At 67.3% G+C, this 83,222-nt stretch carries 73 protein-coding genes and 11 pseudogenes; 45 read left to right on the forward strand and 39 right to left on the reverse strand.

Going from position 1 to position 83,222, the window contains the following annotated elements:
* Positions 1-593: 593 nt before the first annotated feature.
* Positions 594-788, reverse strand: coding sequence for a hypothetical protein (locus ACFYYT_RS33800; RefSeq protein ID WP_351826686.1), 195 nt, complete (start codon positions 786-788; stop codon positions 594-596).
* 580 nt (positions 789-1,368) lie between these two features.
* Between ACFYYT_RS33800 and ACFYYT_RS33805 the strand changes: the two genes are divergently transcribed.
* On the forward strand, positions 1,369-4,029 hold the full coding sequence (locus ACFYYT_RS33805; protein ID WP_351826687.1) for a Helicase associated domain protein: 2,661 nt from the start codon (positions 1,369-1,371) through the stop codon (positions 4,027-4,029).
* Between the two features lie 36 nt (positions 4,030-4,065).
* On the opposite strand, the gene ACFYYT_RS33810 is transcribed toward ACFYYT_RS33805, so the two are convergent.
* Positions 4,066-5,220, reverse strand: a complete 1,155-nt coding sequence (locus tag ACFYYT_RS33810; protein WP_351826688.1) for an epoxide hydrolase — start codon at positions 5,218-5,220, stop codon at positions 4,066-4,068.
* 362 nt (positions 5,221-5,582) lie between these two features.
* Between ACFYYT_RS33810 and ACFYYT_RS33815 the strand changes: the two genes are divergently transcribed.
* The gene (locus ACFYYT_RS33815) at positions 5,583-5,990 is read left to right on the forward strand and encodes a YidB family protein (protein WP_351826689.1); all 408 of its coding nucleotides are present in this window, start codon (positions 5,583-5,585) and stop codon (positions 5,988-5,990) included.
* Positions 5,991-6,529: 539 nt separating this feature from the next.
* On the opposite strand, the gene ACFYYT_RS33820 is transcribed toward ACFYYT_RS33815, so the two are convergent.
* Positions 6,530-6,742 carry a hypothetical protein gene (locus tag ACFYYT_RS33820; protein WP_351826690.1) on the reverse strand — a complete coding sequence of 71 codons (213 nt, stop codon included), beginning with the start codon at positions 6,740-6,742 and terminating at the stop codon, positions 6,530-6,532.
* A gap of 428 nt (positions 6,743-7,170) precedes the next feature.
* Between ACFYYT_RS33820 and ACFYYT_RS33825 the strand changes: the two genes are divergently transcribed.
* Positions 7,171-8,028: a hypothetical protein gene (locus ACFYYT_RS33825; RefSeq protein ID WP_351826691.1), complete on the forward strand. Its 858-nt coding sequence runs from the start codon at positions 7,171-7,173 to the stop codon at positions 8,026-8,028.
* Positions 8,029-8,039: 11 nt separating this feature from the next.
* Positions 8,040-8,405, forward strand: a complete 366-nt coding sequence (locus tag ACFYYT_RS33830; protein ID WP_351826723.1) for a transposase family protein — start codon at positions 8,040-8,042, stop codon at positions 8,403-8,405.
* Positions 8,406-8,505: 100 nt separating this feature from the next.
* On the opposite strand, the gene ACFYYT_RS33835 is transcribed toward ACFYYT_RS33830, so the two are convergent.
* Entirely contained in the window at positions 8,506-8,919 is a 414-nt protein-coding gene (locus ACFYYT_RS33835) for a hypothetical protein (RefSeq protein ID WP_351826692.1), read from the reverse strand.
* Positions 8,916-9,137, reverse strand: coding sequence for a hypothetical protein (locus ACFYYT_RS33840; protein ID WP_351826693.1), 222 nt, complete (start codon positions 9,135-9,137; stop codon positions 8,916-8,918). The genes ACFYYT_RS33835 and ACFYYT_RS33840 overlap by 4 nt, the downstream gene beginning before the upstream one ends.
* 359 nt (positions 9,138-9,496) lie before the next feature.
* Between ACFYYT_RS33840 and ACFYYT_RS33845 the strand changes: the two genes are divergently transcribed.
* On the forward strand, positions 9,497-9,712 hold the full coding sequence (locus ACFYYT_RS33845) for a DUF6207 family protein (protein ID WP_351826694.1): 216 nt from the start codon (positions 9,497-9,499) through the stop codon (positions 9,710-9,712).
* 64 nt (positions 9,713-9,776) lie between these two features.
* Here ACFYYT_RS33845 and ACFYYT_RS33850 read toward each other — a convergent pair whose 3' ends face one another.
* From ACFYYT_RS33850 to ACFYYT_RS33880, 7 genes are all read right to left on the reverse strand, one after another.
* Entirely contained in the window at positions 9,777-10,256 is a 480-nt protein-coding gene (locus tag ACFYYT_RS33850) for a hypothetical protein (protein WP_351826695.1), read from the reverse strand.
* Between the two features lie 399 nt (positions 10,257-10,655).
* The gene (locus ACFYYT_RS33855) at positions 10,656-11,732 is read right to left on the reverse strand and encodes a replication-relaxation family protein (RefSeq protein ID WP_351826696.1); all 1,077 of its coding nucleotides are present in this window, start codon (positions 11,730-11,732) and stop codon (positions 10,656-10,658) included.
* A 269-nt stretch (positions 11,733-12,001) separates the two neighbouring features.
* Complete coding sequence (locus tag ACFYYT_RS33860; RefSeq protein ID WP_351826697.1) at positions 12,002-12,289, reverse strand: hypothetical protein; 288 nt, start codon at positions 12,287-12,289, stop codon at positions 12,002-12,004.
* A 57-nt stretch (positions 12,290-12,346) separates the two neighbouring features.
* On the reverse strand, positions 12,347-12,532 hold the full coding sequence (locus tag ACFYYT_RS33865) for a hypothetical protein (RefSeq protein ID WP_351826698.1): 186 nt from the start codon (positions 12,530-12,532) through the stop codon (positions 12,347-12,349).
* A 33-nt stretch (positions 12,533-12,565) separates the two neighbouring features.
* Positions 12,566-12,760, reverse strand: coding sequence for a hypothetical protein (locus ACFYYT_RS33870; RefSeq protein ID WP_351826699.1), 195 nt, complete (start codon positions 12,758-12,760; stop codon positions 12,566-12,568).
* Positions 12,761-13,080: 320 nt separating this feature from the next.
* Positions 13,081-13,269 (reverse strand): hypothetical protein, encoded by a 189-nt coding sequence (locus ACFYYT_RS33875; protein ID WP_351826700.1) that lies wholly within the window; start codon positions 13,267-13,269, stop codon positions 13,081-13,083.
* A 300-nt stretch (positions 13,270-13,569) separates the two neighbouring features.
* On the reverse strand, positions 13,570-16,092 hold the full coding sequence (locus ACFYYT_RS33880) for a S8 family serine peptidase (RefSeq protein WP_351826701.1): 2,523 nt from the start codon (positions 16,090-16,092) through the stop codon (positions 13,570-13,572).
* Positions 16,093-16,424: 332 nt separating this feature from the next.
* On the opposite strand from ACFYYT_RS33880, the gene ACFYYT_RS33885 reads away from it, so the two are divergent.
* The gene (locus ACFYYT_RS33885) at positions 16,425-17,132 is read left to right on the forward strand and encodes a BTAD domain-containing putative transcriptional regulator (protein ID WP_351826702.1); all 708 of its coding nucleotides are present in this window, start codon (positions 16,425-16,427) and stop codon (positions 17,130-17,132) included.
* Positions 17,133-17,652: 520 nt separating this feature from the next.
* Here ACFYYT_RS33885 and ACFYYT_RS33890 read toward each other — a convergent pair.
* Complete coding sequence (locus ACFYYT_RS33890; RefSeq protein ID WP_351826703.1) at positions 17,653-18,663, reverse strand: ParB/RepB/Spo0J family partition protein; 1,011 nt, start codon at positions 18,661-18,663, stop codon at positions 17,653-17,655.
* Entirely contained in the window at positions 18,660-19,805 is a 1,146-nt protein-coding gene (locus ACFYYT_RS33895; protein ID WP_351826704.1) for a ParA family protein, read from the reverse strand. Before ACFYYT_RS33895 ends, ACFYYT_RS33890 begins: the two co-directional genes overlap by 4 nt.
* Before the next feature lie 237 nt (positions 19,806-20,042).
* On the opposite strand from ACFYYT_RS33895, the gene ACFYYT_RS33900 reads away from it, so the two are divergent.
* The gene (locus ACFYYT_RS33900) at positions 20,043-20,174 is read left to right on the forward strand and encodes a hypothetical protein (protein ID WP_351826705.1); all 132 of its coding nucleotides are present in this window, start codon (positions 20,043-20,045) and stop codon (positions 20,172-20,174) included.
* Positions 20,175-20,262: 88 nt separating this feature from the next.
* Here the strand turns inward: ACFYYT_RS33900 and ACFYYT_RS33905 are convergent, their stop codons facing one another.
* The 6 genes from ACFYYT_RS33905 to ACFYYT_RS33930 form a co-directional block, all read right to left on the reverse strand.
* A complete protein-coding gene (locus ACFYYT_RS33905; RefSeq protein ID WP_351826706.1) occupies positions 20,263-20,787 on the reverse strand; it encodes a hypothetical protein in 525 nt (174 codons plus the stop codon).
* A 141-nt stretch (positions 20,788-20,928) separates the two neighbouring features.
* On the reverse strand, positions 20,929-21,879 hold the full coding sequence (locus ACFYYT_RS33910; RefSeq protein WP_351826707.1) for an NUDIX domain-containing protein: 951 nt from the start codon (positions 21,877-21,879) through the stop codon (positions 20,929-20,931).
* A gap of 13 nt (positions 21,880-21,892) precedes the next feature.
* The gene (locus tag ACFYYT_RS33915) at positions 21,893-22,072 is read right to left on the reverse strand and encodes a hypothetical protein (protein WP_351826708.1); all 180 of its coding nucleotides are present in this window, start codon (positions 22,070-22,072) and stop codon (positions 21,893-21,895) included.
* Entirely contained in the window at positions 22,072-22,557 is a 486-nt protein-coding gene (locus ACFYYT_RS33920) for a hypothetical protein (protein ID WP_351826709.1), read from the reverse strand. The genes ACFYYT_RS33915 and ACFYYT_RS33920 overlap by 1 nt, the downstream gene beginning before the upstream one ends.
* Before the next feature lie 633 nt (positions 22,558-23,190).
* A complete protein-coding gene (locus ACFYYT_RS33925) occupies positions 23,191-24,507 on the reverse strand; it encodes a hypothetical protein (RefSeq protein WP_351826710.1) in 1,317 nt (438 codons plus the stop codon).
* A 106-nt stretch (positions 24,508-24,613) separates the two neighbouring features.
* A complete protein-coding gene (locus ACFYYT_RS33930) occupies positions 24,614-25,789 on the reverse strand; it encodes a hypothetical protein (protein WP_351826711.1) in 1,176 nt (391 codons plus the stop codon).
* Between the two features lie 34 nt (positions 25,790-25,823).
* Here ACFYYT_RS33930 and ACFYYT_RS33935 point away from each other — a divergent pair, with 34 nt between their 5' ends.
* The 7 genes and pseudogenes from ACFYYT_RS33935 (at position 25,824) to ACFYYT_RS33965 (ending at position 30,657) form a co-directional block, all read left to right on the forward strand.
* Positions 25,824-26,360 (forward strand): hypothetical protein, encoded by a 537-nt coding sequence (locus ACFYYT_RS33935; RefSeq protein ID WP_351826712.1) that lies wholly within the window; start codon positions 25,824-25,826, stop codon positions 26,358-26,360.
* Positions 26,361-26,569: 209 nt separating this feature from the next.
* Positions 26,570-27,127 (forward strand): zeta toxin family protein, encoded by a 558-nt coding sequence (locus tag ACFYYT_RS33940; RefSeq protein ID WP_351826713.1) that lies wholly within the window; start codon positions 26,570-26,572, stop codon positions 27,125-27,127.
* A gap of 160 nt (positions 27,128-27,287) precedes the next feature.
* A complete protein-coding gene (locus tag ACFYYT_RS33945) occupies positions 27,288-27,494 on the forward strand; it encodes a zeta toxin family protein (RefSeq protein WP_351826714.1) in 207 nt (68 codons plus the stop codon).
* Positions 27,484-28,248, forward strand: a pseudogene (locus ACFYYT_RS33950) (zeta toxin family protein); the annotation flags it as partial. The gene ACFYYT_RS33945 and the pseudogene ACFYYT_RS33950, both read left to right, overlap by 11 nt.
* Positions 28,217-28,783: an RNA polymerase sigma factor gene (locus tag ACFYYT_RS33955; RefSeq protein WP_351826715.1), complete on the forward strand. Its 567-nt coding sequence runs from the start codon at positions 28,217-28,219 to the stop codon at positions 28,781-28,783. The pseudogene ACFYYT_RS33950 and the gene ACFYYT_RS33955, both read left to right, overlap by 32 nt.
* On the forward strand, positions 28,780-29,799 hold the full coding sequence (locus tag ACFYYT_RS33960; protein ID WP_351826716.1) for a CU044_5270 family protein: 1,020 nt from the start codon (positions 28,780-28,782) through the stop codon (positions 29,797-29,799). Before ACFYYT_RS33955 ends, ACFYYT_RS33960 begins: the two co-directional genes overlap by 4 nt.
* 183 nt (positions 29,800-29,982) lie before the next feature.
* Positions 29,983-30,657 (forward strand): peptidase inhibitor family I36 protein, encoded by a 675-nt coding sequence (locus ACFYYT_RS33965; protein ID WP_351826717.1) that lies wholly within the window; start codon positions 29,983-29,985, stop codon positions 30,655-30,657.
* A gap of 163 nt (positions 30,658-30,820) precedes the next feature.
* On the opposite strand, the gene ACFYYT_RS33970 is transcribed toward ACFYYT_RS33965, so the two are convergent.
* Positions 30,821-31,069: a hypothetical protein gene (locus tag ACFYYT_RS33970; RefSeq protein WP_351826718.1), complete on the reverse strand. Its 249-nt coding sequence runs from the start codon at positions 31,067-31,069 to the stop codon at positions 30,821-30,823.
* Between the two features lie 65 nt (positions 31,070-31,134).
* On the opposite strand from ACFYYT_RS33970, the pseudogene ACFYYT_RS33975 reads away from it, so the two are divergent.
* A pseudogene (locus ACFYYT_RS33975) lies at positions 31,135-31,266 on the forward strand (DUF5713 family protein); the annotation flags it as partial.
* Positions 31,267-31,641: 375 nt separating this feature from the next.
* Here the strand turns inward: ACFYYT_RS33975 and ACFYYT_RS33980 are convergent.
* Positions 31,642-32,040, reverse strand: a complete 399-nt coding sequence (locus ACFYYT_RS33980; RefSeq protein WP_351826719.1) for a hypothetical protein — start codon at positions 32,038-32,040, stop codon at positions 31,642-31,644.
* A gap of 754 nt (positions 32,041-32,794) precedes the next feature.
* Here ACFYYT_RS33980 and ACFYYT_RS33985 point away from each other — a divergent pair.
* From ACFYYT_RS33985 to ACFYYT_RS34000, 4 genes and pseudogenes are all read left to right on the forward strand, one after another.
* A pseudogene (locus ACFYYT_RS33985) lies at positions 32,795-33,001 on the forward strand (IS5/IS1182 family transposase); the annotation flags it as partial.
* Between the two features lie 1,976 nt (positions 33,002-34,977).
* A complete protein-coding gene (locus ACFYYT_RS33990; RefSeq protein ID WP_351826720.1) occupies positions 34,978-35,694 on the forward strand; it encodes a hypothetical protein in 717 nt (238 codons plus the stop codon).
* A 73-nt stretch (positions 35,695-35,767) separates the two neighbouring features.
* The gene (locus ACFYYT_RS33995; protein ID WP_351826721.1) at positions 35,768-36,175 is read left to right on the forward strand and encodes a hypothetical protein; all 408 of its coding nucleotides are present in this window, start codon (positions 35,768-35,770) and stop codon (positions 36,173-36,175) included.
* 216 nt (positions 36,176-36,391) lie between these two features.
* A pseudogene (locus ACFYYT_RS34000) lies at positions 36,392-36,607 on the forward strand (IS5/IS1182 family transposase); the annotation flags it as partial.
* Positions 36,608-36,644: 37 nt separating this feature from the next.
* Here the strand turns inward: ACFYYT_RS34000 and ACFYYT_RS34005 are convergent.
* A pseudogene (locus tag ACFYYT_RS34005) lies at positions 36,645-37,850 on the reverse strand (IS3 family transposase).
* A gap of 63 nt (positions 37,851-37,913) precedes the next feature.
* Positions 37,914-38,135 (reverse strand): annotated as a pseudogene (locus tag ACFYYT_RS34010) (helix-turn-helix domain-containing protein); the annotation flags it as partial.
* 427 nt (positions 38,136-38,562) lie between these two features.
* Here ACFYYT_RS34010 and ACFYYT_RS34015 point away from each other — a divergent pair.
* From ACFYYT_RS34015 to ACFYYT_RS34085, 15 genes and pseudogenes are all read left to right on the forward strand, one after another.
* Positions 38,563-38,907: pseudogene (locus ACFYYT_RS34015) on the forward strand (ISKra4 family transposase); the annotation flags it as partial.
* Positions 38,908-38,981: 74 nt separating this feature from the next.
* Positions 38,982-39,422 (forward strand): GNAT family N-acetyltransferase, encoded by a 441-nt coding sequence (locus ACFYYT_RS34020; RefSeq protein WP_351826722.1) that lies wholly within the window; start codon positions 38,982-38,984, stop codon positions 39,420-39,422.
* 64 nt (positions 39,423-39,486) lie between these two features.
* A pseudogene (locus ACFYYT_RS34025) lies at positions 39,487-39,987 on the forward strand (primase-like DNA-binding domain-containing protein); the annotation flags it as partial.
* On the forward strand, positions 39,984-40,358 hold the full coding sequence (locus ACFYYT_RS34030; protein WP_388610409.1) for a DUF6009 family protein: 375 nt from the start codon (positions 39,984-39,986) through the stop codon (positions 40,356-40,358). The pseudogene ACFYYT_RS34025 and the gene ACFYYT_RS34030, both read left to right, overlap by 4 nt.
* A 610-nt stretch (positions 40,359-40,968) precedes the next feature.
* Entirely contained in the window at positions 40,969-41,625 is a 657-nt protein-coding gene (locus ACFYYT_RS34035) for a transcriptional regulator (protein WP_388610412.1), read from the forward strand.
* 176 nt (positions 41,626-41,801) lie between these two features.
* A complete protein-coding gene (locus ACFYYT_RS34040; protein ID WP_351831172.1) occupies positions 41,802-42,395 on the forward strand; it encodes a toxin-antitoxin system, toxin component in 594 nt (197 codons plus the stop codon).
* Between the two features lie 3 nt (positions 42,396-42,398).
* Entirely contained in the window at positions 42,399-43,574 is a 1,176-nt protein-coding gene (locus tag ACFYYT_RS34045) for an MAB_1171c family putative transporter (protein ID WP_351831175.1), read from the forward strand.
* The gene (locus ACFYYT_RS34050) at positions 43,571-44,800 is read left to right on the forward strand and encodes an MAB_1171c family putative transporter (protein ID WP_351831177.1); all 1,230 of its coding nucleotides are present in this window, start codon (positions 43,571-43,573) and stop codon (positions 44,798-44,800) included. Before ACFYYT_RS34045 ends, ACFYYT_RS34050 begins: the two co-directional genes overlap by 4 nt.
* A 118-nt stretch (positions 44,801-44,918) precedes the next feature.
* Complete coding sequence (locus tag ACFYYT_RS34055) at positions 44,919-46,352, forward strand: FAD-dependent oxidoreductase (RefSeq protein ID WP_351831179.1); 1,434 nt, start codon at positions 44,919-44,921, stop codon at positions 46,350-46,352.
* 119 nt (positions 46,353-46,471) lie between these two features.
* The gene (locus ACFYYT_RS34060) at positions 46,472-47,530 is read left to right on the forward strand and encodes a bifunctional DNA primase/polymerase (RefSeq protein ID WP_351831181.1); all 1,059 of its coding nucleotides are present in this window, start codon (positions 46,472-46,474) and stop codon (positions 47,528-47,530) included.
* Entirely contained in the window at positions 47,527-49,035 is a 1,509-nt protein-coding gene (locus tag ACFYYT_RS34065) for a phage/plasmid primase, P4 family (protein ID WP_388610417.1), read from the forward strand. The genes ACFYYT_RS34060 and ACFYYT_RS34065 overlap by 4 nt, the downstream gene beginning before the upstream one ends.
* Positions 49,032-49,400 (forward strand): DUF6009 family protein, encoded by a 369-nt coding sequence (locus ACFYYT_RS34070; RefSeq protein WP_388610420.1) that lies wholly within the window; start codon positions 49,032-49,034, stop codon positions 49,398-49,400. The genes ACFYYT_RS34065 and ACFYYT_RS34070 overlap by 4 nt, the downstream gene beginning before the upstream one ends.
* Before the next feature lie 1,276 nt (positions 49,401-50,676).
* Positions 50,677-50,847: pseudogene (locus tag ACFYYT_RS34075) on the forward strand (transposase); the annotation flags it as partial.
* A gap of 13 nt (positions 50,848-50,860) precedes the next feature.
* Entirely contained in the window at positions 50,861-51,292 is a 432-nt protein-coding gene (locus tag ACFYYT_RS34080) for a transposase (protein WP_351827253.1), read from the forward strand.
* Positions 51,261-51,808 (forward strand): annotated as a pseudogene (locus tag ACFYYT_RS34085) (transposase); the annotation flags it as partial. The gene ACFYYT_RS34080 and the pseudogene ACFYYT_RS34085, both read left to right, overlap by 32 nt.
* An 83-nt stretch (positions 51,809-51,891) precedes the next feature.
* Here ACFYYT_RS34085 and ACFYYT_RS34090 read toward each other — a convergent pair.
* The 3 genes and pseudogenes from ACFYYT_RS34090 to ACFYYT_RS34100 form a co-directional block, all read right to left on the reverse strand.
* Positions 51,892-52,350 carry a hypothetical protein gene (locus ACFYYT_RS34090; protein WP_351827250.1) on the reverse strand — a complete coding sequence of 153 codons (459 nt, stop codon included), beginning with the start codon at positions 52,348-52,350 and terminating at the stop codon, positions 51,892-51,894.
* Between the two features lie 58 nt (positions 52,351-52,408).
* Complete coding sequence (locus tag ACFYYT_RS34095) at positions 52,409-52,633, reverse strand: TniQ family protein (RefSeq protein WP_362860683.1); 225 nt, start codon at positions 52,631-52,633, stop codon at positions 52,409-52,411.
* 16 nt (positions 52,634-52,649) lie between these two features.
* Positions 52,650-53,459, reverse strand: a pseudogene (locus ACFYYT_RS34100) (IS5 family transposase).
* Positions 53,460-54,024: 565 nt separating this feature from the next.
* Here ACFYYT_RS34100 and ACFYYT_RS34105 point away from each other — a divergent pair.
* From ACFYYT_RS34105 to ACFYYT_RS34130, 6 genes are all read left to right on the forward strand, one after another.
* On the forward strand, positions 54,025-54,507 hold the full coding sequence (locus ACFYYT_RS34105) for a hypothetical protein (RefSeq protein ID WP_351827245.1): 483 nt from the start codon (positions 54,025-54,027) through the stop codon (positions 54,505-54,507).
* A gap of 176 nt (positions 54,508-54,683) precedes the next feature.
* Positions 54,684-55,448, forward strand: coding sequence for a hypothetical protein (locus ACFYYT_RS34110; protein ID WP_351827243.1), 765 nt, complete (start codon positions 54,684-54,686; stop codon positions 55,446-55,448).
* Positions 55,449-56,155: 707 nt separating this feature from the next.
* Entirely contained in the window at positions 56,156-59,995 is a 3,840-nt protein-coding gene (locus tag ACFYYT_RS34115) for a GDSL-type esterase/lipase family protein (protein ID WP_351827240.1), read from the forward strand.
* Positions 59,996-60,020: 25 nt separating this feature from the next.
* Entirely contained in the window at positions 60,021-60,500 is a 480-nt protein-coding gene (locus ACFYYT_RS34120; RefSeq protein WP_351827237.1) for a hypothetical protein, read from the forward strand.
* Between the two features lie 430 nt (positions 60,501-60,930).
* Positions 60,931-61,287, forward strand: coding sequence for a relaxase domain-containing protein (locus tag ACFYYT_RS34125; RefSeq protein ID WP_351827234.1), 357 nt, complete (start codon positions 60,931-60,933; stop codon positions 61,285-61,287).
* Positions 61,284-61,502 carry a hypothetical protein gene (locus ACFYYT_RS34130; protein ID WP_351827232.1) on the forward strand — a complete coding sequence of 73 codons (219 nt, stop codon included), beginning with the start codon at positions 61,284-61,286 and terminating at the stop codon, positions 61,500-61,502. Before ACFYYT_RS34125 ends, ACFYYT_RS34130 begins: the two co-directional genes overlap by 4 nt.
* Positions 61,503-61,546: 44 nt before the next feature.
* On the opposite strand, the gene ACFYYT_RS34135 is transcribed toward ACFYYT_RS34130, so the two are convergent.
* A complete protein-coding gene (locus tag ACFYYT_RS34135) occupies positions 61,547-61,810 on the reverse strand; it encodes a hypothetical protein (RefSeq protein WP_351827230.1) in 264 nt (87 codons plus the stop codon).
* 135 nt (positions 61,811-61,945) lie between these two features.
* Here ACFYYT_RS34135 and ACFYYT_RS34140 point away from each other — a divergent pair, with 135 nt between their 5' ends.
* On the forward strand, positions 61,946-62,092 hold the full coding sequence (locus ACFYYT_RS34140; RefSeq protein ID WP_351827227.1) for a hypothetical protein: 147 nt from the start codon (positions 61,946-61,948) through the stop codon (positions 62,090-62,092).
* A 389-nt stretch (positions 62,093-62,481) separates the two neighbouring features.
* Here the strand turns inward: ACFYYT_RS34140 and ACFYYT_RS34145 are convergent, their stop codons facing one another.
* The 4 genes from ACFYYT_RS34145 to ACFYYT_RS34160 form a co-directional block, all read right to left on the reverse strand.
* Positions 62,482-64,665, reverse strand: coding sequence for a hypothetical protein (locus ACFYYT_RS34145; RefSeq protein WP_351827224.1), 2,184 nt, complete (start codon positions 64,663-64,665; stop codon positions 62,482-62,484).
* Positions 64,662-65,360: an ABC transporter ATP-binding protein gene (locus tag ACFYYT_RS34150; RefSeq protein ID WP_351827221.1), complete on the reverse strand. Its 699-nt coding sequence runs from the start codon at positions 65,358-65,360 to the stop codon at positions 64,662-64,664. The genes ACFYYT_RS34145 and ACFYYT_RS34150 overlap by 4 nt, the downstream gene beginning before the upstream one ends.
* 69 nt (positions 65,361-65,429) lie before the next feature.
* Positions 65,430-65,774 (reverse strand): hypothetical protein, encoded by a 345-nt coding sequence (locus tag ACFYYT_RS34155; protein ID WP_351827218.1) that lies wholly within the window; start codon positions 65,772-65,774, stop codon positions 65,430-65,432.
* A gap of 265 nt (positions 65,775-66,039) precedes the next feature.
* Positions 66,040-66,384, reverse strand: coding sequence for a hypothetical protein (locus ACFYYT_RS34160; RefSeq protein ID WP_351827215.1), 345 nt, complete (start codon positions 66,382-66,384; stop codon positions 66,040-66,042).
* 1,357 nt (positions 66,385-67,741) lie between these two features.
* Here ACFYYT_RS34160 and ACFYYT_RS34165 point away from each other — a divergent pair.
* Together ACFYYT_RS34165 and ACFYYT_RS34170 are read left to right on the forward strand one after the other, a co-directional pair.
* Complete coding sequence (locus tag ACFYYT_RS34165; RefSeq protein WP_351827210.1) at positions 67,742-68,167, forward strand: DUF4259 domain-containing protein; 426 nt, start codon at positions 67,742-67,744, stop codon at positions 68,165-68,167.
* Positions 68,168-68,641: 474 nt separating this feature from the next.
* Complete coding sequence (locus tag ACFYYT_RS34170) at positions 68,642-69,169, forward strand: hypothetical protein (protein ID WP_351827208.1); 528 nt, start codon at positions 68,642-68,644, stop codon at positions 69,167-69,169.
* Between the two features lie 189 nt (positions 69,170-69,358).
* On the opposite strand, the gene ACFYYT_RS34175 is transcribed toward ACFYYT_RS34170, so the two are convergent.
* The 6 genes from ACFYYT_RS34175 to ACFYYT_RS34200 form a co-directional block, all read right to left on the reverse strand.
* Positions 69,359-69,988, reverse strand: coding sequence for an HAD-IA family hydrolase (locus ACFYYT_RS34175; RefSeq protein WP_351827205.1), 630 nt, complete (start codon positions 69,986-69,988; stop codon positions 69,359-69,361).
* 154 nt (positions 69,989-70,142) lie between these two features.
* Complete coding sequence (locus ACFYYT_RS34180; protein WP_351827202.1) at positions 70,143-71,321, reverse strand: family 1 glycosylhydrolase; 1,179 nt, start codon at positions 71,319-71,321, stop codon at positions 70,143-70,145.
* A 233-nt stretch (positions 71,322-71,554) separates the two neighbouring features.
* A complete protein-coding gene (locus tag ACFYYT_RS34185; RefSeq protein WP_351827200.1) occupies positions 71,555-72,310 on the reverse strand; it encodes a DUF6545 domain-containing protein in 756 nt (251 codons plus the stop codon).
* Positions 72,311-73,352: 1,042 nt separating this feature from the next.
* Positions 73,353-77,522, reverse strand: a complete 4,170-nt coding sequence (locus ACFYYT_RS34190) for a hypothetical protein (protein WP_351827197.1) — start codon at positions 77,520-77,522, stop codon at positions 73,353-73,355.
* 464 nt (positions 77,523-77,986) lie between these two features.
* Positions 77,987-78,217 (reverse strand): hypothetical protein, encoded by a 231-nt coding sequence (locus ACFYYT_RS34195; RefSeq protein ID WP_351827195.1) that lies wholly within the window; start codon positions 78,215-78,217, stop codon positions 77,987-77,989.
* Positions 78,218-78,499: 282 nt separating this feature from the next.
* Positions 78,500-79,258, reverse strand: coding sequence for a hypothetical protein (locus ACFYYT_RS34200; RefSeq protein ID WP_388610432.1), 759 nt, complete (start codon positions 79,256-79,258; stop codon positions 78,500-78,502).
* A gap of 983 nt (positions 79,259-80,241) precedes the next feature.
* Between ACFYYT_RS34200 and ACFYYT_RS34205 the strand changes: the two genes are divergently transcribed.
* Together ACFYYT_RS34205 and ACFYYT_RS34210 are read left to right on the forward strand one after the other, a co-directional pair.
* A protein-coding gene (locus ACFYYT_RS34205) for an IS3 family transposase (protein WP_351827256.1) occupies positions 80,242-81,449 on the forward strand; the annotation gives its coding sequence in 2 pieces (ribosomal slippage) (positions 80,242-80,539 and positions 80,539-81,449; 1,209 coding nt in all).
* Between the two features lie 198 nt (positions 81,450-81,647).
* Positions 81,648-82,421 (forward strand): hypothetical protein, encoded by a 774-nt coding sequence (locus ACFYYT_RS34210; protein WP_351827191.1) that lies wholly within the window; start codon positions 81,648-81,650, stop codon positions 82,419-82,421.
* Between the two features lie 57 nt (positions 82,422-82,478).
* On the opposite strand, the gene ACFYYT_RS34215 is transcribed toward ACFYYT_RS34210, so the two are convergent.
* A complete protein-coding gene (locus ACFYYT_RS34215; RefSeq protein ID WP_388610435.1) occupies positions 82,479-82,766 on the reverse strand; it encodes a helicase associated domain-containing protein in 288 nt (95 codons plus the stop codon).
* Positions 82,767-83,222: the final 456 nt, after the last annotated feature.

An 83,222-nucleotide genomic window follows, 5' to 3' on the forward strand; every position in this document is an offset into this window, starting at 1 on the left:
GAGCCGGGGCCGGCCCTTCGGGCCGGAGTCCTACGCTTCGCTCCGGACAGGTTCGGGGCCTCGCTTCGCTCGGTCCCGAACGGCCCGCTCCGCGGGCCTGTGTGACCCCGTTTCACGGGGTCCGGGCCTTCGGCCCGTTGGGTGGGTCCGCTCCGCTCCCCCTCCCGGGCCCTTCCGGCTCCGCCTCCAGGACCAGCCCGCTCCGCGGGCGCCAGCAGCAGTGTCAGTGGTGCCGGTTAGCGTCTCCCCTTGACGGGGTCGGCAGCGAAGCATCCAGCACTGGAAACCCAACGGCGGAAACCTCCCAGCCTGCACGGGGGCGGCTACGGCCTAACCGGCGACCGGGGCACAAGGGCCATGCAGACGCTTGCCAGCACCGACCCCGTCACCACGCTGATACTCGAAGACCGGCTCCAGAGGCCGGTCCGCTTCGCTCTTCAGCCCGGGGCCACTCTGGCAAACCTCGTTGACGTCCGGGCCTTTGTCGAGGAGGCGGGTAAGTTCGGCAGGGTCGCTGGACTCGACCGCCTGATGGGCGGGCGTCCAAGAGTTTTCGACCATCCGACTCCTCTTCGCTTCCTTCTGGTCGTCAGTCAGTCGAGGAGTGCCGTGGCCGTTTCAAGATCGACTGCTGGATCCGCTGTCGCCTCGACAGCGGCTATGAGCTTGTCGAGCTGGGCCGGGGTCATCTGATGAGCCAGGCCCTGCCGGAGCTGGGTGGCGTCGAAATGGGCGTCCTGGTCGTATCCGTAGAGATCAGCCAGAAGTTCATGAGGCGTGGGGTCCACTGGGCAATCCTCCACAGGGGGCGGGGATCCGGCCGGGGGGGGTGAGCCGAGTCGAGATCGGCCGTACAGGTCACCCGTTCGTTTCGAGGTCCAGGGTACATGCTGCATCAATCTGATGCAGCATGTACCCTTGATGGAAATGAGGGACTGCCTAGGGGCGTCTATGGATCAGGTCAGGACGGCAGATTTCACAGGGTCCTCGCTGGGCCTGCACATCGCTGCGAGGTACGGACTGAGCATCATGGGTCTCGTCTCCTCTCCAGCGGGCGTAGCGCTGGCCGTCTTTGATTCCTTCACAGTTAGGCGTCCTGTGGTAGACGCTCCCGCCTTTGGTGACGTACACCCTTCGGGGAAGCTCCGATCGCACTGTTCGGCAGTGGTCGCACTGGGAGCTGGGCAGGAACATCACTTCGCAGAAGTCTTCGTCCATGGTCCCATTTTCTCAAGCCGATGCCGTCATGGCCATCTCTTATAGGTCACCTCCCGCCCCTGATTCGATCCTTGACGTGGCGCCTGGAACCGTGACCTGAGCCCGTCCGTATTCGTGCCCGTCGAGAGATAGATGTGAGGTTCAATCTCGATGATTCAGCTCCGGGAGCACCAGGTCGATCAGAAGTCGGCGTTTCGGAAATGGGTTGGATTCCCTGCAAGGTCATCTGTACCGGCTCAGGGTGCTCGGGGCACGATCGTCTCCGCGACTGGCTCGGGCAAGACGATCACAGCCGCTGCGTGCGGGCTGGAGTCGTTCGCCGACGGTCGGATCCTCATCACGGTCCCCACGCTGGACCTGCTCGCGCAGACCGCCCAGGCATGGCGGCTGGTCGGCCACCGGGCCCCGATGATCGCCGTGTGCTCGCTGGAGAACGACCCGGTGCTGGGTGAGCTGGGGGTGCGGACCACCACGAACCCGATCCAGCTCGCGCTGTGGGCTGCCTCGGGGCCGGTCGTCGTGTTCGCCACGTACGCCTCCCTGGTGGACCGTGAGGCCATCGACGCACCCGAGAGCCAGCGCAAGGTTCGCGGGCCGCTGGAGGCCGCTCTGGCGGGCGGGGAGCGCCTCTACGGGCAGCGGATGGCAGGCTTCGACCTCGCCATCGTCGACGAAGCGCACGGCACCGCCGGCGACCTCGGACGACCCTGGGCCGCGATCCACGACAACACCCGGATCCCGGCGGACTTCCGGCTCTACCTCACCGCGACCCCGCGCATCCTGGCCGCGGCCCGGCCACAGAAGGGCGCCGACGGCCAGGAACCGGAGATCGCGAGCATGGCCGACGACCCGGACGGAACCTACGGCGCGTGGCTGGCCGAGCTCGGGCTGTCCGAGGCGATCGAGCGCGGCATCCTTGCGGGCTTCGAGATCGACGTCCTGGAGATCCGCGACCCCTCCCCCGTCCTCGGGGAGTCCGAGGAGGCGCAGCGGGGCCGGCGGCTGGCGCTGCTGCAGGCCGCGCTCCTGGAGCACGCCGCGGCGTACAACCTGCGTACGGTCATGACCTTCCACCAGAAGGTCGAGGAGGCGGCCGCGTTCGCGGAGAAGCTGCCGGAGACGGCGGCCGAGCTGTACGTCACCGATGCCTCCGATGCCGATCTGGCGGCCGCGGAGAAGCTGCCGAAGTCGTCGATCGACGCGGAGTTCTACGAACTGGAGGCCGGCCGCCACGTCCCGCCGGACCGGGTCTGGTCGGCGTGGCTGTGCGGGGACCACCTCGTCACCGAGCGACGCGAGGTCCTGCGACAGTTCGCCAACGGCATCGACGCCGACAACCGGCGCGTACACCGGGCGTTCCTCGCCTCCGTACGCGTCCTGGGCGAAGGCGTCGACATCACCGGCGAACGCGGTGTCGAGGCGATCTGCTTCGCCGACACCCGCGGCTCCCAGGTCGAAATCGTCCAGAACATCGGCCGCGCGCTCCGCCTCAACAAGGACGGATCCACGAAGATCGCCCGGATCATCGTGCCCGTCTTCCTTGAGCCCGGCGAGGACCCGACCGACATGGTCGCCAGTGCCAGCTTCCGCCCCCTTGTAGCCGTCCTCCAGGGCCTGCGCAGTCATGACGACCGCCTCGTCGAGCAGCTCGCCTCCCGCGCCCTCACCAGCGGCAAGCGCAAGACCCACCTGCGGCGCGACGAGGACGGGCAGATCATCGGCGCCAGCGGCGAGGACGAGGACCAGGAGGACGGCGCCGACGCAGCAGCCGAGTCGGCGCTGCTCCACTTCTCCAGCCCGCGCGACGCCGCCACCATCGCCGCGTTCCTGCGCACACGCGTCTACCGGCCCGAGTCCTTGGTGTGGCTGGAGGGCTACCAGGCCCTGATCCGCTGGCGGAAGGAGAACGAGATCACCGGCCTCTACGCCGTCCCGTACGACACAGAGACCGAGGTCGGCGTCACCAAGAACTTCCCTCTGGGGCGGTGGGTGCACCAGCAGCGCAAGGCCCTGCGCGCCGGGGAGCTGGAAGACCGGCGCAAGACCCTGCTGGACGCGCCGGAGGCCGGGATGGTCTGGGAGCCCGGCGAGGAAGCCTGGGAGAACAAGCTCGCCGTACTCCGCTCGTACCGGCGGGCCACCGGGCACCTCGCGCCCCGACAGGACGCCATGTGGGGCGAGGACGACACGATGGCGCCCATCGGACAGCACATGGCCAACCTCCGCCGCAAGGGTGCGAAGAACGGCCTGGGCAAGAACCCGGACCGGGCGGCGGAGCGCGCGGCGCAGCTGACCGCGATCGACAAGGACTGGGACTGCCCGTGGCCACTGGACTGGCAGCGGTACTACCGCGTGCTCGCGGACCTGGTCGACGCCGACGGCGTCCTGCCCCACATCGCGCCGGGCGTCCTGTGGGACGGCGACGACATCGGACGGTGGCTCCAACAGCAGAAGCAACCGGCCACCTGGGCGCGGCTGCTGCCCGAACAGCAGGAACGACTGACCGCGCTGGGCGTGCAACCCGACCAGACGCCGCTTCCCGCCCCTTCGGCCGGTCGCGGGGCGAAGGGGCCGAGCAAGGCGCAGCAGGCGTTCCAGCGGGGCCTGGCGGCCCTCACGCAGTGGGTGGAGCGGGAAGGCGCCCACCGGCCCGTCCCGAGGGCCCACGGGGAGGAGATCGCGGTCGAAGGTGAGGCCGAACCGGTCGTCGTGAAGCTGGGCGTGTGGGTCTCCAACACCAAAACCCGGCGCGACAAACTCACCACCGACCAACACGCCGCCCTCAAGGAACTGGGCGTGGACTGGGCCTGACACGCCAACGCCGGTCCGGGCGCGAAGCGCGCTGTGTCAGCCGCGGAGGGTGCGGAAGAAGGCACGGATGTCGTCTGCGAAGAGGTCGGGGACCTCGAAGGCGGGGAAGTGTCCGCCTTCGGCGTGTTCGCGGAAGAAGACACTACTGCCCTCTGGGGGTCCGAGGACCTTGCGGACCAGGGGGTCGCTGTAGAACAGCGAGGAGGCCATGGGCACCCCGCTGGTGCTGCCCCAGCCGGGGTTGTCGGCGTGGGCGAGCTCCCAGTAGAAGTCGCCCGCCGCCGGCCCCGTCCGGGTGAACCAGTACAGGCTCGCCGTGATCAGGACGTTGTCGCGGCTGATCGGGGTGGCGGGGTTCGCCCACTGCACGAACTTCTCCGCGATCCAGGCCAGCTGCAGGACCGGCGAGTCCGTCAGACCCGCGGCCAGGGCGTTGGGCAGGGTCTGCTGCAGCACCTTGTAGCCCTTGAGCTGCCCCCAACTGCGCTGCGCTGCTTCCAGGCCGGCGAGCTCCTGCGGGGTCAGGCCGTCGGGTACCGGAAGGTCCTCGCCGGCCATGCCGAGCTGGAGCCGGTCGCCGTGGGTGTGCGCGCCGATCACCCGCTCGGGCATCAGCGTCGTCACCCGCCCGGTCACGCCGGCCCCGATGTCGCCGCCCTCCACACCGAAGCGCTCGTAACCCAGGCGGGTCATCAGCTCGCCGAAGGCCAGCGCGGTGCGCTCCAGGTTCCAGCCGCGCGCCGACAGGGGGCTGGAGAACGCGAAGCCGGGCAGCGAGGGGATGACGACGTGGAACGCATCGGCCGGGTCGTGGCCGTGGGCACGGGGGTCGGTGAGCGGGCCGCTGGCCTCGAGGAACTCCACGAACGACGTCGGGTAGCTGTGGTTGAGCAGCAGGGGTGTGGCGTCCGGCTCCGGGGAGCGCAGGTGCAGGAAGTGGATGGTCTGCCCGTCGATCTCGGTCGTGAACTGCGGAAAGCTGTTCAACCGGGCCTCATGGGTGCGCCAGTCGAACCCGTCGGCCCAGTACTCGGCCAGCTCGCGCAGGTACCCGGACGGGATGCCGTGGTCCCACTCCGTATCGGCCCCCGGCACCGGGTAAGGCGAACGGGTACGAGCGAGGCGATCATGGAGGTCATCGAGATCGGCCTGCGGGATCTGGATCTGGAAAGGCCTGATGTCAGCGCACATGATCGCCACGTTATGCGGTGAGCAGAACCGTGCCACGGACCGCGATCGCGCAGGCGGACGGCATCACGCGACCGGCCCAAGCCTAACCGCATCCGCCGGGGCGGACCGGGCCGGCAGGAGCTGGCCTGGTCCAAGGGCGCGCGGATCGTCTTCGCCTCCAGGGGACGGTCGCCAACCGGTACATCGACTGTTCTCCACCGTTGCGATGTCTCGTGAGACGCGTCTGGAATGCCGATCTAGGGGTTCCCGCATGCGTCGGCGCGAGGCTGAGAGGTTCGGGTGTGAACGCCGCTGAGACGGTGCAGGGATCAGGGGGTTGGGCGGGCGATCGCTCGCGTGACGATCAAGAGGGGATGAGGGTCATGAGTGAATCGCAAGCCGACGAGGTACCGGCCGCTGAGCCGGTCGTGTTGACGCTGCATCAGGTGGCGTCGTGGATCGGAACGGGCGCCAATGAGCCGGTGACCGCTGCTGAGATCACCGACGCGCTCGGGGAGGAGGGCCTGGGCCGGGTCGCGGGCGCGCTCGGGAAGGGTCCCGCGGAGGCTGCGGCGTATCTGGCTGATCGGCTTCCTCGGGTTACCGACGCAGCGACGCCGGACGGGTCGATGACGCGTGTTCTTCGTCAGGGCACCGTTGGCGATGACGTGCTGCTGGTCCTGTTCTCCGAGGTTCCCGACGAAGTCGAACTCGCTGAGCCCCCGGAGGGGCTCTCCTTCGGGATTGACCCCCTGCCGTCAGGGCAGGCACCGGTGCTCAACCTCCGATGATCTCGGCCGGTACGGTGCGGTGCTCGCTGAAGGCGACCACCGCACCGTGGCCGGCAGGTTCCTCATGGAGGGCCGCGTTGTGGCGTAGGCCCCGTTCATCGTGGCTCGGCTGACCCCCGGCCTCCTTGTGGAGGCTCTCTCCTTCATCAGCTATCCGTCACTCGTTGCAATCAGACATCCGCAAGCTATGGAGAGATCACCTGCCTGAGAGTGACCTTCAGCGGCGCGTACCCGTCCACGATCTCCCGAGCGCGGTCCACGACGAGGGGCCACCGGATCCGTTCACGCGCCATACCGGTACATGTACCCCTCCGCGCCGCCGGCCCCCCCCGGGATACGGATAGACCTCTCCCCTCGGCTATCGCGAGGTAAGAGGTGTCGTTTTCTGAAAGGGGCTTGCCCACGGCATCTGACCTGCACGAATGCAAGATCACCAGATTCGGGGGGTCCCACTCACGGTCACACCTACGGTCCCCCGCCTAGTACAACCGTGCAGACAACCCTCCAGCCCCCTTCCGGTGCAACCATCCCGCGGAGGATCAGCGGGAGGGCTCCCAGGCTTCTGGGCCGGCGCCTCGCCACTCCACGAAGTCGGGGTCGGTGAGGTCCACATCGTCAGCGTTCTCCAGCCCGGCGGCCGCGAGGAAGACCCGGATGTCGGCAGGCCGGTGCGCGACCCCGATGGCGACGCCGTCGTAGCGCACCCGGCGCCAGCCCTGTTTCTCCAGACTTTGATGTGTCTCATGAGACACACGGTCACTGAGATCGTTCCATCCTGATTCCGCAGGTCGCAGGGCTGGTGTGGGCCGGGAGTGACGGGCTCGCGCCGTTCAGGAGCGTGATCGTTGCGGGGAGATCATCAGTCATCTCTGGACTTCGGTGTTGGCGAGGATGAGGAGGGCTCGCAGGAGGATTTGAGTGCAGTTCCATGAGCATGCGGCCTGGGAGCGGAGTCGGAGCTGGCGGGGGCGTGAGCGCTTTGCCTCCCCCCTTGATCATTCCGGTGTGGCTAGGTGCATGATGTGCCTGGACATAGGGGGGACGCATGACGCAGACCACGCCGCCGAGATGGGGGCTGACATCGCCGGGGGCTCCTGGGGATCCGGGTGTGCCGCCGCAGGGGTTCATGCCCGTGCGGCCCCCGGACGGCGGGAACGGTGCGGTGTTCACCGTCGGGGCTGTGGCAGTCGGGGCTGAGGCCGTGATCGCCGCGCTGGTCGCCGTCCTGATCGTCTTGCAGTCCGAGTTTCACGGAGGTGAAGGCGGCCTCGGATGGCTGTTCGGCACCATATTCGCGCTCGTACTGCTGGCAGTCATGTCGGTGATCGCAGGGCTGGCCGGTTCGGCGATGGCGGTGCTTCCCCTCGTCCTCCTCGGGCGTGCGGTGGCCCGTCGTACGGGCCGGCGCGACAGCTGGCAGCTCACCCTGGCCACTGTGGCGGTCGTTGCCGTCGCCCTGGCGCTGGTCATCGGCTCCTGCACGCTCCTGGCCGGCTTCGGCGGACTGCTCGTTTATCCCGTCCTTGCCCTCAGCCTCATCGTCGGGCTGGCACCCGCGACCCTGTGCGCCCGGGCGGCGGGGAACCCCGGAAAGCCCGGGGCCCGCTGGCGGGTGCTCGGGGGCGTGGCGCTGGGCGGTCTGGGGCTGCTCGTGGTGACGCTTGCGGTCGGGGTCGCGGCGTACAGCTCGGGGATCCTCAAGATCTACGAACCGCCCCAGCTCACTGAGGCCGACATGGTCGGCACCTGGACGGACGGCGGCGGCGGAAGCCTCCGCTTCGAGGCGGACGGCACGGTGACGGCAAAGGGCGTCATCAAGTACGAGGCCACAGGTGAGCAGTCCGGTGCCTCCAATTGCACCGGGACATGGCAGCTAACCGAGAACGAGGGTGACCGGCCGTTCGAGCTCAGCATCTCGAACTGCGAGAGCCTGTCCTTCGGCTGGGACATCGGCGGTACGAAGGAACACCCGACGGTCTTCACCTGGATCGGCGAGCCGGATGCGGGTGAGCGGTACATCCTTACGCGGCAGCGGTAAGCCATCCGGGGCTGAGGTCTCGGGCCCGGCCCGGACGGTCGAGCGAGATCACAGGCGCCCGCCACGACAAGATCACCGCCCATCTCCGCGAAGCCGGCCTCGGTTCCCTGGCCGACCTCGGTTTCATCGGCCTGGACGACCAACCAGAGACCGACCCGGTGATCATCACCGGCCGCAAGGCCACCAACAACCACAAAGTCACTCACGCGGAGAAGGAAGCGAACCGCCTGCTCAACCGCGAACGCGCCGCCGTCGAGCGCGGCTTCGCCAACCTCAAGTCCTGGCGCATCCTCGCCAAGGTCCGCATGAACTCCCGCCACGCGACCGCCCTCCTGCGAGCCCTCCTCTTCCTCGCCAACACCGAAGTCCAGAGGTGACCGATGATCTCCCCGCAACGATCACGCTCCTGACCGGTGCGAGCCCGTCACTCCCGGCCCACACCATCCCTGTGACCTGCGGAATCAGGATGGAACGATCTCACTCACTCGTAGCGTGTCCGCGGCTCAGCGGGATGGGGATCACCGTGGCTGAACGGCCGATGGCGTGCTCACGCAACGATGCATTCTCCGCGAGAAGCGTCATGATGACGGCGGCCGCGGCGTCGACCTGGTCCTGGAAGGTGTGACACTCCTCGCGGCTCTTGCGCAGTTTTCTGCGCAGTGCGGCGAGCTCCGATGTGTGCTGGTGCCGCAGGGTGCCAGCCGGACTGCTGGCGATGCGGCCGTCCCACTCGGTGAGGATCTCGGTCGCCCGGTTCATGGTGGCCCCGCTGACGCCGGCCTCGCGGCAGAGGTTGTTCTTCGTGAGTTTGCCGTCGGTGCGCTCAGGTTGGCCGGAGAGGAGCCGCTCCATGGCATCCCGCAGGGCCTGCTGGGTCTTGGCGGAGGTCATTGTCCGGCCTTCTTGAGCATCAGGTTGATCTCGCCCAGCTGGGTGTCGAGCAGAACCCGGCGGTTGGTGGGGAGCTGGGGATCGGCTCGCAGCCGGTTCAGGGAGGTGCGTTCGGCCGTCCAGATCGGTAGGTGTTCTGGCCCGATGATGCTGTTGGCGCATCGGGAGGGTTGGCAGCGGTCGAGCGGAGGATCGCCGCCGAAGGCTACGGGGCACACGGAATCTCCCCCAGATGAGACATTCCTCGACGTCTGGAGAACCCTGCTCGTCGGGCGGGTAGACGATCAGCTTCGCGGACATGCGCCCAGCCTGTTCCCGTCGCACCCCACTAGCGCCCGGCCGCGCGCGAACGGGTGAGGCGGCAGTTCACGGCCACCAGCGAAAAGCCCCACCGGCGGCTTCGGCCCCGGAGTACGTTCGGACGCACGGGGTGCGGCCCTGGCCACCAGGGCCGCGACGGGGGCCGCACCCCGACAGAGCTTGCCGACCATGCGACACCCCCCGGCCTGGGATCCCTCGTGCGAGTGGACGGGGGCCGCCGGCGAACCGGTCCGGTCCCAACGCCGTCGCAGGGCTCATGAAGCCGATCGACGAGCAGCACATCGCGGAGCCCGGCCTGGTGGTCCTGGACATCACCGGCGGGGACGAGGACACCGTCCGGGCCGTCATGGCCGCGCTGGACGAGCACTGGGCCACATCGGGTGTCGGCCCGGTGCGACGGGATCCCGGGGAGCCCGGCGTCCGGGCCCGGATCTACGCCGACGTCCTGCGCCCGGGACGGCACAGCCCGTGAGTGGAGCCTGGGCAAGCCCTTCGTGAAGGGCTTGCCCAGGGTCGCCTAAGGCTTGCCCTGACGCTCAGGCTTCTTCGTCCTTCACCCCCCACACGGGATACGCCCGCCCGGTGCCATGGCAGTGGCGGCACGATCCGTCGCCTCCGCAGGAGCCATGCGCGTTGATGTTGTCGACGGCATCGCGCAGGAGCCGGGCGAGGCCGTCGACGTGACCGGCGTGGAGGTCGATCTGGTGGCGCTTGCCGACCATGATCTCCAGCGCGGTCCCGGGCGTGGCATTGCCCAGTTCGTAGGTGATGTCGCGGGTGATCGTCGTGATCAGTTTGTGGAGCCGGCTCGTCGTCTCCCCGCCGGACAGCTCCACTCGCGCGGTGAAGGCGATGTCGTCGGGCTGGGTGAGGGAGAGGAACGCGTCGGGGTGGTCGAAGGGTACGAGTCGGCCGACGGGCTCGCCGTGGGCCCCGTTGAAAGAGGCAAGGGCATGCCACATGTCTCCCGGGAGGCTCGGCACGAGCCCGGCGTAGGACTGCGTGTTGCGTCTCATGGCTCCGGTGTATGGCCGGCGCGGCGGCCTCGGCCGGCTCCGGGCCGCCGCGTCCCAGACGGTGCTGCCACGACCTTGGGAGGCGTCCCGTCCTGCGGCCCGGACGCTGGGCAAGCCCTCCGCGGCGAGGGCTTACCCAGCAGGGAACGTGACCGGTCAACGCGGCCGAGCGTGACCGATCCGACGCCCGCCATCGGTCAAACAGCACGACGGCGCCGTGACCGGTCCACGCAACTCCCAGCCGAGACGGTGACCGGTCATCGGTCAGCCAGCCCCTCGCCGGGAAGACCGCGGTGGCTGTGACCGATGCCGCCTGCCCCGGAGTGCCTCCGGGGCAGGGTGGGCAAGCCGCACTCGCGGGTGGCTGCCTAGGCTCCCCTTGGGCTTGCCCAGCACCAGTCAGCGGCCGACCGCTTCGGGGTAGCGGGCGCGGCGCTCGTGCGGGTCGTCGACGCCGATCTCGTACCAGGGCTCGCCGCCCTGGAGGCTGGGCAGGGTGTTGGCCCACGCCGCGATGGTGATGCCCTTCACGGCGGCGGTGAGCGCCTGGAGGCGGTTGTCGAGGAGGTGTTCGGCCTTGCCCGCCAGGACGACGTGCAGCCGCGGGAAGGTGGTGGAGCGGGTGTAGCGGTGGCGCTGCCAGAACGGGTACGTCCCGCCGGTGGTGCCGCGGGCTCCCTCCCAGACGCGGTGCCCGGCGTAGCGCTCGTAGTCCCAGACTTCGTTCGCGAGGCGGGCCTGGGACATGGTTCCATTGTCGAGTTCGAAGAGGCGGACCTCGCTGGTCTTGGTCGGCACGGCGAGGACGGCGTCGGTGTTGAAGGACAGGCCGGTCTGCTTGATGGCGTGGTTGACCTCCACCTGCCAGTCGGACAGGAACTCCCGGCGACCGCGCAGGACGGTGTCGGCGTAGGCGAGGATCGTGTCGGTCACCGCGAGACCGTGCGGGCCGAACCCGGCGCCGACAGCCTTCGCTCCGGTGCCGGCCTTCGGTCGGGGAGGCAGCTCGTTGCCGTCGGCGAGAGCCTTCTGCCCTGCCGGGGTGAGGTTCCAGATCCGGTGCTTGCCGTCCTTGCCGTTCGTCTCCGCCAGCCCGAGTTTCTCCAGTTCCACCATCGCCCTGCGCACGTACGACCGTCCGTCCGACTCCTCCCCCGTGATCACCTGAGCCATCTGCCGAACCGCGGCTATCCCTACACACCCCAGCATCCTCAGAGCATCGGCCCGTACCTTCCCGGCCGTGGGAGTGGACTTCTTCCCCTTCGCTGCTGTCTCAGGGTTAGGGAGAGAGGTGTCAGCGCGCCGAGCGGCCCCCTGACGGGCGGTGTGAGCTGCGGTTGTCGGCACGACGTTGAAATCGTTCACGGCACTGGACGCGGCACCGGCTTCCGGACCGTCTGCGGGGCTCTCAGCACCCCTTGACCAGGTCGGGCCCGGCTCCGGCTCTGGCTGCCGGGCGCTGCTGGCGTACGCCATCGTTCAGGCTCCTCGCGGGTGGCGCGGGACTCCGGGCAGAGTCCCGCATTCACCTGCTACAGGTGCCGCCGAAGCCGATCGTGTGACGCCCGTTATCGAGCCGTGATCATGTGGTGGGCGCGGCGCAGAGCTCGGAGACGATCGTGAACGACGTCGTCACCATCGGCACCGCCATGGCCGGCGGCACACCCGAAAGGCGGTGACCACATGGTCTCCTCACAGGTCTCCCCGGCCGCTGCCGTGTAGGCGGCGGCCGGGGAGCGGAACCCCTAGACCGGGCCGAACCAGGTACAGGGTTCACCCGGCGGGCAGCTCCACCCCCGGTCGTCCAGACCGTCCGAGGCGGACGGGTCCGCAACGGCGGAGCCGAAGGTGGATTTAGGCGGGGGTTCCTCCATCAGGTAGCCAACTTTGCTGGGGTCCTCCTCAAGGTGGTAGACACCCACTGCCTTCAGGAAGGGCTGGTACGTGTCCCATCGGCGCTCCACCGTCCCCAGCACGGGTAGGTTGAGCCGGGCCCCGCGATCCGCAGCGCCCGCTTCGGATGTGTTGTACATGCTGCCTCCTTTCCCTCGCCGACCGCGGCGGAAGGACCCGCCGCTGACATGAGGCCCTCACCTGAACAGGGCGCCAATGGCCTTCGCGGCCAGAGGGATCAGCCAGGCGAAGTCCGCCTCGACGCCGCCGCTCACGGTGCCCGCGGCCTGCGGGGCCGCCGGGGTGCGGTTGACCGCCGGCGCCTGGAGGGGCGTCTGCAGGACGCCCGACGGGGCCGCCCGGGTTGTGAAGTCTTCATTCATGTCCGTGTTGTCCTTCCCTTTCGGTGCCAGGGGCTAGTACATGCCCCAGGGCAGGACTCCTTCCCTGGGGACCAACCGTTGCCAGTCGATCTTGAAATTCGCCTCGGCGCCCGGCGAATCGGCACCAACGCGTGCCGGAGCGGCGGGGGTGCGGTCGACCGCCGGCGCCTGGACGGGCGTCTGCAGGACGCCCGACGGGGCCGCCCGGGTTGAGAAGTCTTCATTCATGTCCGCGTCCTTTCCTACGGTTCCGATGAACTAAGTCCGACCGGAGAGCCAGGCGTCCAAGATGCCCTTAGCTCCATGGCCGATGAGTGTCCAGGGCATTTCCCAGTTGGCCTCCGCGCCCGGTGTGTCGCTGTCGGCGCGCGCCGGGGCGGCGTGGCTCCGGTCGACCCCAGGCACCTGGAACGGCGTCCGCAGGGTGGCGGACGACGCCGCACTCTGGGGGATCTCACTGTTCATCCCGGCGTCCTCTCAGGACGGTGCAGCGGTGGCAGGGGACCCAGACGCCCGCCACCGCTGCGACGGATGCTGCATGACGGTCTCTAGAAGAGGACCTTCTTCGCGATGTTCCAGATGTCGCCCAGGCCGAAGTTGGCCTCGACTCCGTCGACTCCTTCGCCGGAGCCCTTGGGCCCGGCCGGGTCGCGGTCGATGGCGGGGGTCTGGAACGGCGTCCGCGGAGTGCCGTATGGAGCCGGCCTCTCCTCACGCCGCGCAAATGGCTCGTTCATCTTTCTCACCTTTCACCTGGTGACTGGCCGACGGGCGGTTCCCGCCGGAGGCTTCCCTCGTTGTCCTGCTTCCTGTGCGGGGTGCTCAGAGCGCTTGGGCTCGCTGCGCATAACACATCTGCCGCGCAGGTCCCCAGAGCTCCGCGCAGCCGGAGCGGGCCGCCTCGACACCGTGGCCGTCGTGCCGCTCCTGCGGCTCTTGTGACGGTTCGCGCGAGACCGGCGGTGCCTGAAGGGGGAGTGAGGAGGATGCTGGGGTTCTGGTCTGGTTCATGGGGGCTCCTTGGTTCGAGCCGGCAGTCAGACCCTGCCGATGAACGTGTGGACCGGAGCGAGGCTGACGGGCAGGTCGTCGCTCACGTCGAAGGTGAACAGGTACGACACCGGCGCCCGCTGGTCGTTCTCCGGGTCGAAGAAGGTCAAGGTGACGTCCTGGCAGTCCGAGCCGGGGCGGCAGAAGGGACTCTTGGAGACGCTGACGGTGTCCAGCGAGTAGAAGTTGTTGTTCTTGCCAGGGACGTGCTCTGCGGAGAGGATGCCGTCCTGGATCTCGGCACCGACCAGGAACGCATTGGTGCCCGCCGCGTTCAGCGCTCGGTCGCCGGAGCTCTGGCCAAGGTTGCGGAACTTCCAGTAGATCTTGTCCAGCAGGGCGCGCACGGTGTGCCTGAGGAACGTTCCCTTCTCTCCGGCGAACTCATTGCGGACCTTCGCCTCGGCAGCGGCCTGTGCCGCCGCGTTCTCCCCGGCCTCCTTGCGCGCCTCCCTCACCTTGATGTTGACCACTGCCTCAAAGACGGAGTCGACCAGCAGTGTCTCGTTCCAGGTGAACAGGCCGCGGCTCTTTACCTCGACCACGGGGACAACCTGTCCCGAGAACAGCCGGACGGTACGGTCGGTGAGGACTCCGGGTATCGATACCCGGGAGACGAAGTCGAGGTCCTCCTTATCCTTGGCCTGTCCGAGGAGGGCGTCCCGGAAGGTTCGGTAGACGAAGGAGACCGGCGGGTAGGAGAGGGTCTCGAGGAGTTTGGTGAGCTGTTTGGAATCGCCTGCAGCGCCGGCTGCGAGACCGTGCACCTGCTCTGCGGACGCCTTGGGGTTCTCGATGATCGGCCGGGTCCAGTCCATGCCTACCGGTGTCTCCGCCTCAAGGGCGTAGAGCGGGGTTGCGTCCGCGTTGAGCGTCCAGGTCAGTTTGTCCGAGGCCCATGGGTTCTTGCTCAGGTAGGCGTGCAGCTGCTGGGGGTCGTAGACGTTCGGTTGGACCTCCTGTTCTGGGTGGCCCGACGTCGCCGGAACGACGATGTTCGGCATCTGCTGACGGAAGCTGTCCCGGCGGGCCTCGGTCTGGAAGTCGAACCCGATGGTGCCGATCGCGTAGATCAACTGCTTCCCGGGGAGGGGAGTCGGGACGGGCGGGGTGGCACCGCCTGCACCGGGATGCCCGCAGGTACCGCCGCATCCGGCGCAGGACGGGCAGACGCCGATGCTCGCGGGGTAGGCGGCAGGTGCCGTATAGGCCGCGGGCGCGGCATAGGCGTGGGGCGCGGCGGGGGCCGCGTAGACCGGGGACGCGGCGGGTGTGGCGTAGGCGGCAGGTGCGGCGCTGGGTTGGACTCCAGCCTGCATCCCGGGCTGCATCGCCGGAGGGGCGGGCGGCAGGGGCGGCGGCGCGGGCCACGGGTCCGGGGAGGGGGCTGCGGGGACCGGCGCGTCACCGGGAGCCGGCGCCTGGGCCGGTGCGCCCTGTGACGAGGCGGTCTGCGCTGCCGGCACCGGGGTTCCGGCGCCCGCGGGCGCCTGGGACATGGCTGCGGGTGCGGCCTCGGAGGGTTCCTCAACCTGCGCGTTTACGGCGTGCATGTCCATGACGATGGCTCTCTCTTTCTCTTCGGTGTGCGTCGCGCCGTGAGCGCCGGATGGTGTGCTGCCCATCCCGCTGACCAACGCGATGGCGCCGGCGGCGTGCAGCCTGCCGCCGAGCAGCCTGCGGCACTCGGGTGAGTCGGCCGGGCTGCAGGGCGGACGGATCGCGGACTCGCGTATGGCGCGGCCCGCGGCAAGTGGGTCGGCTTTGCGGCCCTCGGCCAGCTGCCGCGCCACCAGGAGCGCAACGACACCGGTCACCGCCGGGGCGGCGAAGCTGCTGCCGGTCAGCGAGGCGAGCGAGCCGCCGGGCGCGGCGCCTTGGATGGCGTGTCCGGGGGCCAGAACTCCGTTCAGGCGGTACGCGGCGCCCCAGTTGTTGATGTCGAGCGGCGCTCCGGCCGCGTCGGCTGCCCCGACGGCGAGCACGGACGGCGTGGCAGCGGGGGCTTGCAGGCAGTCGCACCCATCGTTCCCCACGGCTGCGACCACCAGCACGCCGTTCTGCTCGCACAGCCGGAGCGCCCGCTCCAGCATGCTGTCCGTCGCACCCTCGGGGGTCCGCTCCCCACCGCTGATGTTGATGACGTGGGCTCCTGCCTCCACGGCCTGTTCAACGGCTCGCGCCAGGTCCAGCTGCGGTACGCGCGTTATCCGGCCGTCCGGAGACTCCCGGAACACCGGAAGCAGTAGTCCCGTGCAGCGGGGCACGAGACCGAACACCGATGAACCGGGCTGCCCGAAGAGCAGGCTCGTGACATGTGTGCCGTGCAGCGACATGGGTCCGGGGCCGGCGGGGCCCGACACCAGGGTGGGCATTCGGGTGAGGTTCGATCCCGCGAAACAGGGATGTGCCAGGTCTACCGGGCCGTCGAGGACCGCCACGCGCACCTCGGGGCTGCCGAGGAGCTTCTGCTCCCCTACTGTCCCGCGCAACACCGACCGGATGTCCATGCTGAACCTCCGCGTACCGCAGTATCTCGACGCGCACTGATTCGCTCCGAAGCGGTCCGAAGCGGCCCGGCCGTCGCGTATGACGCGCCAGGCCATGAGGCAGGTGTCCCACGGGCGCGTTTCTGCGTCGTTCCCTCGTCCGAAGGAAAGCGTTTGATGTTCGTTGCACAGGCGTTTCGGAGGTGTCCCGCCCCCCGTTGCAGAAACGTTCCTGCGTCGTGGTTGACTGCATGTGGGCAGCGTGGGGACTGCACAGATTTGGCATGACGGGTAACCGGCTGGTACGTCTCGCCCGGTTGCAGCCAAATGTGCCGTCGCGCAGAGTGAGAGGCGTGTCGCAAGGAGCCCATCTCGAAATCCTGCGGCCCTTCCAAGTCACCTGTGGAGGGCGGCGCGTCGCCGTCTCCCATGCAGCTCAGCGGTTGCTGGCCTTCCTCGCCCTTCACCGCGAGGGCATGGACCGACGTTCGATCGCAGAGCAGTTGTGGCCCGACTGCACCACTTGCCGGGCCGCCGCCAATCTGCGATCCGCGCTTTGCCAGGGCAGAAGGCTGGGTCCAGGCCCCGTCATCGAGAGCGTCGATCGCAGCCTCGCGCTCGCACCCTCCTGCTCAGTCGACTTTCACGAGGCGTGGGGCGCGGCCTGTCGGCTCGTGTCGGGCGACGGCCAGCTCCCCGACGGGGACCGATTGGTGGCAGACCTGAGCCAGGACCTGCTCCCTGGCTGGGACGATGAATGGCTGCTCCTCCCACGCGAACGCTGGGATCAGCTCAGGCTGTACGCCCTGGAGGCACTGGCAAAGCATTTCCAGACCGAGGGCCGCCATCTGTCCGCGTTGCAGACATCACTCGCCGCCGTCTCCATCGATCCGTTCCGCGAGACCCCCCACCGGATTGCCGTCGAGGTCCACCTGGCCGAGGGCAACGTGGCTTCCGCGGTCAAGCGGTACCAGGACTACCGGCGTTTGCTGCAGATGGAGTTGAAGGTTGCCCCGTCGCCTCAGCTAACCCGTCTCGTCCGTGACCTGACACGAACGTAGGCGATCGGAGGCGGTGGACCGCACACCCGCTGACTGGGCGATTGCATGGCCCAGTCAGGAGACCGGACGGCGGAGGCGATCCGTGCGACCCGAACGATCACCGGCCTCAGCCTTTGAAACAGCAAGCTCCCGCTGGACAGTGCGCCCGTCGCGGTCACAGAACCCGACTGGCTTGAAGCCGCCCAGGACGCGGCCGGTGTCCTTGAGGCCGCAGGTGCCCACGCGACAGTGCTTTGCGACTGGTGCGACCGCACCATCACGCGAGAGGCCAGCCCGCTTGATCCTGCCCGTGTAGTGGGCCATGGCCATTGAAGTGGGCCTCCAACTGGAAGGCGCGCTAGCCGGCCAGGGCGAGGAGCAGCATGGCAGCCTGACCGACCCACAGCTTGTCGGCGGATCCGGCTCCTGACGCGCGGTCACGCGCCGAACCTCGCAGCGGGGTGCTAACGGCGTTAGCACCCCGGACGATCTTGAGCCCGCGCAGGCTAATCGCTGCGCGGGCTCAGACTGGGTCCCCGGGCTACTCGTTGCCGTGCGCAGCCAGAAGGCGCTCCAGGAGGACTTCCCGCTGGGCGGCGTCCATCCTTTCGAAGACGAGGTCGGCAACCTTGTGCCCGTCGTCCCAAGGCGCCTGCGCCTGAGGACTGGCCGGCTGTGGGATGCGCACTGCGTCGGCATCGACGATTTCGGGATCCGTCGACGCCGATACGTCTTCAGCGGTCCGCGAGGTGAGTGCGGGGTCGGCACCAGACGCCGTGGGCGGGGTGCTAACGGCGTTAGCACCCGCGTCGGCCGGGCTCTGCTTGCGCTGCTTCGCCCGAGCGCGCTTTTCGAAGGCTTCTTCGACCGCCTCCTGCTGCTGCTGAGCAGGTAGCTGCCCGACGTTCCGTGCGATCTCCACCGGGAGGCTGCGGTCCTCGACTGCGGCCTGGAGCTCGGGCGTCAGCTTCAGCAGGGCGATCCTCTGCGTCACCCATGGGCTGGACTTTCCCAGGGCGCGCGCGACGGCACGCTGGGAGCCGTGGACGGCCACGAGGCGCTCAAGGGCCTTCGCCTCGTCGAGCGGGTCCAGGTTCTCGTGCTGGACGGCTGCGGTGAGGGCCGTCTCAAGCAGAGTGTCCGCGCTCTCCGCGAGGGAGTCGTCCACGTGAACCGGTACGTCGTCCAGCCCCGCGAGGCGTGCGGCCGCCAGGCGCCTGTTGCCGTCCACGACGACGAACGCGGCACGGCCGAGGTCGGCCTGGCCCGGGTGGGCCTCGAGGAACGCCATCCTGGTGACGATGGTGAGGGGTTGGATCACCCCCCGCGAGGCGAGACTGTCCGCGAGATCTTCGACGGAGCGGAGTTCCACCCGCGGGTTGTACGGATTGTGGGCCAGCGCCTCCAAAGCGACCCGGAGGGTGTCCTGCCGTGCGACTGGCTGCTCCTGCTCCTGGCCCGAGAACCGGGCGAAGCTGGCGGCCCGGCTGCTCATAGGCTGGGCGACCGCGTTGAACGTGGGGGAGTCTCCCAGCATGTCTGCCTTGCTCACGAGAGCTTCACCCCTCGGGCGATCTGCCGCATCTGGTGCGCCTGCTCGCAGTCGGGTGCGTAATCCAGCAGACCGCGCTGCTTGCGGACGGCTTCGCGCTGTTCCTTGACGTCGGGGATGACGGCGAGGACGGGGGGTGTGCCGAGGCTCTTCCACTTTTCCAGGGAGGAGGTGGCGATGTAGCCACGGCGGCTGTCGAACTTGTTGACGACGAGGCCGAGCTGGTTGATGACGAGGTCGAAGTCCCTGGAGAGGGAGTCGATCTGCTGGATCAGCATTCCGTAGGCCTGCGCGGAGGTGTCTTCAGCCTCCACGGGGATGACGAGTCCGGATGCGCCGGGCTTCTCGTCGTCGCGCTGGCGCCCGTAGGTGAGGGCTGCGTCCATGGCGAGTCCGAGGCTGGGCGGGGAGTCCACGACGATGACGTCGAAGTGGTCTTCGAGGGGAGCCAGAGCGCGCTCGAGAGCGGCCTCTCGGGGTCCACGGAAGACGGTGAGGCCGGAGTCGAGGAGAAAAGCCTCGAACGCGGCCGGCAGGATGCGCAGCCGGCCACCGAAGCGGTCTCCGTCTATGGCGACGGTCAGGTCCAGCAGGGGCTGCTCTGCCTGTGCGCGGTGGAGCATGTGTGTGATCAGGCTTTCCTCACCGGCCGGGGTGGCGGTGAGGCCGAGCTGGTGGGTGAGGTGTCCCTGGGGGTCGTAGTCGACCAGGAGGACCCGCAGGCCGTCTTCGGCGAGGGCCTGGGCGAGGCCGGCGGATACGGCCGTTTTGCCGACGCCGCCCTTCTGGTTGCAGACGATGAAGCGGCGGGTGGCGTGCTGGGCTTCGGCCGGGTTGTTGTCCAGCCAGAGGGCTACGGCTTGCGCCAGGCCCTGGATGTAGGAGACGCCTCGCTCGCGGCAGTCGGCCTTGAAGTCCTCGTAGAGGCCTTCGGGCAGATAGGTCCCGAAGGAGTCGGCCCTGGCGGTGTTGACGGTGGGAAGCTCGTCGGTGCAGGCACGCCAGGCTTCGATGCCTGCGGCTACGGCGTCCTGCATGTCGGTCTGGAGCTGCGCTGCGCGGACCTTGAGAGCCTGCTGGAGATGAGCGGGCATTTTGGAGACGAGCTTCTCCCGCTCCTCTCCTGGATTCGGAGATGACATGCACGGCAGCATACTGCCGTCTGCGCCAATCTCGATGATCCAATAGGCGCGTTTTGCCGATTTTCTACGGTAGTTCCTCCAGGAGTGCTAACGGCGTTAGCACTCGCTGGGGTGCTAACGCCGTTAGCACCCCCTCAATCCGCCCGACGCTTCGCGGAACGGCTACGCAAGGCGCGGCCCCCGCGTCAGCATGAACTCATGCCAAAAACCCTGAAGTTCACTGGTGAAGAGAAGAACATGACACTCGACGAGCTCGAGCTGTTCGTGAAGGCAGCCCGCGCTGCCGAGGCGCCCGGCGACAGCAACGTCAGCGCCGTCGTGAGCACCAGCGGCAAGATCAACGAGATAGAGGTCGAGCTCGACTCCTAGCTCCTGCGACAGGTTCGCCGCCACTCGCCGAACGCGAGAGGCCCGGCTCTCCTCGCCGACGAGCGTGGGGGAGCCGGGGCCTTATGTGTCAGGGCGCCCGCGGCGCGGGAGCCGTGGCGGTCGCGCTCCCGCCCCCCGCGACGGCCATGGCGAGCAGCACGGTGACGTCGTTGCCATGAGGGTTGATGTAGCTGTCGTGGTCGCTGACGTCGAACGTGGCTTCCTCCACGGTGACGGTGAAGCCGGGGCGGACGAGGGCGGCGCGGCCTGTCAGTTCGGTGTTGAGGCGGTCGGCGTCGCGGGAGGCCAGCCAGGTCTGGCTGTAAGGGCCGAGGCGCAGCAGGGTGTAGCCGGGCCCGTCGGGGCGGCGGGCTTCGACGTAGACGCCGTAGTGGGCGGGGGCCATGCCGACGTCGTCGGGGAGCGGCAGGTTCGCGGCGGCGTGGGTCTCGCAGCGCAGCCAGCCCCGGTCGGTGTAGCCGATGTCGTGGCCGTGGCGGCAGGCCGCGGCGATCGGGGCGTCGGGGTGGACCAGAGCAACGGCGATCGTCTCGGTGCCGTGGTCGTCGCCAGGGCGGGGATGCGCACGCTCGATGAAGGGGCCGACCCGCACGGCGATGTCTCGGCCGCTGTCCGGCGTCCACGGTTCCGGGGGAGCGTACGGCGGCGAGCATCGCGCGGAACTCGTCGACGACGGCCTGGTCCTCGGGGGTGCGGGCGCCGGGGGTGGGGCCGCAGCGGCGGAAGCGTCGAATCATCGGGCGGTCTCCTGTCCGGCGTGGGTGGCGGGCGTCTTGAGGACTCGGGGCAGATGGACGTGCAGGTGCTCGATGACGACCTCGCGGCCGCGGGCGCGGAGTTCGCGGGCGCGGAGTTCGCGGGCGCGGAGTTCGGTGAGTCCGGAAGCCCTGTGCCTACCTCCTGCACAGCCGATGGCGATGTGGCTGGGGCCGGCGGGGAGGTCGGCGTAGTCGGCGAGGTTGGCGAGCAACTCGCGGGCGCCGGGGGTCTTCAGGACGACGTCCTGGACACAGGGGTTGAGGCCGTCGAGGTCGAGGATGTCGCGGGCAGCGGCCGGGTCGCGGAGCCGGGCACGGACGTCTTCGATCCGGTCGGCGGCGGGCGGAACGGGCGAGCCGTCCGGGCCGGTGGACAGGTGGAGGTAGCCGAACGAGGTCAGACGGATCGGGCGCATGAAGGGGGCCTCCAGATTGCTGGTGAGGAGCGGAGCGGCGGAGCGCCGCCCCGGGCCAGGAAGGCCGGGGCGGCGCTCCGGGGGGGGCTCGTCAGGAGTTGGGGGCCTCGGCCACACTGATGATCCGGCGTGGTCGAACGCCAGCTCGTCGGGCAGCTCGTCCAGGGGCCACCAGCGGGCGGTGCGGGCGTCGTCACCGGCGGTGGCCTGCGTGCCGTCAGGGACGACGGCCATGTAGGCGAAAGTGACGTAGTGGCCGCGCGGGTCCCGGTCGAGCTGGTCCCAGACGCCGATCTGGTGCAGGGCGCCGACGGGGACGTGGACGCCGGTCTCTTCGGCAAGTTCGCGGGCTGCGGCCACGTACGGCGCTTCGCCGGCGTCGACGTGACCGCCCGGCAGCGCCCAGGCGCCTTCGAAGGGGGGCCAGCCGCGCTCGATCAGCAGGACGTGGCCGCTAGGGGTGACGGCGACCACGTCCGCGGTGTACTGGACGGTCTCGGGCTCGGTCATGTTCGCCTCTCGGTTAGGGGTGGGTGGTGTCGGTGACGACGAGGAACTGGTCGCTGGCGAGGTCCATGACGACGCAGGCGTTGGTGCCCTGGGCGCGCTGGGCGGCGGCGTATTCGTCGGCGGGCCAGGAGCCGCAGGGGTGGCCGGCGGGGAAGCGCTCCAGGACGGTGCGTGGCTGCGCGGCGGTGGCCATCAGGCGTCGCGGCCGTTCACGCGCTCGTCGATGTCGATGAGGGTGGCGATGGCGTCCGGGTTGTCGGCCAGGCCGACCCACCGGCCGCGGACGGTGAAGACGGGGACCCGGTCGCTCTCTCCGTCAAAGACGACGACGTAGTCGGCGTACCGGTCGAGGAGCATGTCGCTCAGGACCGGGATGAGCGCGGTGTCCAGGACCTCCAGGGGATCGACGGTGAGGTGGGCTTCCCCGTCCGGCGCCTGCGGCCGGACCAGGGTGCCGGTGACACGCAACAGGTCGCCGGGCTGTATGCCGGTCAGCAGCGCGTGGGTGATCCTGGGGTCGCCGCTGGTGCAGGAGACGACCGTGCCGGGCGCGTCGTCGGCGAGGGTGTCGATGTCGGCGGGCCGGACGATCAGGTCGAAGGTGGCCGTGTCCGAGCGACGGCCGGGGGCGGGGATCGCGTCGACCCAGCCGTCGACGGCGCAGTGCTTGGTGTCCATCAGCTGGCCTCCGCCAAGGCCTTGGTGGGGCGAGGGGAGCGGGGTCGGTGGGTGCGCTGCGCGAGCACCAGGAGCTCGCAGTTGCGCTTCTGCTCCGCAGGCGTGAGGGGCCGGGCTTTCGAGGCGCCGTGGCGGTGCCACAGGGGAGAGGCCGGCGGTTCTGGGTAGGCGAGCGCGCCTTCCGGGGGAAGCCCATGATCATCGGGGCGCCCGCGCCCATGAAGGCCGACCGTCCTGGCAGCGGCTACCGACCCGGTCCGGCATTCGGCCGTCCCCACCGGGCCGGTGGAGCGCTGACCCGGGAACCGCGCCGCGGCTGAGGGACTACCGTTTCTCGGCCACGACAGGCGGATTCCATCGCACCTGTCGTGGACCAGCCGCCTGTTCCCATTGCAGTCCAGAATCGAACCTGCGTTCACCCGCCCTGCGCGGCCGTGAGAGGTGCCCCGGCAAGGGTGCTCGTCTGCCGTTTCGGCCCCAGCGTTGGGGGACGAGCACAGGTCTCCTGCGATGGGTGGGCCTGTGGGCTGGGTGTCTGTACGGGTGTGCGCGGGCCCACATCGTGGGTTGTAAGGCGAGCGCCCCTCCGGTAGGAGGGGCGCTCTGATTGACGTACGGGTGCAGGCAGGTGGGTCAGCTGCGCTGTACCAGGTGGTCGATCGAGAAGAGGAGATGATCCTCGCCGTACTGGAAACGGCTGCTGAGGGTCTCGTACCGGGCGTACCGCGCCTCGTTGAGTGGCAGTTGCAGGACTTCCAGTGTCCGCAGGAACAGGCGGAACCCGAGGTCGGGGTCGACCTGGGTGACGACCTGTTCCAGTGCTCCCATCACCGCAGTGCCCTCCAGAGGACGGAATGCAGGGCTGATCGCCTTGCCTGAGGCGAGGGGTGCCATCTCCCGGATTTCACGGAGGACCGCGTCACCGGTATCGGTGTGAATGGCCGAGGCCACCGGGAGGTAGGCGGGAGCGACCGCGGTCAGGTGCTCCTCGCACACTTCCACGACCTGCTCCAGCCACTCCCGGCCGCCGACACCGCACTCGTCGATGTTGTAGCCCCGGTTCGTCGCCGCCAGCCACAGCACGGTGATGGTGTCGTCGGACAGCCCGGAGTCGAGCATCCGGCGCGTGTCCTCCCACAAGATGGCCGCCTCGGAGCCCGGAGGCCGCTCGTACCCGTCATATGTCACGGCGGTCTCGACGGCCGCGCGGGGAGTCCGGTAGTGCCACCCTGCCGTGAACTGTCTGGCGAGTTGGGAGAGTCCGAAATCCCCGGAGACGCCCTGCCTGGTGGTGCTGACCTGCGGCCAGACGATGTACAGGCCGTCGTGGACGGTGCCTGCGGGGAAGCCGAACTGTCGGCCAAGTGCCAACAGACGGCGGTATTGCTCATACGGGACGGGCACGGCGTGGGCTTTGAGCGCGCGGAGGAACAGCCGCATGCCGAGGTCACCGTCGGCACCGGTCACCACCCGTTCCAGAGCGTCGACGAGGTCCGGCAGCGCCGACGCGCCGGCAAGGGCCGGGGCCGTGGACCGCAGTTCCGCCACGACCGCCTGGCACAGTCCCACGTCCCGCGCTGGCCGCACCGGTGGCGGATTGTAGGAGCGCTTGTTCTGCCGGAGCCGTGCTGTGGACACCTCCGAGATCCGCTCCAGCAATCCACGGCAGGTCATACCGTGGTCGGCCGGGTCGAAGGCGTTGCCGGTGGAGGCCAGCCACACCGTGCGGAGGATTCGTTCCGGCAGCTCGGAAGCCAGCAGGCGGCGAGCGTCCTCACCCAGTTCGACGGCCTCCTCACCCTCGGATCCGTCGGCGATCTCTTCCGCGTACCCCAGGGCGCCGGCCGGGCCAGTGCCGGAGCCTCGGCGACTCAAACGTTCGGTCAGGGCGGTCAGGCCGAAATCCTCTCCGTAGCCGAGTTCGTAGTACGTCGGACGTTCCTGGGTCATGGAGTTCCCGTCGGGAAGGCGGTCATGATGGCGAATCCACCGCGCCCCTCGCCGGTGTGGCCCTTCACCTTCATCAGTTTCAGCGAGACGCTGTTACCGGCGTTGGTCACCGTGACGCCGTCCGGGTGGTACATCTTCCCAAGGGACGGATAAGCATCCCAAGTCCCTGTGATGTCCAGGACCACCTCGCCTTCGGCGGCTGGTACCGGTACTCGCTCTGTGCGCGCCGGGCGTTCTCGCGGGCCTGCACGGCGGCCTGCTGCCGTGCCTGCTTGATGTACGCGGCTCGCTGCTGCGCCTCGGTGGCGTGCTGGGTGGGGGCCTCGGTCGCCATGCGCGAGCGCAGCGCCTTCTCCTCCTGCAGCTTGCCCACCGCCGTGGTGTGCTTCTGGGCAGTGCCACGGAACTCTGCGGCCTGGCGCTCGGCGAGGTTGGCCTTCCTCTCGACGACGCTGTTGGCGATCCGTTCGATCTCTGGGAGCCGTTCGCGCATCGCGGCGAGCCGAGTCTGCAGCTCTGCGACGTCGGAGGGGCCCTGCCGGCGGGAGCCCTGCTCCTCGAACAGGGTGACCGTCTCCGGGCTGCGGATCGTGGCCCACGCCTGGCGTCCGGCGTCCTCGGCGGCCCGCCCGGCACGGTAGAGCTCCCGGTACCCCTCGGTCTCCTTCTTGTCGTACTCGGCGGCGATCTCCAGCGTCTCCTTACGGCTGGTGCCGGCCAGCCGCAGCGCCAGGCGGGACTTGCCCTTGGCCTCGGCAACCCGGCGCAGGACCTCCTGGGCGTGCCGTACGGACTCGCGCGCCTGGTGCTCGTTGCGGCGTTCCGTCGCGGAGAGGGCGGCGAGCTCGTCGGCCCGGTCCAGCACCGTGGTGACCTGCCGGACCCGCGCCTGACCGGGGGTGACGGGCGCGGCGAGCTCCGCCCGCTTGGCCTCGGCCTGACGTGTGAAGTCGGCGGCCAGGCGCTCGGCGCGGCGGCTCTCGGCGGTCCGGTCGGAGATCAGCGAGGTGAGCCGCTGCGCCGAGAGGTGCCCGTACGGGCGGTCGCCCCACCGCTCGAACTGCGGCTCCGGCGTCGGCTGGAGGGAGGCGAACCCGGCGGCGAGCAGCTGCTCCAGGGGGCTCCTTGACCGTTTTCTCTTCTGCCCGGTGCCGGTCGTGCGGCGGCCTTTGTGCCTGCGCGGGGCGGCGTCAGCGGCAGCCGTTCTCGATGAGAGCCCCAGGCGGCAAGTTCTTACGAGAGTGACTATTTTTCGTGAAAGTGCTCCACATTCGTGAAACACAGGTACTTTGATCAGAGTGACGAAGGGGGCCTCCATGGTGGAGAAGACCGAGGGCACACCGCGTGCCCTGCGCATCAGCTTCGAGTTCCGTGTCCTGAGGGCGGTACGGCGCAACATCCACGGCGCCAAGATCGACAAGGCGCTGAACACCATGACCGAACGGGTCCTGTTACTGGCAGGTGACGTCTTTCCCGCGGCAGACCGAGCCGTTGTCTCCGGGGAGTGGATCTACGACTGGACCAACTGGCGCCGCGAATACGCCCTGGGTGACGGTGAGCCCCGGCTCGTGGCCGAGCCCGGAAACGAGGACGAGGACGAGGGACCCGGCACACCGCGGGCGTTGCGGATCGGCTTCGAGTTCAAGGTCCCGCTGGGCTTCCCTTCCATCCGGAGCACTGAGTTCGACAGGGCTCTGGACGCCATGACCGAACGAGTCCTCGGGCTCGCCGAGGGCCTGTTCCCCTGGGCGGCCACCGCGACGGTGCGCAGGCAGTGGCTCTACACCTGGACCGACGACCAGGACGAGCGCCCCCGCCCTCTGGCCGCCAACGAGTTCAACACGCCCGAGTAGCAGCCAACCACCCAGGGCCCCGTCCGCCGACGGGGCCCTCGCCATGTCCAGGAGGATCAGTGACACAGCGGGGTGCCATCGTGGCCACGCTCCCCATCACCGTCGGCCAGCATCCTCAGGCAGACGCCAGTTCCTTACCGGGCCAGAGACCAGCTCGCGACGGGACCTCGCAGCCCGTCGTCGTCTTCATCGCCGGCCAACCCGTGAGCATGACCGCAGGCCTGGCGGACCTGGTTCAGGCGGCTCTCAAGTCCCGAGGCGCCGCCGAGCGGATCCGCTCCAGTCGCGGGATGCTCCCGGTCCGCCCCTGTGGGACAGACGCCCAGGACCGGCATCCGGACCTGGTGGTCGAGACCCCGCTCGCGGATCCGGCCGAGGCACGGGCAGCAGCATCCGCGTACCGAGAGACCGGATACCGCGTCGAAGTCGCTGCGCTCGCCACGTCCGAGGCGCTGAGCCACCTGGCCGCCCTTACGGACTTCCTGACGAGCGCGGGCGAGCACGATGAGCCCATGTCGTGGGCGGACCACGACGCCTGCGCGCAGAGCTTGCTGGAGGTACTGGCCCTCCTGGAGGCCGACCAACTGGTCGACCGCGTCACAGTGCTGCGCGCCGACCACACGGTGCTGTACGACAACGAGCTCATTGACGGGGCCTGGCGGCGCCACCCGGCCGCCGGAAGGGTGGTGGCGTACGAGTGGGCTCGGCCGTGGAGTGCCCAGGAGGCCGCCGTCTTCCGGCGGGACCTGATCCGGACCGAGCGGTAGCTGCAGCTGGCGCCGCTGGAGGACAAGCAGCGCCTTGCCGTGCAGCGGTACGGCGAGCGGGCGGCCGCGCTGGCTGAACCGGTCCGGTCCGGCGGATCGCCCAGACCTCCGAACGGCTGCCCGCGGTCAACTACCACCGGCTGTCCGCCGCCAAGCACCAGTGGATTTTCGAGAAGCTGATCGTTCCTTCCTACCCCTCTCCGGGATCGTCTCGCGTCAGACCCCTCGGGCCATCTACCTGACGGGGCAGCCCGGGGCGGGTAAATCGACCGTGTCGCAGATGGTGCTCCGGGCCATACGGCGGGGGCGACGCACCTGGCGGGTGACGACTTCAAGGTGTCCCACCCGGACTACCTTCAGCTCTTGACCGGGAGCCCCGGCACGCCGGAGCGGCCGTCCGGGCAGACTACCGGGCCTGGATGAACCAGGCTGAGGCGTACGTCCGGGCCCGACGTGGTGATGTCCTCATCGAGGCCGCCCCAGCCTCCGGGGAGGAGTTCCTGGCCAGCGCCCTCCCCTTTCACGAGGCCGGGTACCCGATCGAGGTGGTTGTCGTCGCGGTTCGGGCAGCCGACAGCCGGCAAGCGACCGCCCTGCGCTACGCCAGGGCCCAGCAGATCGGCACCCCGGCCCGTTTCACCTCCGCAGCCGGCCACGACACCTGCTTCGACGCCCTTCCCGAGGTCGTCGCCACCGCCGCGAGTCACCCCGCCGTTTCCGCGGTCACGGTCATGCGCCGGGACGGCACCGCGCTGTTCCGTTCGGAGGTCGGCGACAGGCGCGCGGTGGGGGCATTGGACGCCGAGCGAGAACGCCCGTACACGGAGCAGGAGGCTCCCTGGTCGGCGATGGCGCCCTTGCCCGATTTGCGCAGTGGAGGCGAGGTCAATGCACAGGAAACACGGTCAACCTCCAAGTCCACCTGCGGAAGATCGGCGTCCCGCCACAGCGCGGCAGGACCTCCGCGATCCGCCAACTCGCCCTCCAGGCCTCGGCCCCCGTCATCGTCAGGGCAGCCCCCAGAGACCGCGCAATCCACCGTGACGCACGTCACATGCAACGACCCGCTTCGAGCGGACACTAACCAACGTGGACCAGCAACTGTTCGCGGAAATCTATGATGCGCATGCCCAGGCGGTATACGCGCACGCCGTCCGCATGACCTCCGACCCCACCGGTGCGGAGGACATCGTCTCCCTCACCTTTCTTGAGGCATGGCGGCTCCGCGAAACCCTCGACGGTGTCGCCAGCCACCGAGCCTGGCTGCTCGGAGTCGCCACCAACGTCCTTCGCAACACGCGCAGGACCGCTCGCCGCCATCGCGAGGCGATGACGCGTCTCCCGCGTCCGGATGTCGTTCCGGATCTAGCGGACGCGGTGGTTTCACGCATCGGCGACAGGGCCAGGGCGGCCGCCGCGCTAGCTGCGCTGAATCGGCTGCGTCGTGCCGACCGCGAGGTGATCGTGCTGTCCGTCTGGTCGGGCCTCTCCCACGCGGAGGTGGCGGCGGCCTGCGGTGTAACGGAGGGAACCGCGCGCTCCCGGCTCTTCCGGGCACGCAGCCGCCTACGCAAACTCACCATCGCCCATCTGGCTTCTGAGCCGGCCAACGGACGCGGACCCGCGTCCCGAACCGCACGGGAGGGACACCTGTGAACGCCGCCGATGACGACGCGCAAATCGAATTGTCCGAGCGTGAAGAGATCCTCCGGCGCCTGCCCGGCGTTTCCGACGCGGAAATGCCCTTCCGTGGCCACCGCCTGACAAAGGAGTACCTGATGCGAGAAGCAGCTCGAAGTGAGCGGACGGCCCCGTCACGACGGTCCAAGCGCCCGTTGTTCATCTCCTTGGGAGTGGTGGCGGCAGCGTGCGCTGTGGCTGTCGCCTTCACCCTGGGCGGGAACGGCCCTGGGGATCACGCTGAAGCCGCGAAGCCCGATCCCGCCGCCGTACAGCTCCTGGACAGGATTGCCCTGGCCGCCGCGGAGTCGTCAGCCCCGGCGGTCCGCGACGGGCAGTTCCTGTACACGAAGACCAGCGGCCACTCCACATCCCTGTCCGAGGTGGCAGGCGGAGAGATGGAGCCGGCTCGGACTGATGAGTCCGCAGAGCAGTGGGTATCAGTCGACGGCTCGGCCAAGACAATGACGCGGACTGCGAAGGGCACGGAGGTGGATCCGCAGACGGACCCGGGGCAGGGCAAGCCAAGTATCAACGGGCCCACGTACCGCTTCCTCGAATCGCTCCCGACCGACCCCGACAAGCTGCTGGAGCTCATCTACGCGGACACCCGCCTCAACCACGGCAAGGACTCCGGCTCGACCACCGGACCCGACCAGGAGGCTTTCGTCGCGATCGGGGACCTCCTTCGCACGATGGAGGCTCCCCCCGGAGTAAGCGCGGCCCTCTACCGGGCAGCGGCCCGCATCCCGGGAGTCGTGATGGTGCCCGATTCCACGGACTCCGTCGGGCGGGCCGGTGTAGCCGTCGCTCGCATTCACAAGGGCGAGCGGACGGAATGGATCTTCGACAAGTCGAGCCTCCGGCTCCTGGGCGAGCGCACGTTGCTTGTCAAAGACAGCGCTTGGGGCAAGGCAGGCACGCCGGTGACATCGGTGTCCATCGTCGCCCGAGGAGTCACGGACCGGGCTGGCCAACTTCCGAGGCAGTGAGGAGTGCGATCTGGACAAAGATTCGAGAAGGAGTCCGGATCGCCAGCGCTTCGAATTTTTGTGTGATTTCGCTCACCTCGATCTCTCGTGATGCTGCCTATTCTCCTGGCCTGCCCCGGCACTAGACCCACGCCGCGGGCGAGCAATCTCCGCCATCAGACGGACAACCAGGGGGAAAATCAGATGCGTTCACTTCGAGTCGTCGTCGCTACAGCCGCCGCTGTCGGCGCTGTTCTGCTCATGGCACCCTCCGCGGGTGCCGCGACACCTTCGCCGGCCGCACCTGTCTCGGGGAGCCTCAGTCCGGCGGCCGAGAAGGAGATCCGCTCCGGCATCGACGCCTCCAAGCCCGTGATCGCTACGTACAAGGGCAAGCAGATCAACCTCGCCAACGGCTGGCAGGGAGCCCAGGTCTGTGCCGAGGTGCCGAACGGTGAAGTCCGGTGTTTCGACAGCCAGGCTGAGGCGGACACCTCGCTCACCAAGGAGAACGCCGCCCTCGCCAAGGAGACGGCCGCCAAGCGCAAGGCGCTCGGCGCGCAGGCGCCTGTCTCGACGTTCGCCGCGGGCGACTGCGCCAGCGGTTGGGTCTGCCTGTGGGAGCACTCCAACTACACCGGCCGCCGTCTCCAGTGGAGCGCAGGTGGAACCAAGAACCTCAGCAATTGGAACTTCCGTGACCAGGCCAGCTCCATCTGTGTCAACCGCCCCCAGTTCGGCGGAACCCTGGTCGACTTCCGGGACTTCATGCCGGATCCGTCGATGTCCATCCCTGCCGGCAGCTGCTACGACCTCACGACGCTCGGGTACGTAACGGGCGGCACGTGGAACGACAAGGCCGACGCCCTGGACATGTAGCGCGTCACGGCCCGGCTGAGCAGCCGAGCCATCAGCAGTGAGCGTTCGAAAACGCAGGGAAAGGGTCCCCGGTCAGCGACCGGGGACCCTTTCCGTCACGATTGATCAAGGGCTTCGGTTCATCCCTCAGCCTCGCAGCCGGTCACCAGATCGCCTGGACCAGCTACCGGGCGGCCGCCACTGAACCCGGACCGACCGACGGGGTCGCCGGGTTCGTCAGGGGCTGGCCAAAGCCCGGAGCGAGCAGCAACACGAGGAGCGTCGCCACCGCGGCCCCCGATGCGATTGACGCCACCAGGTCCCCGCGGCCGGCGGCGCCGTGTGCGCGGGCGGTGTACTTGAAGACCGAGAAGCCGACGGCGAGGCCCACGACGATGAGCAGGGCCGCCAGCGGCGCGATCTGAATGGTCACGAAGTCCTCCAAGCTGTATCCGCCATCAATGGCGGGGGTTCGTCGGCGTACGCAGACGTCAGCCCTTCGATGCAGCCGGCAGTGAGATCGAGACAGTTGCGCGTGAGTGGATCGCTGAGGAGTTCTGGCTTGTGGCGGCGGCATACGGGTTTGCGGACGCGGACACAGAGGAGCTGATCGCCGGCAGAGACTGGTGAGCAAAGGCCAGCCTGATACCTGCCCGGTCACCTGCCGCCCCATGGCGCTGTCAGTGCGGAGCCCTATCCTCCGGGGACATCACGGATGGCACCGGAGTCGTACGATGCAGATCGCAGGAAATTCGGGGTCAAGGCCCCGTGGCCGAAGTGGGTCGCCGCCCCCTTGAACGATGGCGTTGAGGTGTTCGCTCTGCCGCAGCGTTTGACCCGGGCACTGGCCAACGCGAGCTCCGCCGAACTCGGAGAACTCGCAGGCATCTGGACCACGCGCCTCCGGTCCGAAGACGGAGACGACATGACTGACGATGACCTGTTGGCAGTACTGCAAGGGGTTGCCCGCCTCGCAGCGTCTGCGGCGAACACGGGTGGCGGCCTCTACAGCTGGAGCTTCTGACCGTCCCCCCGCGAGGGCCGCTCGTTCTTGACGCCGCTGCACGCCAGGAGCTCGGTCCCGGTGGCGTCGAAGTACAGGGTGAAGAACCAAGACCGGTCTGCTGCGACGATGTTGCCGGTACGCAGTTGCTCATCGCGGTCTCGAGCACGGAGGATCTCGACGGTCTCGTCAAGGCCGAGGGTCATCAGGCCGATCTTCAACGACCTCCTCAGCCTTGTCGCAGTGATGCCAAAGACCATCCAATGCGGGGCCTGGCCGTCGTAGAGCATTACATTGCCGCCGGCAGCAATGGCGTCGCGCGCTGCCTTGCAGGCACTGGTCTGGTCTTTGAGCATCGCAGTGATGTCACGCTGGCTTGGATTCTCGTCCTCGGTGGCCATGCGGCGACTGTAGAGACCGAACACAGGCGTTGCTACAGGATTAGGCGTGACCTGCGCAGGGCTCTGGGACAGAGGCGGTAGTGACAGGTCGAGCTGCAGACGGGCAACATCTTGGTCAATCGGTCAACACCAAACCCTGGCTGCAACAGACCCTCGATCCCCTGCGGCTTCCCCGACGACCTCCTCCAGCCCACGCCGAACACCCCGCGTTGGCGTTCCCGCCACGCCCCTACACCCGGGGCATCCGGCCTTTGTGCCGCTCGGCCCGATGCAGGTCCCGGGGCCGGTGAGCGTGGGTCGTCGATGTCGACCGACATCTCGAGCCCCGAGGTCGATGTGAAGGTAGCGACGGTTCCCGACAGCCGGTTCCGGTCGAATGGATTGGATTCCGCGAAGAACATCGCCCGCATCAGGGCCCGCTCCGCGGTCTGACGGGCGATGAACCCCTCTGTTCCGTACGAGCCCTCGGCGCCCCAGAACAGTCTTTTCTCGCCCAGGTCCACAGCAGCGAGTCCATCGACGGAAGACACCCAGGACGGATCGCTTTCCAGCACTTCGTCGAGGTCGAAGGAAGCAAGAACCGCGAAGCCCGTGGGCGTGTCGGGGGCGAGGGCGACTTCGTACGAGTGCCCGTCGGGTCGGCGTAGTGGAGCGCGTTCTCGATGGGAAGCTCGAAGTCCTCCCAGAGTCGTTCGATCGCAGTCACTTCTTCTTGCACTTCCCATTGCGCATGTGCTGAGGCCTTTCTCGGGCCGGGGGAGACTGGCACGATGTCACCCAGTTCCTGCCGATGTTGGATGCCGTCTCGTCGATCCGGGGACTTCGGGGACGCCCGCGCCGCAAGCCCCGGCGCCTGTATGCGGACCGGGGCTACGACTGCGACGAGTATCGCCGCCTGCTGTGGAAGCGAGGCATCAAGCCGATGATCGCCCGGCGCGGCGTCGCCTACGGCTCCGGGCTGAACGTACGCCTCGACCATCTCCTGCTACTGCCCGTAGTCGGCCCTAATGCGGGCAAAGGCCGTACGCGGGTGCTCCTCAAGGAGACGGCGGTAGTCGGGGTGGACCATTTTTACTGAATCGACGGCACGAAGTCCGGTGTTGGTGGTCGGCGGTACGGGGATGCTGGCTGGAGTCGTGAGCGCGTTAGTGCGGGAGGGCCTGACCGCGGTGGTCGTCTCACGTCGGCCGCCCGGGCCAGCCGCCTTCGGGGAGCAGGGCCTCGCCCATGAGCTGCTGGTGCCGGTGCGCGCGGACTACACCGAGCCCATCCTGTTTGCCGCGGCGTTGCGTGATGCCGCCGCACGCACAGGCCCATTCCGGCAGGCCATCCTGTGGATACATGCCGGAGGACGGCCGCACGCGTACGCCGCCGTCGCCGACACGCTCACGGACGACGCGCTGGTGGTCGAGGTACTCGGGAGCAGGGCCGCAGCGCCCACGGGACCCCCGCCCCGACCACCCACAGGCCTCAGCGGCCCGCGCCACCGCAGCGTCATCCTCGGATTCACCGGGCACGGATCGGACACCCGGTGGCTCAACCATGAGGAGATCAGTGAGGGAGTGCTGGCCGCGCTACGGTCCCCTCAGGACGGCGGACTGCACGTGGTGGGTCGGGTTCGCCCCTGGGAAGACAGGCCCTAAAAGGGGCATGACCCACATATGCCAGAAACCCCGCAACGGCATGATGCAAGTGCCTGATCCCCTCGACCGGGACGCACACGGCTACTCCTTTGGTGCGAAGCGCATGAGCATTTCGCACGGACGGACGCCTTGGTCTCCTGACACCGCTGAGGTCCTGGTGCTTCGCTTACCCCCACCAGACCGTGGCGCTTGACGTCCTTCTGCGCCAGCTGGAGAGAGTGTCGGTACCAACCTGGCAGCACACCACCGCCACCGAGCGACGGCATTCGGGGGCTGACCCCAAGTAGCTTCCTCGTTCTTGTACGTCACTTTTCTGCGGACCGTGGCCAAGGGGGCGCTGCCCCCCTGGACCCCCCGCCAGCGCCTGGATGCGCTGGACCATCCCTGGAGGGGCCGCATTAGCGGCGCCCCCTCCAGACCTCCCCTTCGCTCCAAGTCATGGTCCTGCGCTCCGCGCACCCTTCGGGCGCTGGGCGCCCTCAGTGGACCATGCCTACCGAAAAGGGGGGGTTGCTGTGCTACGTGGCTGAGGAGGGCAGCCTCGGAAGCATGTCAGCACCGGTAGTTTCGGGCTGGTGATCACTGGCCGCCGAATGGGGTTGAGACAGAAGTGATGAGAGTTCGGGCTACTGAGGGGACTCAAGACCCAGTGTCGGGACGAGTCATACCTTGGACCAGCCGTTCGAAGAAAGACTTCCTGGGCTTAAGCAAGACGGCAACGCCCCGTTCGCCTCTTTGTTAAGAGAGCGCGGCTGCCGCACGCCTCTGACCTGCGGTTTCCTGGCGGCAAGCAGCTCTGGCCGACACACTTGGGGGGTGAAAGTGTTAACGCGGAGCCGACACTTGGACGCAGAACTTGCCTTCAGGGAAAGTCCTGGATGCCGGGATGTGTCAGGGCAACACCCCAGCTCAGAGAGGTGCGTTGTCCGAGGTTCGAAGCGTCGCGGAAGGCTGTCCGTAGGGGCATGTGTGTCGGCTGGACTCGCGAAACTTTCGCTCAAGGCAAGATGTGGGGCTTTGACGCTTCGAAAGTTGCACTGAGGGAAAGTTCGGGAGCTCGACGCCGACATGGTGTCGGGATGGGTCGACAGCGCAGCCCATAACTTTCGCTCAGTGCAAGTTATGGGGTACTCGGCAGCCTCATGACTTGCCCTGAGCGAAAGTTATGACCGGTTCCGGTGCCAGCTCCATTGGTGACGGTGCCTCAGGTACCTGCGCGACTCGCCGTCAGAACTTGCCTTCAGGGAAAGTTCTTGAGATAGGCTCCTCCTGCCTGAACAGCAGAGGAGGCCTAGTGACATCTGAACCGCCGACGCGAGCCCAGCGCCGGCTTCGCGATACCGCACCCGCTGGATCCGAGACCGGCGACGAGGTCCTCCACAACATCCTGGAACTCCTGACCGGCCACATCGGCGGCGGCTCGGAGAGCAAGACGGCAACCTTGCCTTCCGGGAGGAGGTCCGCCCGCGGGCCCAAGGTCGACATCAGCATCGACTACTCGGGGAATGAACCCCGGACCATCCACAACATGGCCGGCGGCATCGGCTACAGCCTCACCAGCAACTGGTTCGCCCAGTACATGGCCAAGCTCCTCATCGCCGGGCTCGTCTCCAAGAGCCAGGCTGCGGTCTTCCTGTTCGTGGCCGGCGGCCAGGAGAAGGGCACCGGGATCACGTCGTACACCCAGCAGCAGATCACTGACGGCCTGAACGAGTTCTTCGCGGCGATCCCGGGTGCGAAGCGCACTACCCGGCCGACAGTGAACAAGGCCGTCAAATCGCTGTGCGAGTGGGGCTGGTTGGAGAGTGCCGGATACGGCCGTATCCGCCTCAACGTGACCCTGTGGTTCTCCGGAAACAGCGGAGAGCAGCAGACGGTCCTCCAGGAGATCGCCGAGGGCCACGGCCACGACCCCAGGGCCTTCCCGCACAAGGTCGGGCCGACGGCCATTCCGGGCCAGCAGGTGCTGGACTTCGAGGAACCGCCCCACGCCAGAGGGGTGGCCGGGTGATAACCGCGCACAAACCGTCACGACACGATCAAGGAGACCCCACTCGATGCCCAAGCCCGTGATGTCCCCACTCGTGACCGAACGTGTCTGGGCCCTGCCCATCGGGGCGGCCGCGGTGAAGTTCCTCTCCTACCTCGTGTACAGGAGCGAGATCGGCACCGGCGTCCTTCCCTCCCAGCAGGCCATGGCCCTTGAGTACAAGGTCTCCCCGGCGACCGTCAGCAAACTCCTCGACCCCCTGTTCGATCTGCGCATCGTCCTGCGCACACCCAGCGAACGCGGCCGGCGCGCCAACAGCTACCACCTGCATCCCCTGGCTGCCCGTTACCCGAGTGCCGACGCCATGGACGACGCCTTTGCCCAGGCCCTGGCCGACATGCAGTCCGGTGTGCTTCCGCCACTGAACCTGCCCATGTACCGCACGGCCCCTCCCGCGGAGGGAACGCCCAGGCTGAGCTTGGCAACGACCGCCGTCGCCTGACCGGCGCAGACAAAGAAGGGCCCCCACCGCGAACGGTGGGGGCCCTTCTGCCTGAACAACAGATTGGCTCCACCATACGTCGCCAGGCCGGGCGAAGTACAGCGCGAACCAGCCACGAGAGGAGGGCCCCGGCACCCTCCGGGTCCCGCATGGGCCCAGCCGTTGGCTTCGTCCACGCAATACCCGGCGGGAGTACGAGAAGCGGTCTGGCTTTTCCCGAAACGCTGGGCAGCCGAGAGGACCTACGGCTGGCTCATGCTCCACCGCCGCCTGACCCGCGACTACGAAATCCTTCCCACCCGCTCCGAAGCCATCGTCCACATCGCGATGACCGACCTCATGGCCCGTCGGCTCACCGGCGAGAACACCATCTCCTGGCGCGATCCGACACACCAGACCAAAAAGCTGATCCCGGGAAAAACAGGGGGGTAAAACGACCTCGGGCCTTGACCCCGGATGTTGAACACGTCTATGCGGCTTGGGTCAGGGTAGTTGCTGCTGGTCGGAGGGCGTTTTCGTAGGCGATCGGGGACCGGTGGCCGAGGCGGGAGTGCCTGCGTTGGGTGTTGTATCGGGTCAGCCAGCGGAAGGCGTCGAGTCTGGCCTCACCCTCGCTCGACCAGGCCTTCCGGCCTTTGAGTGTCTCTCTCTTGAAGGCGGCGTTGAAGTTTTCCGCGGCGGCGTTGTCCGCGCTGGAGCCGACCGCGCCCATGCTCTGCCGGACCCCTGCGGACCTGCAGATCTCAGCGAAGGCCCTGCTCGTGTATTGAGATCCGTGGTCGGTGTGCATGATCGATCCGGCCAGGCTCCCGCGGGTTCGCTCAGCGGCCGCCAGGGTGTGGATGACGAGCTCGGTTCGCATGTGGTCGCCGATCGCCCACCCGGCCAGCCGGCGGGAGGCGAGGTCGATTACGGTCGCGAGATAGAGCGGCTTCGCGCCGCTGACCGGCAGGTATGTGATGTCGCCGACGTACTTCGTGTTCACCTCGGATGCGGTGAAGTCACGTCCGATCAGGTCCGGTGCCTTCGCCGCGGCCTGGTCCGCGAGCGTGGTGCGGTGCCGACGGCGCAGACGGAGTCCCTCGAGCCCGAGGTTCCGCATGATCCTGGCGACGCGCTTGTGGTTGACCGCCGGGCCGCGCTCGTCGCGGAGCTCGGGTGATCCTGGGGGCTCCGTAGGTGCCGTCGGAGTCCTGGTGGACCCTGCGTATCCGGGCCGCGATGCCGGCTTCGACGGCCTGCCGGGCCGTGCGCGCGGCCGCGGTGCGGCGCCAGTAGCAGAAGCTCGAGCCTAGAGCCCGAGGATGTCGCAGAGCCGCTTCACGCCGTGACGACGCTGGTGATCTTCCACGAACTGGCAGCGGTTCATCAGCGCGTCTCCGTCGCGAAATACCGGGCTGCCTTGCGGAGGATGTCGCGCTCTTCCTCCAGCTCGCGGATCCTCTAGCCGGCCGCGGCCAGCTCCGCCTGAACGTCGTCACCGCTGGCCTGCGAGGCGGCCGGCTGTCGAGTGGGAGCCGGGACGGCGCCCGTCGGCAGCCCGGATCCAGATCCGCAGTGTCTCGGTGTTCACCCCGAGATCACCGGCGACCGACCTGATCGCCGCTCCCGGCCTCGAGCGGTACAACACGACCGCGTCCGCCTTGAACCCGGCGGGGTAATGCTTCATCCCCACAGGGACTCCGTTCTCCTGGACCATCAAGATCCAAGTCTCTCCGGTGTCCAAAACCCGGGGTCAAGGCCCGTCTGGCCACTGTTTGAGCAGTTCACGGATCTGCGGCTCGACCGTATCGACGACCGAGCCCTTCGGCGCCCGCTGATACTTCGGCGGCTCGTCATCGGCCACCGCCCTACGGACCGTGTTCCGCGAGATCCCCAACTTCCTCGCGATCGCCCGGATCGGCATTTCCTCGGCCCAATGCAGCCGACGGATCTCCGCCCAGTCCTCCACGCTGATCACCCATCCTCCCGACCTGACTCAACGAGTCAGGCTCTCGATGGGGGTCAACTTTCATCCGCCGCCAACGGTCCACTTTTCACCCGTCACCGACAGTGATCGGGGTGCGGACGTTCAGCGGCCTTGAGTAGGGCGACTGAGGCGAAGTTCAGTCGCCCTACTTGAGCCGCTGGTAAACTTGCAGGTCAGATGGCTTCTCTGAGCAAAGCAGCGACTGAAGCGACCGAACTTCAGGTATATGACTACATTCCTGTGTGCGTGTGTGCGTCATATATAGGAGGCTTCGGTCGCTGTGAGGGGATGTGAGGGGAAGTGCATGCCCGCTGAGCTGCGGTTCCTCACAGCGACTCAGGGCGACCCACCCCTGAGTGTTCGGTCGCTGGTCTCCGCCTGACCAACAAGCTCATCACCTACCTGCGGCCGGGCCACCGCCCAAGCCGACCGGGAACACCTGCCGGCCACCCGTCGCGAGACCGTCGAAGCCTGCCACCGCTACCTGACCGGCCATCTCGACCAGCTCCGCTACGACACCGCGCTCGACAGCGGCTGGCCGATCGCCACTGGCGCGGTCGAAGGCGCCTGCCGTCACCTGATCGCTGACCGCCTCGATATCACCGGAGCCCGCTGGGGCCTTCACGGAGCCGAAGCTGTCCTACGGCTCCGCACCCTCGTCGCCAACGGCGACCTCGACTCCTACTGGCAATTCCACGCCGCCCGCGAACACGAGCGCCTCTACCCCTCGACCGGCCAGCAGGAATACGACCTCATGGCTTGATCCAGGACTTGCCCGAGGACCCGGAAATACCCGGCAGAGTTGACGTCAAAGGTGTCCTCGGGTCTCCTGCTGAGATGTCTGATCTTCGTATCCAGCGACCGGACGGCGAAGCCACGCTCAAAGACTGGCAGTACGCCCACAACGTGATCATTCCTACCCATGCCCTGTCCCTGGTTGAGGTACGGGAACGTGCCCAGCGCAACCATCTGGAGATCGCGTATCTCGATGGCGATCTCGTGGGCTGCAGCACGGTGCGCCCGCCGACGGACGAAACGCCGACGGCCACAGTCATCGCCCGTGTGCTCGCCGGTCACCGCCGGCAGGGGTTCGGCGAGGAACTCTATGCCCGCGGGCTCAACAGGGCCCGGGAACTGGGGGCCGAGGTGATCGAGACGGTCGTTCTGTCCTCCAATGAGGACGGACTCCGGTTCGCGCTGAAGCACGGCTTCGTCGAAAGTGAGCGATACCTGCTACCTGGAGACACGATCCCCTGGATCGACTTGCGGCTCTCCTGACTGGAACAGACCCGATGCGGGTTCACCACCCAATCCGCACCTTCCCTTCAGAAGAACCGCACCCATCGGAAACCACCGCCCCGAGGTCGGCACCGGAGGCTTCGCGTTCTGGCGCCGCATGCGCCTGGTCCCGTTCGAGAACGTCGTTCCCGACGAGAGGAAAATCGACAACCTCGCCGACATCCTCGTCACCGAAGAAGGCCCCGGCATCCTCGCCTGGCTCATCGACGGAGCCCGCCGCTACCTCGCCGGCGACCGCGACCTCACCGGCCCCGCCCCCGTCCGTATCGCCACCACCGCCTACGCGGAAACCGAAGACCACACCGGCCGCTTCTTCGAGGAATCCTGCACCTTCCGGCCGGGCCTGCGCACCGAACAGGCCCTCCTCTACACCGCCTACCGCACCTGGTGCCAGAATGAGGGCGCGCCCGCCGTCTCCTCCCGAGCCTTCGCGGCCCGCTCACGGGAACTGGCGGGCATCGCCTCGCCCAAGGAAATGCTCCTGTCCAACTCGAAGAAGTACTACCCCGGCATCGGACTGCTCGCAGAAGCGGAGAACGCGTGAGCTCCCTCCTCTCCGACGACGAGATCCACCACGAAGTCGACCTCGTCTGGCTTGAGGACGTCACCGAACTCGACTACGTACGCCAGTCCCTCGACAGGCTCCTCAACCGCCGGGGCAAACCCCCCTACCACCGCGACGGCCGCCTCGTCGGCTACGCCCGCCTCGGCCCACAGGCAAGGTCGTCCCGCTCCAGCGGCACCTTCCGCCGCCGCGTGTTCTGGCTCCTGCCCCACGACCGCGACACCGTTCCCGACGGCCTCTACGCCACCGGCGCCCCAGCCGAAGCCGTCGACCCGACCACCCTGTCCGCCGGAAGCCGCGGCCGCAAAACCAACCGCTCCGAACGGCCCGCGCAGGCCGCCGAGGCCTGATCGCCGGCATCCGGCATCCGGCATCCACAGCTTCGATGCCGCACACATTCATGTCGAACTTCGGGGTCGCTTCAGTCGCTGCGCGACGGAGCAACACGCCCCTGATCGGTACCAGCTACGAACGCGGTGGGTGGACCAGCGGTTGCTGGTCGAGCCGCAGACCAACCGCGAGGAGAACTTGACCAGGAGGCGATCGCGCGCCGTCCGCACAGCCTCGACGATCTGCCGGGACTGCTCCAAGGAGCGGATCGCGGAGCGGAGGTCGGGCCCGAGGCCGGTCAGGGCTGCACGCTCAGCGGCGGGGTGTGGTGGAGCTGACGACAACTCACCTCAGGCAGGAGTCCAGCCCGGTGGCCCTGCACGAAGCGGCGCAGGGTGTCGTCAGCCGAAGCAGCCGCCTGTCGGCGTGGCTGTGCAGCCGTAGGCGGACCATCGACTTTCTGCCACCATCGTGGCAGTTTGGCCAGAGATCCATGGATCAGCTGCCACGACTGTGGCAGCATCGGTTTTGCAACAGCCTCTGCGTCGGCGCCCCTGCGGGTGCCGGGGTGATTCGTCCAGCGCGACTTCGGGGGACCAGCCGGTGACAGAAGCCTTCCCTCTACCGACCGTGGTCGCCTCGCAGTTGGCCGCAGCCGTCGAACGGGTCGTCGACCTGGGAGCCAAGCTGGGCCGCAGCCGCGACGAGGTCCTGGATCCGGACAAGCTACGCCTCGCCTCAGGAGTCCCGCTCGACGTCGTACGAGCGCTCCTCCACGGGCGGCCCGCAGGCGAGCCGGACATCCACAAGCGGTTCCGGCAGCGGCTCGACCTGCTCCACGGGACGTACCTCAAGGAGAACGGCCGCAGGTTCTCGCACGGGGAGATCGCCCGGCAGAGCGGCATCTCCCGGCAGCAGGTACAGGCACTGTTCGGCGGAGACCGGCGCCCGACGATGGACCACTGCGCACGGCTGGAGCGGTTCTTCGAGCGGCCCGCAGGCGCCCTCCAGTCGGAGGACGCCGAGGCGCTGAGCTGCGCCCTGGCCGTCATCGAGAAAACGCTGCTCCAGGAGTACCAGGAGCACAGTGAACGCGGCGTCCTGGCGGAGCAGTCGGCCGGCGCCGGGCGGTCGAGTCTCTACGAGCGGCACGGCGTCGACGGCATCGCGCTGCGCGCCGCCCTGCTTCCCGATCAGGGGCGCACCAAGTTGCTCGAATGGCTCGACAACTACATGGACGAGCGCGCGGCGGAAGGCAATGAGGACCCGCCCGGCGATGCGTCCTGAGGCGTGCTGTCCGGTACGCGCCAGGGGACTGGTCGGGCTGTGCCCCTTCGCCGGTCGTGACGCGGAGGGTTTGTGAAACGGTCGGCTGCTGTGCGGGGGCGGTGCGGGCTGGTCGGGTGGAATCCGCCAGGGCGCGAACTCCTGCCCTTCGCGGAACAGGGGCATGGGAGAGATACGTGTTCAAGCAGCGGGAGATTCGACAGTCCGTCGGCGCCCTCGTGGACGGGATCGGCCATCTGAAATCTCCGGTTCCGGCCGAGCAGGTCTGTCGCGCGCTCTGCGATGCCATGGGGCGGCGCCGGGGGCGCAGGATCGAGTTCCGCACCACGCCCTTCCCTCCGGGCACCGCCAGCGGTCTCGCACTGAACCTCGGGGAGCAGGACCTCATCATCGTGGAACGGAAGACCGTGGCCGAACACCAGATCATCATCACCGGGCACGAGTTACGCCACCTGGAGCTGGGCCACTGCCACCATCATGTGACGGAGGGCTCGGCAGCCGCCCGTCTTCTGCGCCACGACGCCGATTTACAAGCGGCGGTCGAGTTCGCTCTGGCCGTTGCCGGACGCCACAGCCCCGCCCTCCTGCAGCAGGACGCGGCTGCCGCCAGGAAGCACGAGGGAGAGGAACAGGCCGCGGAGCGCTATGGCCTCGAACTGGCACACGCCGTACGGCACCTGTTGGCTGCGCCCGACGCGCCCGTACTCGACCGTGGCACGACGTCCGGCCGCATCGCGGCCGCGCTCGGCCAGCACGGTATACGGGGCTGACCCGTGTCCGATCTAGCCTTCTTCATTCCCGCCGCGCTGGGGACCGTGGCCGTTCTCGTCCGGCTTCCCAGCCTGCGCAGAAACGCCCGCGATCCCCTTCTGCGGGCCGTGGTGGTGTTCCTGCTGACGTCCACGGGCGTCTTCTACTTCAGCGCGACCTCGATGATCGTCAAGGTCAACGAGGTAACGGGCGTGCCGAACTTCGCCGCGCCCCTCCTCTACTCGATCCTGATGGCCTGCTGTGGATCCGGCATCATCTTGATCATCAACTGGCGAGGAGGCCCGCCGGCCCGGATCCGCCGGGCTACACGCTGGTGCGCGGGAACCTACGCAGCCCTGGCCGTTGCGATGTTCGCGCTCTTCGCCCTCGGCGAGGCGCCCGTCGAACGACTGGAGGACCTGGACACCTACTACGCCACCACGCCGTACATCCGCGAAATGATCGTGCTCTACCTGATGGGCCACTCCGCCGCGGCGGTGATCATGGCGTCCCTGTGCCGGCGCTGGCTGAGCGGTGTGCCTCGGGAGCTTCGTGTGGGCCTGGGCCTCATGATCGCGGGCTACACCATCACCCTCGGCTTCGACGTGTGCAAGTTCGCGGCCATAGGCGCTCGATGGGCCGGAGTCGACTGGGACGTCCTCAGCACCAAAACGGCGCGGCCCTTCGTCACGGTTTCCTTCTGCTTCATCCTCCTCGGTTTCGGCGTCCCCCTCATCGTGCAGCGCTTCAAGGAGCCCTGGCGGGACTGGACCCGGTACCGCCGGCTGGAAACTCTGTCACGCCTGCTCCACGGGCTGACGCCAACCACGGCAGTGGTCAAGATCCCCCTGCTCTCCACGATGGGCGTACGCCGGCTGCATCGAGAATCGGGCATCCACGATGGACTGCTCACCCTCAACCCCTACTTCGACCTCGCCCTGCGTGCCCGCGCACTCGCCGACGCGCTGGCCCATGGTGCCGCCGACGAGAACGCCGCCGCGGAGGCGGACGCGGTCATGGTCATCGCGGCGGTCGACGCGCTGCGTGCCGACCCCGAGCGCCGCGTGATCGCGTCCTCCCGGGAACTTCAGCCGGAACCCGGTGAAAAGCGCGATCTCGTGCGGATCTCGTACGCGCTGGCCCGGATCCTCCTTTCCGGGGATCAGGGCAGGTCGATCCCTGAGAGGGAGCACGCATGACCACCGTCTACTTCTACCTTCTCGTCGGTGTCCTCTGCGCCGCCTTCGCCCTGAGGGCGCCCGAACTCGTCAGACACTGGCGCGATCCCCTCGTGCGTTCCGTGGCCCTGCTCCTGCCGCTGGGCGCCGCCATCTTCTTCTTCGCGGCGCCGCCGACGATCTCCCAGGTGAATACCCTCACGGGCATCCCCAACTTCTCGGTTCCGCTGGTCTACGGCATCGTCACCGCTGGCAGCGCAGCGCTCATCAACCTCACCATCACCTGGCGCGGAGGCGCGGAGGACCGCCGCCGGGCCGCCACACGCTGGTGTGTCTGCATCTACGGAGCGCTGATCGCGACACAGTTCACCCTGTTCGCCCTCGGAGACCCGTCCGAGGAACGCCTCCGGGATTTCGACACCTACTACGCCACCACCCCGTACCTCCGGGAGATGGTCATCCTCTACGTACTGGCCTATGGGCTGGCGAACCTGGTTCTGGCCCGCCTGTGCTGGCGCTGGTCCCGTGAGATCTCGGGCCTCCTACGGAACGGGCTGCTCCTCATCGTGACCGGCTCGGTCCTGAGCATGGGCTACGTCGCGTGCAAGCTCCTGGCCATCGGCGCGCGATGGACCGGCCACGACTGGGACGGCGTCAGCACCACCGTCGCCCCGACGGTGTCCTCACTGGCCTCGCTCCTCCAGTGCATCGGCCTCGTCCTGCCCTCCGCGAGCCAGGGCGTGATGGGTCTGTGGCGTCGGTGGTCCCAGTACCGGCGCCTGCGCCCGCTGTGGCTGACCGCGCGCGCGGTGACCCCGTACGAACTGGTGCGCATTCCCTGGAGCTCCTCGCTCAGCAAGCGCCAGCTGCGCCGCACCTGCGATATCCGCGACGGCCTCCGGCTGATCGTGCCCCGTCTCGGCCGCCACACGGATGGAGAGAGACAGGCGGACGCGCTCCCCAGCGCACTGAAACCGGATGCGGCACACCACGTCGCCCTGGTGGGCGCGGCGCTCGACGCCTTGCGCGGTACCCAGGCCGACCCAGGGGAATGCAGCATCGAGGACATGCTCTCGGGCGACGACGAACAACTCCTGCGACTCTCGGACGCCCTGCGCGTCCTGGCTGTTCTCGAGAAGACCTCCGGCCGGGAATCGGGGCGGCCATCGCCCCTCCAGGGGACCGCCGACCTCGCCGGACCACTCACCGAAACTCCGCCGACACGCCTGGGCAGCGCGGATGGCTGACTGACCCGACCTGACACCACACCCTTCACACGCCATCCGTCCTGTCCGGGTCCGGATTGGCCCCCTTCTTCCGACAACGATGCCGCACGCCCTCGGCGGCCCGCGAGAGAGCAGCCACATGACCCACCCCAGCAACACCCCCACGGTGGCGGTACGGCGCCGGGCCATCGTCATCGGCGGCGGTCTGGCCGGAACTCTGGCAGCCGCCGCGTTGCGCGAGGTGGTGGACGAGGTCCTCATCGTCGAGAACGACGAACTGCCGCCCGGCCCCGGCCCCCGTAAGGGACTTCCCCAGGCAAGCCACGCACACATGTTCTGGAGCAGCGGAGTACACGCTGCCGAAGCCCTTCTCCCCGGCGTCACCGACCGATGGATGGCCGCCGGTGCCAACCGCATCCCGATACCCACCGGCATGGTCGGATTCACTCCCGAGGGCTGGCTCCGCCGCTGGAGAGCCGAGACCGCCTTCCTGATCGCTTGCAGCCGCAACCTGCTGGACCACGTTGTACGCGACCTCGTACTGGCCGACACGAGGGTGACCGTCCTTCAGCGCACCCGCGTCGAGGGCCTCACCGGCACGGCCGCCCGCGTCACCGGCGTTCGCATCAGGGGGGCGGACGGCCGGGAAGCCGCCCTGGAAGCCGACTTCGTCGTCGACGCGAGCGGGCGGGGCTCGCGGGCCCCACGTCACCTGGCGGAGCTGGGGGTCAAACCCGCACCCGAGCGCTCACTGGACCTGGGCCTGACGTACGCCACCCGTGTCTTCCGCGCACCGGAAGGAACGGCCGGGTTTCCCTTGGTCGTCGTGCAGTCCGACCCCCGGACGGCACGCCCCGGCCAGAGCGCCAGCATCCTCCCCATCGAGCACGGCCAGTGGATCGTCACCACAGCCGGAACCAGAGGAGGCGAGCCCACGGCCAACAGCGAGGACTTCGAGCCGTTCGCCCGCGGGCTGCGCCACCCCATCATCGGCGAGATCATCTCCGGATTGGAGCCGTTGACCGACGTCACGGTCAACCGCAGCACCCGCAACACCCGCCGCTACTTCGAACACGTCAGGAACTGGCCGGAACGGTTCGTCGTCATCGGCGACGCCCTGGCGGCGTTCAACCCCATCTACGGGCACGCCATGTCCGTGGCCGCCCAGGCCGCGCTCGCGCTCCGCGACCTTGCGTCAGCCGACGGAGTCGACGCGCCCCATCTCGCACGACGAGTCCAGAGGGCCATGGCCAAACCGGTCGCGGCAGCCTGGGACCTGGCACTGGGACACGACGTGTTCTATCCGGGAGTCCAGGGAAGCGCCCAGAGCACCCCGACGCGCAAGGACAAGGTCCTGTCCGGCTACACCTACCGCCTGCTGAACACATGCTGCGGCAGCTTCACCATGACCAAGGACTTCTTCGACGTCACCTCCCTCCAGGCCCCGCTGACCACCCTGGTCAAGCCGCGCGTCCTCCTCGGCGCCCTGCGCGGCCCCCTGCGGCCGCCGCTGAGCGGACCGCCCCTGACGGCCCAGGAGCTGGCGTCCGTACGGACCGCCGACCCGAAGTGAGAGGGAACGCCAGGCGCGTGAGTGCGGGACATAGGTGAAACTTCAGTCGCTTCAGTCGCTCCGAGGGGGATGAGATGCCCGCCGAACTGCGGTCTTCCCGCAGCGACTCAGGACAACCGATGCCTGAGCGCCCAGTCGCCGGTCTCCGGCTGGCCCGCTGGTGCGTCGCAGGCGGCTGGCCCGTGCTCCCCCTCACCCCCGGTCGCAAGACCCCTGCCGCGAACTGCCGCGACTGCGCCACCCCGGGCCATACCCACAGCGGCTGCCCCTGCCTGCCCGGCGGCCGCTGGTGCCACGGCTTCCACGCCGCGACCCTCGACGGCCGCCGTATCGAACGATGGTGGGGACGTACCCCGTCCCCGGGAGTCGGCGTCGCCTGCGGGCCGGCCGGCCTGGTCGTCATCGACATCGACGCCCACTTCGGCGAACTTCCCCCGCGCGACAGGATCCTGCCCGGCATCCCCGTCGGCGAGCACATCGACCTGTCCGGCCTGACCACCGGATACCACTCCCTCGCTGTACTCGCGGCGCTGCGTGGCCACACATCCCCGGCCGAGGACGCCTCCACCCTGCGCGTCCGTACTCCCTCCGGCGGCATGCACATCTGGTACGAGGTCACGGACGGCCGCCGCTGGCAGTGCTCCACCGGCTCAGGCAGGCGCGCCCTGGCCTGGCAGGTCGACGTACGCGCCCACGGCGGCTACATCATCGCCCCCGGTACGACGACCACCGCCGGCACCTACCGGCCCGTCGGCACCGCACTACGGCCCGCCCCGCTGCCCGCCTGGCTCGCCGAGGAGCTGCGGCGCACCGGCCACCTGGCGGTACCCGCCGCCGCGACCCCCCGGCGGGTACCGCCCCGGGCCCGTCAGGCCGTCCTCGCCGCCGGCGGAGGCCAGGACCGCACCTCTCGTCTCCTCGCCGCGCTCCTTTCCGACGTCGCGGCCTGCTCCCAACTCCCGGAGGGGGCCGGGTTCACGGAGAAGCTGAACCGGGCGGCCTACACCCTCGGCGGACTCGCCGCCGCGGGCCACCTCACCGGATCCGCCGCAGAGCACGCCCTGCGCGAGACGGCGGAAGCGGCCCGCCCCGGCCAGGACCGCCGTACCGGTCAGATCATCCGCAGCGGCATGGCCGCCGGCGCCCAGCGCCCCCTGCACCTTGGAGACCGTCGATGAACCTGACCACCGGTACGCACGGCTCCCGCTACGCATTCGACCCCGAGGCCGTCGCCGCGCAGATCCTTGCCCAGAGCAGGCCGGCACCCGTCCCCGCCCCCAGCACCACACCGGCGCACGCCACTCCCGTCGGCCTCCTCCCCGACACCCTCACCGACCGCGGCAACGCCAAGCTCTTCGTGCGCCTCTACGCGCGCGACTACCAGTACGTGCCCGGGCTGGGCTGGTACCGGTGGGACACCACCCGGTGGCAGGCCGATGAGGACGACACCGTTGTCTGGGCGGCCGGTGACCTCGCCGAAGCCATTGCGACCACCGACCCGCGAGGTGTCCACAGCGACCAGGCCCTGCAAAAGCACCGCCGCCGAGCCCTCAGTACTTCCGGTATGAACGCGATGCTCACCCAGGCGAAGGCCGCCCCGGGCATGGTTCTGCGCGCGGAACTCCTCGATGCCGATCCCTATGCCCTGTGCACCCCGGCCGGGATCGTCGACCTCCACACCGGACTCGTCCGCACTCCGCGGTCGGACAAGGACTTCCACTCCCGATCGACATCCAGCGGCCCGAAGTCGCAGCCCACGCCGCGCTGGGACCGGTTCCTCGCCGACACCTTCGGTGACGACGCCGAAGGCCGGGAGATGATCGACTTCCTGCACCTGCTGCTCGGCTACTCCCTCACCGGCGACGTCGGCGCCCAGGTCATGCCCTTCCTCTTCGGCACGGGCCGCAACGGCAAGTCCGTACTCCTGGACGTCCTGATGAAACTTCTCGGCGACTACGCGGATGCCGCCCCGCCCGGCTTCCTGATGGCCCGCGCCTTCGACGGCCATCCCACCGAGCTCGCCGAACTCCACGGCCGTCGGGTCATCGTCTGCTCCGAGGTCAAACCCGGCGACAAGTTCGACGAGGCCCGCGTCAAGCTCCTCACCGGCGGCGACCGGATCAAAGCCCGCCGGATGCGACAGGACTTCTTCTCCTTCGCCCCCACCCACAAACTGTGGCTCATCGGAAACCACCGCCCCGAGGTCGGCACCGGAGGCTTCGCGTTCTGGCGCCGCATGCGCCTGGTCCCGTTCGAGAACGTCGTCCCCGACGAGAGGAAAATCGACAACCTCGCCGACATCCTCGTCACCGAAGAAGGCCCCGGCATCCTCGCCTGGCTCATCGACGGAGCCCGCCGCTACCTCGCCGGCGACCGCGACCTCACCGGCCCCGCCCCCGTCCGCATCGCCACCACCGCCTACGCGGAAACCGAAGACCACACCGGCCGCTTCTTCGAGGAATCCTGCACCTTCCGGCCGGGCCTGCGCACCGAACAGGCCCTCCTCTACACCGCCTACCGCACCTGGTGCCAGAATGAAGGCACGCCCGCCGTCTCCTCCCGAGCCTTCGCGGCCCGCTCACGGGAACTGGCGGGCATCGCCTCGCCCAAGGAAATGCTCCTGTCCAACTCGAAGAAGTACTACCCCGGCATCGGACTGCTCGCAGAAGCGGAGAACGCGTGAGCTCCCTCCTCTCCGACGACGAGATCCACCACGAAATCGACCTCGTCTGGCTTGAGGACGTCACCGAACTCGACTACGTACGCCAGTCCCTCGACAGGCTCCTCAACCGCCGGGGCAAACCCCCCTACCACCGCGACGGCCGCCTCGTCGGCTACGCCCGCCTCGGCCCACAGGCAAGGTCGTCCCGCTCCAGCGGCACCTTCCGCCGCCGCGTGTTCTGGCTCCTGCCCCACGACCGCGACACCGTTCCCGACGGCCTCTACGCCACCGGCGCCCCAGCCGAAGCCGTCGACCCGACCACCCTGTCCGCCGGAAGCCGCGGCCGCAAAACCAACCGCTCCGAACGGCCCGCGCAAGCTGGTTGATCAACCCTGCGGCGGTCGGGGCGAACGCGCACGATAAGCCCTCGTGGCACCTGTGCCGCAACCACGCACGGACAACGGTCTGTGGGCCTCCGCCCGCCCTGAATGTCCTGCCCCGGCGAGAGCACCCCACACACCTCCATGCTGCCGAAGCCCGGAAGACGGGGCGCACGACAATCCGGAGGGGGCATCCCCGCGCGTGCCCTTGCCTTGGTCGGCATAGCCGCATCCTCATCGCCTGTCGCCGATTGGCGGCCCTGTTCAAGGCCTGAGCCGGTCCTGCTGTACGTCGAAGCAGACCAGCCCCATGGATTTCGCCACGGCTGTCGCGTAGGCAGAGGCCTCTCGGCGATGCTCCACCGCATCGGGAAGTGGATCAGCGGGCCACTGGCCTCGCCGATCAACGGGCTGCTCGACCAGGGCGAAGTGTCCTCCTCGCCCTCGGTGAGGTCGCACCACCACTCAAGCAGCGCCGCGACGTAGGCCGCTACACGTTCGGATGGAGGCTCCTCGACCTCGCTGTCGACATAGCGGTCGTGCAGGTCGCTGAAGACCCGGCCGGCGGTCTTGTCATCCGTCGGCCTCTCGCCTTCCCACACAGCCAAGTCGTAGCTCATGCTCGGAGGCTCTTTCACATGGCACTGACACGCATCTGCGCCGGTCGACAGTGCGGACTTCAGCCAAGTGAAGCGACGTCTTGACGTCCGGCGGCCGGCATCAGCAGCCTGGGAGTCCTCCGTGCACCCATCACTGCCGCTCGGCAGCGAGTACCAGGTACGGATCATGAAGTGGAGTTGCACGTCGTTCATCGACTCCGCCCCCAGTCCTTCGGCGTCCCGCACTGCGGCTGCGACCATCCGTGCCTCAGCGACAAGTTCGGGGTGGTAGTTGAAGCCTGGCCATGGAAGGACGGGATCATCGTTCTCCTCGCCGAACTGCCGCACCCACTCCATGTCGCCCAGGACCACAGCCAAGCCTGACGGGTAATGCTGACGCTGCCGATCACCGAGTGGCCGTTGTCCTATCGATCATGGTGGGCGTGAGTTCGAGTGTGGTTGCCCGGCCGGGTGATCTTCTGAGGGTCCGGGCATGAAGGCAGGGCCTCCCGAACAGCTCGTGGGTGTCGAATCCATCCGAGCGTCAGGAGACCCTGGCACCGCAGACTTTCGTGCTGTCCACCGCTTCGTCCAACTCGTCTTCCCGGTCGTGTGACCGCCTCGCCCACGTGTACGCGAACGCGGGCGATCGTCCGGGCCGGGAGCCTCGGTATGCGTCGGACATGACGGACGCGGAATGGGCCGCGGTCCGTGCCGCGCTTCCGGTGCAGGCCTGGCTGGAGGGCAGGGGCGGGCAGCCGGAGGGGTATTGCCACCGGCAGATGGTCGACGCGGTCCGCTACCTGGTCGCGGGCGGTATCTCCTGGCGGTCGGCGCCCGCGGACTTCCCCACGTGGGATCGCGTTTATGCCTTCTTCCGACGCTGGCGCGACAAGGGCTGGACGGCCGAGTTCCACGACCCGGCTGCGGGACCGGATCCGTGCAGCGGCCGGACTCGACCGGGAACCGACCGCGGGCATCATCGACGCCCGGTCGGTCAAGGCGGCTGCGTCGGTGCCGGCCGCGACCAGGGGCTTCGACGGCGGCAAAAAGGGTCAACGGCCGCAAGCGCCGCATCGTGGTGGACACCCTCGGCTGCTCCTGGCCGTCACGGTTACGGCGGCGTCCGTCACCGACCGGGACGCGGGACAAACCCTGCTGGCCCGGCCGCGCGAGCGGTACTGGCGCATCACGCTGGTCTGGGCCGACGGCGGCTACACCGGCCAACTCGTCGACTTCGCCCGCAACGTGCTGCGGATCGCGCTGACTGGCCCGCGTCAAGGAGGGCCGCATGCCTGAGCCGACCGCCTCGGTCATCGATACCCAGAGCGTCAAGACCTCCACCAACCTGCCTGTGAACAGCCAGGGAACCGACGCCGCGAAGGAGATCGCCGGACGGAGGCGGGGCATCCTCGACACGATCGGCCTGATCCTCGCCGTGACCGTCGCAGGCGCCGGCCTCTCCGAGAACGCCATGGGAATACGTCTCCTCGACCAGGCGAAAGCGACCTACCCGACCCTTTCGAAAAGCTGGGTCGACACCGGCTTCAAGAACGCCGTCGCCGGACACGACGCCCACCTGGGAATCGACGTCGAAGTCGTCAACCGCAACCCGGAAAAGCGCGGCTTCCATGTCGTGAAAGATGCTGGGTAGTAGAGCGGAGTATTGGCTGGATCATGATGCACTGCCTCCTCGCCCGCGACTACGAGACCCTCACAACCAGCTCCGAAGCCATGATCCATATCGCCTCCATCGACAACCTCAGCAAGCGCATAACGGACGAAACCGCACCAACCTGGCGAGGGGGCTACTAGGAGATAAATGGCAATCCGCCTAGATTAAACGCCCGCTCAGACACCGGATCGCCAGGTGACATTGCCTGGCGGCGCTGTCGGCGTCACATCGTGATCCCGTATATGCGTAGGTGCGCAGTGCCGCCGTCCTCATAGTCGACTTTGACGCGTATGATATCCGCGAGCTCGTGGCCGTGCCGGTCCTTGAACGGCACCGGGTACACCCCCGGCTCCGCGCACAGCTGGGAGTCCACGCAGTGCCGACGGAGCTCCATGTCCGGGTACGCGTCCCGCAGCCACCTCTGCGTGGCTTCGCGTGGCGCGCGCAGGTCCAGTTGGTAGTCCAGGCCCATGAAGCTGCCCATGGTGCATCGGCGGTCATAGGTTCCGTCGGGCAGTCGGGAGGCGCGGAGGAAGTGGGCGGCCTCGGCGCAGGGTGTGCCGAGACTGCTGGTGATGCTCCCGGCCGTCCAGTACCAGAGGTACCAGCCACCGGCTCCGAACAGAGTCACGCTGGCGACGGCGAGGGTTAAGCCGATGCGCTGGTGTCGGGTGAGTGTCATAGGGATACCTCCGGGGCTCTGTTGATTGAACATGTTCAAGGACGTAGCTCCGTGCTTTTCAGTTCCACCGGTAGGGCCGGCGGCCGAACGGTTCTGCAGCCTGCGGCGCATGGCCGTCAACTGGGTACGCCGGCATCGTGTGGCGCGAGCAGATGAAGATGTGCGGGAGCCGCCAGGAGCCCTGCCAGACCGGGCCGGCCGGAATGTCTGCGGTGTCGGCGAGGCAGTCGGGGCAGTAGCGGCTGAAGGTGGTGGACACCCATCCGCTGTTGGCCATGTCCATAGAGCTCGTAACGCAATCATGAATCGGGCCTGTTGAGGCGTCGCCAGCAGATGAGGGCGCAGGCGAGGGAGACGAAGGCGTCGTGGAGTTCGGTGCGGCGTTCCCATCGGACGGCGAGGCGTTTGAACTGGTGGAGCACGGCGAAGGTCTGCTCGACCACGTAGCGGAGTTTGCCCATGCCCTTGATGTTCGGGGCTCCCCTGCGGGAGATGACCGGCAGGATCCGGCGTTTACGCAGCTCATCGCGGTTGGGGTTGGAGTCGTAGCCCTTGTCTCCGAGCAGGGCTTCCGGACGCCTTCGGGGTCGGCCGGGGCGGCCGGCGACAGGTGGGATGCCGTCGACCAGGGCGAGGGTCTGGGTGACGTCGTTGACGTTGGCCGCGGTCGTGATGACTTTCAGCGGGGGTGCCGCGTCCGTCGCAGATCAGGTGGTGTTTGCTGCCTGTCTTCCGCCGGTCGACCGGCGACGGACCGGTGTCGGAGCCCCATTTTTCGCACGGATGTGGGAGCCGTCCACGCACGCCCTGGACCAGTCGAGGCGGCCGGCCGCGTTCAACTTGGCAAGGAGGATGCGGTGCAACTGGTCGAAGACCCCTGCCTGCTGCCACCGCTCCAGCCTTCGCCAGCAAGTCTTCCCTGAGCCGAACCCCAGCTTCAGCGGGAGGAGTTGCCAGGCGACGTCGTTGTGCAGGACGTAGAGGGTGCCCTGCAGACACAGCCGGTCCGCCACTGGCCGCGGCCCCGGCGACCTCTCCGGCCACGGTGGCAGCAGCGGCTCGATCAAAGCCCACAAGTCGTCGTCCACGATCCACGGCCGAGTACTCACACCGTCTCAAACGGGCGAATCGTCACACCGGTCACGGCTGACCAGGACATCTCACCAAGATCCTGTTACGAGCTCGTCGGCTCCGAACCAGAAGTGCTGCCGGCCGGGGCCGGGTAGCTGAACGCACTGATTGCCGCGCCCGGGGTTATCGGGGCGTGAGCCAGGGCGGTGTCGGGCATGACGGTTTCTCACGTGTGGGCCACTGCGCCGATCGCGGCAGCGACCGCGGTCCGTGTCTCGATGGCAGCGGCTTTCATGAGGCATGGTCTCGCCAATCAGTGGTCACTTTGAGTCCGTTGCATGGGATATCAAATGCCCTGTTCACAGGCCCAGCCAGCTTCCCAACCGCAGGTGGAGGCATGGGCCTGAATTGGCCAACCCTCGTCGAGTCGGTTCCGGATGCCGAAAATCCGGTGGCTGTCAACAGCTGAAGGTCCTAACGTCCAGCCAGGCTTCGCCTTGATCGCACTTCGGACTGCCTTGGGAGAAAGGATAAGGTTCCCGGTGGCCGGATTGAGTGCAGGATGTGCGATCCGAACAAATTCATATCCGATTTGGGGGGCGTATGAGAAAGTTCGGAACGCTGGCCGCCGCTATCGCACTTGTGGCGGCGTGCGCAACGTCGGCTAGCGCCGACGGAGAGTCGCCGCAGCAGATGGATTTCGCAAACTCCGATCCGCAGCGCGCCTGCAAGATAATCAACGATTCAGAGTTCAAGTTCGCCATATATTACGGTTCCGGGCAAACAGGCTCGTGGCGGACCATCGGTTACAACGTGTACGACTTTGCTTCGGTCCAGGCGAGCTGGGACCTCAGGTACTACCCACTCTGGTTCTGTGGTACCGGAGCCGGAACGCCTCCGCGTGGTTACGGTGAGGGAATCAAGAACAATGCGGCCTCGGGTGACAACTGGCACTACAAGTACTGGGCCAGAATTCATTTCAGTCGAGGCTACAGCGGCCCCCGGGATGAACTGCCGCCACTGAACGACACTCAATACCGGTTCAACTACGTCTACAACGAGAACGCATCCTTCTCTTGGGGGTAGCGGACCTGACTCGGATTCTGAGGAGACAAAGAATGAAATGCCGGACCGGAATCAAGGGTTTTGTCGTGCCTGCAAGCGTGGCCCTCCTCGTAGCGGGATTAGGGGTTGGCGGCTGGCAGGCACTGCAGGGTCAGGACCCACACCGGAGAGGATCCGACAGCCCAAAGCTGGGGCGCGTGGCGGCAGCTGTCGTGGGGAAGCCGGACGACGTGGCGACGTGGCGCCTCCCGCTGGAGGCCTACACCCCCGGGGCCGGAGACATGAAGAAGGTCGGGGCCGCACGGGACATTCTGATCGATGCTTGCATGGCTTCCGCGGGCTACCCCGACTGGACGCCCGCCCCGGACTTGCCGCAGCTCGACGGTGCCTCCGCGATGGACTCTCGCTATGGGATACACAAGGCTGAGCTGGCTGCAAAGCGCGGATATCATCCGGACGAGGCGATTCAGAGGGAATACGATGCTGCGGTCAGTGTCGGTGCGGTTGACTCGTCGGGCGCAGATCAGAAGGTCCTGATGAAATGTGCCGGCGAAGCCGACGCCAAGGCGCCCCAGCTCAAGAAATCGACCGCGGCGACCCAAGTCGACGCCGACTCTTTCCGGCAGTCACTCAAGGATCCGGCAGTGGTCGACGTCTTTTCCAGATGGTCGGCATGCATGAAATCCAAGGGGTATGATTACGCGACTCCGGCAGATGCGCGCGACGACCCACGGTTCATCGACAAGAATGTCGTCACCGATCTTGAAATAAAGACGGCAACCGCTGACGTGGGTTGCCGGAGGGAGCATAAAGTCGAGAAAATTTGGTTCGACGTCGAGACGCGGATGCAACAGCAGGCGATCAAGAAGGATCAGATTTCGTTCGAGAGCCTGAAGAAAACCAATCAGGCGTCCATAGATAAATCATCCTCGGTGCTTTCGGATGCCGGGAGTCGAAACTGAGGCGTGGGTTTGGTCGGGGTTGATCCATCGGGATTTACTCCGGTCTGCCCCGGCAGGTGTCTAACTGCCCGTAGATGGGGGGCCACCCTTCTCTCAGCGGCATGCCTACAGGATCACCTGCTCCTCAGTGAGGGCTCGATGAGGTGTGTGCTCTGCTTCGGGGGCCCTGGAGAGCCTGCGAGGGTAAGGGCAGGAGTTCCGCGGAGGAGTCGACCGGGGTGGTGAAGCGGTAGTTGAAGTTGTTCTGGTCGAAGGTGTCCTCGTGGCACGGTGTCCGGCTGGGTTCAGCCTGGTGTCCCGGATGGCGGCGTCGATGAAGCCGGTGGCCCCCCGCTGTGTCGGCACTCCCGTCCGCCGGTCCTTCTGGGAGACCTCGTTCCAGAATTCCTCCCAGTGGTGACCGACAGCCCTGGTCCGTGGGTTCTGCAGGCCCATCCGGGGCGCTTGCGGGCCCGAACGTATCGGCCACACCGCAGCGCGGCACGAAAGTAACCAGTTGCCCTGATCTACCGGGACGGATTTACCTGGCGTGGCTCATCTTCAGAGGCAGGCCAAGAAATGGGGGGATCGAAATTCGGACACACATATCCAGCCGAATCTGGACAGCCTTCGCAGTAGCGGCTCTGACGGCCGGAGCGCTGCCACCTGGAGTGGCCTGGGCAGGACCCCAACCGAGTCCTTCCACAGCCGCGGACGCAGGCCGCCTCGTGCGGACCGGTCAGCCTGAGCCGGGGCAGGAGGACACATCGAGGGTCGCGGACCCCGACAGCGTCTTACCGAAGGACTGGCGGACCTCGCCCGACCGGGTCGTAACGGTCCTCGGTGACGCAGAGGGCCTCCACGTACTGGCAGCGGACAGCACGACGGCCTACCAATGGGGCGAGGTCGCGACCTTGCGGGAGGACGGATTCGACTCTGATGCCTGGATCGGCAACATCTGCGTCACCGGATCCGGCAGACGCGCTGTCGTCGCCTACGCCCCCCGGACATTCACCAACAAGCCGATGCTCTTCGACCGGGGAGCCTTCACCGCCGTCGTAGATCTGGAGAAACGTACGGTCACCAAGCTGGCCCAACAGTCCTCACTCGCCTACTTCAACCCCGGCTGTGGCACGGGGGAGACCGCTGTTCTCACTCAAGCCGCAGACGAGGAAGTCGGAAAGACCCGGTTCCTCAGTGTGGACACCGGCACGGGAACCGTCACAGGCGATTTCACAGTGGCCGGGCAGGCGACTTCCGCCGTCCCGGTCCAGGAAGGCGTCGTCACAGCCATCGGTGACCGGCTGACCCGCGTCGGCCGCGACGGTCACGCCGAACTCATCGCCAAGACCTCGGGACCTGCCTTTCACATTCACCCGGATGCCGAGGGAGGAGTCGGATTCCTCGACCGCCGGGGCGACGAGGTCAGCGTCAAGCGGGCGGTCGCCGGAAGGACGACCGAGCTCGCCAAGGGCGGGCTCGGCAAGCTGAGCCTGACGGCCGGCACGCAGGGGCGTCTCTTCCTGACCGGCACGCCCCAGACGCTCGCCACGCTGCCCGCCGTCGTCAAACCCCTCAAGGCCGAGGTCGGAGCCACCACCTCGTCGCACGGCCGCCTCGTCCTGGACACCGCGGTGTCCTCGAGCCTGCGTACTCACGTGGCACAACCGCTGGCTCCCGTCGATCCTGCCGAGGGGGCTCCGTTCCGGATCGACGCCCATGTGCCGGGCACTGACAAGCAGCTGGCTTTCACGGTCCCGCAGTCGCCCGCCGCCACGGTGGGCGTCCGATCGCCGGCGCTGGCCAATGGGCCGAAGACATCGGCCTCGACTTCCCCGTCGGCAGCGGTACGGGCTCAGGCGACAGACTCCTCGAACACGACGTACGACCCGGAACGCACATGCGCGGTCCCTCGCAACGACCCGGCCCAGCAGGCCCTGCAGCCTACGCCCAATCAGGTCGAATGGGCTGCCGACATGGCCATCCGGGGAAACCTGACCAGCAACTACGTGGCCCAGGGCGGCTGGCGGGCGGAGGACGGGCTCGGTACCGCAGTCGCGCCGTCGGCGATGTTCCCCCAGTCCGCTCTTATAGGCGGCCCCGCCGGCAGCCGCATCCCCGCGCAGGTACTGCTCGGCGTACTCGCCCAGGAATCCAACCTCTGGCAGGCGTCGTACCACGCTCTGCCCGGTCAGACGGGCAATCCGGTGGTCGGCAACTTCTACGGCACCAACATCTACCCTGGCACGACCGGATACGACCCCGAGAAGGTTTGGACGGTCAACTGGGCCAAGGCCGACTGCGGCTACGGCATCGGTCAGCAGACCGACGGCATGAGCGTTCCGGGCCGTGTCCAGGAGCCCGGCAAGCCGCCGGCGATGTCTGCGGACAAGCAGCGCGCGGTGGCGCTGGACTATGCGGCGAACATCGCCGTGGCAGCGCAGACCCTGTCCGACAAGTGGAGCGAACTCCACATCCCTGGCCAGACGATCAAGGTCAACAACGACGATCCGAAGTACATCGAGAACTGGTTCGCCGCGGTGTGGAACTATAATCTCGGCTTCAACAAACCGGACGCGCAGGGCAAGTGGGGGCTGGGGTGGCTCAACAACCCGGCCAACCCGAAGTATCCGGCCGACCGGAACGCCTTCCTTGACAACAATCACTACGCGGACGCCGCCACACCCCAGAAGTGGCCCTACCCGGAGAAGGTGATGGGCTGGGCCGCCTTTCCCATTGACACAGGCCGTTCCTACAGCGACGCGGGTCAGCAGAACAGCGGGAACACTCACGGGTACCAGGCTGCGTGGTGGGCCGACGTCGCCTCCCGTACCGGGGCCATCAAGCCTCCACTGGACACCTTCTGCAACGCCACCAACGGCTGCAGTGCCGGCAGCCCTCCACAGTGCGGCACCGAGTACTGCTACAAGCAGTACTGGTACCACTCCGATGTCAGGTGGAAGGACTGCCCGGCTTCCTGCGGGAACGAGACCCTGACGTACAAGACGCTCCGCGCCGAACTCGGGCGCGGCAGCAGCGGCCAGCCCAACTGCTCGCTCTCCGGGATTCCCGCAGGCGCGCTGGTCATCGATGACGTGGCGCCGGGCGTACCCACCATGAGGGCGGGCTGTGGCAAGCCGTGGACGAGTGCAGGATCGCTGACCTGGGATTTCGCGCCCAGCTCTGGATCCACCACGACGTACGAGGGCAAGGAAGACCTGCACCAGGTGGGAGGCGGCCTTGGCTCCCACTTCTGGTTCGCCCACACCCGTGGCGGGGACAGCCGCATCACCCAGATGCGCGTCACCGGTACCTGGAGCCTCAACCGGGACCTCAACCAGTGGGCCCGCGTCCTGGTCCACCTGCCCGACACCGGTGCTGAGACCCACCAGGCCAGATATACGATCGGTCTCGGGGACGGCACCACACGCACCCGGTACCTGAACCAGAACTTCCGGTCCAACCGCTGGGTTTCACTGGGCACGTACCAGTTCAAGGGCACCCCGAGGGTCAGCCTCGGCAATGAGACCGCCGACGGAACCGCCGACCAGGACGTCGCATGGGACGCCGTGGCGTTCCAGCCGCTCGCCGCCAAGCCCCAGCACATGGTCGCGGTCCTGGGGGACTCGTATACCTCGGGCGAAGGCGCGGGCTCGTACTCCCCCGAGTCGGACGCCAACCACGGCAAGCCGAACTGGAGCGCCTGCAGGCGCAGCGACAACGCCTGGGCAAGGAAGCTCACGCTTCCCGGGCAGTCGGCAACGCTGGGTGCTCAAGCGGACAGTTGGAGCCCATCCGCGGAGCTCGGCTTTGTCGCATGCTCCGGAGCGATGACCAGGAACGTCTGGAGCACCGGGTACACACCCCAATCACAAGCATTCGAGGAAGGGCAATTCCGAGAGATCAACCAGGTTGATTCCGGAGTGCTGTCGGAGGACACGACGCTCGTCATGCTCACGCTCGGGGGAAATGACCGCGGAGGCTTCGCGGGGGCGATGACGGACTGCGCCGGGATGGGAAAGAACTGCAACGAGGATTCCGGCTTCATGCCCAAATACAAGGGGATCATCGACGACGACATGATCCCCAACGTGACGACCACCCTCCAGGACATCAGGAGCAAGGCGCCTCACGCGAAGATCGTTCTCATGGGGTACCCGGAGCTCCTCAGTACTTCGGTCAAGTGTGCGGGCTCTCTGTATTTCGAAATGCCTGAGGCGCGAGCCCTGGCCGAGTTGGTCAACTACGCCAACGGGAAGCAGAACGATCTCGTCAGCCAGAAGGTGGCCGCTGGCTGGAACATCGCCTACGCCAACCCAGTGGCCGCCTTCGGCGGCCACAGTGGCTGCGACGAACCCGAGTGGATCAACAAGATCGTTGTCGGGCCCAACGGAGACGGCGACTTCCACCAGGGAGATCCCGTGACAAAGGCTGGTGGCCAGTGCACACACGACTGGCTGCCGGAGGCCTGCCTGAGTCGCGAATCGTTCCACCCCAAGTCGGCGGGCACGACCGGATACGCGTCAGTGATGGCCAAGCGACTGCAAGAGATCGGCTATACAGGATAGTAAAGCGCCGTGCAGTCTGGTCTTCGTGACCTTCCCTCAGACACCACCTTCGCGGCGACCCTCGTCCACCGGCCGTCTGGCCGTGCGGATGGGGGTCGCCGTTCTCCTCTTCCTGGTCGTCGCGGCACTTGCCGTGATCGGAAGCCTGCTCTGGTGGCTGGGGAGGACTCTCCCCGAGGCCCAGCGCAGCCGCACACAGTGGCAACTGGAACACGACAAGACGGCGACCGGTCAGGCACTGCTGACAGCGGCTGGAGACGGCACCCTGACGGACGAGGAGATCCAGGCAGCGAACAAGGGCGGCCACTGGACCGTGCGGCGTGACGCGCAAGAGGTACGAGCGTCGGCACATTTCGTGGATGCCAACCTCGAACAGGAGTGCTGGTCCTTCGTGCTGAGCCTGCCTCTGGGGCCTCAGACGACCCTCAGGACGATCCGTGACGACGGAGCGTGTGCTCCTTCGGCACACCCGGCTGCGCCCTCATCAGGCCTGCCAGCCGGCTGAGAGCGCGTGGCCCACGGAGCTGCCGGCCGCGGGGCGGCGTATGACCGGTAGGGCGTCCGGCACGCCGACCTCCATGAATGGGTGACCGCCACACACGATGCCGGGATCTCACCCTCCGCTTGGTGGCCGGCCCTCCCCGGCGCGGCCTGCCGCCACCGACCGGCGGGAGCCCTACGGGACCTCGGGCTGGTGGCGGGAGTGGAGGCCACCGAGGAGCAACCGCGCCGGCCTTTCCGTGAGGGAGGCCCGCCCCCGGACGCCGAGCGACTTGTGGGCTGACCGGATCGCAGCAGGGGATTCCCTCAGGGTGGCACGGCGGGCCGGGGCAGTGGAGCGCCGGCTGACCGTTACCGGCGTCGACATCCTCTTCCGGCCGCATCCGACGATCAACCTCCCGCGGGAGCCGGGGACGAGGAGAGCCGCCCGGCGAATGAGGCGGCGCCCGCCCGAGATCGAGCGGGTGCTGGAGTGGATCGAGGACCACGTCACGGTGAGCCGGTTCGCCAAGGACGGCGTTTACCGGTTGAGGCCGTCCGGCGGGCAGGCCGCCGCCCGCTTCCGCCACTACGAATCGCGGGCCGGGATGCCCTTGCTCCACGACGACCTTTTGCTGTCGATCAAGGGACAGCGCCCGGGCGGGAAGTGGGGCTCGGCCCACTCCGAGTTCCTCTTGGGGAAGACAGTCGCTGCCGCCGCGCTCTACAACGAGCTGCTGGCCGCCGAGGCCTGCCAGTGGCTCGGTCTGGCTACTGAGCCGAGCACCGTAAATGTCGGCGCCGACCGTTGAAGGAGATCACGGGGGATCGCGCAGGAGCTGATCGCCTGGACTACAGGCGGCGCGGGCAGCAGATCGAGGCGTGCCGCAAGGGACCGGAGCGCGAGTACATCACCGCCGCCGACGACAACGGCGAGCCGACGTTCGCGTCGGCGGTCCCGGAGCAGGCCCGTACGAAGATGAACCAGATCGCCGCTCGCAAGATCCGGCCATACGCGCAGCTGTGACAATGGTGGAAATCGAACGCCATCCTGAGCTCTGGCGTTGCCTCCTACGTCATCACTTCGCTCTTCGAGCACGCACGCGCCACGGCCGTCGACGTCACGTGGCCGTGCTCGTGATGAACGGCGGCGGGTGCTTCCGCCGCCGGTACCCGCTCGCCGAAGCCCGCCGTCACCTCGCCCTCGTACTCCGCGGTCGCCGCCGCGACCCCGGCCCGGACGACCAGGCCATGGACGCAGCCCTCGCCGCGCACTGCATGGATATCCGCGAACCCAAGACCGTACGTGGTTTCATGCCGGATTGCCGCCTCCACACCGCCTGCCTGGTCCTGCCCACCCCGCCACCCAGCCGCTGACGCCGGCCTGCGACCGTACCTGACCCGAACATCACCCGCCCCCCGGCCAGCCCCAACACCACACACACATTCCACCTGCCGCGGGATGTGTGTGTGGAGGGGGGACATGCCCGCATCCCGTCGCACCACGACCGCGCGGTCATCGCGTCCACCATGCTCGCCGCCCGGCTGCGCGCGGCTCGCCGTACTGGCCGCGCGATGGAAGACGTCACCACCCACCAGCAGGGCCGCGAGGCCTGAGCAACTCCTCGGCGAGCACGGCCACTGCAGCGACGATCACGACGCCCGTCACGCCCGCCACATCCCGACCTCGGAGAGCAACTCGACCCGCTCCGGTGCAAGTGTGGCGGCCCCGCGGCGTTGGTTGTCGACCCACGTTGCGAGCCGCCCCACCGCCGCGCATACAGCAGCCTGTCCAGCCCGCGCGGGGCAGGACCGCATCCACCGGCGGAATCGCCTGACCACCACCCGTCGCCGACCCCGGGGCTCGAAGCCGCCGCCGGCTGAGTGATGTCGCCCAGACGCGCGCCGCCGGGGATGGGCCACCGCCAGCCTGGAGTCGATGTGGAGGCGGCCCCGGAAGCCGAAGACCGCCCGGGAAGGGAAGGCGGAATCGGCCGGGCATCGTCTCAGTCGGCCCGCGGTGCCCAGGAGGAGGCATGGATCGCAGCTGTGCGCCCGCATGTCCAGGCCACGGCCAGGCCCGAGACGGCCACTGCGGTGAGCCCGGCGCCGAGCAGGCCCACGGACATCCAGCCGCCCTTGCCCAGATTGATCATCAAGCCGCCCAGCAGGGCCGCCGCTCCCACTCCGACGACTCCGACCGCCATCAGGGGCAGGGCGAGGTTGTACAGGGCGATTCGCCGGTAGAAGCCCCGTCCGGTCTGGTACGAGGCCAAGGGGCCTAGCGCCTGCGACTGTTCGATGAACACGCCCGCAGCTCCGAGGGCGCCCGCGGCCGCCAGCGCCGCGATGCCGAGGAGCCCGACGTCCAGCAGCCAGCGCACCTGGGCCGCCTGGGCTGCCGATCCCAGGTACCAGGACTGGCCCGGCTGCGCGGTCATGGGGCCGATCAGGTGCCGGTACGCCGCCTGTTCGACCGCGTCCACGCCCGCCGCACCGTCGCGGTTGACGACGATGAACCCGAACAGGGCCTTGTCCCCTTCCACGGGAGCGCCGCACGCGCACACCGCGACCGGCGGGGCGGGCAGCATCTCCCGCGATGCGAGCACGTCCCGGCCCAGCGGCGACAGCCCGGCGAACGACCGCTCCACGCCGACGGGCTCCGTCGGACAGGCGGTGACGGCGCCGAGCGCGGCCAGGCTCCGGCAGGTGCCGGTCAGTCGCAGCCCGGCCCCGCCCGGGTCGGGGGAGTACCGCACCACTCGGTCGGCGCCGAGGGCCGCGACGAACCCGTCGGCGGTGGCGGGGATGTTGCGGGACCTGACCTGGATCAGCGCCCCGCCCGCGGCGTCGTGGCGGGCTCGGGCGGCCTCGGCGGGTCCGGCGAACTGGGTGGTGACGACCTGACCGATGACGATGATGCCGAGGCCGACGACCAGAGCCGCGCTGAGCCGGGCCAGCGCCTGCGGCCGGGCCGCGAGCCATCGCCCCGCCACGATCCGCGCGGCGTCCCCGCTCCTGCCGCCGCTGCGGGCGAGGCGCCCGCCGATGAGGCGGGCCAGCCGGGCGGTGGCGTAGGGGAGGACGATCAGCGCGGCCATGGCTCCGACCGCGAAGGCGACCTTCCCCTCGGTGTGCCGGTGCTCCGACCCCCACCCCGCCACCACGACGGCGCAGACGAACACCACCCCCGGCCACCGGCCACCTCCGGCCGCGCCCGGGCGGGCCGGGGCCGCCCCCTCGCGCCGGCGGCGGACGAGGCAGCCGGCCACGCTCACCCCCAGCAGCACGGCGAACGTCCCGGCCGCGCACAAGGGAAGCCACACCAGTGCGGCCCGCAGGTCCTCGGCCCACACCCGGTAGCCGGTGAACGGCAGCACCAACGAGGTCACCGAGACCGTCAGCGCCGGCACGCACCCGCCGAGGATCCCCCACCCGAGTGGCCGTGCGGCCTCCGCGGCCACCACGACAGCCCGGCCCCGCACCGGGATCCCGAGCGCGTCGAGGAGCAGCAGGCGCCGTTCGCGCACCTCCGAGCGGCTGCGGGCCGCCACGAGCACGAGGGCCACCACGGGCACTCCCGCGATCAGCGCCACGATCAGGTAGAGCTCGGCGAGACCCCGGTCGAACTGGTGGGAGCTCACGAAGAACATGTGATGCTGCCGGTTGCCGAATCCGGAGATGAAGGAGGTGGGTTCGTCGACCTCGTCGAAGAACCCGTCCACGGCCGGGTTGACGTACGCCACCAGCTCGGTGCCGTCGGCCAGGCCCGCAGGGGAGATCCTGCCTGCCGGGCGCCCGTACCGGGCCGGGGCGGCCTCCGCGAGGGCGGGGGACAGGAAGGCCTCGCCGGGCTCGGGCCAGCGCGGGAGACCGGGAGGCGGGTGAACGGCGGGGGCCAGGGGCCTTACGTAGACCACGGAGACCGCGCGCTCGCCCACCGCGTCGGGACGTTCCCACCAACGGGCCCGGGCCGCGTCCGCGGCCACCGGGACCGGGTTGCGGGCGGTCATGCGGGCATCCCGCCGGTCGTGGACGGTGTGCGCGGCCACCACGCCCCATACGGTGACCAGGGCGAGCAGCGCGGCGAGCGTGAGAGCCGCACGGTGCGCCGACCCGCCCCGGGTACGGGCTATGCGCGATCCCAGAGTCCACAGGAGACGCGTGCCGGTGCCGCTTGCGGACGTCACCGGGCGCCCTCCAGCTTCCCGTCGGCAAGGGTCAGCACGGCGTCCGCCCGCTCGGCCACCGCCGGAGCGTGCGTGACGACGACCAGCGCGCACTGCCGCTGTGCGGGCAGGGCGAAGAGCAGTTCCGCCACGGCCTTGGCCGCCTTGCCGTCCAGGGCTCCGGTGGGCTCGTCGGCCAGGATCACGTCCGGGGAGCCGATGAGCGCTCTGGCCACGGCGAGGCGCTGCCGCTCGCCACCGGACAGGGTGGCGCTGGCAGACGTACGCCGATCCGCGAGTCCGAGTTCCCCGAGCAGCTCCTCGGCCCGCCGGTACACCTCTCGGGGGTGCGCCGAGGACATGAGCGCGGGCAGGGCCACGTTCTCCAGCGCCGTCAGCTCGGGTAACAGCTCGCCGAACTGGTAGACCATCCCGACGTGGGCCAGCCGCAGGGCGGCACGGCGGGAGGGGGAGGCGGCGGTGATGTCGTGGCCTGCGACGGTGATCCTCCCGGCAGCCGGGAGGGTGATTCCGGCGAGGCAGTTGAGCAGGCTGGACTTGCCGCATCCACTGGGTCCCGTGACGGCCACGCTCGTGCCCGGCGGCACGTCGAGGTCCAGTGCGTCGAGGATGGTCCGGCCGTCCACCTGGTAGCGCAGGCCCCGTGCGGACAGGGCTGCGGTGGAGGTGACGGCGGCGGGGCGGGGTGAGGACACGGCTTCTCCTTGCGGGCTTCAGCACGACCGGCGGCGGCCCGGGCACCGCCGCCACCGGTCGAGTCTGTCCTAGTAGCGGTACTCCCAGGCGGACCAGGCGTCGGGAGCGAAGTCGCGTATCTGGTGGGCCTGGTGGCGGTAAATCAGGTCGGTGGGGAAGGTGGCCGAGGTCTCGCAGTTGCCCTTCCCGCTGTAGACAATGACGTTTCCGTGCTGTCCCTGGTCGCGGTAGTAGTTGCTGGCGACGGCGTTGCCGTCGGCGTCACCGTCGCACGCCATGACGCCCGCCCAGCCGGAGATGGCGGTGGAGCAGCTGTTGTACGCACAGACCCTCGCCTGGGCCGAAGGTGCGGCCACGGCGAGAAGGGCCGTACTGGCCATGAGTGCGGCCAGGATGCCGGCACGCTTTCGCATCGTTCTCCTTCTGGTTCTGAAGGTGCTGAGATGGGGAGGTAGGGAGCAGAGAGGGCATGCGGATACCTGCTCGCTGCCGTGTGCTGCGTGGGCGGCGGCGGTGTCGCCGACAAGTCTGTACGACATGTCGATTACGGATTGCGGAAGCACAGATCACGTGGCCGCTGCCGGTGCATCCGGGACGATCGGCGATGGGAGATTCCCATGATCCGGGCATGACGACTCCCCAGGACAGCGCATCACCATCCGTCCCGCCGGCTGGGGGCTAGTACCGGTACTCCCAGCTGGACCAGGCGTCAGGGGCGAAGTCACGTATTTGGTGTGCCTGGTGGCGGTAGACACGGTTCCAGGCGACTGCGCCGGATTCCGCGCAGTTGCCCTTGCCCCCGTACGCGACAACCTCGCCGTGTTCACCGTTGTCCCGGTAGAAGTTGCTCGCGACGGCATTGCCGTCGGCGTCGCCGTCACAGGCAACGACGCCCTGCCAGTCCGAGTAGGCGCTGGAGCAGCTGTTGTACGCGCAGACCTTGGCCTGGGCAGCGGGGGCGGCAACAGCGAGCAGGGCAGTGCTCGCCATGAGCGCGGCTAGGAGGCCGGCGCGCTTTCGCATCTTTGACTCCTTCTGAAGGTGCTGGGCACGAACGAACAAAAGGGCAGGTGCGGTGAACAGCCACCCCCAGCCCGTTGTCGGGCGGGGCATGACCGCCAACGAACCTCGCACGGCCATTCGAGTTGCGCAAGCGAAGATCGCATATATGGCCACGCCCGAGGCTCCGAGACCGTCCTTTGACCGAATCTGCGCTCGTGGATCTCACCGTTCCGCCAGCCGACCTCGACCGCGTCCATGCGGCGGAGGTCCCCCGTGCTAACAGGCCTCATGTACCGCCGAACGACTCGGACCCCGGCACCGAGGCCGGCACGAACCTCACATGAACGGGGTCGGCGGCGACCACTCGACTCGGCGACAGGCGATGAGGTGGGGAACCCGGCGCCGCTGATGCTGCGGCATCTCACCGAACCTGCGCGGCCGGCCGGCCCGGAGGCCACCGCCGCGGTCCTGGCGGAACTCGACCTCCTGCTCCTCGACCGGCTCGCCGAAGAGCCCGACGACCGGCCCGGTTCGGCGGGCGAGGTCGGGGTACGGCTGCGCGCGATCGGCGCAGGGGATTTCCCCGTGTTCCCCGCGACCGTGCCGGTTCCATTGGCGCCGATTCTGCTCGACCCGGCGGCCCCCTCGACTCCTCCCACCCTGAGCGCCCCGACCGCCCTACGGCCGTCCCTCCGACTCCCTCCGCGGACGAGGCGGCCGCCCCCCGCCGGGCCGAATTCCGGCAGTACCTGCTGCGCCGTCGCGCCCGGAGCCGCACGTCCACCAGGCGACCGAGGCCGCTGTGGCCGCCGTACTCGCGAAGTTCGGCGGGGCTTCGGCTTGCGCGACTGGATGGAGGAGTTGAAGCGGACGCGCGTCTTCCCAGCGGAGTGGCTGCCGCTCCAGATCCACATGGCCGGCTGGTCAGTCCCGGACGAGACGATCGTCCGCGCCTGGCCGGCCGACAGCCTGGGAGCCGTCCTCACCGCATTCGAGCTCGCCGGTCTCGGTGACGCCGCTGACCACATCACTGAAGCGGCGGCCCCCGACTCGGCGCCCACGAGTTACCCCCCGCTGGTAGCTGGAATGCGAGCAGCTGGTCAGGACCGACGACTCGACCGCTGCTGAGCACACTGGCCACAGGCCCCATGGTCGGCTCACCACCGGGCAGATTCCTTCCCGGCGCCTTTCCCGATGCCGCCCTCATTCCCGCCCCCGCCGCAAATTCTGCTCGCCGCCGCCCAGCTCGCCCGGCACGACTGACCTTGCCGGCACCCCGACTCGACTCGGGCAGAGAAGCCATCGCGGATGGACTGCACGGCTTCTGTTAGTGGCCTCTGTCAGGATGCCTCGGTCAGCATCGTGATCAGGAGAGACCATGGGTACTTGGGACGTCGGCCCCTTCGACAACGACACCGCAGCGGACTTTGGCGGTGACCTTGATGAGGTAGCTGCAGGCGAACGTGAGGGCATCGTCCGGAGTGCTCTCACACGTGTGATCGACACCGCGGCTTACCTCGAAGCACCCGAATCCGAGGTAGCCGTAGCCGCGGCCGTGCTCGTCGGGGCGCAGTGCCCCGGGGGTGAGCCGGCCGATCCAATCTATGGGCCGGAAGAGCCCCTCCCGGATCTCACTGGCCTGCGCGACCTCGCTCTTCAGGCCCTCGACCGCATCATGACCGAACCGTCGGAACTGATGGACCTATGGGCCGAGTCTGATGGCGGGCCTTGGCGCGCGAACATCCGTCGCCTGCAGAACGTGCTCCTGCCAAAACCATCGGGAGAACAGCTCAGCCTGGTTTGACCCACTCCGACCCGCACCCGTCCTACCGGAAGGTCACTATGAGCTGGATGTCCTTCTCATGCGTCTACCCGCCGATGTCACCTCTGTGCACGAGATCCCCGCTGACTACACCCCGGAGCCGCTCGGCCGGCGTGACGACGTACTCGCAGCTGCTACTCAGGCTTGCCCCGAAGCTGACCTCTCGGACCCAGCCTGGGGCGAGCTTTCCGGCCCGACTTGGTCCGTCGAACTCAACATCGGCTCGCAAGATCCGGTGGACTCGATCATGCTCCACATCCGGGGCTCCGGCGGCGACGTGGTGACGGACGTCTTCCGTCTTGCCGAGGCTCTGCGGTGCGAAGTGCTCGACTGTGCAAATGGGGACCTGATAGCCCCTGGGCAGACGTCAGGCTGGGAGGAATTCCAGGAGTACCGGGATCGAGCGCTCGGATCCTCTCAGTGATACCCCCTGGTCGCACCACTAGCATCCGGCCCATGCACAAGGTGACCTCGGACGAGTTGCTCGCTGCCCAGGACCGTTCGTTCGGGATGGACGCCGCACCGGTTCCCGCCGCACCTGCCGGGAGCGGACCGAGCGCCCCCCGGACGGTTGGGGAGAAGATCGACTTCCTGGTGCGGCACGGCTATGGGGAGCAGGCGGCCCCGTCCGACGCGGAGATCGCTTCGACGGTCAGCAAACATGTCGGCGCTACCATCACCGCGGACGTCATCGCCGGCCTGCGCGCCGGACACATCACCGATGTCTCGCCTGCGGTGCGCGAAGGCCTGGCCCATGCCCTCCAGGTCGACGTCGAGCTTTTCAAGGACGACGCGGAGTTCAGCCCGAGGGCCGGCGAGTTCCTCGACGCCGTGCGGTTCCTGGCCTCGATCCGGCAGGGGCAGATCCTCGCCCTGTCCGCCCGAGGCAACGCCGGTGGGCTGTCGGCCGAAACCATGGCCAAGATCAACGAGATTGTGGGGGAGCTCAAGCACAGACTGCCGGACGTGCTGGGGCCGAAGTAAATCGGAGGGCCGGACGACACCGCCTGCCACATCGAAAAGCCGGGAGGTTCTGTCCAGCCCCTCCCGGCTTCCCCGCACTTCCAGTGCGCCCGGCCGGCGGCGTCGGCACCCGGGGGAGCCACCGCGAGGTCCGGCTGAGTGTTGCTCCTCTGCGTTCCTCGGAATCTGCGAGCCGGCCGTGGGACCGGGTCAGCAGGCGTCGGTCAGGGGCACGCCCAGCAGGTCTTCGAGCCGGGAGACGGTCTGCTCAGGCTGGAGAGCGTGCACTCCCGAGAAGCCGAGCTTCTCCGCCGCCCGTACGTACTCCTCGGTGTCGTCGACGAACACGCACTCTTCGGCCGCCATGTCCAGGAGCTTCAGCATGACCTCGAAGATCTCCGGGTCGGGCTTGCGCATTCCGTGGCACTCGGAGATGACCACACCGTGGTAAAGAGTCTCCAGCTCGTAGCCGTCGTAGAGGTTCCACGGGGTGAGCCCCACCGAATTCGACAATATGCCGACCTTGATCCCGGCCCGCACGGCTGCGGCGGCCGCGTCGATCAGAGTCTGTTCGGGCCGCAGGTCGGCGAATATCCGGCCCATCAGGTTGTCCGGCGAGACCCCAAGCTTGGGGGCGGCGGCTTCGTTCCAGTCGGTCTGGGTGAGCGTGCCGCGTTCCAGCTCGTGGGTGAGTCGAACCCCTTCGGGATCCATGTACAGCGCCTTGAGGCACGCGCCCCTCGCCAGCCCCTCGCGCTGCTCGAAGGCCAGCACGGCCGGCAGCAGCGGTGTGGTGAGCACCCCGCCGAAATCGAGGACGAGGCCGCTGCGGTGAGACATGTGAAACTCCTGAGAAATGAGGTTTGGGGCGCGCGCCCGGGGCGTTGGGCACACACCCCTACGATGGGCCGGCAACTGGGTCGTGGGCGCCGGCAGCTGTGTGGGGCTGTGGGTCCGGGAAGAAAGGTGTTGCGCCTACGCTGCGCGGGAGCTGTCAGGCGCGGATGAAGGACTGGACCACGCGTGCGCTCGGCTTCGGGGTCCGGTCGCGGTCGAACAAGCCGAAGGGGACGGTGTGGCCGTCCAGCCATTCGTAGTTGTCCACGCCGGTCCACAGGTGCACGCCGGTGATGTCCATGCCTCCCGCCATGGCGGCACGGACCTGTTCCAGGGCGGCCGGAAGGTACGCCGCCCGCTGCGCGTCATCCTTGTCGCCGAGGCCGATCTCGGCGACAAGGAACTTCTTGCCGGGCAGTTCGGCGTGCAGGCGGGAGAGGACCTCGCCCAGGCCCGGCGCCCAGCGGGCGTAGCCCTGGGGGCCCACGGGGTGCCCGGCGGGGTGGGGCAGGAGGTTCGCGGACGAGTCGACCGCGGCGGCGAAGTAGTAGCTGAAGCCGTACTGGTCGAAGGCGTCCTCGTAGCGCGGGGTCCGGGCCAGGTTCAGCCAGGTGCCCCAGAGGACGGCGTCGATGAGGGCGGTGACTCCGGCGGCGTCGGCGCTCGTGTCCGCCGGGTGCAGGGAGACCAGGGCTTCGTTGGTGGAGGTGGGCTTCCCGGTCTGACGCAGACGCAGCGCGGCCTCGAATTCCGCCTGGTGGACGGCCTGCAGGACGGTGAGGAACTCCTCCTGGGAGGTGTGGCCGGGAGGGAAGGTACCGCGCAGGTAGGCCTTTTCCGCGTAGCCTGCGGGATTGTTGACCGGCATCCAGCCGTCGACGAGGTCGCCGAAGGTCTCGGCGACGAAGTCGACGTGCCGCGCCCAGGCGGCCGCGGCCTTCGGGGCGAGGAAGCCTCCGTCGGCCGCGAACCAGACGGGCAGGGCGGTGTGCAGGAGACACCCCCACATCCTCAGTCCGGCCTGGCCGCCCGCCTGGAGGATCTCCCGGTAGTGCTCGACGGCCCGCTGGTCGCGGTGGCCGGGCGACGGCTCGAGCCGGGCCCAGTCGAGCGACATCCGGTGGTCGCCGAATCCCCAGTCGGCCAGGAGGCGGAAGTCGGAGGCATACAGCTCGTCGAAGCCGTTACCGGAACCGCTGCGCGGAGCCTTGCCGGCCTCTTCCCACGCCCACCAGTTGTCGGCCGGGGTCGCGCCCTGGCTCTGGGTGGCCGAGCTAGCCGTTCCCCACCTGAAACCGGGAGGGAATTTGACGGGGCCGAGGCTGGACGAGGTCATGGTGGTGCTCCTGATCGGTCTCGTCTGGGTGGTCACATGTGCATCGGGAGACGCCGCGGCACGCGGGCCATCTACGGTGACCAGTGCACCGAAGGGGGGACGCACTCCCTGAGTTGATCTTTTTTGGAAACGTATCACCGCCCGAGCAGTGCCTTCGCACAAGTGTCCGTGACTCCGCGCCGGCCGGCGCCCGGAGAGGTCTCGGGAGTGGTCGGGCGGACGGGACCCGGCCCTCAGGCCGCCCACGCCTCGGCATCCTCCAGGAGCTGATCCGCCCGGTCCACAGGAATGCTCGAGTAGACCTCGCTCACCCTTGCCAGCCAGGCCGCTTCGCTGTCCGAGTCGGTGAAGGGCTTTTCCTGCAGGGGACGTACAGGACGGTGACTCGGCTGCCGGGTGTCGGCCGCCCTCATGGCCGTCTTGATCCAATACGCCTCTGCCGCCGGCTCGGGGTCCGCATGCGACTCCATGGCCTCCTCCGCAGCCCACAGCAGCCCCTCCGGAGCGTGGTAGCGGAGCCTCTCGCAGGCGTCGGCGATGTCCTGGGTCCATCGGTCCAGACGAAGGTCGTCGGGCCCGTCGACGCGCAGGCACGCGGCGGTGTCCATGGCGATCAGCGCGCGGGGCATCACCGACGGCGAGGACGACAGGGTCAGGGCGTCGTCCTGCGCCCGGTACGCGGCGCGGGTGTGGCCGAGCAGCGTGTACGCCTGTGAGGGGTGGACCGCGTGCTTCTGGGCCGGTACCCGAACCAGGTGTCTGCCGACTCGGCGCCTTCCAGCTGCTCGGCCAAAGTGCGGACGTCGTCCACCGCGCGGCGGGCGCCGGGGAGTCGCCGGTGGCGGCCAAGGCGCAGGCGTTGACGGCGGCCGCGCCCGACGGCGGGCGCCGGCCTCCTGGCGGGCCTGCGTGGCGATGCGGGCGGCCTGCCCGGGGGCGCCGTAGTTCAGGCTGACCATGGCGTGCCGGCCGAGGACCCAGGCGGTCATCCGCCGGTCTCCGGATTCGCGGGCGGCCTTCGCCGCGGTCGTGCGCGACGACCGCCACCAGGCCGGAGATCCCGGCGGTTGTACGCGCCAGGATTGATCTGCGCGACACGGGGTGTCGCAGCGCGCCGCAGCGGCCGTGGCCGCCGGGGCACACTCTTCCGCGTGGCTGCGGGCTCCAACTATGGTTCTGGGCGATGTCGGCTCGGAAGAGCCACCGACATTCCGGAGGCAATCAAGCTGGATGCCACTTACTGATGCCACGCGCGAGAGACACCTGCCGAGTCGATGGGAGGTCGCTACATACGACACAGGTGCTAACCTTTACGAATTTTCTAGATATGACTAGACCTTCAAGAAAGACTCCCGACGGGAAAGCGAGACTTCAATGACTATGCTAGATCTTGCGAGTTCTCTTGAGCGTTGGCTTGCAGCCAACGCTCCAGGGGATTTAGAGCGACTCAATCCGCCCGCCTCTTCGTTCGACATCGCATCCATCTCAGAAAACAGGTTCCAACTTCACCCGGAACTGGCGTCCTGGCTGACCACCCATAACGGAGTGCATGCAGACCGAGGGTTCACAGGCCCAGGCGGATTTATTCCTGGCGGATACTTCCTTCTCGACGCGGAGGGGATGAAGTTCGGTCAGCGAGACATGGAGAAGGAAGTCGCGTGGAGCATTGAGGACGACAATATCGATTTCGTGGTCGGATCTGTGGCACATGTGAGGTGGATTCCGATTGCCATAACCCATGTCGGCACACAGTTGGTTGTAGACCACCGAAACGGAGATTCTTTCGGATCCATTCTCGAAGTAGATCCGGACTTGGAGCTATGGGGGGTGCGGCGATGGGATAGCGTTTCGCAAATGCTAGAATCCACCCTCCGCTCTCTCACCGACGGCACTCCCATCCAAGATGCGACCGGACAACCTTTGATCGCAGAGATAGTTGAGGGTCGGCAGGGATCTCGACATATCGAATGGCGGTAGAAGATTGATTAGGGTGAGATCCAATGCGAATCTCACCCTAATCAATTCTAACTCCTACGGGTGGGGGATACAGACACTATCTACGTTGCAGCCTTCATATCCCGGGACTTCCAGGTAGAAGGCTCGCGTGTCCAGGACTCGTGCCTTCGTGTAAAAGCCCGAGAGGCCGGGTCCACGGCCCGCATCCATATTGTCCTGGCCAGGCATGGCGGCCCTGCCGCATATCTCCTGCCAAGTCGGAGGATCTGTCCTGTCATCCGTAATCAGTCGCCACGTGTTGTCGCTTTGTACCTGGGCGTAAAGTTGCACACACGACCCCCCATTTATCAAGGGAAGCCAGCTGCCGCCGCTTTCCTGGCTGGCAGCGAAGGGGAACTCGTCACACTGGATTCGGTTTCGCGCGTCTGGGGTCGCGTCGTTATGAGGAGTCCAGGCGTAATCGCCAGTTCTGTTGCAGATCGTCTCTCTGTTCTGCCTCGCCATTCGGGCGTCCTTCAGGCGATGCATCGGGGTTCCATGCGCCTTACTGCCTGGATGCGTGGGTAGCTTTTCGCGCATCACCCAGTAATAGGCCGCGGCTGGCGGATACCTGTTGGTGTCTGCCTGCCAAGTGGGAATATGTTTTCCGAAGACACACCCGGTCGAATTTGCCACTGCGACCCCATTATCGCACTGAATTTCATCCCAGAATGTCCAGCTTGGAGCTTTGGTTTCTACGGCTCCAGCCGCGTCAGGGGATGCCGCACTGAATTTCAGTACAGTTCCTCTATCCAGGTCTTCGAATGTCCCTGACACTGGCTTGGTCCAGGCGAATTTCCGAGTTGCGCTGGCCCAGTGAGTATCGGACGAGCCAGTCCAGGTGGTAGAGCCGTTCCATGCCCCATCGAGGGAGCTACTGCAGTTTGTTATGCAGAGAGCATCCCAGTAATCAAGCGTTACAGCCCCGAGAGTTGGCGAAATGGACATGGGGCTAATGAAGGTTCTCTGATAGAACTCGGCCGAGTTGCTCACCACGGTTTCTTCACGAACCATGAAAGCAGCCGTTCCTACTGTCTTTCCATCCTTCTCCCAGCGGGTGAGAACCGCCAGTTTATGGCAGCCCTCACGCCGCGTTATGGTGTAGCCGGTGACACTAGGATCGTTACACCAGGAGACGAGTGGGTCATCGCTGCCGGCCGTGGAACTTGCGCTGGGTGATTTAGCTGGCGACGTCTTGTACTTGCCCAGATCGTAGTCGAGAGTGACACACTGCCGCACTTTTTTGTTAGTGGTATCTCGGCAGTCTTCAGCGGGATTCTGCCCGGCTGAAAGATTCGGGGAATCCTTCCTTGCTGCCGTCGGCCCTTGGGGGATCGGCTGCTTCTGCTTGTCGTTGTCGACAAAATCTGGTTCAGGAGCGCTGAGGTTTTCGGCGGGGATAACGATATCAGGCAGCATGTTCCATGTGCCGGGTTCGAATGCGACAGCGTCGAACGCTATATCTTCATCCCCCGTCCCGTCTGAGGTGATGGTCGTCAACCGAACCTCGGGAACGGAACCCTTGAATCTGAATGCCCCCAGACTTATCCAACGATTACCAGAACCAGGCTGTTCAATTACCCTCTCCCTCCAGCCATTCTTGGTGTTGATTTCATAGCGTGCCTTTTTTGCATGCGCCCCGTGGTCGGGAATGTGGACGTAAATTTTTGCGTCGCTGTTCAGGGTCTGGTTGAGCTTCCAGGTCCCAGTGACCTTCATACGATCGCCTTCGGTCCCGGCCTGCCGGGTGTGGGCGAACCAGAAGTGACCGCCGTATCCCGCACCAAGCTGCTGAAAATCGATCTTAGCGCTGGGTGTGGCGAAGTCCAGGGAGAAAGTCCCGCTCGTGGCCTTAGGAAGCGAACAGCCGGGGCGGGATATTGGTGTCCCATCTGCGACGTCGTCCACGATAAGCGCGTTGGCGGGTAGACCTTGAGTGGTGCAGTTGGGCGGATAGGCCGTGCCGTCCGCCTCTTCCGTGTAAGTGTCATTGAAACGCATGACTTCTGAGCCGCACTCTGCTTTAGTTGTGCAGTTCTTCCAAGTCACCGGCTGATTCCACCAGCACTTTAGGTCTGAGCGATTGCAGGCGCCCAGGCCGGGATCGTTCTTGTCGTCGGGGCCGATCTTGCTGGGATCGCAGCTGTTGGCGGCAGTGCAGAATAGACCCTCTGGCGGTTTGACCGTAGTGCGCATGGCATTGCTGTTCCATGCAGCGGGACGGAAGCCGACCACCATGTTCCCTGGGGATTCCAAGGCTTGCAGGGGCCGGGCTGCCCAGCCAAGTACCTTTTCTTGATATGGCCAATCTTGCGGGTGCCTGGCGTCCGTGTAGTCGTTTCCGCCGGATATCGCCCCTTCAAGGAAGGGAGTGCGATTTGCTTTCCAGAGCGGGTTCGCGGGGTTGTTGGTGAATCCAACACCCCAAAGGCCGTTGTTGCTCGCAGCTGCAGCCTTTGGGTAGTAGCCGGAGTTGTAGGCCCATAAAGCATAGAACCAATTCTCCAGATACTTCGGGTCGCCATTGTTGACCTTCAAGCCGTCGGCATTCGTCACATTCCACTTATCCGCGAGGATTCGCTGGCCGGCAGCGATGTTCGCGGCATAGTCGAGTGCTGCGGCTTCCTGCTGCAGTGTGGTCAGCTGCGACTCACCGGGCTTTTCCTTGCCGTGCATGCGCATGCCGTCGGTGATCTGCGTGACCCCGTATCCGCAGTCGGCTTCAGCCCAGTTGATTGCCCATGGGTCGGTCTGTTGGCCGCTGGCGGCGTACTTGATGCCGTAGTAGTTGCCGACCAGTGGGTTGCCGGTTACGCCGGGCACAACCACACGAGAGGCCTGCCACATATTGGATTCCTGGGCAGTGATCCCCAACAGCACCTGTGCCGGAATCCGGCCGCCGCCGTTGAGCCCGAGCCGTGGGAACAGAGTCTGGGGCTGGTAGGCGGACATCCCCAGGTTCTTCCAGTTCGCCGGCCGGGAGATGTTCTTGTCCAGGGTTCCGTTGACTATCTGGTCGACGGCCCACTCCACCTGACGTGGTTTGGGCTGTATGGCCTGCTTGGCAGGGTTGTTTCGGGGCACCGCGCAGTAGCGCTCGGGCTCGTCGGTGGCTTCGTTCGCAGGAACCGTGGTCAGAGCCGCCTTGGCTTCTGGGGCTGCGGGAGCGGCCGGCGATGGTGGGGGAACGGTGAAGGTGGCCGTTTTACCAGAATTCAGCACCTTCACGTCGATTTCCGTCGGCTGCAAGTGGGAAGTCCGCGGCGTGCGAGGGTCTGCCCCGGCATCTGACGTAACTCTTGTAACGAGCGCCTCACCCCGGGTGGTGGCTATCGAGCCTTTGGGGACGTCCGCTCGGTGGGTGACCGTAGGAGGCAGTTGTCCCGCAGTTTTGGTTTCCCCAGTGATGAAGACCTTGCCCCCGGCGCTGGCCGAGAGATCCATCCGTGCCAGCTTGCCTTTAGCCAAGAGCGACGGCTTGGCCTTCGCCGTATCGGTGTGGGAGATGTCCTGAGCGTTGACCCGCTTGACCTCGCCCTGCTCGGCCGATCCGGCGGACCGGTCCATGAAGACCACGCCACCGTCAGCATCCGCGGCCAGCCCGAACGGCACCTTGTTGGTATGCGCGATGGCAGCGGTGTGGCCCTCATCATCGATCCGAGCGAGCCGGGCACCATCAGCGGCGACGATGTCCTTGCCCACAGGAATCGCGGAGGTGACCTGCCCAGGCAGCTCGATAACCTTCCCGATCCGACCTGCCGAAGCATCGACCTTGAGCAATCGGGTCGCGTTGTGGGTTTCGCCGCCGGCTTGAGTCAGGACAACCGTCTCGTCCTTCCCACAGCCGGGGTTGAAGTAGGCGAGGGAGGCTTGCCGGTCAAGCTTGGTCACCTTCCCTGAGTCGAGGTCGACCACTGCAGTAAACGCCCCGCGGGCCATCAGCTCGGCTTTGTTGGTGAACGTGCGAGGAGCGTACGCGACGACGGCACGCTTACCGGATCCCGTGACGCAAGCGTTGCCGATCCACATGTCCGTGTCGTCGAGACCAGACTCGGACAGGATGGCGACAGTCCGCCAGGAGTACCCGTCCTTGCGATCAGCAACCAGGATATGGAATCCCGTGGCATCTCCACTTGTGGCCCAGGCCCGGTCTTTGGAAATGCGCCAGTCGCTTCCAAGAACCGCGTCGCGATTCGAATTCGGCACGGAAGTGAGGTGAGGCCTATTGGCGGCCTCGGCGCTCGGATCAGATTGCGCTGCTGCGGGTGCCTGTAAGAGGCTTGTACTGAGAGCAGAGATCGACAGCCCTATTACTAGTTTTGGGACGCGTTTTTTTATTTTCACTAGAACAAACCCTAGAGATTGGTCACACAGGGAATGGCTGGATTCGCTAACGTTTGGAGCTTGCCTTGACTGCTCACTACAGGGCGGTAAGGTTTATCCTATCTGGCGGCATCTATTTGATTCTTCAGGCAGAAAAATCGTGTGTTGGCGAAGGCTCGCCCTTTAGGGGATTGCGCTGCCGCTACGCCTCGACGCCGAAGCGGATGTTCGAGCACGTGCACACTGATTAGTGCGCTCGAACATCCGCTAGATCAGCTCAACGCAGCTGTTCTGGACCAAGGCCTGGCTTCGGCATGCAGAGTCAGGAGTCCATGAATGAACCGATTTCAGTACCTCGCGTTTGAAGCGTTATCGTTTTTCAACTCCGTGAGAAGGTTGTCTGCCGGCCAGTAGTCGCCACAGTTCGGGAGGAACTCCTGACTCAGGCCGTTATAGCCAGAGCTGAAATAAATTCGATAGTGTGCCGAGCATTCTGCATTCGACGCCGACGCGGCGGCATTCTTCAGTTCGCGGCCCGATCCTGAACCGCCCCGGCATGTGTTGTAGAGGTTGGACATCAATCCAGAATTGAAGACGAATCGAACCAGAACTGCACCATTAGGAGAATATCCAAGATGGTCATATATGCTTCTATTTGTGACGAAGCATGAGCTTGTCGAATACCATGTCTGCTCGCCTCGGCTGTCGTAGTACATGGCGAAGCAGTAGCTGTTGTTCGCGGAGGTGCATTCGTCGGACTCGTACGACGTTGCAGCCTCTGCTGCAGGCGCCGTGAAGAATGCGGAAATTAGCGCCAACAAAGCCGCGAACGCTATACGGGATATTTTCGATATCATCTGTCAGTCCTGCATCCTGTAGGCCTGGACGGCCTTGTTTGCTACGTAGTTCTTCTCGCTCCGCTCATTTTCAAGCTTGGGTGCAACCTTCGCTATTTCCTCCCGCTGCTTAGATTCTTCATTCTTGTGCCAGAAGTCGACGAGCTTCGTCTCTCCCTTACATTCGACGTCAGCTGTAGCGATTTCAATTTCACGGGCACTCGGAGAGGGGGAACCTACTGCGACTCCCAGGGAGGAGAAGTCGTCGAGGGGTGTTTTGATCTCGAACCCACGCTTTTTCATGCATTCCGACCATTGTGCTACCACCTGCTTTACCGATACATCCTCCTTCGCAGCCGCGAAGGCACGACCTTCTGCGTTTGCAACTTCAGGAGTCTGTGGCACCGGGAACATACGCTTAGCTTCACCGCGGCATCCACCGGGCGGAATTTCCTTGCCCTTATAGGCCCCGTCGGTTACTTCAGCTCCGGTTCCGGTGAAGACTGATTCCTCCGCACCTTTCGCCGGCTCCCAGCGCGGGGGCTCAGGAGTTTCCGGCAGGTGGTACCCGCGCTTCCTGACAGTTTCCAGGTCGGAAACACCATATCGGCGGCCCATGTCAGAATCTGCTGCACCGACGGCTACCTGGCGCGACGGCGCCGGGGGATTGAATGTCTTGAAACCGTAGCGAGCCATGCAGGAACGCCACTGATTCTGCGTCGCAACCTGCCAAGCATATTGCTCACTCGGCGTGCTGGAGTATCCATCAAGGGGAAGGGTCATGCCTTGTGCCAACCCCTTGGTTGGCGCCGCCGGTATGGACTCGAGAGCGAGGCGTGGAGCTCCCACAGGAGCTGGCTCCGCAGGCTCAGCCTGAGCCCCCGTTCCGCATGCCGCGAGCACTCCAATAAGGACAACAGCCCCGGCGGCCTGAAAGTATCGGCTCAATTTGACCCCATCGTTGGGTGACTTCAGTTGGCCATAGACCGTATTTCAATTCAAAGTTTATGTAAACCTGCAATAAATCAGTTCAAATCGGCACGAGGGGGAAGTGGTGGCTGATTGGCCTGGCGTGGATGAAACGTGTCAAGTGTGGTCATTGCGGGAAGCTAAAATCAGACAAACCAACTTATAATATTAATAAAGGAATGTTGATGAAAGGGTGTCGATTAGGCTGAATTCTGCCACCGTAGTGCGTGCGAAAAGGACAAAAGGGTTGGCCTTCACTCGCGTCAACGCCAGTACATGGGAACGGTCCTAACAAGTCGCCACCGTTCGGACGGTCCGGATTGGGGCTCCGCTCAGCGCGGCACCACCGCCGCACTGCGGCGCCGCGCCCGGTTCCGCTTCGACCTCGGCCGGAACGACCTGACGCTGTCGGGAATCTTGGAAATGGCGTGGTCGCGAGGTGGTCAGACGGCGCTGGCCGTATAGGTGTTTCCTCACGTCAGCGGCTTGATGGTGCCCCGTGCAGAGAGTCTGGCGACTGTGCCCGTGGTCTGTGACCGTTCTGCGAACGGATCGTTCGTGGTGATTGTGGCCAGTGCGGTAAGCGTGGCTGGCGGGACCGCGTGGCTCACTCGTTCGTGGTTGCTCCCGCGGGAACCAACCCTTACGCAGGGACTCCCGGTGGGACGGTGATGCCTCCGACCTTGGGAGGACTCGATGTGTGTGCACCCTCGTTCCGGTTTGGTGATGGGCCTTGACCCCGGGTTTTGGACACCGGAGAGACTTGGATCTTGATGGTCCAGGAGAACGGAGTCCCCGTGGGGATGAAGCATTACCCTGCCGAGTTCAAGGCGGACGCGGTTGCGTTGTACCGGTCGAGGCCGGGAGCGACGATCAGGTCGGTCGCCGGTGATCTCGGGGTGAACACCGAGACACTGCGGAACTGGATCCGGGCCGCCGACGGGCGCCGCCCCGGCTCTCACTCGACGCAGACGGTCGCCCCGCGAGCCGACGGTGATGATGTTCAGACGGAGTTGGCCGCAGCGCGGAAGAGGATCCGCGAGCTGGAGGAAGAACGCGACATTCTCCGCAAGGCGGCCCGGTATTTCACAGGGGAGACGCGCTGGTGAACCGCTGCCAGTTCGTTGAAGACCACCAGCGCCGGTTCGGCGTCACGCGGCTGTGTTCGATGCTGGGCATCTCTCGCTCGAGCTTCTACTACTGGCGCCGCACCGCAGCAGCCAGGGCGGCCCGGCAGATCGTCGAAGCCGGGCTCGCTGCCCGGATACGCAAAGTCCATCAGGACTCCGACGGCACCTACGGAGCCCCCAGGATCACCGCCGAACTCCGCGACGAGGGCGAACGGATCAACCACAAACGCGTCGCGAGGATCATGCGGACCATCGGGCTCGAGGGAGTCCGTCTGCGCCGCCGGCACCGCACCACCCTCGCAGACCCGGCCACGGCGAAGGCACCGGACCTGATCGGACGTGACTTCACCGCGGTCGCGGTGAACACGAAGTACGTCGGCGACATCACATACCTGCCGGTCAGCGGCGCGAGGCTGCTCTATCTCGCGACCGTAATCGACCTCGCCTCCCGCCGGCTGGCCGGGTGGGCGATCGCAGATCACATGCGAACCGAGCTCGTTATCGACGCCCTGGCGGCCGCCGGGCGAACCCGCGGCAGTCTCGATGGAGCGATCATGCACACGGACCACGGGTCTCAATATACGAGTCGAGCCTTCGCCGAAATCTGCAGGTCAGCAGGGGTCCGGCAGAGTATGGGAGCGGTCGGGTCCAGCGCGGACAACGCCGCCGCGGAAAGCTTCAACGCCGCCTTCAAAAGAGAAACACTCAAAGGCCGCAAGGCCTGGCCGAGCGAGCGCGAGGCCAGGCTCGACGCCTTCCGCTGGCTGACCCGATACAACACCCGCCGCCGGCACTCCCGCCTCGGACAACGATCACCGATCGCCTACGAGAACGCCATCCAACAAACACCAACTACCCTGGCCCAAGCCGCATAGACGTGTTCAAAATCCGGGGTCAAGGCCCGTACCGGACAGGGAGACGAGCACACCTGCCGTCTCTGCCTCCAGGTCCCACCCAACCTGCCGGCGCCGTCCTCTCTGGCCGCGGAACAGGACCGGGTCATCGAGCAGGTCACGGAGACCGAGGAACTCATCGCCCGGAGCAGCCACCGCCTCGCTCAACTCCATGCAGCCTTGGCTACCCAGACCCAGCACCGGACAGACCTCGGTGCTCAACTGGACCGAGCGACTTCCACTTACATCACCGACCAGGCAGACCGCATCCGAAGCGTCGCCGCCCAGCAGGCCCGACTCGAGGAGCACCTCGCCCGCCTGGACGACGGCCTGGCCGTCCACGACCGGCTAGCGGGACAGGCCGAACGCGTTGCGGAACTGGAACGCGAGCAAGAAGATCTCAACAGCAAAATCGACGCCACCCGCCACAGCAACCAAGCCGTCAGCGAACGCCTGCGGAAACTCGACGACGCCTTCGAAGCAGCCGTCCGCAGCTTCGACGCACCCCGCTTCGACGGCGAGCCAGGCTCCTACATCAACAAGAAGACGTACATGCCTGTCGTGGACTGCCGCCCCTTCGCTGACCTGCAATCGCAAGGCGTCGAGGTACTGGTCAACGTCGCCCACGTCCTTGCGCACCAACACGTGGCACTCAACGACCCCGATATCCCCTTGCCCAATCTCCTGATCATCGACGGCATCAGCAGCAACGTCGGCCACGAAGGTGTCGACCTTGAACGTCTGCGCAAGATGTACGCCAGCCTCCTGCGCACTACCACCGAACACGTCGACCGTCTGCAGATCATCGTCACCGACAACGACTCCCCTCCGATCGAGGGCATTCACCGGCCGCTGGAGCTGTCCGACACAGACCGACTCGTCCTCATGCCCCCTGCCGAACCCCGTGACGAGCAGCCTGCAGACGCACCGCCAGGAGAGGAAGCCAGCGCCTGACGACCGCAGCGGGGCCGCACAGGAACACCCTGTCCGGCCCCGCTGCGCGCCGTGCGGCTATGCCCAGCGCATTCCGACCTTGGACAGCTGCTTTACCCGCTCCGGGGTCAGCGAGGCGGCCCGGCTGCGCTGGTTGTTGATCCATGACCCCAGCCGGAACTGGAGTTCTGCGCCGTCTTCGGAGAGAACGGTTTCGACGTGCTTGCGGGGCACGGTCAGGTGTCCCTCGCGCTCGAAGAACTGCTGGGCGGCGCCGAGGTGGGTGGTCCACTTGTCGGCCTGCGTGGGGCGCGGCTTCGGCTTCTCGTCCTCGGTGGCGGGCTCGACCCCAGGACCTGCTCGCACATCCACTGCTGCACCCCGGTGAGCTGGTCCCAGCCGTACCGCACCGAGGTCACCCACCGCCCGAGGTCCTCGCCCTGGCGCACGACCTGGGCCGCCTCGGTGGGCAGGGCCTCGCCCGTGTCCAGGTGCTGCCGGACGAGGTGAAAGGAGCGCTGCCACGTCACCGGCCAGCTCGGGCACCAGGAGGGGTCGATGTCCTCCAGCTGTTCGCGCCGCTTGTTCGTCAGCGCGCCGGCCGACGACTCCACCGGCAGCCCCTCGGCACGCCGCTGCTTGATTTCGGCGGCCTTCCTCGCTGCGGCTCGCGCGTTCTTCAGCCAGATGCCCACCGCCGCGCCCTGGAAGGTGGCGTCCAGCGCCGCTAGGGCGTGTCCGCAATGTCATTTCGGCAGCCAGAGTTGTAGGCAGGCGAGGGTGACGAGGGCGTTGTAGTGGCGGGCTCGTTTGTCGTAGCGG

It is taken from the genome of Streptomyces sp. NPDC002032 (assembly GCF_042890765.1).
In the GTDB taxonomy this organism is placed as follows: domain Bacteria; phylum Actinomycetota; class Actinomycetes; order Streptomycetales; family Streptomycetaceae; genus Streptomyces.

Coding starts and splice junctions, on each gene's coding strand:
- ACFYYT_RS34080 (WP_351827253.1), top strand. CDS start 50,861: ATGCCTTCTTCCGACGCTGGCGCGACAAGGGCTGGACGGCCGAGTTCC.
- ACFYYT_RS33875 (WP_351826700.1), bottom strand. CDS start 13,269: ATGAACGAGCCATTTGCGCGGCGTGAGGAGAGGCCGGCTCCATACGGC.
- ACFYYT_RS33835 (WP_351826692.1), bottom strand. CDS start 8,919: ATGACCTCCGCCAAGACCCAGCAGGCCCTGCGGGATGCCATGGAGCGG.
- ACFYYT_RS34090 (WP_351827250.1), bottom strand. CDS start 52,350: ATGACACTCACCCGACACCAGCGCATCGGCTTAACCCTCGCCGTCGCC.
- ACFYYT_RS34200 (WP_388610432.1), bottom strand. CDS start 79,258: ATGACCCTTCCCCTTGATGGATACTCCAGCACGCCGAGTGAGCAATAT.
- ACFYYT_RS33865 (WP_351826698.1), bottom strand. CDS start 12,532: ATGAATGAAGACTTCACAACCCGGGCGGCCCCGTCGGGCGTCCTGCAG.
- ACFYYT_RS34180 (WP_351827202.1), bottom strand. CDS start 71,321: ATGACCTCGTCCAGCCTCGGCCCCGTCAAATTCCCTCCCGGTTTCAGG.
- ACFYYT_RS33880 (WP_351826701.1), bottom strand. CDS start 16,092: ATGGACATCCGGTCGGTGTTGCGCGGGACAGTAGGGGAGCAGAAGCTC.
- ACFYYT_RS33925 (WP_351826710.1), bottom strand. CDS start 24,507: ATGACCCAGGAACGTCCGACGTACTACGAACTCGGCTACGGAGAGGAT.
- ACFYYT_RS33965 (WP_351826717.1), top strand. CDS start 29,983: ATGCGTTCACTTCGAGTCGTCGTCGCTACAGCCGCCGCTGTCGGCGCT.
- ACFYYT_RS33810 (WP_351826688.1), bottom strand. CDS start 5,220: ATGTGCGCTGACATCAGGCCTTTCCAGATCCAGATCCCGCAGGCCGAT.
- ACFYYT_RS33860 (WP_351826697.1), bottom strand. CDS start 12,289: ATGTACAACACATCCGAAGCGGGCGCTGCGGATCGCGGGGCCCGGCTC.
- ACFYYT_RS34020 (WP_351826722.1), top strand. CDS start 38,982: ATGTCTGATCTTCGTATCCAGCGACCGGACGGCGAAGCCACGCTCAAA.
- ACFYYT_RS33850 (WP_351826695.1), bottom strand. CDS start 10,256: ATGAGACGCAACACGCAGTCCTACGCCGGGCTCGTGCCGAGCCTCCCG.
- ACFYYT_RS33900 (WP_351826705.1), top strand. CDS start 20,043: ATGACACTCGACGAGCTCGAGCTGTTCGTGAAGGCAGCCCGCGCTGCC.
- ACFYYT_RS34105 (WP_351827245.1), top strand. CDS start 54,025: ATGAGAAAGTTCGGAACGCTGGCCGCCGCTATCGCACTTGTGGCGGCG.
- ACFYYT_RS34195 (WP_351827195.1), bottom strand. CDS start 78,217: ATGTCCAACCTCTACAACACATGCCGGGGCGGTTCAGGATCGGGCCGC.
- ACFYYT_RS34065 (WP_388610417.1), top strand. CDS start 47,527: ATGAACCTGACCACCGGTACGCACGGCTCCCGCTACGCATTCGACCCC.
- ACFYYT_RS33870 (WP_351826699.1), bottom strand. CDS start 12,760: ATGAATGAAGACTTCTCAACCCGGGCGGCCCCGTCGGGCGTCCTGCAG.
- ACFYYT_RS34175 (WP_351827205.1), bottom strand. CDS start 69,988: ATGTCTCACCGCAGCGGCCTCGTCCTCGATTTCGGCGGGGTGCTCACC.
- ACFYYT_RS34095 (WP_362860683.1), bottom strand. CDS start 52,633: ATGGACATGGCCAACAGCGGATGGGTGTCCACCACCTTCAGCCGCTAC.
- ACFYYT_RS34185 (WP_351827200.1), bottom strand. CDS start 72,310: ATGACCGCCTGGGTCCTCGGCCGGCACGCCATGGTCAGCCTGAACTAC.
- ACFYYT_RS33805 (WP_351826687.1), top strand. CDS start 1,369: ATGATTCAGCTCCGGGAGCACCAGGTCGATCAGAAGTCGGCGTTTCGG.
- ACFYYT_RS34155 (WP_351827218.1), bottom strand. CDS start 65,774: ATGCGAAAGCGTGCCGGCATCCTGGCCGCACTCATGGCCAGTACGGCC.
- ACFYYT_RS34060 (WP_351831181.1), top strand. CDS start 46,472: ATGCCTGAGCGCCCAGTCGCCGGTCTCCGGCTGGCCCGCTGGTGCGTC.
- ACFYYT_RS33855 (WP_351826696.1), bottom strand. CDS start 11,732: ATGGCGTACGCCAGCAGCGCCCGGCAGCCAGAGCCGGAGCCGGGCCCG.
- ACFYYT_RS33815 (WP_351826689.1), top strand. CDS start 5,583: ATGAGTGAATCGCAAGCCGACGAGGTACCGGCCGCTGAGCCGGTCGTG.
- ACFYYT_RS33920 (WP_351826709.1), bottom strand. CDS start 22,557: ATGGACACCAAGCACTGCGCCGTCGACGGCTGGGTCGACGCGATCCCC.
- ACFYYT_RS34055 (WP_351831179.1), top strand. CDS start 44,919: ATGACCCACCCCAGCAACACCCCCACGGTGGCGGTACGGCGCCGGGCC.
- ACFYYT_RS33845 (WP_351826694.1), top strand. CDS start 9,497: ATGAAGCCGATCGACGAGCAGCACATCGCGGAGCCCGGCCTGGTGGTC.
- ACFYYT_RS33910 (WP_351826707.1), bottom strand. CDS start 21,879: ATGACCGAGCCCGAGACCGTCCAGTACACCGCGGACGTGGTCGCCGTC.
- ACFYYT_RS34125 (WP_351827234.1), top strand. CDS start 60,931: ATGAGGCGGCGCCCGCCCGAGATCGAGCGGGTGCTGGAGTGGATCGAG.
- ACFYYT_RS33895 (WP_351826704.1), bottom strand. CDS start 19,805: ATGTCATCTCCGAATCCAGGAGAGGAGCGGGAGAAGCTCGTCTCCAAA.
- ACFYYT_RS34050 (WP_351831177.1), top strand. CDS start 43,571: ATGACCACCGTCTACTTCTACCTTCTCGTCGGTGTCCTCTGCGCCGCC.
- ACFYYT_RS33935 (WP_351826712.1), top strand. CDS start 25,824: ATGGTGGAGAAGACCGAGGGCACACCGCGTGCCCTGCGCATCAGCTTC.
- ACFYYT_RS34165 (WP_351827210.1), top strand. CDS start 67,742: ATGGGTACTTGGGACGTCGGCCCCTTCGACAACGACACCGCAGCGGAC.
- ACFYYT_RS33980 (WP_351826719.1), bottom strand. CDS start 32,040: ATGGCCACCGAGGACGAGAATCCAAGCCAGCGTGACATCACTGCGATG.
- ACFYYT_RS34170 (WP_351827208.1), top strand. CDS start 68,642: ATGCACAAGGTGACCTCGGACGAGTTGCTCGCTGCCCAGGACCGTTCG.
- ACFYYT_RS33915 (WP_351826708.1), bottom strand. CDS start 22,072: ATGGCCACCGCCGCGCAGCCACGCACCGTCCTGGAGCGCTTCCCCGCC.
- ACFYYT_RS33940 (WP_351826713.1), top strand. CDS start 26,570: ATGACCGCAGGCCTGGCGGACCTGGTTCAGGCGGCTCTCAAGTCCCGA.
- ACFYYT_RS34160 (WP_351827215.1), bottom strand. CDS start 66,384: ATGCGAAAGCGCGCCGGCCTCCTAGCCGCGCTCATGGCGAGCACTGCC.